Source organism: Curtobacterium sp. 9128 (assembly GCF_900086645.1).
Classification (GTDB): domain Bacteria; phylum Actinomycetota; class Actinomycetes; order Actinomycetales; family Microbacteriaceae; genus Curtobacterium.
Window position 1 is genome coordinate 1872724 of the sequence record NZ_LT576451.1, and the last position, 115343, is coordinate 1988066.

A 115343-nucleotide genomic window follows, 5' to 3' on the forward strand; every position below is an offset into this window, starting at 1 on the left:
CGACTTCCCGGAGTACGACGACGCCCTCGGCGAGCGTCTCGCGGGCCTCGACGAGTCGGAAGCGGAGCAGCGGGCGACCGCACTCCGCGCCGGCCTCGAGGACTACGACCTCGACGAGGAAGACGTCGCGCTCCTCGACTCCGCGCAGTTCGGCGAGGACGGCGTCGCGTACCTGCCGGCACTCCCGGTCCTCGCGATCGTCGGTCGTCCGAACGTCGGCAAGTCCGCGCTCGTGAACCGCATCATCGGTCGCCGCGAAGCCGTCGTGCAGGACGTCCCCGGCGTCACGCGTGACCGTGTGAGCTACAAGGCCGAGTGGAACGACAAGCGCTTCACCCTGGTGGACACCGGCGGGTGGGAGCCCGATGCGAAGGGCATCAACGCCTCGGTCGCGCTCCAGGCAGAGGTCGCGATCGACCTCGCCGACGCCGTGCTGTTCGTCGTCGACGTCACGGTCGGCATCACCGCGACCGACGAGCACGTCGTGAAGATGCTGCGCGGCACCGACAAGCCGGTGATCGTCGTGGCGAACAAGTCCGACGACGACCGCCGCGACCTCGACGCCTACGAGCTCTGGAACCTCGGGCTCGGCGAGCCACACCCGGTCTCCGCCCTCCACGGTCGTGGCGTCGCGGACCTCCTCGACCTCATCATCACGACCCTCCCCGACGTCTCGGCGGTCGCGAAGCAGGAGATCGGCGGCCCTCGTCGCGTGGCGATCCTCGGACGCCCGAACGTCGGCAAGAGCTCGCTGCTCAACAAGGCGGCCGGCGAAGAACGCGTCGTCGTGAACGAGCTCGCCGGCACCACCCGCGACCCCGTGGACGAGCAGGTCGAGCTCGGTGGCCGTGTCTGGCGCTTCGTCGACACCGCCGGCATCCGCAAGCGGGTGCACCTCCAGCAGGGCGCGGACTTCTACGCCTCGCTCCGTACGACGGCCGCGCTCGAGAAGGCCGAGGTCGCCGTGGTCGTCCTCGACGTCACCGAGCCCGTGTCCGTCCAGGACCTCCGCATCATCGACCTCGTGCTCGAGTCCGGTCGCGCACTGGTCCTCGCGTACAACAAGTGGGACCTGCTCGACGACGAGCGTCGTCGGTACCTCGAGCGTGAGATCGAACAGGACCTCGCGCACGTGGCGTGGGCGCCGCGCGTGAACATCTCGGCCCGCACCGGCCGGCACCTCGAGAAGCTCGTCCCGGCCCTCGAGACCGCGCTCGAGTCGTGGGACACCCGCATCCCGACGGGCAAGGTCAACGCCTTCATCGCCGAGCTCGTGCAGGAGCACCCGCACCCGGTCCGTGGCGGCCGCCAGCCGCGCATCCTGTTCGGCACCCAGGCCGCGAGCCAGCCGCCGACGTTCGTGCTCTTCACGACCCAGTTCCTCGACCCGCAGTACCGCCGGTTCATCACCAGGCGTCTGCGCGAGGTCTGGGGCTTCGCTGGAACGCCGATCACCGTGAACATGCGCGTCCGCGAGCGCCGGAAGCGCACCTGATCCCTCCCCGGAACGGCATGCACGGGCGTACGCTCCGTGCATGTCACCCGGGCACGGGCCCACGCCGAACGGCTGGGCAGCGATCGGTGCGGCCGGCGTGATCGTCGCTGCGGCGGTCTTCTTCTGGCTGCTCGCTCCGGCCCCGACTGCGCACACGGCCGTCGAGCGTGCGCCGACGAACGCCGTCGCGACCGTGCCACCGCACCCGGAGCCCTGGTACCGCACGGGGCTGCCGGTGGACGGAGACATCATCCCGATCGGCGTCAACACGACGGGCCACGTCACGGTGACGAGGTCGGGCGAGCGTGCGCTGCGGGTCACGATCACGGACTTCCGGACCGACCTCGCGACCGCGGACGTCCGGGTGCAGCTGACCGGCGGCGACGTGGTGGGCACCGGGCAGGAAGCACGGTGGGTCCCGGACGGCGACCCCGTCGAGGTCGGCACGATCCCGCACGGCGCGACGTCCGCGGTCATCGACCTGCGCGTCCCGCAGATCCTGCCGCCCCAGGTGCACTCGCTCGTGATCCTCGACTGGAACACGACCACCATCCTGGGTGGTGCCGAGCTGCTGCCAGCCGGCTGACGCCGTCGACCCGGCCACGCCGGTCGCGCGGGGTGCGCGCCGGTCGCGATCCGAGCCTCCCGGCTGGTCGGACGGGAGGCTCGTGGCACGTGATCCGCGCCGGATACGGCACCATGGACGGGTGACGCTGCAATCCATCGCGGACCGGGCCGACCGGCTGTGGTGCCGACTCCGGCTCGACCGCCTGGCCGGCGGCCGACAGGCCGACTACGTGATCCGTGAGGACATGCTCGCGCACCCCGCGACCGTGCGGTCGTTCCGGTGGATCCGCTGGTTGCTCGTCGCCGAGACGTTGGTGGGTCTCGCCGCGATCGTCGTGGCGATCCTGCTCACGCGGGCCGGCGAGACGATCCCGTGGGCCGTGTGGTTCCGGGCGACCGTGGTGCTCCTCATCACGCTGACGCTGTACGTGTTCGCCTGGCGTGCGCAGCTCGGGTACTACTGGGCGTACCAGCGGCTGCGGTTGTTCAGCAGGATCTTCCCGATCGTGACGCTCATCATCGCGGCGATCCCCGGGCTCTACCCGTTCTGGATGGTGATCGAGCAGATCGTCTTCTCGGTGTTCATGATCGGCATCGGTGACGTGCTCACATCCGACCACATGCGCTCGGCCTTCCCGAAGCCCGCGAAGCGTGCGGCTCCGTAGGATCGCGTCATGACGATGTTCGGCGGGGTGCGGTTCGACCCGGAGGACCTGCCCCGGTTCGCCGGTGACCTGTTCGACCACGTGGCTACGGGCGGGACGGCCCCCGATGCGGACGGCGCACCGTTCGCCGATGCAGTCGGGGTCCTCGCCGGGTCCGGTGGCGGCGCGGTCGACACCGACGTGTTCGACGCGGCGGAGTTGCTCGGGTACCTGCTCGCCGTGGTCCACGCGGAGACGTCGTTGCCCGACGCCGTGTTCGTCGAGCCTGTGGACGCCCGCGAGCGGCGTTCTCGTGTGGAGGAAGCGGTTCGCCGGATCGTCGGGTACCGCTCCTAGGACCCCGGGTCCCAGGGACCATCGGGGCCTGTCACCGATCCCGGAGCCGGAGGATCGTGGACGACATGACGAACACGACGCTCCCCGGCGGCACCTACCGTCTCGCCGACGACCTCGAACTCACCCGTGTCGGGTACGGCGCGATGCAGCTGGCCGGACCGGGGGCGTTCGGCCCGCCCGCCGACCACGACGAGGCGATCCGCGTGCTCCGCGAGGTCGTCGACCTCGGCATCACGCACATCGACACCTCGGACTACTACGGCCCGTTCGTGACGAACGCCCTCATCCGCGAGGCGCTCGCGCCCTACCCGGACGACCTGCGCATCGTGACGAAGGTCGGCGCTCGACGCGACGAGCAGGGTGGGTGGCCCGAGGCGCGGGAACCGCACGAGCTCATCGAGCAGGTGCACGACAACCTCCGGAACCTCGGCGTCGAGCGACTCGACGTGGTGAACCTGCGCATGGGTGGCATGGAAGGCCCACAGCCCGGATCGATCGCTCCCCAGTTCGAGGCGCTCGCCGAGCTCCAGCAGCAGGGGCTCATCAACCACCTGGGGCTCTCGACGGTGGACGCCGAACAGCTCGCGGAGGCGCAGGGCATCGCACCGGTCGTGTGCGTGCAGAACCTGTACAACGTCGCGCACCGTGAGGACGACCCCTTCGTCGACCTCACCGCTGCGCAGGGGATCGCCTTCGTGCCCTACTTCCCGCTCGGCGGCTTCTCGCCGATCCAGTCAGGGGCGCTCGATGCGGTCGCCGCCCGTCTCGAGGTGTCGCGCCTGACCGTCGCGCTGTCGTGGCTGCTGCAGCGGTCGCCGAACATGCTCCTGATCCCGGGGACGTCGTCGGTCGCGCATCTGCGCGACAACGTCGCGTCGGCGGGCTTCGCGCTGCCGGCCGACGCGGTGGCTGAGCTGGACGCGATCGGCACCGCCGCGTAGACAGGCCGTTGCGTCCGTCCTGTGGACACGTTGACGGGCTGTCGCGGCACGTCCATAAGATGGTCGCGGGGGTGACGTGTGAAACTCAAGATGACCATCGGCGGCACGGCAGGGGGCGATCGCGACGTCGTCGTGACGGCGGACGTGACCGCGACGATCGGGAGCCTCGCGAACCGGTTGGCGACCGGCAGTCCGGCCGGGGTGCACCCGCTCACGCTGCGCGTGCAGTTCCCGGACCGCCCGCAGGCCCGGCTGCTCAACCCGTCGGCGACGGTGCACGAGTCCTCGCTGCGGTCCGGCTGCCGGGTGGAGGTCGTGCCGGTCACCGAGCGGCGGCGTGGGGACGACGTGGAGGACGCACCCGCCGCCGTCGTGCAGGTCCTCGCCGGTCCGGAGGCGGGACACGAGTACACGCTCTCGCGCGGCGTGAACCTCATTGGACGCGATGCGATGGCGCAGGTGTACCTCGCTGGTGACGACGAGGTCTCGCGCCGCCACGCGTCGGTCACGGTCGGCGAGACGATCGAGGTCGTCGACCTCAACTCGGCGAACGGCGTCTCCGTCGACGGTCGGCTCGTCGCACGGGCCTTCGTCGAGCCGTCGTCCGAGGTGCAGGTGGGGGAGTCCCGGCTCCGCATCGTGCCACTCGCGTCCAGTGGACTCCCGACGCTCCCCGGTGCCGCCGAGACGCCGTCGGAGTTCTCGCGGTCCCCGCGGGTGGATCCCGCGTACCGGGGCCGGTCGTTCACGCTGCCGGAGATCCCCGTCCCCGGCGAGAAGCCACGGCTCCCGATCATCGCGATCATCGCGCCGATCGTGCTGGGCGCCGTGCTGTTCCTCGTCACGAAGCAGCCGTACACGCTCATCTTCATCGCGCTGTCCCCGGTGATCATGATCGGGACGTGGATCGACCAGCGCGTGCAGGTCAAGCGGCGGAAGCGCGACGAACGGCAGCGCTTCGAGGACTCGCTCGCGGACGTCCGCACGCGGCTCGCGGCGGAGCGGGCGCGCGAGATCGACGCCCGGGTGGCCGAATCGCCAGCTCCCGCCGTCGTGACGGCGGCGATGCGGACGGGGTCAGAGCTGCTCTGGACGCGCAAACCCGAGCACACCACGTTCCTCGAGGTCCGGTTCGGCGCAGGGACCCAGCCGTCGCACGCATCGATCACGCTGCCGTCGAAGAACACCGGCAGCGTCGACGACTGGAACCGCGCAGAAGCACTCGCCGACGAGTACGCCACCGTCGGTCCCGTCCCGGTCATCGAGACGTTCGAACGAGCCGGTGCGATCGGCGTCGCCGGGACCGGACTCGCTGCCGACGACGTCGCTCGGTCGCTCGTCGTGCAGCTCGTCGGACTGCACAGCCCGGCCGACCTCGTCGTCACGGCCTTCGCCGGCGGCACCACGACCGAACAGTGGGGGTGGTTGAAGTGGCTGCCGCACGTCGACTCCGCGTACAGCCCGCTCCGCTCCGGCGGGCTCGTCAGCGACTTCGCGGGCGCGTCGACGCTGCTCGCCGAACTCGAGGGGCTCGTCGCCACCCGCCGTGACGCCGGCGCGGGTCGCGGCGAGCAGGTGCGGTCGCGTCTGGACGAGGGGCACGCGCTCGACGAGGAGCACGGCGAATCCGTCGACCGGCTGCCGGCGACCCCCGCGGTGCTCGTCATCGTCACCGCGGAGGCCCCGGCCGACCGCGCTCGGCTGGTGGCGCTCGCCGAGGAGGGCGCGGACTTCGGCGTCTTCGTGCTGTGGCTCGCCCCGACGCAGCAGGCGCTGCCGGTGGTGTGCCGGACGTACATCTCCCTCGACCGCTCCACCGGGACCGCGACCGTCGGGTTCGTGCGGTCCGGCCAGGCGGTCGTGCTCGACGAGCTCGACCGCGTCGACGTGATCGAGGCCGCGACCGTCGCCAGGGCCATCGCACCCGTCCAGGACACCGGCGCCCGTGTGCTCGACGAGACCGACCTGCCGCACAGCGTCGCGTTCGTCGACCTGTACGAGGGCGACCTCGCCGGCGACCCGGTGGCCGTCGTCAGCCGCTGGGCGAAGAACGACAGCATCACCGCGGACTGGGTGCCCGGAGCCGGTCGCGAAGCCGGCGGGATCCGGGCGGTCATCGGGCAGGGACCGAGCGAGCCGCTCGCGCTCGACCTCAGGACCCAGGGTCCGCACGCACTCGTCGGCGGGACCACGGGTTCCGGCAAGAGCGAGTTCCTGCAGACGTGGATCATGGGGATCGCGGCCGAGTACGCCCCGGACCGCGTGACGTTCCTGCTCGTCGACTACAAGGGCGGTGCGGCGTTCGCCGAGTGCGTCGGGCTGCCGCACACGGTCGGACTCGTCACCGACCTCAACCCGCACCTGGTCCGCCGCGCCCTGACGTCGTTGCGGGCGGAACTGCGGTACCGCGAGCACCTCCTCAACGAGCGGGGTGCGAAGGACCTCGTCACGCTCGAGCAGCGCGGTGATCCGGCGGCGCCGCCGTCGCTCGTGATCGTCATCGACGAGTTCGCCGCCCTCGCCTCCGAGATCCCCGAGTTCATCGACGGGGTCATCGACGTCGCACAGCGTGGTCGTTCGCTGGGGCTCCACCTCGTGATGGCGACGCAGCGGCCGAGCGGGGTCATCAAGGACTCCCTGCGCGCGAACACGAACCTCCGCATCGCCCTGCGCGTCGCCGACGAGGTGGACAGCGCCGACGTCCTCGGTGTGCCCGACGCGGCGTGGTTCGATCCGGGCACCCCCGGACGCGCTGCGGCGAAGACGGGACCGGGGCGCGTCCTGGACTTCCAGACGGCGTACCTCGGTGGACGGTCGGACGACGTCGTGCACGAGCCCGACATCGACGTGCAGGACTTCCCGTTCGGGCCGGGCACGATGTGGCCGAGTGCCGCACGGGCTCCGCGGGACACCGCTCGCGCGAAGGACATCGAGCGGCTCGCCGGCACCATCGCGGCCGCGGCGGATCGACGCTCGCTCGCGATCCCGCGGAAGCCGTGGCTCGACCAGCTCGGCGAGAGCGTCGACCTCGGCGCGGTCGGGCGATCCGACGGAGCGTCGCTCGTCATCGGCACGCTCGACGTCCCGGAACACCAGCAGCAGACCGCCTACGCCGTCGACCTCGACGTCGTCGGCAACGTCGCCGTGCTCGGGACCGGTGGCTCCGGCAAGTCCACGGTGCTCCGCGCCGTCGCCATCGCGGCGTCCTCGGTGGCCGACGACCACCCCGTGCAGGTCTACGGACTCGACTTCGGCGGCGGCGGACTCTCGATGCTCGATGCACTGCCCACCGTCGGGTCCGTGATCAGCGGGCCGGATGACGAACGCATCACGCGCCTCCTGGTCGATCTGGAGGCGACCATCTCGGACCGTTCGCAGCGGTTCGCGGCGGCCCGATCCTCCTCGCTGACCGAGTACCGGACCGTCACCGGCGAGGCGGAGCCGCGCATCCTGGTGCTCGTCGACGGGATGGGCGCGTTCCGGAACGAGTACGAGTTCCGGCCCGGCACGCTGCAGCTGTTCGACCAGGTGCTCGCGATCGCCTCCACCGGGCGGGCGCTCGGCGTGCACCTCGTGATGTCGGCCGACCGTGTCGGGGCCTTCCCGACGAACCTGCAGGCGAACATCGGCGAACGGATCGTGCTGCGGCTCGCGAGCGACATCGAGTACAACGCGGCCGACGTGGCCGCGGACGTGCTCGAAGACGCCGTCCCCGGGCGTGGACTCGTGGGATCGCACGAGGTGCAGATCGCCGTCCCGGCCGGGAGTGCCGACCTCGTCGTGCAGGCCGGGGCGGTGGAGGCGCTGTCTCGTTCCCTGGTGGCGCATGGGGTACCGGCGACGCCAGCGGTCCGCCGGCTGCCGTCGTCCGTCCCGGTTTCGTCGTTGCCGGTCGCGGTCGACGGCCGGCCCGTGATCGGCCTGGCCGACGACACGTTGGCCGCCGTCGGCATCCCGACCGATGGTCTCTTCGTCGTCACCGGGCCGTTCGGGTCCGGACGGAGCACGACGATGCGGACGCTCATCGGGTCCGTCACGGCGACGTACCCGGACCGTCCCGCGTACCTCGTCGTCGGGCGTCGGAGCGCGCTCCGGGACGCCACTGACTGGGCCGCGGTCGCGAGTGACTCCGACTCGGCCGACGCGCTTGCCAGCCAGCTGGCGTCGTCGCTCGAAGCAGGAGGGACGATCGACCCGTCGCCGTTCATCGTGATCGAGAACGTCGGCGACTTCGAGGGGCTGCCAGCCGAGTCGCAGGTCGCGCGGCTGATCAAAGCCGCTCGACGCGCAGGGGTGTTCGTCCTCGCCGAGGCCGACACCGTCACCGCGCCGAGCGCCTGGCAGCTCTTCGGGGAGCTCAAGACCGCCCGCGCGGGCATCGCGCTGCAGCCGGAGGAGACCGACGGGCTGACGCTGTTCCGGACGGCGTTCCCGCGCTGTACGCGGTCGGACTTCCCGCTCGGGCGGGGGTTCATGGTCGACTCCGGACGGGTCACCCGGGTGCAGGTCGCGTTGCCGGGTTCTGGTTCCGGTTCTGATTCGGGTTCTGGTTCTGGTTCTGGTTCGGGTTCCGGTTCTGGTTCGGGTTCTGGTTCCCATCGCATGGGTGAGGAATTCTCCTCCTCTGGTAGCGTGCCAGATGTCGCCGGAGGGGCTGGCGACGAGAACCGAACGAGGGGATGACCATGCCGAACATCAACGTGTCCTACCAGGAGCTCAACGGCAACGCGGACCGGCTGCTTGCTGGTCGTGACGAGATCAACGCGACGCTGTCGAAGCTGCAGGCACAGATCGCATCGCTGACGCAGGCGGGGTTCCAGACGGACCGGTCGTCGGGGGCGTACAACGACGCGTACCAGCGCTTCACCTCCGGTGCGCAGAACACCATCGGTGGGCTGAACGACCTGGCGCAGTTCCTGCGCACCACGGCGACCACGCTGGGCGACGTGGACCAGCAGCTGGCGTCGAAGCTGGGTCGCTGAGCCGGTCCGATCACAACGACACGGTCGGTACCGCTGGGGCGGTGCCGGCCGTGGATTCGTCACGGGGGTGACAAGTGGGCGGAGAGCTCAAGGTCGTCTACGCCGCACTCGATGCGGCGTCGGCGAAGGTGACGGCTGCGGCCGATGACATCCAGATCGGCTCACGAATCCGGCAGGGGGCCGGAGATGCCGAACTGGGATCGGATGCCGTGGCGTCGGCGCTGTCGAACGCGACGGCGCAGCAGGTGCAGCGGTCGGATCTCGTCGCGGAGAACGTGCGAGTTGCGGCAAAGTTCCCGCTGCAGGCCAAGCGGTCGTACCAGGAACAGGACTCTGCGCTGGCCGGAGCGGCGGCGAAGCAGTGAGCTGGACACACGATGATCCGAGCCAGGGCAGTCCGGCCGCGATCCAGGGGCTGGCGCAGCTCCGGAGTGCGCGTGCAGGCAAGATCCGTGACGCCCAGCAGTCGTTGCAGGGTGCGGGATCGGGTTCTGGGGCAGAGTGGAAGGCGATGAGCCAGACCGCGTTCGCCTCGAAGCTGTCCGCGGATGCGGCGGACATCGAGTTGCTCGCGACGGGACTCGAGGCGCAGGCGTCCGCTCTGAAGACGTATGCCGGGCAACTGTCCCAGTTGCAGGACCGGCAGCGGGTGCTTGAGCAGCAGCGGTCCAGCGTGCAGATGGACCTTGGTCTCGCGAAGCTGAAGCTCAGCACGTCGAGCGCCGAGCTGCCGGCACTGCTCAAGGCGGAGACTCCCGATCCCGATGCGACGGCAGCTGCGAAACGGAAGTCCGCCGCTGCGCAGACTGCGGTCGATGATGCGCAGGCAAAGACCCGCGCGATCGACGCGCAGTGGGACCAGCTGGTTTCTGATCGGCGGTCGATGGACTCGACCTGTGTTGCTGCGTTGCAGGGCGAGGGCGTCCTCGGCAGCCTCGCCGGCGTCACGACCGCTGGCGTCGCTGGCAGTACCCCGGCAGCGCTTCTCGCCATGATCGGCAACCTGAGCGCAATCGACCTCAAGATCCTGCTGAAGCAGCATCCGGAGCTCGCGGCAGCGCTTGACAAAGCTGCGCCGTCCGAAGTGTCGACGTGGTGGAGTTCGCTTCCGGCCGGGCAGCAGGCCGCACTCGTGGCGGGGCTCCCAGCGGTGATCGGCGCGCTCAACGGTGTGCCGGCGCTCGCGCGGGTGGCGGCGAACAAGATCAATGCGGCGGAGCGACTCGGCGTTGTGCGAGACGAGATCGCCCGCCTGCGGAAGCTCGCGTCCGACGCGGGGACTCCCCAGCGTTTCGATGATCAGATCGCAGCGCTGGAGGACGAGCGTGACTACCTGAAGCGTGCGACGGGTGATCATCCCACGGTCCAGCTCTACTTGTACGATCACGCGAAGGACCGGATCATCGAGATGATCGGAACTCCGACGGATGCCACGAGAAACGTGATCACCTACGTTCCCGGAACGTTTGCAGACATGGGCGGGTTCTTCAGCGGTGAAACACAAAAAGTGGCGAGGTATATGCAGCAGCAAGGTGGAGTCGGCACCGTGGCGTTCGTGTACAAGGATGGAACCTTCCCGCAAAGCATCCCCGAAGCCAATTCCGAGGCTTTTGGGCTCGCGTCGGGCAAGCGTCTTGCGAACTTTGACTTCGGACTTCGAAGCCAACCCGATCTGCGATCCGCGCAACAGATCGCTATGGGTCATAGTTGGGGCACTGCGAATGTGACTTCGTCGGAGGTGGCAGGTGCTCATTACGACAAAGTGCTGTCACTTGCGGGTGCTGGCGTGCCCTCCGGTTGGGAAAAGCGTGACGGAACCCGTTACGCGGACTTCTCCTACGATGACATCCTCCAGGATGCTCAGCATATCTCTGGCGGGTTGGTTTGGGATGGCCGAAACCCGCGCGAGGTGGGCTTTGATCACGGCTCCTACTATTCCCCTCCGGATAAATACAAGGACTTCCCCTTGAATGGCGTGTATGACTCGCTACGAAACGGGATGGGGCTTCACAATTTGATCGCGGGGACGGATGTCGAGAATCAGGGAGCGCTTCGCGACATGAAACAATTCATCTACGGAGGACGCCCGTGAAGTGGCCTCAGGTCCTCGTCGTAGTTTTGGGAACTTCGCTTCTGACGGGATGTGTCATGAATACGAACGAAGATGCGGTAAGTCCGGAGAAGCGGATTTCGGAGGCGAAGTCGCGCACCCAGCAACTCGAACTGCGGATCGCGAAATTCATTCCTGACCGGGACGTGCGTGAGATCAATCAGCTCCCGAAGGGCTCGCTGCAGTCGTGTGATTCAGGCGATATGTGGGCAGGCGGGATCACGATCAGCCTGCGAGCCGATGTGAGGCCGATTGCTGCGCTCGGCGAGCTTCGTCAGAAAGCTGAGACGGCTGGGTTCGAGGTGGACCAGAGTAAATCCTTCAACGGTACTGAGCGTGTTACCGTCTCGGAAAAAAACGGAGCCTCAGTATTGCTCGACGTCACAACGCACGGCATCGAGGGTGGGTCGTTCTCGGAGTGCTTCTCGCTGCCCGACGACTTTTACCGTGGGGGAGAGTACTGAGGTAAATGATGCGTCAGTGCAGAGCCGAACGAGTAGGGTCGCTGTCAATGGGGAAAATGAGGCGGAAGCATTGAAGCTACCTCGCACCGCGATGGTGGCTGTCGCGAGCGTCGGTTTTCTTTCTGTGATCTCGACCGCCGGGTGCAGCGGGGCTAACACCGGAGAACAATCGAACGTGAGTACGTCCCGGATTGCTCATGCAGGTGAAGCCCTCGACGTCGCCCGAGCACAGCTCTCCAAGATGCCTGGCATCTCCGAGTCCTCCATCAAAGTCGACAGGACGGTAACCGGACTGCAGACAAATCGTCGCATCTGGATCGAGGCGACGAGCGACTCGACGTCACGAGACGAACAGGCAAGGCAGGTGGAGCAACTTTTCCGACTTGGTTGGTCCGTCAACGACGTCGATGCGAACAAGGGGGTCAGTGTGCGGATGCACACCTCACCGCAGGTGATCGTCGGTGACCTTCTTGACAGTTCGTGGACTGACCGCGAGTTCCGTTCCTCACCGGGGAGCTTCAGAGCGCTCGTCGTCGTCCCGCGATCGTCCTTGGAATCCAAGCTGGGGAAGTGGCCGGGTGATGTGCCCGACCTCGAGTCGTGAAAGTCGGGGATCGACGACGCCCACGACCGGTCATTCAGATCGGTCGTGCAAGACAAGACAAGGCGACTGCGACGGTCGACCACTGCGGCCACGATTGCCACAACAAGGGAGCGACTTGATAGGCCGACGTCGACGCCTCGCGTGCATCGGTGCGGCCATCGTCATCGTGGGGTCGGGCGGAGGGTGCAGCGCAATGGGTCCCCGAGATCAGGCACCGACAAGCTCGATTGAGACGGCGCACCCACACGCGGGGCAGTCTCTCGAAGCCGCGCGTGGACAGCTTCGAGCCATGTCTGGCCTGACTGACACATCCGTCGACATCGATGAGACGGTGTCGGGGCTGAACACGCACCACCAGGTGCTCGTGACTGCGACGGTCGACGATCCCGCACGGCTCCCGACGGTGATCAACACGTTGGCGCAACTCGGCTGGTCGGTGAACGACCACGAGCCGGACGCCGGCATCTTCGTCGGGATGCGACTCTCGCCACAGCCCGTGATCGGAGATATTGCAAAGGAGGAAGGGTGGACCGATGCTGCCTATGCCACGTCGACGGATCGGTTGAAGCAACTGGTGCTCCTGCCGGAAAGCGCGGTCGAGAAGCGCTTCGGAGAATGGCCGGGCTCCGCACCAGACGCTTCCGGCTGACAGTCTCGACCGTGCAACCGAGTCGGTGCGCACCGTGAGGCTGGCTGCGCTCGTCGTGGTGGCCGTTCTGCTGCTGACGGGATGTGGTCGGACGGAGGCGGATGACACCAGCACACCTTCTGCGACGTCCGGTGCCGGGACCGCCGACACCGAAAAGCTGATCCACGCACAGAAGATCCGCACGCAGGCGATCGAACTCCAGATCGCGGAGAGCATCCCTGGTCACGGCGAGGTTCGCCAGTCGAAGAACGGAGCGCTGTTCGCCTGCGCTGGGGGTGGTCGCCAGTGGGTGGGCGGTGCGGATGTCGTGATGGACGGTCGAACCGACATCGATTCGATCGTGGAGTCGCTCCTGCAGCGATGGGACGGTCATGACGGGTACATCGCGAACCGAACCTCCGATTCGGCGGGCCGCCCGACCGCCGAGATCGTCGGCGCTGACGGCGAGGGCTACCTCGTCGCGCAGGGAACGACCGACAACGATGTCACGCTCACCTCGTCCTCGCGTTGCTTCGCAGTGCCGGATGGGTTCAGCGGGGCTGGGTCCTGGTAGCCGTAGTCCTCACAACGAGCGTCGTGACCGGCGCGCTCGTCATCGTGGTCAACACTCCCTGAGCGCGGCGCCGCAAGCGACCGTCGATAGCATCGACTGATGACCTCGCAGCGACCGCCGTACCGTGCCGACATCGTCGGCAGCTTCCTCCGCCCCGCCAGCGTGAAGGACGCCCGTCAGCGTGCTGCCGCGGGCACGATCGACCCGATCGAGCTGCAGTCGGTGGAGGACGAGGCAATTCGCGGCCTGATCGACTCCGAGGTCGAGGCCGGGCTCCAGCTCGCGACCGATGGTGAGTTCCGCCGTGCCTGGTGGCACCTCGACTTCTGGGGCGGCCTGAACGGCGTCGAGGTCGTCGAGCTGGATCACGGCATCGCGTTCCAGGGGGTCGAGACCACCCCGAAGGGCATGCGGGTCACCGGCCCGGTGTCGTTCCCAGCCGATCACCCGTTCCTCGCGCACGCCGCGTTCGTGCTCGCCGAGGCAGCGCGGCGCAGTGTGACGGCGAAGATGACGATCCCGTCGCCGACCGTGTTCGACTTCCGGCTCGACGCCGACCAGATCCGCACGGACCACTACGCCGACCGCGATGCGATCACCGACGACCTCGTGCAGGCCTACCGCGACGCGATCGCCGCGTTCTACGACGCGGGCGTCCGTTACCTGCAGCTCGACGACACGGCGTGGGCGTACGCCTGCTCCGATGTGGAGATGGAGAAGGCACGAGCTCGGGGGATCGAGACCGACGGCATCGCGGAGCGGTTCGCCACGATCATCCGCCGGGTCCTCGACGGTCGGCCCGACGACCTGGTCGTGACGACGCACGTGTGTCGCGGGAACTTCCGGTCGACGTGGATCGCGTCGGGCGGGTACGAGCCGGTGGCGGAGCAGATGCTCGGGCACACGGGTTACGACGGATTCTTCCTGGAGTACGACAGCGACCGTGCGGGTGGATTCGAGCCGCTGCGATTCCTGCCGAAGGGCGACCAGGTGGTGGTCCTCGGGCTGATCACGTCGAAGTCGGGGGAGCTCGAGGACCCGGCGGTCATCGAGCGTCGGATCGCCGAGGCCGCCGAGTTCGCCCCGCTCGACCAGCTGGCGCTGAGCCCGCAGTGCGGTTTCGCATCGACCGAGGAGGGCAACGTCCTGACCGAGGACGAGCAGTGGGCGAAGGTCGGATCGGTGGTCGAGATCGCCGAGCGGGTGTGGCCGACCGCTGCCCGCCCCTAGCCAGCCCGCACGGCGGCAAGACACCATCTAGCCCGCACGGCGGCGAGACGCCCGCTAAGCGACGGTAGCGAGCGCGAACGGCAGCACGGCGGATGCCCCCGCACGTCGGAGCTCCCGACCGGCGACGGTCATCGTCCACCGGCTGTCGACGAGGTCGTCCACGAGCAGCACCGGTCCTTGGTGCGATTGCAGCGCCGAAGACAGAGCAGGCCCGACCGTGAAGCTGTCCCACACGCCGGCCAGCCGGTAGGCGCTGTTCGTCGCACCGTCCCCTCGCGGCGTCCCACCGGTGCGGTCGAGCGTCCCGAGGAACTCGAGCTTCCCGATCGACGACAGTGCCTGCGCGAGCGACGAGACGAGCTGCGGCCGGGACTGCGACGACATCGCCACGACACCGGTCGGCCGGGTCTCCCACGGCCAGTCCTTGAGCGCCCGGATGCAGCCGTCGAGGAGTTCGCGCGAGACCGGTGCGTCGGCGACCCCGGACGCGAAGAGCGCGCGCAGCGGACCACCCCAGCCGAGGTCGGTCAGACGGGCGACGGCGCGACCGGGCGCGACGACCTCGTCGGCGGCGAGCTTGCCGCGCACGGGCACGTTCAGCGCGGACATGCCCGAGGGCCACTGCGCGCGGGGAGCGATCTCGACGCCGACCTGGTCGAGCGCCGAGGCGGCACCCGCTGATGCGTCCGAAGGGACGTCGGCCGGGTACCAGGCGCCCGCACAGTTGTCGCAGCGGCCACAGGGTTCTGCCGAGGGGTCGTCGAGGTCCTGCTGCAGGAGCTGCATCCGGCAGGCGGAGGTCGACTCGTAGTCGAGCATCGATGCGGCCTCGGCAGCGCGGGCGGCAGCGACACGTTCGTAGCGCGCGGCGTCGTACTCCCACGGCTGCCCGGTCGAGACCCACCCTCCGGTCACCCGGCGGACGGCACCATCGACGTCGAGGACCTTGAGCAGGAGCTCGAGGGTGGACCGCTTGATGTCGACGAGCCCTTCGAGTGCGACCGTCGACATCGCCGAGTCGGTCGACAGCGCGCCGAGGACCGCGGACGCGCGGGCTTCCGTCGGCATCGAGGCGCTGGCGAAGTACTTCCAGATCTCCTGGTCTTCGTACCCGGGGAGCAGGAGCACGTCGGCGTTGTCCGTCGCACGGCCGGCACGTCCGATCTGCTGGTAGTAGGCGACGGGGGAGGACGGCGCCCCGACGTGCACGACGAACCCGAGGTCCGGCTTGTCGAACCCCATGCCGAGGGCGCTGGTGGCGACGAGGGCCTTCAGCTCGTTGCCCTTCAGCTGCTGCTCGAGCTGTTCGCGTTCGTCGGTGTCGGTGCGCCCGGTGTACGCACGGACGGCGTACCCGCTCTCGCGCAGGAGGCGCGCGATGTCCTCCGCCGCGGAGACGGTCAGCGTGTAGATGATGCCGCTGCCCGGCAGGTCACCGAGGTGCGCCAGGAGCCACCCGAGCCGGGCTCGGGCATCGGGGAGCGTGAGGACCCCGAGACGCAGGGAAGCGCGAGCCAACGACCCGCGGATGGTGAACACCGGGTCGGCTGGACCCGCGGTGAGCTGCTCGGCGACGTCCTCGACCACGCGCTCGTTCGCGGTGGCGGTGGTCGCCAGCACGGGCACGCCGTGCGGCAGGGACCGGATGAGTTCGGCGAGGCGCCGGTAGTCGGGACGGAAGTCGTGGCCCCAGTCCGAGATGCAGTGCGCTTCGTCGACGACGAGCATGCCCATCCGGGCGATCAGCGTCGGCAGCTGTTCGTCGCGGAACTTCGGGTTGTTCAGCCGCTCGGGGGAGACGAGCAGGACGTCCACCTCGTCACGGGCGAGCGCGGCCTGCGTGTCGGACCACTCATGGGCGTTCGCGGAGTTGATGGACACGGCCCGGACACCCGCGCGGGCAGCGGCAGCGACCTGGTCGCGCATCAGGGCCAGCAGCGGCGACACGAGCACCGTCGGGCCCCCGCCGCGACGCCGCAGGAGCGGGGTCGCGAGGAAGTACACCGCGGACTTGCCCCACCCGGTGCGCTGGACGACGAGTGCACGCTGCCGGTGTTCGACCAGGGCCGAGATCGCTTCGAGCTGACCGGGGTGGAAGACGGCGTCGGGACGCCCGGTGAGCGCAGCGAGCGCTGCCTGCGCCTCGGCAGCGATGTCTGCAGAAGGCGAGGCGTTCGGCGGGGCTGCAACGGGGGTGTCCATGGCCCCATGCTGTCAGGACCGACCGACGAAACGCAGGCCGAGCCTCCAGGCTGTGGAGAACGCGCGCTACTGGTACGTGACCAGCGACGGCGTCGGCGCCACGTCCTGCATGGTCTGCGCAGGCGTCAGCATCGGCTGGTCCTCGTCGTAGAAGTTTTTCCATCCCCAGTGCGTGCCTGCTGGCGCATCGGCGTGCAGCGCCTTCCACGTCGCCTGCTTGTCCGGCTGCGATCCCTGCCCGTCGGCGTGGATGAGCAGGTCGAGCTCGGGGTGCGACTCCAGCGACGAGCGGTCCTGGATCATCGACAGCCGGAACTGGTGCAGGACGAGTGCCTTCGGCGGCAACCCCTCCGATCGGACGAGCTGTGCGAGCCAGTCCGAGACCTGGTTCACCTCCGAGGCGTTCACGCTCCCGATCTGCTGCAGTGGCACCTGGTCCGCCGTCAGCCGCCACTCCGGGTCGAGCGCGAGCCACACACCGGGCTGCTTCAGGAGCGACTCGTACCGCTTCGCCTGGGACAGGAAGTCCGCGCGTCCGGGCTGGAGATCGATGATCACGGGCATGCCGGCATCGTGGGCGGCGTCGACGTAGGGCTCCAGCGTCGAGACGGGGAGCTCGGTCGAGTAGTCCCCGTCGGCGCCGGCGTCACCGGCCGCGACGGTGGCGATGACCTCGAACGCGGGGGTCACGGGCTCGTCGGACACGTCGTCGTACGACGCCGCGAGCTGCTTCGCGCGCGACACGGACGCCGCCGGGTCCTGCTCCCCGAGCACGCCGAGGGCCGGGGCTCCTGGTGCGCCGTACATCGCGACGTACCGGTGTCCGTCGAACGGGCGCTGCCCGCCGTGCGGCAGCTGGAAGCCGCTCTCCGCAGCGCGGACCGTCCACGTCGAGTCACCGAGCCCACCGAACGCGGACCCGACGAACAGCGTCGGCGCGTCGCGGTGGTCGTGGAGCGCGGTCACGACGTCGGGTGCCGCAGCCGGGTCCGTCACGCCGTCCGGCATGGTCACCACGCGTGCTCCAGCCGCCTTCGCGGTCGCCACCGGGGCAGCGTCGGCCGTCTCGTCCGCCACCACGACGGTCGTCGGCCTGGAGGACCGGGTCGACTTCGGCGCGTCGCCTTCCTCCGGCGCGGATCGCCGCTGGGCGTCGGTGTCGATCCGGACGTCGCCCTCGGCCTGGTACCAGGTGACGCCGAGGCGGTCGAGTTCGCGGGCGACGGTCTGTTCCTGCTTCGTGCTGGTCAGGAGTAGGGGGACGTGCGCTTTCGTCGCAGCATCGGCCGCGGTCTCGATGGCACTGTCGTTCCCGGCTGGCGCGACGACGGCGCCGGGTGCGGTGGCGAAGAGCGCCCGACTCGCCCGGATCGACCGTTCGACGGGATCCTGTTCGTCCGCGACGGACACGGTGTCGGGGGAGGCCTTCGTCAGCGTCGGCCGGTCGTCGTGGGCTTCGGCCTTCGTGCATCCGGCGGCGCCGAGCACGAGGCCGGCTGCCGCGAGTGCGACGAGGGCACGGGCGGTACGGGAACGCATCGGGCCACCCTACGAGCCGGGTGCTGGGCGCCGCATGTCCGGGGTGGGGTCGGGCGGTGTCGCTCTGGTGCTCTCTCGGGGTCGCGTGGGCGCTCGCTTTGGGTCGCGCGCGATCGAGTGCGCGGAAGCGGCGAGCACCGGCATCCGGAGGGAGCCGTTTCTGCGCGCTCGATGCCCGGACACGGGGCCGGCCGGAACGGGACGTGGCGCGGCAGGGGTCCGGCGTCCGCTATGCTGGTCGGGCTGCTCCGCGCTCGGTCGGGTGCGGGTGGCGGAGTCCTCCGGGACTCCGAGCCCTCTGGGGCTCGCGGGCTGTGGCGCAGCTTGGTAGCGCACTTGACTGGGGGTCAAGGGGTCGCAGGTTCAAATCCTGTCAGCCCGACCGAACCGAACTGCTGGTGAGAACACAGCAACGAGAAGGGGCCCACAGCCGACTGGCTGTGGGCCCCTTCTCGTTGCCCTCCACCGCGGAGCCCAGCGGGCGAGTTCAGAGCCCGAACGTCCGATCCCAGATCGTCGTCACGACCTCGGTAGCGTCGTCGAGGTCTGTTCCCGCGCGCGAGGCCTCGTAGAACGTCCGCTCGGTCATCCCGACGAGCGCGCCGACGAGCGCCGCGGTGCGGTCGTCCGGCCCGACAGAGTCCGTGGACCCGAGCAGCTCGGTGACGCTCCGCACGGTGTCGTCCCGTGTCGCCGACCACAGCTGCTCGATCACCGGCACCGACGGGGCGAGCTCGACCGCTGCGCGCATCACGGCGCCGTGCCTTGCCCAGAGATCCCGGGTGAGGTCGATCGCACTCCGCAGTGCATCACGCGGCGCACCCGGGAGCGCCCGCTGCCGGCTCGCCACGGCACCCTGCAGCTCCGCGGTGACGCGTTGGACGAGGGCAGCGAGGACGTCGTTCTTCGACCGGAAGTAGAAGTACAGCGCGCCGCGGGTGAGACCGGCCGCGCGGGCGATCGTCTCGACCGTCATGCCCTCCGAGCCGAGCTCGACGAGCTGCTGCTCGGCTTCGTCGAGGATCTTCCGCTCCCGAAGTGCACCCTTCGACGGGCTCGCGACACGGCGGCCGTGCTCGTCGTAGGCGTAGGGAGGCATAGCTGCAGGATACCGCGTCGACAAAAATCAACACAGCGTTGACTTTTATCGACTTCGCGTTGAACATGGACGGCATGACCAAGAACTTCGTGATCACCGGCGTCAGCTCCGGCTTCGGCCGTGCCTTCGCCGAGGCGGCCCTCGCCGCCGGGCACACCGTCGTCGGCACCGTCCGGCGATCTGCGGACGCCGCCGAGTTCGAGGCGCTCGACGCCACCGGACGGGCACGCGCTGTCCTCCTCGACGTGACCGACGACGACGCCGTCATCCGCGTCATGGCGGACATCGAGCAGGACCTCGGTCACATCGACGTCCTCATCGCGAACGCCGGCTACGGGCACGAGGGCGTCCTCGAGGAGTCGCCGATGGCCGACCTCCGCCGACAGTTCGACGTGAACGTGTTCGGTGCCGTCGCAGTCGTCAAGGCCGTCCTGCCCGGCATGCGCGCACGGCGCTCCGGACACATCCTCGGCGTGACGTCGATGGGCGGGCTCATGACCGTCCCCGGGCTCGCGTACTACTGCGGCAGCAAGTTCGCGCTCGAGGCGATCCTCGAGACCCTCGGGAAGGAGGTCGCGGCGTTCGGCGTCCACGTCACGGCGATCGCTCCCGGCTCCTTCCGGACGGACTGGGCCGGACGCTCCATGGTCCGCGCCGATCGCTCGATCCCGGACTACGACGCACTCATGGACCCGATCCGCGCGAACCGGCAGAAGGCGAACGGGAACCAGCTCGGCGATCCCGCGAAGGCGGCCGCGGCCGTGCTCGCCGTCATCGAGAGCGATGCGCCGCCCGCCCACCTCCTGCTCGGATCGGATGCGCTCCGCCTCGTCACCGCCGGGCGCGACGCGCTCGCCACGGAGATCGCGGCGTGGGCGGACGTGTCCCGTTCCACGGACCTCGCCGACGGAGCACAGCTCCGCTGATCCCGCGAGCGGCTCGGACGGGAGGCACGGTGCGGGCCCGCACCGTGCCTCCCGTCCGGCCGTCGGTCGCGTCCACGGCCGCGACCCGCGCCGCGGATCGTGACGTCCGGTGACGGCTGCGCCCGTTCCGGTGACGCTCCGTGACCCAGGGTGACCGGGGGTGACGACCCGCGTTGTGCAACACCTGTCGGCGGTTGACGATGACGTCATGACCCGGCCGCTCATCTACAACGCGTTCGTCCACCTGACACCGAACCACCACTCGCACGGCTACTGGCGCACGCCCCAGGGCAGCGTGCAGTACGGCTACAAGGACCTCGAACCGTGGGTGGCGGAGGCGAAGGTGCTCGAGCGCGGCCGGTTCGACACCCTGTTCATCGCCGACGTGGTGGGCACGTACGACCTCGAGGCCGGTGACGGGACCGCGACCATCCGGAACGGTTCGCAGTTCCCCGGCAACGACCCGGCGTCGATCGTCTCGGCGCTCGGCCTCGTCACCGACCACCTCGGGCTCGTGGTCACGAGCAACGTCATCCAGGACCACCCGTTCTCGTTCGCGCGCAAGCTCTCGACGCTCGACCATTACACGCACGGCCGGGTCGGCTGGAACATCGTCACGAGCTACCTGTCGAACGGCTTCCGCAACTTCGGGTACGAGGACATCGTCGGCCACGACGAGCGCTACCGCTGGGCCGACGAGTACACGGAGGTGGCCTACAAACTCTGGCAGGCCTCGTGGGAGGACGGCGCCGTCCGACATGACGTCGCGACGGGGGAGTACTTCGACCCCGACCGGATCCACACGATCGACCACGTCGGCCCGCGCTACCGCGTGCAGGGACCGCACATCGTCGAGCCGTCGCCGCAGCGCACGCCGCTGCTGTTCCAGGCCGGGAACTCGCCGGCGGGCATCGACTTCGCCGTCCGCAACGCCGAGGTGACGTTCCTGCCGTCGAACACGCCGGAAGCCGCTCGTCGGGACATCGCGAAGCTCGCGGCGGCCGCGACGGCGGTGGGTCGTCCGCCCGGGACCCTGAAGTCGCTCGTGCAGCTCTCGACGGTCATCGGGTCCACCGAGGAGGAGGCGAAGCGGAAGCAGCAGCACCTCCGCGACAACATCAGCATCGAGGGGCTGCAGGGCTTCTACGCGGGCAACACCGGGATCGACCTGCCGTCCATCGACCCGGGGACACCGCTCGCCGAACTGGCCCGCCGTGTCGACCTCGGGGACCACGTGCGGAGCGTCTTCCGTGCCGCGACCGAGGTCTACGACGACCCGGTGGCCGTGACGTGGCGCGAGTTCCTCACCGAGAAGGCGCTGCTGCCCGGACGGTTCGCGGGCACGCCCGAGCAGATCGCCGACGAGGTCGAACGGTGGGCGGCGGCCGGCGTCGACGGCTTCAACGTCGTGCCCGTCACCTCGCTCGGGTGGTACGAGGAGTTCGTCGACCACGTCGTCCCGGTGCTCCGCCGGCGCGGGCTCATCCAGGACGAGTACGCACCGGGGACCCTCCGCGAGAAGCTGTTCCGGGATGGACCGGGCCTGCCGCCGTGGCACCGGGCGCACGACTGGACCGAGGAGATCGCGTCCCACCCCGTCCGTCGGACCGCGGGGGTGGCACGGTGAGCGTCACGGAGACCGTCCGGTCGACGACGGACGACCTCCTCGCACCGTTCGCCGACGTCGTGGCAGAGCTCGCGGAGACCGCGGCCGCCCGTGACGACACCAGGACCCTGCCGTTCGCGCAGGTGGCCGAGCTCGCCCGGCGTGGACTCTGGGCGCTGCGCGTCCCGGTGTCGCACGGGGGACGCGGCGCGAGCATCGCCGAACTCACCCGAGTGCTCGTCGCCGTCGCCGAGGCGGACCCGAACGTGGTGCAGGCGCTGCGGTCCCACGTGCTGTTCACCGAGGCGATCATCGCCGCCCCCGACTCGCCCGACCGGGACCGGTGGCTCCGCCGGATTGCCGGCGGGGCCGTCCTCGGCGGAGCGCACACCGAACGCAACCGGCAGAACACCGACCACTTCGGCACGACCGTCACCACCGGTGGCGACGGGGTCCGTCGGGTGGACGGCGTCAAGTACTACAGCACCGGGTCGTTGTACGCGGACTGGATCGTGACGAACGCCGAGGCCGACGACGACCGGCTCGAGACGCTCGTCGTCGCCGCCGATGCGCTGGGTGTCACCCGCGTCGACGACTGGGACGGCTTCGGGCAGCAGCTCACCGCGAGCGGGACGACGCGCTTCGAGGGCGTCGTCGTCGACGAGGCGGAGCAGCTGCACGTCGAGCTCGGGAGCGAGGGCACCTCGCTCGCCCAGCACCTGCACCTCGTCGCGCTCGCCGGGATCGCCCGCGCCGTGCACCGCGACGTCGTCGCCTTCGTGCGCGACCGTCGGCGGTGGTTCGCACAGAGCCGCGGCGAGCTGCCCCGGCACGACGCCCAGGTGCAGGAGGTCGTCGGGGAGCTGAGCACCACCGCCTACCTCGCCGAGACCGTCGTGGCCGACGTCGCGCGTGCGCTCGACGCGCTGCGGGCCGGAGCCGCGGACGGGTCGGCGACCCCTGCCGACGAGGACACCGTGGAGCTCCGCGTCTACCGCGCACAGGTGCTCCTCGTCCGCGACGTCCCAGCGGCCGCCACACGACTGTTCGACGTCGGCGGTGCCTCGGCCCTCAGCCGGTCGAGACGCCTCGACCGGCACTGGCGGAACGCCCGCACCCTCGCCACCCACAACCCGATCCCGTACCGGCTCTCGTCGATCGGCGACCACGACCTCAACGGCACCTCGCCGTTCCGCGCCTGGTTCAGCGGCGTCGACCTCCGCGGTCGCGCTGCCCAGGGCTGAGACCGCCCCACACCCGAGGAACCCACCATGCAGAAGACCAGACTCATCGGTGCGATCGGCGCCGCCCTCGCCACCGCACTCGTGCTCGCGGGGTGCTCGACGGGCGGGGCGGCGTCGTCACCGGTGTCGCTCGGCCCGACCAAGGGCGACACCGACGTGAAGCTCGCCGTGATCGTCGCGAACTCGAACCCGTGGAACACCGAGTACGGGAAGTCGTTCAAGGCCGCGGCGGAGCAGCTCGGCGCGTCCGACGTCCGGGTGCTCAACGCCGACAGCGACGCGCAGCAGCAGAGCGAGCAGATCGACTCGCTGCTGAATGCCGGGTACAAGGGCATCGGCCTGAACCTCGCCGCCCCGAACACCGCCGAGCTGTCGAAGAAGTTCCAGGCGCACGACGCCTACTTCGCCAACATCTTCCAGAACGAGGAATGGAAGACGGTCTACGACGCGCCGGACGACCGGCAGGTGTCCTACGTCTCGCCGAACTACTACAAGTCGGCGTCCGACGCGACGGAGGCCCTGGCGAAGTCCGTCGACGGCAAGAAGACCGAACTCATCGCGCTCGCCGGGAACGACAGCCCGTACACGATCGCCAACCAGGCGTACCTCGGCCTCACCGACACCCTGAAGAAGCACGCGAACATCACGCTGGTCGGGAACGTGGACACCCCGTGGACGGCGGAGAACAGCCAGAAGAAGGTCGCTGACCTGCTGGCCGCCCACCCGGACGCCACCGCCTTCTTCGCCACGGACGCCGCGGACGTGGACGGTGCCGTGGCTGCGATCCGCGCGATCGGCAAGACGCCAGGGAAGGACATCCAGATCGTGTCGGCGCACTCCGCCGGCGACGTCGCACAGTTCGTCGAGCAGGAGACCGTCCTCGCTGCCGCCGCGATGCCCGGCAGCTGGACGGGGTACCAGGAGGCGGCGCAGCTCTTCGACGCGCTGAACGGCAAGCTCCCCGGTGACTCGTTCCGCCAGCTCGAACTCACGCTGCCGCTCATCACGAAGGACAACGCCGCGGACTTCATCACCCGCTACGTCGACACCCCGATCGACCGGCAGCTGTCCGCGCGGGCGATCTCGCAGGTGTACTCCGCCGACGACTGGGACCTGCAGGCCGAGTACACGCCGATCACCGACCTGCCGCACCTCTGGCCGACGTCGAAGGAGCCGAGCGGGTACGAGCAGAACGCGACGTTCACGAATCTCCAGGAGTCCGGAGCGCTGGACGACGCGGCGAAGACCCTGCAGCACAACGACGTCATCGATCCGTTCGACCCGAAGCCGGAGTTCCCGACACGATGACCGCGACGACTCGTGTCCGCCTGACCGGCATCGGGAAGGACTTCACCGGGGCCACCGTGCTCGACGGCGTCGACCTCGAGCTCCGGAGCGGAGAGGTCGTCGGCCTCATCGGCGAGAACGGTGCAGGCAAGAGCACGCTCCTCAACGTGCTGTCCGGCGTCTTCCCGCCGAGCCGCGGCACGGTCGAGGTCGACGGTGCCCCCGTCACGGTCCCCGACTACCGGGCGGCGAACGAGCTCGGGCTGTTCCGCGTCTACCAGGACCTGGCACTCGTCGAGTCCTTGACCGTCGAGGAGAACCTCCTGCTCGGCTGGGAGCGGCGGTTCGCCCGCGCACTCGGGACGGTCGACCGACGTCGTCGTCGAGTCGTCGCGACGCGCGCACTCGAACGGCTCGGCCTGCCGGCGACACTCGCCGGGCGGCGAGCAGCGGACCTGTCGTCGAGCGTGCAGCAGAGCCTGAGCTTCGCGAAGGTGCTGGCGACCATCGACCTCCTCGGCACGCCGAACCCCGTGGTGTTCCTCGACGAGCCGACCACGAGCCTCGACAAGCACGGCGAGGAGCGCTTCCTGCAGGTCGTCCGCGAGCTCGCGACCGACGGCGCCGCGATCGTGTTCGTCTCGCACCTGCTCGAGGAGATCCTGTCGGTCACCGACCGCGTCCTCGTGCTCAAGGACGGCCGGCTCGTGGCGGAGCGGCCGACCGAGGGACTCCTCGAGGAGGACCTGCACCGGCTCATGGTCGGTCGGGTCCGCTCCGAGCAGTACTACCGGGAGCACCTGCAACGGCAGCACGAACCGGGTCCGCTGGACACCGGCGTCGAGGTCACCGGTCTCCGCGTCGACGGCACCGGACCGGAGGTGACCCTCCGCATCGCCCCGGGGGAGGTCGTCGGGCTCGGCGGCCTCGAGGGATCCGGCAAGGACGAGATCGGCGCGCAGGTCGCCGGTGCGGCGGACTCCTCGCACGTGCTGACCTTCGACGGCGAGCCGGTCCGCTACGGCTCGGTGCGGGACGCCGTCGAGCGCGGCATCGTCTACCTGCCCCGGGACCGCGCCACGTCAGGGGTCTTCGCGGACAAGAGCATCCGGTTCAACCTGGTGATCGGTTCGCTGCACGACCGCTACGCGAACCGTCTCGGCGTGATCAGGAGACGCCGCACCCGATCGGCCGCGAGCGAGCTCGTCGCGGCGTACGGCGTCAGGACCCGCGGGATCGAACAGCCCATCGGGGAACTCTCCGGCGGGAACCAGCAGAAGGTGCTCATCGCACGCTGGTTGCACCGGCACCCGAGGCTCGTCGTCCTCGACGCCCCCACCCAGGGTGTCGACACCGGATCGCGCGAGTCCATCTACGAGGCGATCCGGGCCGCGGCGGCCCAGGGGTCGGCGGTCCTCGTCATCAGTGACGACCTGCTCGAGCTCATCGGGCTGTCCGACCGCGTCCTCGTCGTCCGCGACCGTGCGGTCGTCGCCGACATCCCGTCGCCGCCCGGCGCGAAGCCACGGGAGGACGACGTCGTCCCGTTCATGTTCCGTCCGTCCGACCTGGAGACCGTCTCGTCATGACCACAACCACCGAACCCCGGACGGCCGACGCCGTCGTCCCGGTCGCGACCACTGCGCGGCGCCCGCTCGTCCCGCGCGCACTGCTGGTGCGGGTCCTGCCGCCGCTCGTGCTCGTCGCGCTCGTCGTGTACTTCTCGATCGCCAGGGGCACCTTCCTCACGATCGGGAACTTCGTCTCGATGGGCACGTCGGCCGGGTACCTGCTCGCCGGCGCCGTCGGGCTCACCTTCGTGATCCTCGCCGGCAGTATCGACCTGTCCATCGGCGCGACGGTGCTGCTGTCGTCGGCCGTCGTCGCGCTGGTGGTCAGAGCGGCCGGCGACCACCTCGCCCTCGCGGTCGGCGTCGCGCTCGCCGTGGGGGTGCTCGTCGGGTCCGTCAACGGGGCGCTCACCGTCTACGGCCGGTTGCCGTCGTTCATCGTCACGCTCGGGACGCTGTCCGTGTTCACCGGTCTCGCGCTGACGATCCTGAACGGGCAGTCGGTGTCGTTCTTCGCGAACGGGCTGCTCGGGCTCGTCAACACGCAGCTCGTCCCGGGCGTGACCGGGACGTTCCTTGTCGGGCTCGTGCTCTTCGGGATCAGCTGGTTCCTCACCCACAAGACCCGGTTCGGCCTCTACGTCTACGCGATCGGCGCGAACGAGAAGGCAGCGGGGCTCGCCGGGGTCGACGCGAGGAAGCTCCGGTTCTGGCTCTTCGTCATCTCCGGGACGTTCGCGGCCGTCTCCGGGCTCCTCGTGGTCTCCGGGCTGCAGTCCGCCGGGCCGACGCTCGGGACGTCGTTCATGCTCGACGCGATCGCCGCGGTGGCGGTCGGCGGGACCTCGCTCGCCGGCGGCAACGGGGGCGTGGAACGGACCCTGGTCGGCGTGCTGATCCTCGTCGTGCTGTCCAGCGGGCTCAACCAGCTCGGCGTCCCGGACTTCACCCAGACCATGATCAAGGGCGTCGTCGTGGCGGTCGCCGCCGCGCTGACGATCGTCGGCCGGAAGGACGCGGTCGTCAAGTGACCGTCCACACCACTCTCCACAACCGTCCACCCGGACGGCCGGGCACCGTGCCCCGTCCCCTACGATTGTCAGCGTGTCCAAGGTCCTGAGCAGTCTCCCCGTCGGCGAACGAGTCGGCATCGCGTTCTCCGGAGGTCTCGACACCTCCTGTGCCGTTGCCTGGATGCGTGAGAAGGGCGCGGTGCCCTGCACGTACACGGCCGACATCGGCCAGTACGACGAGCCGGACATCGACGCCGTGCCCGGTCGCGCCCACGAGTACGGCGCGGAGATCGCCCGGCTCGTCGACGCGAAGAGCGCCCTCGTCGAAGAAGGCCTCGTCGCGCTGCAGACCGGCGCCTTCCACATCCGCTCCGGCGGCAAGACCTACTTCAACACGACGCCGCTCGGTCGTGCCGTGACGGGCACGATGCTCGTCCGCGCGATGAAGGAAGACGGCGTCGACATCTGGGGCGACGGCTCCACCTACAAGGGCAACGACATCGAGCGGTTCTACCGCTACGGCCTGATGGCGAACCCGCGTCTGCGCGTCTACAAGCCGTGGCTCGACTCCGAGTTCGTCGAGGAGCTCGGCGGCCGCAAGGAGATGAGCGAGTGGCTCGTCGCGCGGGGCTTCCCGTACCGTGACTCCACCGAGAAGGCGTACTCCACGGACGCCAACATCTGGGGTGCCACGCACGAGGCCAAGAGCCTCGAAGAGCTCTCCAGCGGCCTGGACATCGTCGAGCCGATCATGGGTGTCGCCGCCTGGCGTGACGACGTCGAGGTCGCGACCGAGGTCGTCTCCGTCCGCTTCGAGGCCGGTCGTCCCGTCGCGATCAACGGGGCCGAGTACGCCGACGCCGTCGCACTCGTCTACGAAGCGAACGCCATCGGTGGCCGCCACGGCCTCGGCGCGTCCGACCAGATCGAGAACCGCATCATCGAGGCGAAGAGCCGCGGCATCTACGAGGCCCCCGGCATGGCGCTGCTCCACATCGCCTACGAGCGCCTGCTCAACGCGATCCACAACGAGGACACCGTGGCGTCGTACCACAACGAGGGCCGCCGTCTCGGCCGCCTGATGTACGAGGGCCGTTGGCTCGACCCGCAGTCGCTCATGCTCCGCGAGTCGCTGCAGCGCTGGGTCGCCTCCGCCGTCACCGGTGAGGTCACCCTGCGTCTCCGTCGCGGCGACGACTACACGATCCTCGACACCATCGGCCCGGCGCTGTCGTACCACCCCGACAAGCTCTCGATGGAGCGTGTCGGCGACGCCGCGTTCGGCCCGGACGACCGCATCGGGCAGCTCACGATGCGGAACCTCGACATCGCGGACTCGCGTGCGCGCCTCGAGCAGTACGCGGCCGCCGGCCTCATCGGCGGGGCGACGGGCGACCTCGTCGGCGAGCTCGAAGCCGGCGAGTCCGAGGAGATCCTCGGTGGCGCCGTCGTGACCTCCGACGCGGACGACGCGCTCGGCCGCGCGACGGACGCGGCGTCCGAAGGCGCGGCCTTCGACGCCGGCACCGACTGATCGGAACCAAGCCACAGACGGACTGGAGGCTCGGTGCCAGCTGGCACCGAGCCTCCCGTCCGTCTGTGGTGGCGACCCGGGCCGCATCGCACCCCGTCACGCACGTCGCGCCCCGTCGTGAGCGGGCGCGATGTCCACACGGGGGTGCGACCCGGCGTCAGGACAGCACCGACTCCACCACGTCGGCGACGATGTCGGGTCGGGTGATGAACGGGTGGTGCCCGGTCGGGACGTCGACGGCGCGTGTCGCGCGTGCCGCGTGCGAGCGCTGGAGCGCGACGGTGGTGCTGCGGTCGTCGGTGCACACCAGGTACGTGGAATCGACGCCCTGCCAGCCAGCAGCGCTCGTCGGGGTGACGAACGCGGCAGCGGTCTGGGTGGTCACGCGCTCCCAGGCGGCGCGTTGCACGGACTCGTCGGCGTCCTGCAGGAACCGCGCGCCGAACGAGGCAGCGTCGTAGCCCGCGACAGCGAGGGTGCCGTCCCCGGCGTCGCCGATCGACACGGGGTCCGGTTCGTCGGCCATGATCGCGCCCTGCGCCTGCCCGACGTCGGGCAGGTACGACGACACGTACAGCAGCTGCCGGACGGCCGGGTGCGATCCGGCCTCCGCGATGACGGTGCCGCCGTAGGAGTGCCCGACGACGATCGCCTCGTCCACCTCGTCGAGTGCTGCGCGGAGTGCGGCGGCATCGGCGACGAGGCCACCGGCGGGGCGGCCGGACGTGGTCTCACCGCATGACGGGAGTTCGACGGCCCGACTGCGGATCCCGGTCCGTTCGGACAGCAGGTCGGCGGTCGGCTGCCACCACCAGGCACCGTCTCGGACCAGGGCGCCGTGTACGAAGAGGAGTTCCATGGTGCCGACGCTACGACCTCAGCGCTCCAGGTGGGCGTAGTCGGGCAGGTCGATGCGGTCGGCAGGCGGGGTGAACAGTCGCCCGGCGACCTTGCCGACGAGGGGGCTCGACCCCGCGCGGACGGCGAGCCCGAACAGCGCGACGCCGGCCCGCGACTTCGGGTTGGCGACGCGTGGTGCGCCCGGCGGGAGCTGCTGCGCCTGGTCGACGTACGGCCGCATGATCCGCTCGTACCCGCGGAAGGCGTCCCGGTGGTCGACGTGCGCGGCGAGCTCCCCGGCGAGGACGTACGCCCCGGTGATGGCGAGACTCGTGCCCATGCCGCTGATCGGCGAGGCGCAGTACGCGGCGTCGCCCACGAGTGCGACGCGGCCGGACGTCCACCGGGGTGCCCGGACCTGGCCGATCGACTCGGAGTACAGGTCGTCGGCGACGTCGAACCCGTCGAGGACCCGCTGTGCCTCCCACCCGGCGTCGGCGAAGCGCTCGCGGAGGCGGGCGCGCTGGGCGTCGACGTCTCGGAGCTCGGCACCGGCCTGCTCGCGCGTGCGGTCGGTGAGGAACGACATCGCCGCACGGATCGTGCCGTGCGCGTCGGGGCGCAGGGTGACGGACCGTCCGCCCGGAGCGCTGTACCACCGCCACCAGTCGTCGTCGGCGGCCGTGCGGGGGATCGTCGCGTACGTGGTCTCGAGGCCGAGGGACCGGATCGTCGGCTCCGTGCCGAAGACGAGTCGCCGCGTGGACGACCCGATCCCGTCGGCCGCCACCACCAGGTCGAAGTGCTCGGACGGTGCGTGCTCGAACTCCACGCGGACGGCGTCGGCGCCCTCGTCGTCGTGGATCGCGGTGATGCGGTCGCCGTAGCGGTACTCGGTGTCGGCGGTGGTCTGCGCGACGAGGAGCGCGGCGAGGTCGCCGCGCAGGACCTCGAGTTCGGCGGTCGCGCCGCCGGAGTCCGTCGTGCCGGCGGGGAACTCTGCGATGACGCGGCCGCTCGGTCCGATGAAGCGGGTGCCGACCTCGCCGGTCGTTGCGCGACGGATGTCGTCCTCGATGCCCATCCGGCGCGTGACCTCGCGGCCGGCACCCCGCACGTCGACGTTCTGCCCGCCGGTGCGGAGCGCTGGCGCGCGCTCGACGACGGTCGTCTCGTACCCGTACCGGTGCAGCCAGTACGCCAGGGCGGGACCGGCGATGCTCGCGCCGGAGATGAGGACGCGTCTGCGGGTCATGGTGCTCCTTCTCGCAGGGTGGGGTGGGCCGGTCGGGCTGGTGGGCCGGTCGGGCTCTCCGATTCAACCGGAGCGAGCCTGCACGCCGCCGGGACTGGGGTGTACCACCAGGGCGTTCCACGTCCGGGCTGCGGCTCGTACCGTGGTGGGCATGTCGAACAAGGACGACGTCAAGGAGTTCCTGACCTCCCGTCGTGCACGGGTGACCCCCGAGCAGGTCGAGCTCCCCGGCGGTCCCGGCCGTCGGGTGCCCGGTCTCCGGCGGACCGAGGTCGCGATGCTCGCGGGCATGAGCGTCGAGTACTACGCGCGTCTCGAGCGCGGCGACCTCTCCGGGGTGTCCGACGTCGTGCTCGCGTCCCTCGCCGACGCGCTGCTGCTCGACGACGCGGAGCGTGAGCACCTCTTCGACCTCGCACGAGCGGCCAACGCGTCCCCGGTGCGGCGCCGTCGACGCCAGCCTGCGCAGTCGGTGCGCACGAGCATGCAGTGGGCGCTCGACGGCTTCACCGCCGGTCCCGCGTTCGTCCGGAACGGTCGGATGGACGTCATCGCGGAGAACCAGCTGTTCCGCGGCCTGTACTGGGACATGTACGCGCAGCCCGAGCGTCCGGTGAACCTCGCCCGGTTCACGTTCCTGCACCGCGACCTCGCCGAGCGGTTCTACCCGAGCTGGACGACGGCCGCGGACATCAACGTCGGGATCCTCCGCACCGAGGCCGGCCGGAACCCCGATGACTGCGCACTGCAGGACCTCATCGGCGAGCTGTCAACGCGGAGCGTCGAGTTCCGGACCCGCTGGGGTGCCCACGACGTCCGGCACCACGCGAACGGCAGCAAGCACTTCCACCATCCGGTCGTCGGCGATCTCGACCTCGTCTACGAGGCCATGGAGCCGATGGGCGACCCCGGACTGAACTTCCTCGTGTACTCGGCCGAGCCCGGCTCGCCGACCGAGGACTCCCTCCGGTTGCTCGCGAGCTGGGTGGCGACGCAGGAAGACGAAGCACGACAGAAGGAGCGCCATGCAGATCGAACCCAAGCAGCCCACGACCAAGAACCCGCCTGAGCAGTTCGTCGGCGACGTCTACCTCGACCCGATCGCCGGGCCGAAGGAGTCGGGTCAGACGATGACCGTCGCCAAGGTCCGCTTCATGCCGGGTGCCCACACCGCGTGGCACTCGCACGCCAAGGGGCAGACGCTCCACGTCACCGAGGGTGTCGCCCTGATGGGCACGCGTGACGGCGGCGTCATCGAGGTCCTCCCCGGGCAGACGGTGTACACGCCCGCCGGCGAGGAACACTGGCACGGCGCGACGCCGGACGACTCCATGGAGCACCTCGCGATGCTCGACCTCGCGGACGACCCCGCGACCACCACGACCTGGCTCGAGCACGTCAGCGACGAGGAGTACCACCGCCCATGAGCACCATCGCCATCATCGGAGCAGGAAAGGGCCTCGGCATGGCCGTCGCCCGGCGATTCGGACGCGAGGGCTTCTCCGTCGCGCTGATCGCCCGCAACCAGCAGCGCGTCGACGCCCTCGTCGAGATCCTCGGCGACGAGGGGATCACCGCAGCCGGCTACACGGCGGACGTCCGCGACCAGGACGCCCTCCGCACCGCGCTCGTCCGTGCGAGCGAGGACCTCGGCCTGATCGAGGTCCTGCAGTACAGCCCGCTGCCGGCGAAGGAGTTCATGCGCCCGGTCCTCGAGACCGTCGCCGACGACCTGGTCGGCCCGGTGGAGTTCTCGATCTACGGCCCCGTCACCGCGGCCCACCAGGTCATCCCCGGGATGCGGGCGCTCGGCCGCGGCACGATGCTGTTCGTCAACGGCGGGAGCGCGGTCCGCCCCGGTGCCCGGGTGACCGGGACGTCCGTGGCGTTCGCGGGGGAGAGCGCCTACGCGCAACTCCTGCACGACGCCCTCGCCGACGAGGGCATCCACGTCGGCCAGGTGATCATCCCGTTCGGGATCGACGACGGGGATCCGTCGCACTCGGGGGAGTCCGTCGCCGAGCGCCTCTGGTCGATGCACGTCGAGCGCGGCGACTTCCGCGTCTACGCGGAGGCCATGCCCGACTGAGTCGACGGTGACGACGGCGGCGGCAGTGCCGCCGCTGTCGTCGTCACCGCCGCCGGACGAGCACCACGCTGTCGAGGAGGTCGTGCACGGTCCCGTCGTCGCGCTGCACCGACCGCGGTCGTGTCTCCGCAGCGACGACGTCCCACCCTTCGGGCGCGAGCGCAAGGGCGTCGAGGTCGTCCGACGGCGTCGGGAAGCGGTGTCCGTGGAACTCCTCGGGGACGCCGCCAGGGGGTGCGGCGTGCGCGGTCACGAGCAGGTGCCCACCGGGTGCGACGAAGCGGGTGGCCCGGTGCAGGATCGCGTCGCGGGGGATCTCGACCGGCCAGGACTGCAGGAAGGACGCCGTGACGAGGTCGAAGCGCTCTTCGGTGTCCCAGACGGCGAGGTCGGCGGCGACGAAGGTCACACGGTCCCCGAGCTCGGCAGCCTCCGCCGCAGCGCGTCCGCGGTCGGTTGCCGTAGCCGACAGATCGACGCCGGTCGCCGCCCACCCCTGCGCCGCGAGCCAGAGGACGTCGCCGCCCTCCCCGCACCCGAGGTCGAGCGCCCGCAGGTCCCGCGGATCCCGTCCGCGCCGCGGCGATACGTGCCGTTCCACCGTGTCGGCGAGCACCGCGTTCACCCGGCCGGACCACATGCGGTCCTGGTCGGCGTAGCGGGCTTCCCAGTACGTCGCGGGGTCGGGAGACGCGTCTGCGGGGATGTCGTGGTGCTCGTGCATCGTACGATCCAGCCACACGCCCCGCTCGGCGGGCAAGCCCCGTTGCCGGATCGGCAAGGACCGGTGCTACTCCGTGGGGACCGGGTCGGCGTGCTCGATGCGGGCGCTCGCCGTGGCCATGTGCTCGTCCATCGCACGCTGGGTCGCAGCGACGTCTCGCGAACGCATCGCGTCGAAGACCGCACGGTGCTCGCGGTACGCGGCCTCGGTCGCCTCTCGCGTGGTCACCCGGCGGCCGACCCACACGCTGAGCATCGAACGAAGGCTCTGCAACAGGTCGGCGAGCACGTCGTTGCCGCCGGCCCGGGCGAGCAGGATGTGGAAGCGGACGTCGGCCTCGATGAAGGCGGTCGGATCGTCGAGCGCCGCGTCCTGCTGGTCGAGGGTCGCGCCGAGTGCGTCGAGTTCCTCGTCCGTCGCGCGCTGCACGGCCAGGATCGCCGCCGTCCGTTCGAGCGACGAGCGGATCTCGAGGAGTTCCCGCGTCCGGTTGGACGCGAGCATCAGGCCCCAGGACAACGTCGTGGGGAGGAGGTCCGACGTGCCACCGCGCAGGTACGTGCCCGATCCCGGCCGGATCTGCACGATGCCGAGGATCTCGAGCGCCGCGAGGGCCTCACGGACGGCCGAACGACCGACCCCGAGCTGCTCGGCGAGGATGCGCTCGGATGGCAGGCGCGACCCGGGGGCGAGGTCGCCGGCGGTCAGCAACGAGACGAGCTGACGGGCGACCTCTGAGGCGGGTGAACCCGTCGGTACGGACTCGAGCTCGAGTCGCATGTTGAGCGGGTCGTTCTCGCTGAACGCGGGCATGGGGAGATCGTACCGTTCGGTCAACTGGTCAACCGGTTGACAAATACGAGGGGTGCAATGCACACTGTCCTGGGCGCGCCGAAGCGCCCCGAACTCGTTCCGGAACCCGCACGCGCAGCAGCGCCGGACGAGGTCGACCACCCCATCGAGCAGGAGTCATCGTGGACATCCCCGCCACGCGAGGTATCCCCACCTCGGTCGTCGAGAAGACGACCATCCGCAAGATCTCCATCCGCATCGTGCCGTTCGTGGCGCTGATGTTCTTCATCAACTTCCTCGACCGCACCGCGATCTCCTTCGCGGCGCCGAACGGCATGGAGGCGGACCTCGGTCTGACCGCCGCGCAGTTCGGTTTCGCCTCCGGTGTGTTCTTCATCGGCTATCTCGTGCTCGAGGTGCCGTCCAACCTGGCCCTGCACAAGTTCGGCGCGCGGATCTGGCTCGCCCGCATCATGATCACGTGGGGCATCGTCTCGCTGCTCTTCACGTGGGTGCAGAACTACCCGCAGCTCGTCGGCCTGCGCTTCCTGCTCGGCATCGCCGAGGCCGGGTTCTTCCCCGGCGCGATCCTGTTCCTGTCGACGTGGGTACCCGCACGCCACCGCGGCAAGATGCTCGCGCTGTTCTACCTCGCGCAGCCGCTGACGAGCGTCATCGGCTCCCCGCTCGCCGGCTGGCTGATGACCCACGAGGGACTGCTCGGCGGACTCGCCGGCTGGCGCTTCATGTTCCTCTGCGTGTCGATCCCCGCGATCATCGTCGGCATCCTGTGCCTCTTCGTCCTCAAGGACAAGCCGTCCCAGGCCAAGTGGCTCGACGAGGACGAGAAGGTCTGGCTGGAGACCGCGCTCGCCAAGGACGCACAGGGCAAGAACGACGGCCACGGCAAGGGTGGTCTGCGCGCCGCGTTCGGCAACGGCCGCGTCTGGATGCTGGCGTTCGTCTACTTCGGCTTCATCTACGGGCTCTACGCGCTGAGCTTCTTCCTGCCGACGATCATCGACGGCTTCCAGGAGCAGTTCGGCACGTCGTTCGACCTGTTCCAGAAGGGGCTCATCACCGCCATCCCGTACGTGCCCGCCGCGGTCGTCCTGTACTTCTGGTCGCGTGATGCCTTCCGCCGCGGCGTGAAGGTCTGGCACATCGCGCTGCCCGCGCTCGTCGGCGGCCTCAGCATCCCGGTGGCGCTCTACATGAACTCCCCGGCGGCCACCGTCGCGGTCATCGCGATCACCGCGTGCTCGATCTTCGCCGCGCTGCCGAACTTCTGGACGGTGCCGACGCAGTTCCTGTCCGGTGCCGCAGCGGCCGCCGGCGTCGCGCTCATCAACACCGTCGGCAACCTCGGTGGGTTCGCGGCGCCGTACATCACGGGCGCGGTCAGCGAGTGGACCGGCGGGTACCAGATCCCGATGTTCATCGTCGGCTTCTTCATGATCCTGTCGAGCGTGCTCATGGTGATCGTGTCCCGACAGCACCGCGGCACCGGCGACGCCGGCTCCGCACCGACGACGACCGACGCCGAGCGCGCGGTCACCACGGAGGCAGGCGCATGACCCGGCTGTTCAACGACCCGGCGGACTTCGCGGACGAGATGGTGGACGGGTTCGTGGCGGCGAACCAGCGGTGGGTGCGGAAGGTGCACGGTGGTGTCGCTCGGTCGACTGCGTCCACCGACGGCACGGTCGCCCTCGTGATCGGCGGCGGGTCGGGCCACTACCCGGCGTTCGGCGGGCTCGTCGGCCACGGGCTCGCCGCCGGTGCGGCGATGGGCAACCTGTTCGCCAGCCCGAGCGCGCAGCAGGTCGCCGCGGTCGCCCGCGCAAGCCAGCACGGTGGCGGCGTGCTGCTGTCCTACGGCAACTACGCCGGCGACGTGCTCAACTTCGACGCCGCCGCCCGGGCACTGACCGAGGCGGGGATCGAGGTCCGCACGGTCCGCGTCACGGACGACATCGCGAGCGCCGACGAAGCGGAGAAGGGGAAGCGGCGGGGGATCGCGGGGGACCTGTGCGTGTTCAAGGTCGCCGGCGCCGCCGCAGAGCGCGGCGACACACTCGACGAGGTCACCGCCGTCGCCACCCGTGCGAACGACCGCACCCGGTCCTTCGGCGTCGCCTTCTCCGGCTGCTCCCTGCCGGGCGCGGACGAACCGCTCTTCACCGTGCCCGAGGGTCGTATGGCGATCGGGATGGGCATCCACGGTGAGCGGGGCATCGACGAAGCCGACGTCCCCACCGCCGACGGACTCGCCGAGCTGCTGGTCGACCGGCTCCTGGCCGAACGGCCGACCGGAGCCGGCGACCGGGCCGTCCCGATCCTCAATGGGCTCGGCAGCGTGAAGTACGAGGAGCTCTTCGTGGTGTTCAACGCCGTGCAGCAGCGCCTCACCGATGCGGGCATCACGATCGTGGAGCCCGAGGTCGGCGAACTCGTCACGTCGTTCGACATGGCCGGAGTCTCGCTGACGCTCTTCTGGCCGGACGCGGAACTCGAGGAACTCTGGGCCGCACCCGCGGACACCCCCGCGTACCGGAAGGGCGCTGCGGTCGCGCAGGAGCGGCTCCCCGAGGACGTCCTCACCGCCGGTGCGCAGGTCCAGGTCACCCCCAGCACCCCCGAATCCCAGGAGTCCGCCCGCGTCGTCGCCGAAGCGATCACCGCGATCCGCGCGACCATCGACCGCCATGCCGACGAGCTCGGTCGGATCGACGCGGTCGCCGGGGACGGCGACCACGGCATCGGCATGCAACGCGGCTCCACCGCCGCCGACGCGGCAGCACGCGACGCCGCCGAGCGCAGCGCGGGCGCCGGCACGGTCCTCGCGATCGCGGGGGACGCGTGGTCCGACAAGGCCGGTGGCACCTCCGGTGCGATCTGGGGTGCCGCCCTGGAGGCTCTGGGTCGCGTCATCGGGGACCGTGAACGTCCCACAGCGGCGACCGTCCAACGCGCGGTGCACGCCGCCACCGACGCGGTCCTCGCCTTCGGCGCGGTCGTCGGCGACAAGACCATGGTCGACGCCCTCGTCCCCTTCGACGACGTCCTCACCACCCGCATCACCGCCGGCGACGACCTGACCACCGCCTGGTCCGAAGCATCAGCGGCTGCCACCAGCGCTGCCGACGCGACCGCGTCCCTCCTGCCCCGCATGGGCCGGGCACGCACTCACGGTGAGGACGCCGTCGGCACACCCGACGCCGGCGCGATCTCGTTCGCCCTCATCGCCGCAGCGGTCCTGTCGACGATCTCCGTCCCCGCCTGACCCGCACGCACCCCCTGAAAGGCATCACCATGAGCACGCAGTTCCGTCTGGTCGTCGGCTCCGACGACGCCGGGTTCGACTACAAGGAGATCATCAAGGCCGACCTGGCGAAGGACCCGCGCGTCGCGTCGGTCGTCGACGTGGGCGTCGACGCGGACGGGCACACCGCCTACCCGCACGTCGCCGTCGACGCGGCCCGCATGGTCGCGAACGGCGACGCCGACCGGGCGATCCTGATCTGCGGCACCGGGCTCGGTGTGGCGATCGCGGCGAACAAGGTCCCCGGGATCCGTGCCGTGACCGCGCACGACTCGTTCTCGGTCGAGCGGTCGATCCTGTCGAACGACGCGCAGGTGCTCTGCATGGGGCAGCGCGTCGTCGGGGTCGAGGTCGCCCGCCGGATGGCGAAGGAGTGGCTCGGCTACGAGTTCGACCAGACCTCCGCCAGCGCCGAGAAGGTCGCCGCGATCTGTTCGTACGATGGCTCGGCTCCGGTCGGAACGGACGCCTGATGACGGCCACGGCAGCGCCCCGACTCACGATCGGGGTGTCACTGAAGATGTACTTCGGCCACGCCCGGACGCTCGAGTGGGCGTCCACCGTGGCCGACATCGCCAGCGAGCACCCCGCCGTCACGAGCGGCGCCGTCGACCTGTTCGTGATCCCCACGTTCCCGTCGCTCGTCCCGGTCCGGTCGGTCCTCGAGGGCACACCGGTGCTCCTCGGCGCCCAGGACCTGGCGTGGGCGGACGAGGGTGCGTTCACCGGCGAGGTCTCCGGGCGTGAGCTCGCGGAGATCGGCGTCGACCTCGTGGAGATCGCGCACGCCGAGCGCCGCAGTCTGTTCCACGAGACGGACGACGACATCGCCGGGAAGGTCCACGCTGCCTTCCGCAACCGCCTGCGTCCCCTGATCTGCGTCGGGGAGACGACCCGAGCCTCCCGTCCGGAAGCGATCTCGGACGTGACGGCGCAGCTCGACCGATCCGTCTCGACGGCCGTCGCCGACGGCATCGCCGGCCCGGTGATCGCGGCGTACGAGCCGGTCTGGGCCATCGGCGCGCCGCAGCCGGCGCCGGACGACCACATCGTCGAGGTGCTCGCGGGCATCGAGGCGCACCTCGCGACCCGGCCGGAACTGGCCGGGAGCGTCGTGATCTACGGCGGAAGTGCCGGACCCGGCCTGCTCACCCGAGGACAGGGCGGCATCGGAGGACTGTTCCTCGGCCGCTTCGCGCACGACCCCGAAGCGATCAGGACGATCCTGGACGAAGCGCAGGCCCTGGCGGTGACCGCATGACGTCGCTGCTCGGGCTCTCCACGTACGCCTACTTCTGGCGGATGTCCGACCGTGTGCCGTCGCCGATGTCGCTCGACGACGCGATGCGGGACGCGGCGGCCCACGGGGTCGACCTCTTCCAGATCTGCGACCACCTGCCGCTCGACACCGCATCGGACGAGCGTCTGGCTGCCATCCGCTCGCTCGCCGGCGAGCTCGGGCTCGTGCTCGAGGTGGGGACCAGGGGGACCGCGCCGGAGCACCTCGCGCGGTACCTGCACATCGCGGTGGCGCTCGGCGCGACGCTCGTCCGCTCGATGTGGAGTTCCGGCGACGACCTGCCGTCCGGCGACGAGACCGAACGCCGGCTGCGTGCGGCGCTGCCCGCGTACGAAGCCGCCGGCGTGACACTCGCCCTCGAGACGTACGAGGTCGTACCGACCGCGGACCTCGTCGCCGTGGTCACAGCGGTCGCGTCCCCGGCCCTCGGGATCTGCCTGGACCCGGCGAACACCGTCGCGAACCTGGAACACCCGTCCGACGTCGTCGCCGCGTGCGCCCCGCACACCCGGAACTGGCACGTCAAGGACGCCGACTTCACCCGCTCGCCGGGATGGGTCGGGTTCCAGTACACCGGCGTGCCGATCGGCACCGGACGCATCGACCACGTGGCCGTCCGTGACGCGATCGACCCGCACGGCCGGGACATCAACCGGGTCATCGAGTTCTGGCTCCCGTGGCAGGACGCCACCGTGGGCGCAGACGGCGATCCAGCACAGACCACCACGCGCGTCGAGGCGGCGTGGACCGAACACACCATCGAGTACACCAGGAGCAAGGAATCATGACCGACACCGCCATCAGCCACACCATCGCAGCAGGCTCCGGCACCGCCGACGTCACCGTCGCCGTGATCGGTGCCGGCGGCAAGATGGGCACCCGCGTCTCGAACAACTTCGCGAAGAGCGAGTACACGACGCTCTACAGCGAGGCCTCGCCGGCGGGCCAGGAGCGCATCGAGGCCCTCGGCCGATCGATCACCGACAGCCTCGAGGCCGCGAAGGCCGCCGACGTGGTCGTCCTCGCCGTGCCGGACGTCCTGCTCGGCACGATCTCCGAGCAGCTCGTGCCGGTCATGCGGCCCGGTGCGACGATCCTGACGCTTGACCCGGCCGCCGCGTACGCCGGGCTGCTCGCGAAGCGCGAGGACATCCACTACGCCGTTGCGCACCCGTGCCACCCGTCGGTGTTCCTCGAGCGCACCACCAAGGAGGAGTGGGACGACACCTTCGGTGGCATCGCCGCCCCGCAGGAGGTCATCGCTGCGTTCGACGCGTCCGAGTCCCTCGGTGACGAGGGCGACGCCGCCAAGGCCGTCGCCGAAGCCGTCATCACGACCATGTACGCGCCCGTCATCCAGGTGCACTGGGTCACCGTCAAGCAGCTCGCCGTCCTGGAGCCGACCCTCGTCGAGACGATCGCCTGCATGATCGGCGACTTCCTCAACGACGCCCTCGAGGAGACCGTCACCGGTGTCGGGGTTCCCCGTGAGGCCGCCCGCGCGATGCTCTACGGCCACACCTGGATCGCACTGACGAACGGGCTCCGCGGCTCGAACCCGTTCTCGGACGCCTGCCACATCGCGATGGGCTACGGCCGCGACAAGCTCATCAAGGAGGACTGGAAGCAGGTCTTCGACGACAGCGAGCTCGACAGCGTCATCGCGAAGATGCTCAAGATCGACGCCGTCAAGCGCTGACGCCGTCCGCTCGCGCCGTCCGCTGACCGCGGCGGCGCGGGCGGCAGGCCCAGAGCTCCTCGAGCAACGCGTCGACGACGAGTTCGAGCGCCGGGAGCGCCACCGCGCCGTACCCGAGTACGACCCCGTTGCCGGCCGACCCCTGCGTCACCTCGTAGTCCGCGAGCTCCGCCACGAGGACCCCGCGCGACGCCAGCCGGGCGACGACGTCGGCGGCGGCGGGGCGACCCGGCCACGAGACCACCGCGTGCAGCCCGCCGTTCAGGGCCCGAGCCTCCAGCCCGGTCGTGCCGGACGCACCGGCCAGCCGCGCCGCGATCAGCCCACGTCGGTGCGCGTAGTCGCGCCGCACCCGCCCCAGATGTCGGCGGAACGCCCCGGTCCTGAGCAGGTGCGCGACCGCCGCCTGCACGGGCTCCGCGACGACCGCACCGCGCGCGACGCGTGCCGCGACGACGGCTTCGGCGACCACGGCGTCTGCTGCCCGATCGCGGTCGGGCAGCACGACGTACGCGCACCGCAGCCGCGGGTCGAAGGTCTTCGAGAACCCACCGACGTGCAGGACCGACGCGTCGAGCGCGGCGAGGGCCGGGACGGGCTGCCCGCGGTGCCGGAACTCGGAGTCGTAGTCGTCCTCGACGACGAGCGTGCCCGTGTCGGCGGCCCAGGCGAGCAGGCGCTGCCGGTTCGCGACCGGCATCACCGAGCCGAGCGGGTACTGGTGGGTGGGCGTGACCATGACGGCGTCCACGGTCGTGTCGGCGAGGTGTGACAGTGACATGCCGTCCGGCCCGACGGGAACCGGCACGACGATCCCGCCCGCACTCGCGGCCGCACGGTGGCCGGAGCGGTAGCCGGGGTCCTCGACGGCGATGCGCGGTGGGCGGCCGAGCGCGTTGCGGAGTGCCTCGGTCACGAGCGACACCGCGTCGGAGGTCCCGGCGGCGACGACCACCCGCGACGGGTCGGGGGCGAACCCGCGGCTCAGCCCGAGCTGCACGGCGATCTGCTCCCGGAGTGCCGGGAAGCCGAGCGGGTCGGGCAGGGTGTTCCGGAGCGGCTGGTCCGCCGCCGCCCGCCAGGCGGCGCGCCAGTCCCGGGCGGAGATCGCGGTGACGGCGGGGATCCCGGGGCGTGCGTCGACGACGCCGGCCTCCGGAGCCGGCACAGCCCCGGCGGCCCGCGCAGCCCCGGCGGCCCGCGCAGCCCCGGCGGCCGGCACAGCCCCGGCGGCCCGCGCAGCCCGGCGGCCCGCGCAGCCCCGATCGCCCGCGCGTCCCCGTCCGCGGACGGGTTCGTGCTCGAACCCGTGCCCGGGGCCGGGTCCACCGACGCGACGACCCGCGCCGCCGCCCCGTGCCTGGTCCGGATGTACCCCTCGCCGTCGAGCTGCTCGTACGCCGCGACCACCGTCCCGCGGGCGACCCCGAGCTCGGCAGCGAGCACCCGTGTCGACGGCAGCGCGTCCCCGGCGCGGAGCGTCCCGTCGTGCACCATGCCGCGCACCCGGGCGACGACGCCGGCGGTCTTGCCGAACTGGTCCATGGCACTCGATCCGATCTGGACTACTAACTGGTCCACTCCCGAACCTAGCGTGATCGCCATGACCAGCACCCCCGCCGTCCCCTCGATGTCCGTCCGCCGGAAGCGCGACCGCCAGGCCACCGATCCCGAAGCCCTCCGCGAGGTCCTCGCCGAGGCGTTCGTCGCCCACGTCGGCGTGGTCCGTGACGGCCACCCGATCGTGCTGCCGTTCCTCTGCGGCGTCGGCGACCTCGGCGCAGGGCCCGTCCTGCTGCTGCACGGGTCGACCGGGGGTGGCCTGTTCCTCGACGCCGGCGCCGATGGTGTGCCGGTCGCCGCGACGGTGACGCACCTCGACGGCATCGTCTTCGCCCGCTCGACCTTCGACAGCTCGGCGAACTACCGGAGTGCGATGATCGCCGGCCGCGCGACCGTGGTGCCCACCGAACTCCGCGCCGAGGCACTGTGGCAGGTCAGCGACCACCTGATGCCCGGCCGCCGTGACGAGGTGCGCGAGATGGCCGCCAAGGAGGTCAGGCAGACCCAGGTCCTGCAGGTCCCGCTCGAGCACGCGAGCGTCAAGATCCGGTTCGCCGGCGTCGGCGAGGACCCCACGGACGGCGAGGACCACGGCGTCTGGGCGGGCGTCCTGCCGGTCGCGCTGCGCGCGGGAGCCCCGATCGCGGGGGACATCTCGGGGGACGCGCCGGTCGACGCGTCGGTCCTCGGGCTTGCGGCGCGCCTCGACGACGTCGCGGCCGAACGGGAGGCCCGGCTCGCCGCCGTCATGCGGCCGACGGTCGACGAGACGGTCGCCTGAGGAATCTGGGAGACCTGGCGGTTCCTGTGACGGCCCGCAGGGACTCGCCGGTCTTCCCCAGCCGGGATCAGGTTCGTGACCAATACGTTATCTTCCCGAGTCGCCGTTCCCGACGGCGCGATCGCACTGCTGCGACCGTGCCCGTGCACCACTGCTCGACGGCTCGAGACCCGGAAGGAACCATGGGACGCCACGCCCTGCCCGCAGCAGCCGACGACCGTCAGCCCGCGCCGCCTGCTCTTCCCACCTCCCGTGCCCGCGGTCGACGATCGGCATCCGGTCCCGTCGCGGCCCGTTCCACCTACGTCGAACACGCGAAGCCCGCCAGGGTGATCGCACTCCGGCAGGCGTCCTCGGTACGGCCGGTCGCCGTGGCCCAGCCGGCAGGCGCCGCCTTCGTGTCCCGCTCCGGCGCGCTCCGCGCGGAACGTGCGCTCGATCCCCGGCACGTGCGTCGTGCGACGAACGCCAAGCGTGCCGCGATCCTGCTCGCGCCGGCGCTCGCGTTCACCTCGGCGCTCACCCTGTCGATGCCGGCGAACGCCGCGACGCCGGACGTCACCGCGGCGCAGACCGTGTCCGCCGCCGAGCCGCTCCAGAACTACACCGTGGCGCACGACGTCCAGGTGCCGATCACCACCACCGACGGCATGAGCGCGACGACCACGACCGTCGTCTCGTACCCGACGCTCGTGACGCGCTTCGGCGTGACCACGGCGCAGGCGCAGGCCGCACTGTCCACGGCGCTCTCCGCGGGCGGCGATCGGGCGACGATCCTGTCGACGGCGCTGCAGTACCTGGGCGACCCGTACGTCGAGGGCGGGGCGAGCCACTCGGGCATCGACTGCTCCGGGCTGACGATGGTGGCGTACCAGGCGGTCGGCATCCAGCTGGCGCACTACGTCCCGACCCAGGACGCGGCCGCGACGACGATCCCGGAGTCCGAGGCGAAGCCCGGCGACATGGTCGTGTACGACAACGAGGACCACGTCGGCCTCTACCTCGGCGAGGGTCTCGTGCTGCAGGCGCCGCACCCCGGCGAGGTCGTCGACATCGTCCCGATGTACGCCGCCGCGCACCACTTCGCCCGCCTGTTGCCCGCCGGTTCCTGACCGGACGCCGGCCCGTGCCACGCGTCCCGTAAGCTGGAGTGATGGCCGCCGACACCCGAACCCCGTTCGAAGAGCAGCGCTCTGCTCGCCCGCAGGTGCGCCCGCGCACCGAGGGCTGGACCCAGGCCACCGACGGCGAGGGCCGTCCGCTCCTGCAGTTCGCGTCGCCCAAGCGTGGCAAGCCGCCGGAGCACCTCGCCGACCTGTCGGTGGAGGAACGCGAGGCCAAGGTGGTCGAGCTCGGGCTGCCGAAGTTCCGCGCCAAGCAGCTGTCGACGCACTACTTCACGCACTACTCGTCCGACCCGTCGACGATGACCGACCTGCCCGCCGCCCAGCGGGAGCAGCTCGTCGCCGGGATGCTCCCGCCGCTCCTCACCGAGACGAGGCGTCTCGCGACGGACAAGGGCGACACGATCAAGTTCCTCTGGAAGCTGCACGACGGCGCCCTCGTCGAGTCGGTGCTCATGCGCTACCCGGGGCGCATCACGCTCTGCGTCTCGTCCCAGGCCGGCTGCGGGATGAACTGCCCCTTCTGTGCCACTGGACAACAGGGCCTGACGCGCAACATGTCCACCGCCGAGATCATCGAGCAGATCGTCCGGGCGAACGCGGCCATCGCCGCGGGAGAGCTCGGGGGAGACCCGCGCAAGGGCGGCAAGGACCGCGTCGACGCCGAGCGCGTGACGAACATCGTGTTCATGGGCATGGGGGAGCCCCTGGCGAACTACAAGCGGGTGATGGACGCCGTCCGGACGATGGTCGCGCCACAGCCGCACGGCCTCGGCATGAGCGCTCGCGGCATCACGGTGTCGACCGTCGGGCTCGTCCCCGCGATCAACAAGCTCGCCGACGAGAACATCCCGATCACCTTCGCGCTCTCGCTGCACGCGCCGGACGACGAGCTCCGTGACGAACTCATCCCGGTCAACTCGCGGTGGAAGGCGGACGAGGCCATCGATGCCGCCCACAACTACTACGTCAAGACCGGGCGACGGGTCTCGATCGAGTACGCGCTCATCAAGGACATGAACGACCACGCCTGGCGCGCCGACCTGCTCGCCGAGAAGCTCAACAAGCGCGGCAAGGGATGGGTGCACGTCAACCCGATCCCGCTCAACCCGACGCCCGGATCGGTGTGGACCTCGTCGGAGGTCCACGTGCAGGACGAGTTCGTCCGCCGACTCAACGCCGCCGGCATCCCGACGACCCTCCGCGACACCCGTGGCAAGGAGATCGACGGGGCCTGCGGGCAGCTCGCCGCTGCCGAGTAGTCGGCCGTTCCACCTCGAAGGGCACAGTGCGTTCGCGCACTGTGCCCCTCGTCGTCCCGGGGTTCAGCCGTCGCTCGCTGGATCGAGTGCGCAGACGATGCACTCCCGGCGCCGGAACCGCCGCCACTCCTGCGCACTCAGGCCGTTCGCGGCACCCGTCCATGGGCGGCCGGACGCGCGACACGCCCGGGGGGAGCGCCGGTTGGCGGGGCCCCCGGGGCGTGTGTAGAGTAATCACTCGTTGCCGCTGAGGCGGAGAACGGAACGGCCGAGACGGACACCAGGGTGCAAGCCCCGGAAGTCGCAGTCCGGACGGGTTCCCGCTCTGGCAACCACTCCCCGCAGAAGCCGAAGAGATTCGGCGTGCTCGGGAAACAAGAACGAATGCCTCTCTGGCGGAACCTCTTTCGGGGTCGAGCGGGGAGTGCGTCTGGTCCTTGAGAACTCAACAGCGTGCACATTGTCAATGCCAATTTATTGACCCCGTGCTCGGCCGGTTTTGCTGGTCGAGTCGGAGACAATTCCTTTTGGATTGAAGATTGTCAGTAGACAGTCAACAGTCAAGATCAACTCGCTGGCACTTCGGTGTTGGTTGTAATTTTTTTACGGAGAGTTTGATCCTGGCTCAGGACGAACGCTGGCGGCGTGCTTAACACATGCAAGTCGAACGATGATGCCCAGCTTGCTGGGTGGATTAGTGGCGAACGGGTGAGTAACACGTGAGTAACCTGCCCCTGACTCTGGGATAAGCGTTGGAAACGACGTCTAATACTGGATATGATCGCCGGCCGCATGGTCTGGTGGTGGAAAGATTTTTTGGTTGGGGATGGACTCGCGGCCTATCAGCTTGTTGGTGAGGTAATGGCTCACCAAGGCGACGACGGGTAGCCGGCCTGAGAGGGTGACCGGCCACACTGGGACTGAGACACGGCCCAGACTCCTACGGGAGGCAGCAGTGGGGAATATTGCACAATGGGCGAAAGCCTGATGCAGCAACGCCGCGTGAGGGATGACGGCCTTCGGGTTGTAAACCTCTTTTAGTAGGGAAGAAGCGAAAGTGACGGTACCTGCAGAAAAAGCACCGGCTAACTACGTGCCAGCAGCCGCGGTAATACGTAGGGTGCAAGCGTTGTCCGGAATTATTGGGCGTAAAGAGCTCGTAGGCGGTTTGTCGCGTCTGCTGTGAAATCCCGAGGCTCAACCTCGGGCTTGCAGTGGGTACGGGCAGACTAGAGTGCGGTAGGGGAGATTGGAATTCCTGGTGTAGCGGTGGAATGCGCAGATATCAGGAGGAACACCGATGGCGAAGGCAGATCTCTGGGCCGTAACTGACGCTGAGGAGCGAAAGCATGGGGAGCGAACAGGATTAGATACCCTGGTAGTCCATGCCGTAAACGTTGGGCGCTAGATGTAGGGACCTTTCCACGGTTTCTGTGTCGTAGCTAACGCATTAAGCGCCCCGCCTGGGGAGTACGGCCGCAAGGCTAAAACTCAAAGGAATTGACGGGGGCCCGCACAAGCGGCGGAGCATGCGGATTAATTCGATGCAACGCGAAGAACCTTACCAAGGCTTGACATACACCGGAAACGGCCAGAGATGGTCGCCCCCTTGTGGTCGGTGTACAGGTGGTGCATGGTTGTCGTCAGCTCGTGTCGTGAGATGTTGGGTTAAGTCCCGCAACGAGCGCAACCCTCGTTCTATGTTGCCAGCGGGTTATGCCGGGGACTCATAGGAGACTGCCGGGGTCAACTCGGAGGAAGGTGGGGATGACGTCAAATCATCATGCCCCTTATGTCTTGGGCTTCACGCATGCTACAATGGCCGGTACAAAGGGCTGCGATACCCTAAGGTGGAGCGAATCCCAAAAAGCCGGTCTCAGTTCGGATTGAGGTCTGCAACTCGACCTCATGAAGTCGGAGTCGCTAGTAATCGCAGATCAGCAACGCTGCGGTGAATACGTTCCCGGGCCTTGTACACACCGCCCGTCAAGTCATGAAAGTCGGTAACACCCGAAGCCGGTGGCCTAACCCTTGTGGAAGGAGCCGTCGAAGGTGGGATCGGTGATTAGGACTAAGTCGTAACAAGGTAGCCGTACCGGAAGGTGCGGCTGGATCACCTCCTTTCTAAGGAGCATCTGGCACCGCTTGCGGTGTCCAGGCGCCCGATTCGGACCGAACGTGTCCGACGGGTAGCTCATGGGTGGAACATTGACAGTGCAGTCGGGAGCGCAGCTTCCGGTCTTAGTACGCCAGGCCTTCGGGTCGGGTTGGAAGGGGTCGGGGGTGAGCGGGCTGGCTGGTGCACGTTGTTGGGTCCTGAGGGACCAGGCTTCCTGCCTCCCACGAGAGTGGTGGTGGGGGTTGGGCCGGCGGAGGAATCCGTTTCGGTTCTTCGATGGGCCACATGAAGCTAGCTGTTACGGCTGGGGGAGTGTGGTGCCGATCGTATGTTGAGAACTACACAGTGGACGCGAGCATCTTAGATCGCTCGCAACAAGGACTGCCCTCTGGGTGGTCGTGTTGTCGAGTCGATCGCAATTTTAATCTTTGTGGTCAAGTTTCTAAGAGCAAACGGTGGATGCCTTGGCATCTGGAGCCGAAGAAGGACGTAGAAATCTGCGATAAGCCTCGGGGAGCTGATAATCGAGCTGTGAGCCGAGGATTTCCGAATGGGGAAACCCCGCCAGGCGACTTGTCGACCTGGTGACTCCCGCCTGAATATATAGGGCGGGTAGAGGGAACGTGGGGAAGTGAAACATCTCAGTACCCACAGGAAGAGAAAACAACATGTGATTCCGTGAGTAGTGGCGAGCGAAAGCGGATGAGGCTAAACCGATCATGTGTGATAGCCGGCGGGCGTTGCATGGTCGGGGTTGTGGGACACGTCACTCAGTTCTGCCGGACTGGGGCGGTTACAGCGCATCATAGTCGAACCGGTTTGAAAGCCGGGCCGTAGTGGGTGCCAGCCCCGTAGACGAAATGGTGTTATGGCCGGATGTGTATCCCAAGTAGCACGGGGCCCGAGAAATCCCGTGTGAATCTGTCAGGACCACCTGATAAGCCTAAATACTCCCAGATGACCGATAGCGGACAAGTACCGTGAGGGAAAGGTGAAAAGTACCCCGGGAGGGGAGTGAAATAGTACCTGAAACCGTTTGCTTACAAACCGTCGGAGCCTCCTTGTAGGGGTGACGGCGTGCCTTTTGAAGAATGAGCCTGCGAGTTAGTGATATGTGGCGAGGTTAACCCGTGTGGGGCAGCCGTAGCGAAAGCGAGTCTGAATAGGGCGATTCAGTCGCATGTCCTAGACCCGAAGCGAAGTGATCTATCCATGGCCAGGTTGAAGCGACGGTAAGACGTCGTGGAGGACCGAACCCACTTCAGTTGAAAATGGAGGGGATGAGCTGTGGATAGGGGTGAAAGGCCAATCAAACTTCGTGATAGCTGGTTCTCTCCGAAATGCATTTAGGTGCAGCGTTGCGTGTTTCTCGCCGGAGGTAGAGCTACTGGATGGCCGATGGGCCTCAACAGGTTACTGACGTCAGCCAAACTCCGAATGCCGGTGAGTGAGAGCGCAGCAGTGAGACGGTGGGGGATAAGCTTCATCGTCGAGAGGGAAACAACCCAGACTACCAACTAAGGCCCCTAAGCGTGTGCTAAGTGGGAAAGGATGTGGAGTTGCATAGACAACCAGGAGGTTGGCTTAGAAGCAGCCACCCTTGAAAGAGTGCGTAATAGCTCACTGGTCAAGTGATTCCGCGCCGACAATGTAACGGGGCTCAAGCACACCGCCGAAGTTGTAGATTTCGCATGTTAGACAAGCCTTCGTGGTTCAGTCGTGCGGAGTGGTAGGAGAGCGTCGTGTGGCGAGTGAAGCGGCGGAGTAATCCAGCCGTGGACGCCACACGAGTGAGAATGCAGGCATGAGTAGCGAAAGACGGGTGAGAAACCCGTCCTCCGAAAGACCAAGGGTTCCAGGGCCAGGTTAATCCGCCCTGGGTAAGTCGGGACCTAAGGCGAGGCCGACAGGCGTAGTCGATGGACAACGGGTTGATATTCCCGTACCGGCGAACAACCGCCCAAGCTAATCCAGTGGTGCTAAGAGTCCTAACCCGTATCCAGCGGATCCCTTCGGGGTGAAGCGGTGCGGTCTAACGCTCGACCCCATGCTGGTGCGGTTAGCGTATGAACAGGTGTGACGCAGGAAGGTAGCTGAGCCAGGCGATGGTATCCGTAAGGTGAACCTGGTGTAAGGATGTAGGGCTGACGATAGGCAAATCCGTCGTCTGTGTGCCTGAGATCCGACGCGTACCCGTTAGGGGAAATCAGTGATCCTATGCTGCCGAGAAAAGCATCGACGCGAGGTTGCAGCCGCCCGTACCCGAAACCGACTCAGGTGGTCAGGTAGAGAATACCAAGGAGATCGAGAGAATCGTGGTTAAGGAACTCGGCAAAATGCCCCCGTAACTTCGGGAGAAGGGGGGCCGGACACGTGACCGGATTTACTCCGTGAGCGTTGAAGGCCGCAGAGACCAGTGGGAAGCGACTGTTTACTAAAAACACAGGTCCGTGCGAAGTCGCAAGACGATGTATACGGACTGACGCCTGCCCGGTGCTGGAAGGTTAAGAGGAGGGGTTAGGTTTCGACCGAAGCTCTGAATTTAAGCCCCAGTAAACGGCGGTGGTAACTATAACCATCCTAAGGTAGCGAAATTCCTTGTCGGGTAAGTTCCGACCTGCACGAATGGCGTAACGACTTCCCAGCTGTCTCAACCGCGAACTCGGCGAAATTGCACTACGAGTAAAGATGCTCGTTACGCGCAGCAGGACGGAAAGACCCCGTGACCTTTACTACAGTTTGGTATTGGTGTTCGGAGTGGCTTGTGTAGGATAGGTGGGAGACTGTGAAGCGGGCACGCTAGTGTTCGTGGAGTCATTGTTGAAATACCACTCTGGTCACTTTGGATGTCTAACGTAGGACCCTGATCGGGTTCATGGACAGTGCCTGATGGGTAGTTTAACTGGGGCGGTTGCCTCCCAAAGAGTAACGGAGGCGCCCAAAGGTTCCCTCAACCTGGTTGGCAATCAGGTGGCGAGTGTAAGTGCACAAGGGAGCTTGACTGTGAGACTGACAGGTCGAGCAGGGACGAAAGTCGGGACTAGTGATCCGGCAGTGGCTTGTGGAAGCGCTGTCGCTCAACGGATAAAAGGTACCTCGGGGATAACAGGCTGATCTTGCCCAAGAGTCCATATCGACGGCATGGTTTGGCACCTCGATGTCGGCTCGTCGCATCCTGGGGCTGGAGTAGGTCCCAAGGGTTGGGCTGTTCGCCCATTAAAGCGGTACGCGAGCTGGGTTTAGAACGTCGTGAGACAGTTCGGTCCCTATCCGCTGCGCGCGTTGGAAATTTGAGAAGATCTATCCCTAGTACGAGAGGACCGGGATGGACGAACCTCTGGTGTGTCAGTTGTTCTGCCAAGGGCACCGCTGATTAGCTACGTTCGGACCGGATAACCGCTGAAAGCATCTAAGCGGGAAGCCGTCTTCGAGATGAGATTTCCATGCACCTTGAGTGTGAGAGGCTCCCAGCAGACTACTGGGTTGATAGGCCGGATGTGGAAGCGGGGACTAACGACCCGTGGAGCTGACCGGTACTAATAAGCCGAAGACTTGACAACACAACTATTTCCCGACACTTCGGTGTTGGGGCTCGCGTCCACTTTGTGGTTCCCGACAGACGATCGGGAATCAATTGAATACTTCAGCAACGGCTTGAAGGAACATGTTGAGACCAGATCATGGTCGACAGTGTTCCGGTGGTCATAGCGAGAGGGAAACGCCCGGTCACATTCCGAACCCGGAAGCTAAGCCTCTCAGCGCCGATGGTACTGCAAGGGGGACCTTGTGGGAGAGTAGGACGCCGCCGGACTTCTTTTGCAACACCAGAAAACCCCTGACCAGTACTGGTCAGGGGTTTTCTGCGTTCCCCGACCGTTCCCGGACCGCTCCAGGACCGTTCTACGACTGATCCAGGGCCGCTCCAACGCCGTTCCGGGTCGTCGTCGCGAGAGCAGTGGCAATAGGATCAGCCCGGGTCGGCCGACGGAGGAACGATGACGCACACCTGGCCGGCACTGCCGGATGGCTCCCGCCTGGCGCTGCGGGAGATCCTCATCCACGGGGTGCTGTCCCGTGCCGAGATCGCGCGGTCGCTCGGGCTCTCTAGGGCGAGTCTGACCCGGGCCATGCGACTGCTGGTCGCACACGGCATGGTCGTCGAGGTCGGCACCGATGTCCGTGGTGCGACCGGTCGTCCCTCCGAGCTCCTCCAGGTGAGCTCGGGGGCGTGGGAGTTCCTCGGGGTGAAGCTCACGAAGGACCGCCTGTACGCGGCGGTGACCGACCTCGGTGGACGGATCCTCGCGCTCCACGAAGAAGTCATGACGTCCACGGTGCCGGAGGACGTCGCCGCGCAGATCACCGCCGTCACGGCGCAGCTCCGGCAGGCGCACCCGGCCCTCTGTGCGATGGGGGTGTCCCTCCCGGGCGACGTACTCGTCCGGAGCGGGGAGCCGATCGTCGCCGCGTCGGTGTTCCTCGGATGGGCCGACGTGCCGTTCGCACGGATGGTGTCCGAACGCACGGGCCTCGCGACGTTCACCGCCAACGACGTGCACGCGCTGACCGCGAAGGAGCACTGGTTCGGTGCCGGCGCGGGCAGGGAGTCGATGGCGCTCGTCACCGTGGGTGAGGGTGTCGGTCTCGGCCTCATCGCCAACGGCCAGGTGTCGACCGGGCAGAACGGGCGGCTCGGGAGGATCGGACACCTGCCGGTCCTCGGCGGTGGTCCCGATTGCGGCCTGGGGCACCGCGGCTGTGCGTCGAGCTTCCTGCCGAGTCCGGTCATCGTGCGCAACTCCGGACACGTGGGCGCCACGTACGACGAGGTCGTGGAGCTCGCCCGTGACGGGGACGCCCCGGCTCTCGCGGCCTTCGTGGATGCCGGTCGCGCGCTCGGGGTCGTCCTGGCGTCGGTCGTGCACGTCACCGACCCGTCGGCGATCGTGCTCACGGGCGACGGTCTGCCCGTGTACGACATCGCCCGGAGCGCGGTGGACGACGCACTGCGCGGTGCGCTCGAGCCGAACACCGACGCCCTGACGATCGAGGTCCAGCCGTTCGAGTTCTCCGAGTGGGCGCGCGCCGGAGCGGTGCTCGCCATCCGCGGACTGTTGCAGGAGTGACCACTTAGTTACACGCGTTGACAAACATCGAGCGAACCGGGAGGCTGGTGCGGTCCCACCATCGAAGGAGATGCCGTGACCGCTCGGACCACCCCTCCCTGGCCCACCGCCGGCCTGTCGTTCGGCGGTGACTACAGCCCCGAGCAGTGGCCGCGCGAGGTCTGGACCGAGGACGTCCGGCTCATGCGCGAGGCCGGGGTGAACCTGGTCACCGTCGGGGTCTTCTCCTGGGGGCTGCTCGAGCGGGCGCCGGGGGAGTACACGTGGGAGGGGCTCGACGAGATCCTGGACCTGCTGCACCGGAACGGCATCGCGGTGGACCTCGCGACGCCGACCGCCGCGGCGCCGAGCTGGCTGGTCGCGGCACACCCGGAGATCCTCCCGGTCGACCGTCAGGGCATCGTCCGGCAGTCCGGCGAACGGCTCGGCTGGTGCCCGGACTCGCCGGTGTTCCGCGAGCACGCCACACGGATCGTCGACGCCGTCGCCGAGCGCTACGGCAGCCACCCCGCCGTGCGGCTCTGGCACGTCAGCAACGAACTGGGCGGTGGCAACGCGCGCTGCACCTGCGCGAACTCCACTGCGGCGTTCCAGGACTGGCTCCGTGCGCACCACGAGTCGATCGACGCCCTCAACGACGCCTGGGGCACGGCGTTCTGGGGACACACGTACACGGACTTCGACGAGGTGTCCCTGCCGCGGGGGCCGCGCGACGGTGCGCCGAACCCGGGGCTGTTCCTCGACGCCGAGCGGTTCTCGTCCGACTCCCTGCTCGCCCACTACCTACACGAGAAGACGGTCATCGAGCGGCACTCCACTGTCCCCGTCACGACCAACTTCATGGTGGGCGCGGCATCGCAGACCGTCGACTACGCGGCATGGGCGGCACACGTCGCGATCCCCGCGAACGACCACTACACGCTCGTCGACGACCCGCGTCGCGAGCAGGACCTCGCGGCTGCTGCCGACCGGGTGCGGGGCATCACCCGGGGGCGTGGCCCGTGGCTCCTCATGGAGCACTCGACCGGCGGCCCGAGCTGGCAGGAGCGGAACCGCGCGAAGGAGCCGAGCGAGCTCGTGCGGAACGCGCTCGCCCACGTCGCCCGCGGTTCGGACGGCGCCCTGTTCTTCCAGTGGCGGGCGTCGACGGCCGGTGCGGAGCAGTTCCACTCCGCGATGCTGCCGCACGCCGGCACCCGGACCCGGATCTGGCGCGAGGTCACTGCCCTCGGTCGGGCGATGCAGGCACTCGCGCCCGTGCAGGGCAGCGTCGTCGAGCCGGCCAGGGTGGCGATCGTCGTCGACGACCCGTCGGGTTGGGCCGTGCAGTCCGGGCTCAAGCCACACCGGGCACTGTCCTACGCCCGGGAACTCCGCGCATGGCACCGCGCGTTCTTCGACCGCCAGGTGCTGACCGACGTGGTGCCGGTCGACGCGGACCTCGACGGCTACGACGTCGTGGTGCTGCCCACGCTGCTCGTCGTGGACGACGCCACGGCGGCTCGGCTCTCCGCCGTGGTGGGCCGGGGCGCGACGCTCGTCGTGACGTACCTGTCCGGTGTCGCCGACGAGCACGCACGCATCCGCACCGGCGGGTACCCGGGCGCGTTCCGCGACGTGCTCGGCGCGTGGAGCGAGGAGTTCACCCCGCTGCAGCGCGACGAACGCTGGTCTCTGGACGACGGCGAGGTGGTCACCGACTGGGCCGAGGCGGTCCTCGTGACCGATGCCGACGTCGTCCTCGCGTACACGGACGGGCCGCTCGCCGGCCGCCCGGCGGTCACCCGCCGACACGCGGACGCCGGCGACGCCTGGTACGTCTCGGCGATGCTGTCGGACGACAGCATCCAACGGCTCGTGGACCGGATCGTGGCGGACCGGGCGATCCCGCGGACCGTCACCGGGCCTCCAGGACTGGAGGCCGTGCGTCGCGTCGGACGCGACGGTTCCGCGTTCCTGTTCCTCCTCAACCACCGTGCGGACCCCGTCACGGTCGTCGCGTCCGGCACGGACCTGGTCGACGGCTCCGTCCACGGACCGGAGACCGTCGTGCCGGCTGGTCGCGTCCGCGTGCTCCGCGAGGAGCGTGCGGCATGACCGTCGTCGACCGCGGCGCGCGCCCGCTCGGTCCCGCCGAGCCGGTGCGGCCGGTCCACGTCCTCCGTGCGGCCGGGGTGTCGCTCGTGGTCGCCGCCGCGGTCGACGGGTTGCCGGAGGTGCTGCACTGGGGTCGTGACGTCGGCCAGATCGCCGACACCGACGCCGACGACGTGGTCCTGGCGCTCGGCCGCCCGGTCTCGCCGAGCGCGTTCGACGCACCGTGGCCGCTCACCGTGCTGCCGACGGAGCGGGACGGCTGGGAGGGGCGCCCCGGGATCGCCGGGCACGTCGACGGCGCGCCGCTCGTGCCACGCTGGCGCGACGCCCGGGTGGCCTCCGACGGGATGGAACTCGTCGTCACGGCGCACTCCGACGTCCTGGCGCTCCGGAGCGTGTTCGCGCTCGACGGCGCCGGCGTGCTGCGCGTGCGGCACGCGGTCACCGGCCGGAGCGACGTGCCCGTGCACCTCCAGGCGCTCGAGGCGACGCTGCCGGTGGGGGAGCGGGTGGCAGAGGTCCTCGACCTCGGCGGGCGGTGGACCCGCGAGCGCACGCCGCAGCGTCGTGCGCTGACCGCCGGGAGCCATGCACGCGAGAGTCGCCGCGGACGGACGGGCCACGATGCACCGACGCTGCTGGCGCTCGGCACGTCGGGGTTCGACGACGAGGCCGGTGAGGTGTGGGCGGTGCACCTCGCGTGGAGCGCCGACGCCGTCCACCGGATCGACCTGCTCGCCGAGGCCCGGCCGCTGCTCGGGGCGGGGGAACTCCTGCGCGCCGGCGAGGTGGTCCTCGGGCGCGGCGAGACGTTCACCACCCCTGACGCCGTGTTCGTCTGGAGCGACGAGGGGCTCGACGGTGTCTCCGCCCGGTTCCACGACTCGCTCCGCGCACGCCCCGGACACCCGCGACGGCCCAGGCCCGTCGTCCTGAACACCTGGGAAGCCGTGTACTACCGCCAGGAGCTCGCGCCGCTCGTCGCCCTCGCGGAGACCGCCGCGGACATCGGCGTCGAGCGGTTCGTCCTCGACGACGGGTGGTTCCTCGGGCGCCGGTCCGACAGGACCTCGCTCGGCGACTGGCGGGTGGACCCCGCGGTGTGGCCGGACGGGCTCCGGCCGCTCGTCGACCGTGTCCGGGAGCTCGGGATGGAGTTCGGGCTGTGGTTCGAGCCCGAGATGGTGAGCCCGGTGTCCGAGCTCGCCGTCGCCCACCCGGAGTGGCTCCTGCAGCGCCCGGACGACGACGTGCGGACCTGGCGCAACCAGTACGTGCTGGACATGGCCAACCCGGACGCCCGGGCGTTCGTGCTCGAGGCCATGTCGGCGGTCATCGGCGAGCACCACGTGGAGTTCGTCAAGTGGGACCAGAACCGGGACGTCGTGCACGCGGTCCACGACGGGCGCGCGGGACTCGACGCGCACACCCGCGGGGTCTACGCGCTGATGGACGAGCTGCGTGCCCGGCACCCGTGGCTCGAGATCGAGGCCTGTGCGAGCGGAGGAGCCCGCGTCGACCTCGGGGTGCTCGAACGGACCGACCGGGTGTGGCCGTCGGACACGAACGACGCCCTCGAACGGCTGCCCGTCCAGCGCTGGACCGAGGTGCTCCTGCCGCTGGAGCTCATCGGTTCGCACGTCGGGCCGGAGGTCTCGCACACCACCGGCCGGCACCTCGACCTGGACTTCCGGATGGCGGTGTCGTTGTTCGGCTCGGCCGGGATCGAGACCGACGTCACCACGCTGACGCCCGTCGAGCTCGACCGGATCCGTGCCTGGACGGCGCTGTACCGGCGGGAGCGCGGGCTGCTGCACACCGGACGGCTCCGGCACCTCGACCTCGGCGACCCCGGTCTCGCGACCACCTCGGTCGTCGCCACCGATCGGTCCCGCGCGCTGGTCCGCGTCGCCAGGACGGCCACCGGGCCGCAGTCGCTCGCGGTGCCGCTCCGGCTGCGCGGGCTCGACCGGACGCGGCGCTACCGGCTCGCCCCGGTCGCGGGCATCGGCGTCCCGCACGGTCTCGACATGGTGCCGCCGCAGTGGATCGAGCGCGGGTTCCTCGAGCTGCCAGGTGCCGTGCTCGAGGACGTGGGCGCGCGCCTGCCGATGCTCGCGCCCGGGACCGCGGTCGTGCTGGAGTGCCGCGCGCTCGACTGACCCGTCCGAGCCGCGCCGCTACCCGCGCAGGTCGCCGGCGTGCCGGAGCACGAGCGGCGACCCGAGTGCCACGGTGTCGACACCAGGTGCGCCCGACACGGTGAACGTCACGGACTCGCCCGGCAGCAACGACACGAGCCCGTCGTCCACGCGGGCGGCAGGGTCGACACGGTCCGGGAAGACCGACACGTCGCGGGCGTAGGACGTGGCGGTCACGGTCACCCTGGCGCCGTCCTCGGTGGCCGTCGCCGAGACGGTCAGGGGCGCAGGCGTGAGCCGCTGGTCGACCACCTCGGCGAAGTCGTGCACCGTGCGACCGAGCGGACCCGAGACGACGAGGACCTCGGTCGCGGGGTCCTCCGGAACGGCGAGCGACACGGGCAGTGCGACCCGCGCGGCATCGGCGGGCGCAGCGCCGACGTCGAACGACCCCGCCGCGAGCACCGAGCCGTCGAACCCGACCCGCTCGACCGTCACGGTGTCCTCGACCCGAGCGCCCGACGCGTTCACCAGCACCAGGTCGAGGCCGGAGCCGTCTCCTGGCTGCACCGTGAGCAGCACCGGCTGGTAGGCGTGCCGGACGGCGTACCAGACCGGCTTCCTGATCCCCGCGTGGTCGACGAGCGACCACGACACCACCGGCCAGTCGTCGTTCAACTGCCACACGATCGTCCCGGTGTTGTGCGGGGTGCGTGACCGGAACCACTCCATGCCGAACCGGATCGCGTGCGCCTGGTTCAGCTGCGCGGACCAGTGCCAGTCCTCGATCGACGCCGGCTCCGGCAGGTGCCCGCGCATGCCGTCGGCGAGCTTCCGGTTGCCCTGGTCCGCCTTCTGGTGCACGAGCATCTCTTGCCCGTCCGGGTCGAGCGGCTCGTCGTGCACCACCGCGGTCAGGGTCGACCACGCCGGCGGCCCCTGGAACCCGAACTCCGCGACGAAACGCGGATCCCAGTCCGCGTAGGCGCGGTAGTCCAGCCGGTTCCAGACGTCCCAGATGTGCACGCTGCCGTTCCGCTCGTCGTTCGGCGTCAGGTACTCGTCGAACGAGAACGGGCTCCCCGGCGTGTACGGCCGCGTGGGGTCGAGCTCCGCCACGATCGCGGGCAGCAGCGACCGGTAGTACCCGTTGCCCCAGGTCCGGCCGACGAGCGACGGCCGCCAGCCCCACTCCGCGTACGCCACGAGGTTCTCGTTGTTGCCGTTCCACACCACGAGCGACGGGTGCGGCGACAGTCGGGTGACGGCCTCGCGCGCCTCGGCCTCGACCTCGTCCGCGAGCCACGGCTCCTCCGCGTACGCGGCGCAGGCGAACAGGAAGTCCTGCCAGACGAGCACGCCGAGTTCGTCGCACCGGTCGTACAGGTCGGCCGACTCGTACACGCCGCCGCCCCAGACCCGCAGCAGGTTCACGTTCGCCTGGACGGCGTCGTCGATCCGATCGGCGGAGCGCTCCGGTGTCATCTCGGTCAGGAACGCGTGGTCCGGGATCCAGTTCGCCCCGCGGACCAGCACCGGGCGCCCGTTGACCCGGAGCAGGAAGGGCGCGCCGTCGGCGTCCGCCGCCGTGTCGAGCGTGACCGTGCGGAAGCCGACGCGGCCGGTCCACACCGCGTCGCCGACCTCGACGCGGACGACGTGCAGCGGCTGGTCGCCCTCGCCGCGAGGCCACCAGACCGCGACGTCCGGCACGACGACCCGGACGGTGGCCGTCCCGTCCACGACGGGGCGCGAGCCGACGATCCGGACGGGAGGCTCGGTGCCGGATCCGGGGGACGTGGCGGACGTGCGGTGCGGGGCCACGGTGATCCGTGCCTCCAGTCCGGTCGTTCCGTCACCGCCGGTGGACGTGACGGGTGCCGCGCCGATCGCCTGCGAGAAGGCGCCGGTGGAACCGGCGTGCTCGACCTCGACGTGTGCGGTGAGCACCCCGTCGGCACCGTCCAGGTCGACGAGGGGGCGGACGGACGCGATGCGGACGCCGCTCCAGGACTCGATGCCGATCGACTTCCAGATGCCGCTCGTCGCGACGTCGATGCCCCAGTCCCAGCCGAAGTTCGACGCGTTCTTCCGCAGTGCGTTGTACGGGTGGTGGTTGACGTGCGGGAGCTCGCCGCCGTGCAGCGCGGATTCCCGCTCGGCAGCGGGCACCGGGGCGTCGAACGTGACGACGAGCTCGTTCGTGCCGGGGCGGAGCAGGTGTCCGACGGGGAACCGGTACGAGCGGTGCTGGTTCCTCGTGGTGCCGACGACGATGCCGTTCAGCTCGATGGTGGCCAGGGTGTCGAGTCCGTCCGCGACCAGGTCGTGGCGCTCGGCGTCGGGTGCCGCCCACTCGAACGTGCGGCGGTACCGCCAGACGGTGTCGCCGATCCACTGCGTCGCTGCTTCGTTGTCGCCGTCGAACGGGTGCGGGATCAGGCCGGCGCGCAGCAGGTCCGTGTGTGCGCAGCCGGGGACCGTCGCCGCGATCCTCCCGGTCGGTGCCTCGGCCGGGCCGTGCACCGCCTCGAGGGTCCACGTGCCGTCCAGTGTCGTCCGCTCCATCGCGTCTCCAGTGCTCGTCGGGCCGCATCGTCGCTGCCTCTTGACCGACTTAGTTTATGCGTGTAACAATCACGCTCACAACGTGGACCTGCGACGACGCAGACCGAGAGGACAACGATGTTCAACCCAACCCGTTCACGGCTCGCCATCGGCGGAGCCGTTCTCCTCGCAGCCGGCCTCGCGCTGAGCGGCTGCAGCTCCAGCGGCTCCGCCAGCACCGGGGACGCTGCCTCCACCCTGATCGCGTACACCGGCCAGTCCGGCGACTACCAGATCAACTACAACCCGTGGTCGCCCTCCAACATCGGCGGCGTCGGCACGATCTACGAGTCGCTGTTCTTCATCACCAACGTCAACACCAAGGACCCGAAGCCGCTCCTCGGCAAGTCGTACGAGTGGAACGGCGACGGCACGCAGCTGACGATCACGCTCCGCGACGGCGCGCAGTGGAGCGACGGCAAGCCCTTCACGGCGAAGGACGTCGTCTTCACGCTCGACATGCTCAAGAAGCAGAAGGCGCTGAACTCCATCGGCTACGACGGCACCGCGAAGGCCGACGGCGACGACACGGTCGTGGTGTCGTTCGACAAGCCGTCGTTCGTGCTCGGCCCGAACCTGCTCGGCAAGACCTGGATCGTCCCAGAGCACCTGTGGAAGGACATCGACCCGACCACCGACGTCGTCCGCAAGCCCGTCGGCACCGGTCCGTACACGCTCGGCACCTTCAAGGCGCAGGCGTTCACCCTCGAGGCGAACAAGGACTACTGGGGCGGCGCACCGGCCGTGAAGACGATCCGCTACCTGTCGCTCTCCGGCAACACCGCCGGCGCCGACGCCCTGTCGCAGGGCTCCATCGACTGGCAGACCGGTCCGGTGCCGAACATGGACGACATCCCCGGCAAGTACCCGGGCTACGACGGCATCACCATCGGGCAGAACCAGATGGCGCTCCTCACCTGCTCGTCCACCGCGCTCGGCTGCTCCGGCCCGCAGACCGACCCCGCCGTGCGGCACGCCATCGCCGACGCGATCAACCGCAAGCAGCTGAACTCGCTCGCGTTCTCGAACACGGCCAGCGAGATCTCGCCGACCTTCGCGCTCACCACGACGCAGAAGGACACCATCTCGAAGGACGTCTCGCCCGCGGTCATGCCGTCCGGCGCCGACACGGCCGCCGCGGCGTCGACGCTCGAGGGCGCCGGGTACACGAAGGGCGCGGACGGCATCTACGCCAAGGACGGCAAGAAGCTGTCCCTGACCGTCGAGGTCGTCACCGGGTGGACCGACTACATCACCGCGATCGACACGATGACGCAGCAACTCAAGGCAGCGGGCATCGAGCTCAAGGCGCAGCAGTCGTCGTGGAACGAGTGGACCGACAAGAAGACGAAGGGGAACTTCGAGCTCGCGATCGACTCGCTCGGCCAGGGCCCGACCGCGAACCCGTACTACCTGTACAACAACTACTTCTCGACCGCGAACACCGCGAAGGTCGGCGAGGCAGCCCCGATGAACATCGCCAGGTACAGCAACCCCGAGGTCGACGCCGCGCTCACGAAGCTCGCCGCGATCAACCCCGAGGACACCGCGGCGACCCAGCCCGAACTCGACGTCATCCAGCAGCACGTCGTCGACGACATGCCCTACATCCCCGTGATGACCGGCGGCACGACGAGCGAGTTCCACGCGTCGAAGTTCACCGGGTGGCCCACCAAGTCCGACCTCTACGCCTTCCCGGCCGTCTGGGCGAGCCCGGACAACGCCGAGATCTTCAAGGCGCTCAAGCCGGCGAAGGGCTGACGCCGATGGGATCGCGACCGAGGAGCACTCGACGATGACCTACTTCCTGCGCAAGATCGGCTTCTACGTCGTCGCACTCTGGGCGGCACTGACGCTGAACTTCATCATCCCCAGGCTCCTGCCGGGGAACCCGGTGGACATCCTGCTCGCCAAGCTCCAGCAGCGCGGCGGACAGGTGACCCCGGCGACCCGGCAGGCGTACGAGCTGCTCCTCGGTGGCGATTCCTCGGAACCGATCATCGTCCAGTACGGCCGCTACCTCGGCAACGTGTTCCGCGGTGACCTCGGCGTGTCCGTCAGCTACTTCCCGGCACCCGTCACCGAGGTCATCGCGAGCTCGCTGCCGTGGACCATCGCCCTCGTCGGCATCGCCACGATCCTCGCCGCGGTCATCGGCGTCGGCCTCGGTGCCTTCGTCGGGTGGAAGCCCGGCACCTGGCTCGACTCGTTCGTGCCGGCGACCACCCTGCTCGCCGCCGTGCCCTACTTCTGGCTCGCCCTGATCCTGGTGTACTTCTTCGCCACCGGCATGCACCTGTTCCCGGCGCAGGGCGGCTACGACGTCGTCCTGACCCCTGGGTTCAACCTGGAGTTCATCGGGTCGGCGATCAAGTACGGCGTGCTGCCCGCCGCGACGATCGTGCTCGCGTCCCTCGGCGGCTGGCTGCTCGGGATGCGCAACATGATGGTGTCGACCCTCTCCGAGGACTACATCACCACCGCGCAGGCGAAGGGCCTGTCCGACGGCAAGATCCTGCGGAACTACGCCGCCAGGAACGCCGTGCTGCCCTCCGTCGCCGGGTTCGCGATCTCCCTCGGGTTCATCGTCTCCGGGTCGGTCGTCACCGAGCAGGTGTTCTCGTACCCGGGCATCGGATCGAAGCTCCTGTCCGCCGTGACGAACAACGACTACGCGCTCATGCAGGGGATCTTCCTGTTCATCACCCTGGCGGTCCTCGGCGCGAACCTCGTCGTCGACCTGCTGTACGGGATCATCGACCCCCGCACGCGGGCACGGAGCTAGGGAGGAGACGACATGACCAACATCCAGGAAGAGACCGAACCGACCATCGGGGCGCTCGCCGAGGAAGCGGACACCACCACGTCGATCGCCACCCGGCGGCAGGCCAAGGGCGGCATCCGTCGGTTCCTCCCCGCGCTCACGCCGTGGCTCGTCACCGGCATCGTCCTCGTCGCCGGCGTCACGCTGTTCGGCGTCATCGGGCCGCTGCTCGTCGGCGACCCGACCACCATCCGCGACTCGGGCCTGCAGCCGCCGAGCGCCGAGAACGTCCTCGGCACCACCCAGACCGGCCAGGACGTCCTCGCCCAGCTCGCCTACGCCACCCGCGGGAGCCTGCAGATCGGGCTGATCGTGGGGCTCCTCGCCACCGTGCTCTCCGCGTTCTTCGGGATCCTCGGCGCGTACCTCGGCGGGATCATGGACGAGGCGTTCTCGCTGTTCTCGAACGTGTTCCTCGTGATCCCCGGTCTGCCGCTCGTCATCGTGATCTCCGGGCTCGTCCCGCGTGAGGCACGCGGGCTCTGGACCATCGCCGTCGTCCTCGCGATCACGTCGTGGGCGGGGTCGGCGCGGGTCCTCCGCGCCCAGACGATGTCGATCCGCAACCGCGACTACGTCTCGGCGGCACGGGTCGCCGGCGAACGGCCGTGGCGGGTGATCGCGGTCGAGATCCTGCCGAACCTGCTGCCCGTGCTGGCGTCGCAGTTCGTGTTCGCGGTCATCGCGGCGATCCTCGGGGAAGCCGGGCTGTCGTTCCTGGGGCTCGGAGCGTCGAACTCCTCGACGCTCGGCACGATGCTCTTCTACGCGCAGAACGGCTTCGCGCTGGCCAACGGCGCCTGGTGGTGGTTCGTGCCGCCCGGGTTGTTGATCGCGCTGCTCGGCATGGGCCTGTCGCTCGTGAACTTCTCGATCGACGAGGTCATCAACCCCCGCCTGGCGAACGTGCGGGCACAGCGTCGCCGGGAACGCGCCCTGCGTCGTCTGAAGGGAGCGAAGCGATGACCGCCGTCCTGACCATCGACCATCTCAACGTGGTCTACGAGACCGAACACCCCGTGCACGCCGTGAAGGACGTCTCCCTGACGCTCGCACCCGGCGAGATCCTGGGACTCGCGGGGGAGTCCGGGTGCGGGAAGACCACGCTCGCCTACGCCATCACCCGGCTGCACCGACCGCCGGCGAAGGTCGCGTCGGGGAGCATCACGTTCCACGATCGGGACGGCACCGACATCGACCTGCTCGGGTTGCCGCACGAGCAGCTCCGGGCGGTGCGGTGGTCGAAGCTGTCGATGGTGTTCCAGGGTGCGATGAACGCGCTCAACCCCGTCACGACCATCCGTGCGCAGCTCGACGACGCGCTCGTCGAGCACCGGAAGGGGCTCTCCCGCAAGGAGCGCCGGGCCATCGCCGAGGACGCGCTCAGCCGTGTCGGCGTGGACCCGTCGCGCATCACCGCGTACCCGCACGAGCTCTCCGGGGGCATGCGGCAGCGTGTGATGATCGCGATGGCGATGCTGCTCGAGCCGCAGATCATGATCATGGACGAACCGACGACCGCGCTCGACGTGGTCGTCCAGCGGGAGATCCTCCGGGAGATCGTGCGGCTGCGGGACGAGCTCGGGTTCGCCGTGGTGTTCATCACGCACGACCTGCCGCTGCTGCTCGAGATCAGCGACCGGATCGCGATCATGCTCCGCGGTGAGGTCGTCGAGTGCGACCGGGCGACGGTGATCCAGCACGACCCGCAGCACCCCTACACGAAGCGGCTGCTGCAGTCGTTCCCGAGCCTGTCCGGGGAGCGCGGCGCGTTCATCCGCAGCGGCGTCGATGAGGAGACCCTCGCATGACCAGCGTCACCGTCAGCCACCTCGGCAAGGACTTCCACACCCGCAAGGGCCTGAAGCGCACCACGCTGCGGGCCGTCGACGACGTGTCGTTCGAGCTGCTCCCCGGGCGCACCGTCGCACTCGTCGGGGAGTCCGGGTCGGGGAAGTCCACCATCGCCAGGATGCTCGCCAAGCTCGAGTCCACCACGCGCGGGTCGATCGACGTCCGGCTCGAGGACGGCACGCCCGTCGTCGGCAGCATGTACCGCCGGCACGTGCAGATGGTGTTCCAGGACCCCTTCGCCTCGCTCAACCCGTTCCACTCGATCGAGCACCACATCGCCCGTCCGCTCCAGCTGCACCACCGCGCCCGTGGAGCCGCCGAGACCGCCGACCGGGTCCGTGAACTGCTCGGGCGCGTGAACCTGGACGAGGACTTCGCCACCAGACGCCCGCACGAGCTCTCCGGCGGGCAGCGGCAGCGCGTCGCGATCGCCCGGGCGCTGGCACCAGGGGCGCAGGTGCTCGTCGCCGACGAACCCGTGTCGATGCTCGACGTGTCGATCCGGCTCAGCGTCCTCAACCTGATGGGGCGGCTGCAGCGCGAGGACCACCTCGCCGTGCTGTACATCACGCACGACCTGGCGACCGCGCGGCACTTCTCCGACGAGATCCTGGTGCTCTACCGCGGCCGGGTCGTCGAGCGGGGGCCGTCCGACGCCGTGATCCTCGATCCGCACCACGACTACACGCGGCTCCTCGCCGAGGCCGCCCCCGACCCGGAGCGCGGCGAGCGACGGGTCACGGCGGGTGCGCCGCTCGACCGCTCCACGATCGACAACACCACCTGCTACGACCACACCGTCGGCGCGTGGGTGTCGAGCGAGCCGGCGCCGGTCGGGGCTCGATGAGCGCGGACACCGTCGACTGGGTCACTGCCGGGTTCCGCGCGAGGTTCCTGCTCGCGCCGGACCGTCCCGCCGCCCTCGTCTCGTTCCTGCCGACCGGCGGAGTCCTTGCCGATGGCGGACCCGGCCCCGCCGATCTCGACGACCCGCAACCCCTCGTCGAGCTGACCACCATCGGCCACGGGCGGTTCCCCGGTGGGTACCGGCACGTGGACACCACGATCGGGGCGCGACTCCGCCCCGTCTCGCACCACGTGCAGGCGGACGGGACCGACCTGTGGTTCCGGATCCTGCAGGAGGACGCGGCCACGGGCCTCCAGGTCGAGTCGGTGTTCCGGGCCCGCGACGGCGTCGCGGCCTTCCGGACCTGGACCGAGGTCTCCGCGCTCGGCGACCGCGAGCACGTCGTGGACGCGGTGTCCTCGTTCGCGACCGGAGCGTTCTTGACCGACTCGGGTCGCACCGTCGACGACCTGTCGCTGGTGCACGCCGACAACGACTGGGCCGCCGAGAGCCGGTGGCGGACCGACGCCCTGCGGGACATCGGGCTCGCCCGGATCGACCGGGAGGCGCAGCACCACCCGCCCAGGAGCCGCGCCGTCGTGCAGAACCGCGGATCGTGGTCCACGGGGGAGGCGCTCCCGATCGGTGTGCTGCAGACCGACCGGTACGCGCTCGTCTGGCAGATCGAGCACAACGGGCCGTGGCTGTACGAGCTCGGGGAGACCCGGCGTCACGCGTACGTGCTCCTCAGCGGACCCACCGATCAGGAACACCAGTGGACGGCAACCGTCGCATCGGGACGCCCGTTCGTGTCCGTGCCGGTGTCCGTCGGCATCGCGGCGTCCGTCGACGGCGCGTTCGAGGTGCTCACCGCGCACCGCCGAGCGATCCGGACCGTGCGTGCCGCCGACGAGGCGCTGCCGCTCGTGTTCAACGACTACATGAACACGCTCATGGGCGACCCCACCACCGCGAAGCTGCTACCGCTCATCGACGCAGCGGCCGAAGCCGGCGCTGACCTGTTCTGCATCGACGCCGGCTGGTACGCCGAAGGTCACTGGTGGGACAGCGTCGGGGAGTGGCTGCCGGCGGCGACCCGGTTCCCGGACGGACTCGGAGCCGTCGTCGACCACATCCGGTCGCGCGGCATGCAGGCGGGGCTCTGGCTCGAGCCCGAGGTCATCGGCATCCACTCGCTCCTCGCGACGACCCTGCCCGACAGCGCCTTCGTGCAGCACCACGGCGTCCGCGTCGCCGAACACGGGCGGCACCTGCTCGACCTGCGCTCACCGGACGCCCGGGCGCACCTCGACGAGGTCGTCGACCGGCTCGTCGGGGACCTCGGTGTGACGTTCTTCAAGATGGACGACAACACGATGACCGGGCCTTGGGAGGGCAGCGTCGACGGCGGGCGTGCACTGCTCGACTGGCTCGACGACGTGCAGGCCCGGTACCCGGCGCTGCTCATCGAGAACTGCGCATCGGGAGCGATGCGCGCCGACTTCGCGATGCTGTCCCGGCTGCACATGCAGTCCACCTCGGACCAGCAGGACCCGGTGCTGTCCGCGTCGATCGCTGCCGCTGCACCCGCGGCGATGCTCCCCGAGCAGGCCGGGAACTGGGCGTACCCGGCTCCGTCGATGTCACCAGACCGCTTCACGCTGTCGCTCGTCAACGGGGTGCTCGGACGGATGTACCTGTCCGGCCACCTCAACGAGATGTCGCCGTCGCAGCGCGCGGTGGTGTCCGAGGCGATCGCGGCGCAGCGGGCCGTGCTGTCCGTGATCACGACCGCGATGCCCGTCTGGCCGCTCGGGCTGCCCGCGTGGGAGGACACCTGGATCGCGCTCGGGCTCCGCGCGGCGTCCGGCGAGCTGTACCTCTCGGTGTGGTCGTTGCCTGGTGCGCCGGACGCGGTGACGCTGCCGCTCGACGGGTTCCTCGGGCGGGACGTCGTCGTCGAGTCGCTGTTCCCCGTCGAGGTGGCACCGTGGGTGCCCTCCTGGGATCGGGAGGAGGGGGTCCTCCGTCTCACCAACGGCGGTGCCACCCCGACGGCGCGGGTGTTCCGCATCCGGCCTGCGGCCGGCTGACGGGCGGACGGACGCCGATGGCAGCGGCGTGCGTCGGGGACGGACTGGAGGCTCGTGGCGGGCAGGCACCGAGCCTCCAGTCCGGTGTGGGGTCCCGTCCGGGTCAGGCGCCGAGCTCGGCGCGGAGCCAGCGTGCGGTGCGGCTCTCCGCGGACTGCGCGACCTCCGCCGGGGTGCCTGCGGCGACGACCTGGCCGCCCTCGTCGCCGCCGGACGGGCCCATGTCGATGACGTGGTCGGCCGCGGCGACGACGTTCATCGCGTGTTCGACCACCACGACCGTGTTGCCGGCGTCCACGAGCCGGAGCAGCTGCGTCGTGAGGAGCTCGACGTCCGCGGGGTGCAGCCCGGTGGTCGGTTCGTCGAGCAGGTACAGGGTGTGGCCGGAGCGTGCCCGCTGTAGTTCGGTCGCGAGCTTGATCCGCTGCGCCTCGCCGCCCGACAGCTCCGGCGCCGGCTGGCCGAGGCGCAGGTACCCGAGTCCGACCTGTCGGAGGGTTTCCAGCGCGCGGGAGGCAACCGGCAACGACGCGAGGAACGACGCCGCGTCCTCGACGGTCATCGCGAGCACGTCCGCGATCGTCGCGTCGTGCCACCGGACCTCGAGCGTCTCGGCCGTGTACCGCGTCCCGTGGCACTCCGGGCACGGGGCCCAGCTCCCCGGCAGGAACAGCAGCTCCACGGACACCGATCCCTCGCCCTGGCACACCTCGCACCGGCCGCCGACGACGTTGAACGAGAACCGGCCGGCGGTCCACCCGCGGGCCTTCGCCTCGTCGGTGCTGGCGAACGCGGCGCGCACCGCGTCGAACAGCCCGGTGTAGGTGGCGAGGTTCGACCGGGGCGTCCGGCCGATCGCCTTCTGGTCGACCTCGACGACCCGGTCGATGCCCGGGTGCGACAGGGCGACCGACGGCAGGACGCCGCCGACGAGCGACGACTTGCCCGACCCGGACACGCCCGTGATCGCGGTCAGGACACCGAGCGGCAGGTCGACGTCGAGCCCGCGGAGGTTGTGCCGCGTGACGTCCCGGAGCTCGAGCGTGCCGGTCGCGGTCCGCGGCTCGCGTTCGACGGGCGGTCGCGGCTGCAGGTAGCGGCGGGTGACGGATTCCTCCACGGAGGCGAGCCCAGGCACCGGCCCGCTGTACAGCACCGTCCCGCCCGACGCCCCGGCACCCGGGCCGACGTCCACGATCCAGTCGGCCTGCCGCACGATGCTCATGTCGTGCTCCACGACGAAGACGCTGTTGCCGCCGGCGCGGAGGCCGTCGAGGACCTCGACGAGCGGCTCGACGTCGGCCGGGTGCAGACCGGCACTCGGCTCGTCGAGCACGTAGACGACGCCGAAGAGCCCCGACCTGAGCTGCGTGGCGATGCGGAGCCGCTGCATCTCGCCGGGGGAGAGCGTCGGCGTCGCCCGGTCGAGCCCGAGGTACCCGAGGCCGAGCCCGGTGAGCACCTCGACCCGGGTCAGCAGGTCCTTCGCGATCGCGACGGCGACCTCGGTGCGCTCACCCGACGAGGCGCGAGACGTCGCCGGCGCCGCATCCGTGAGCTCGGCGACGGGTCGGAGCACCTCGGCGAGTGCGGTGAGGGGGAGTGCGTGCAGCTCGGCGATCGTCTTCCCGCCGAACGTCACCGCGAGCGCCGCCTGCGTCAGCCCGGTCCCGCCGCACAGCGTGCACGGTCCGGACTCGACGAACTGCAGCACCTTCTTCCGCTGCGTCTCGCTCTGCGAGTCGGCGAGCGTGTGCAGCACGAACTGCCGTGCGCTCCAGAACCGTCCCTTGTAGGGCTTCGCGATCCGGTCGCGCTGCGGGTGCACCTCGACGACGGGCTGCTCCTCGGTGAACAGCAGCCAGTCGCGGTCCTCGCGGGACAGCTCGCGCCACGGCCGGTCGATGTCGTACCCGAGGACCGCCGTCACGTCGCGGAGGTTCTTGCCCTGCCACGCACCGGGCCACGCGGTGATCGCCCCGTCGCGGATGCTCAGCGACGGATCGTGCACGGCCGAGGCCTCGGTGACCTCGTGCGCGGTGCCCAGCCCGTGGCACCGCGGGCACGCCCCGGCGACGGTGTTCGGGGAGAAGGAGTCGGACTCGAGCCGCTCCGCCCCCGGCGGGTACGTGCCGGCGCGGGAGTAGAGCATCCGGGTCGAGTTCGACAGGGTCGTCAGCGTGCCCACCGTCGACCGGGAGCTCGGGGCGCCGCGGCGCTGCTGCAGTGCCACCGCCGGCGGGAGACCCGTGATGGACTCCACGTGCGGCGTCGACCCCTGCGCGATGAGCCGCCGCGCGTACGGCGCGACGGACTCCAGGAAGCGACGCTGCGCCTCGGCGAAGATCGTCCCGAAGGCGAGCGACGACTTCCCCGAGCCGGAGATCCCGGTGAACGCGACGATCCGGTCGCGGGGCACGTCCACGTCGACGCTCTGGAGGTTGTTCTCGCGGGCACCGCGGACGCGGATCATGCCGTCGGTCGCGGTGGACGGGGTGGGTCGTGCGTGCGGGGCGGGCATTCGTTCGACTCTAGACGCGCGCGGCTGACCGCGGCGGTCAGAGGATGCGCAGCTCCATGGCGCGCGTCACCGCTCGGGTGCGGTCGCTCACACCGAGCTTCTCGAACACGTGGCCGAGGTGCGTCTTCACCGTCGTCTCGCTGAGGAACAGCGCGCGACCGATCGCCGGGTTGCTCTGCCCCTGCGCGACGAGCCGGAGCACGTCGAGCTCCCGGGGCGTGAGCGATGGCCCGGTCGGCACGGCGCCGGTCGCCCGGCGGACCAGTGCTGCTGCTGCCGAGGGAGCGAGCGCCGTCTCGCCCCGCGCGGTCGCCCGTACCCCGGCGAGGATCTCGGACTCGGGAGCGGCCTTCAGCAGGTACCCGGTGGCACCGGCCTCGATCGCGGCGAGGATCTGGTCGTCGGACTCGTACGTCGTGAGGATCAGCACGCGGATCCCGGGCTCCGCGGCGAGGATCTGTGCGGTCGCAGCGTCCCCGTCGATCCCGGGCATCCGGAGGTCCATCAGCACGACGTCGGGTCGCTCGGCGAGGACCGTCGACACCGCTGACTCGCCGTCGGCGGCCTGGCCGACCACCTCGACGTCTCCGGCGTCCTGCAGGAGCGCGACCAGCCCTGCGCGGACGATCGGATGGTCGTCCGCCACCACGACGCGGATCACCTGGTCACCTCCGCAGCGGGGTGTTGGACAGCCGGGAGGCTCGGTGCGGCCCCGGCGGGCAGGCTCGCCTCGACGACGGTGCCGCGTCCAGGGCCGCTGGTGATCCGGCAGGACCCGCCCGCCAGGGCGAGCCGCTCCCGGAGGCCGCGAAGCCCGTGGCCCGCGGTCGGGTCCGATGCGTCGAAGCCGACCCCGTCGTCTGCGATCCGCAGGACGGTCTGCTGGGGCGAGGGGAGCAGTGCGACGTGCACCGAGGCGGCGCGAGCGTGTGCGCGGACGTTGCCGAGAGCCTCCTGGGCGACCCGGAGCAGCACCACCTGCGAGTCGCGGCCCAGCGCGCAGTCGGGCGCGTCCACCGTGACGGGCGTGCCGGTCTCGCGGGTGTGCCGCTCGCCGAGGCGGTGCAGCGCGCCGCCGAGGCTGTCGCGGGTGACACCGGCGGCACCGGCGGCGATGAGGACGCGTGACTCCTCGAGTGCTGCGCGGGCGGATTCCTCGAGGACGGTGAGGCGTTCCTCGAGCGCGTCGGTGCGGTCGCTCGCGAGGTCGCTCTGCGCGCGCTCCGTGAGCATCACGATGCCGGCGAGGTTCTGCGCGACGGTGTCGTGGATCTCCCGGGCCAGGCGCTCCCGCTCACTGGCGATGCCCGCCGTGCGGTTCGCCTCGGCGAGGGACGTCTGTGTCGCGCGGAGCTCGTCGAGGAGTCTGCGGCGCTCCTCGGACAGGCCGGCGACGCTCGAGATCCAGACGCCCATGGCGCACGCGCCGACGACGCTGATGCCCTCGATGAGGAGGGTGCTGACGAGCGCCCCGGCGCCGCTGGAGACCTGCAGGCCGATGCCGCTCGCGACGCCGATCGCGATCGAGAGGAGGACGGCGCTCCTGATGCGTTCGGACTGGACCCACACGAGCGGGAACAGGATGCACTGGACGAACGCGGTGCTCGGGGCGACGGCGGGCAGGACCAGCGCGGCGGCGACGAGCAGGGGGAGGAACGCCGCGGCTGCCCGAGGGTCGTCGTAGCCGCGGTGCCCGAACGCGGCGTACGCGACGACCAGGACGGCGATCGCGGCGTAGGCGGGCCAGCGGGCGCTCCACGGGGACCAGCCGTAGGCGGTGATGAACGCCGTGAGGGCCATCGTCGCGGCGAAGAAGGCGTGCAGCCACCGGTTCCGCACCCAGGACTCACCGGTCATGCGCGTTGTGCCCATGGTCCGAGCATCCCACTTCGGGGTCGGCATCACGCGTCCTTGCGGTTCCAGCGGAACGTCAGCACGCAGGCCACCGTGCCGAGGACCAGCCATGCGACCAGGACGAGGGTTCCGAGGCCGAGCTGCCACGAGCCTCCCGGCTCGGCGGACGCGAACGCGTCCGGCAGGAAGACCGAGCGCATCCCGCTCGCCATCCAGCGGAGGGGGAAGACCGACGCGACGTCCTGCAGCCAGGCGGGGAGCTGCGTGAAGGGGAGGTAGACGCCGGAGATGAACTGCAGGACCAGGACCACGGGGACGATCGTCGCGGTGGCGCGGCGGCCCTCGCGGGGGAGTGCGGAGATCGCGATGCCGAGGACGCAGCTCGTCGCGATGCCGAGCAGCATGACGCCGGCGAAGCGTGCCCACTTCTCTGGGGCTGTCGGCAGGTCCACGCCGAAGACGATGCTCGCGATGCCGATCAGCAACGCCGTCTGGAGGATCGTCGTGACGAGGACCATGCCGATCTTGCCGATGAAGTAGCTCAGCACCGGGAGCGGTGTGCCGCCGAGGCGCTTCAGGGTGCCGTCGCTGCGTTCCGTCGCGATGTCGACGCCGAGGGACTGGGTGCCGGAGAGGAGGAAGCCCGTCGCCACCAGGCCGGGGAGGTAGTACGTGGCGTAGTCGACGCTGGCTGTCCCGTTGGCGTCTCCTGCTCGGATGTCGGCGGCGCTGCTGAAGGCGACCGAGAAGAGGGCCAGCATGATGATCGGGAAGAGGAACGTGAAGAACACCGCGTCGGGGGCGCGGAAGTAGGAGCGGATCTCGTAGGTGATGCGGTTCACTTCGACCCCACCATCTCGAGGTAGACGTCCTCCAGGGACGGGCGGATGACTTCGAGGTCGTGCATCGGGTCTGTGCTTGCCCTGATCAGGGCTGCGGGGTCGGTCGTGCGTTCCTCGTGCGTTTGGTTCTGGCTCGTCCACCTGACTCTCGGGGTGCGTGCCGCCGCGCCGCCCAGCTCGTCGATCGGGGCGAGGTCGAGGAGCCTGCCGTCGGCGATGACCGCCGCCCGGTCGGCCAGGTGCGCGGCCTCGTCGAGGTAGTGCGTGGTCAGGAGGATGGTCGTGCCCTCGCCTTGGACCTGCCGGAGGAGACTCCAGAACTGGCGGCGAGCCTCCGGGTCGAAGCCGGTCGTGGGTTCGTCGAGGAACAGGACCTCCGGGCGGCCGATGATGCCGAGGGCGACGTCGACGCGGCGGCGTTGGCCGCCGGAGAGCCTCGCTATGCGGGTGTTGCGCTGTTCCGTGAGCCCTGTGGCGTGCAGGGTCTCATCGACGTCCCGACGCCTCGGGTAGAGCGTTGCGAAGTGGCGCAGCTGCTCGGCCACGGTGACGTTCGGGGACTCCGCGCTGGACTGCAGGACGATGCCGATCCGGGCGTTGTGGCTGCGGCTCGTGCGGACGGGGTCGTGGCCGAGGACCGTGACCGTGCCGTCCGTGCGCGATCGGTAGCCCTCGAGGATCTCGACCGTGGTGGACTTGCCGGCGCCGTTGGGGCCGAGGAGGGCGAAGGTCTCGCCGGCTTCGATGGTGAAGGAGACGTCGTCGACGGCGAGCTTGCCGGTGGGGTAGCGCTTCGTGAGGTGGTGGACCTCGATGGCGGGGGATTCGGGCATGAGACCAGCGTCCTCGGTCCCCGTCGCGGGCGGATCGGCGGAGGGGGCGCGGGCCCATCCTCCGATCGGAGGATGGGCGCGACGCTCCGCTCGACTTCTGATATGTTGCCGGTGGGGAAGTTGCAGCAAGGAACACGAGGGGGAACACCGTGCCGGAACTCAAGGTCTCGTACGACGTGCTCGAGAAGGTCTCGACGCAGATGACCTCGGCGGCCGGAGACTTCGCGGATGATCCGCTCGGCAGCGGCTCGGGTGCGTTCGGCGCGGCAGACGTCGAGCAGGCGTTCGCCGTCGTCCGTGCGATGCAGCAGCAGATGTCCGTGTGGCTGAGTGACACGGCGAACACGCTGTCGCAGTACGCGCACGACACGAAGTCGCACTTCCAGGACGCCGACAGGGACCTCGCAGCGAAGGCCCACAAGTGACCGCCGACCCGCTCAGTGGCCATCCGGGCTCGATCAAGCGACTCGCTCAGCAGCTCACGAACCGCTCCCGATCGATCGAGGCCGGCGCGCGGAAAGCCACGCGCGCATCCAATACGGCGGACGGCTGGTCCGGAGAATCGAAGCAGCGCTTCACAGCCACAGCCGCAACGCTTCCCGACGCCGCCACGAGGATTCGCGGACGGGTCGATGCCGCTGCAACCGTCCTGAACACGTACGCCGACCAGGTCAGGCAGATCCAGGACGAAGCGCAGCGCATCCGGATCGCGCAGAAGAACAACGCCGAGGACATCGCGCAGAACGCTTCCTCGGTCAAGAAGGCGTCGAAGGCGGCGCGTGCGGACGACGCCTCGGATTCCGATCGGGCCGCGCTCCGTCGACTCGAGAGCAGCGGCGACGACCTGTCGTCGACCCGAACCCGACTCTCCGCGCAGTGGACGGAGCTCGTTGCACGTCGGCAGTCGGCCGACCGGACCGCAGCCTCCGGGTTGAGCGGCGAAACCGTCATCGGGAACACGGTTTCCTTCGCGGCATCGATGCCCGGGATGTCCGACAAGGACTTCTTGGCCGCGCTCACCACCATGGCTCCGGAACAGCTCGCCGCGCTGCACAAGCAGATTGAATCGCGCCTCGCCACCATGGCACCCGACGTCGTCCAGGAGTGGTGGAACAGCATGGGCGGACGCGGGACGGCAGGCAAGCACTCCGCAGCGCAGGACGCGCTCATCACGGCGTTGCCTGCCACGATCGGGAACCTCAACGGAGTGGCGTACTGGGCGCGGGATCAGGCGAACCGGATCAGTGCACAGCGTGCCGAGGCGGACGCGGCGGTGAAGCTCGAGCAAGCCCGACGCGCCCGTGACGTGTCGCTCGGCGGGCCTCGCGCGCTCCAAGCGCAGATCGACCTCGACGCGGCGCAGAAGCTCTACGACGCGCTCCACAACTTCAACGCCGGCGCTCGTACCGGCTTGAACCTCGTGGATCCGCTTCCGCGTCAGATGGTGAGCTTCCACCCGGGCAGTCCCCCGCTCGGGGCCTTTGCTGTTGGAGACCTCGACCATGCGGCGAGCGTGTCGTTCCTCGTCCCAGGGATGGGAAGCTCTCTCGCAGACACCACGCAGTACATGCGGACAGGCTCGAATGTGCAGGCTGCGCAACAACGGCTCCCACCTCCGGCGCAACCAACGGCCATGGTCACGTGGATCGGCTACGAAGCACCGCCGAACGCGCTGACGACCGGCGACATCAGCGTGTTCCACCAGGGCTACGCGGAGCGCGGTGCTCCGAGCTTCGCAGGAGACCTGGCTGGACTTCGTGCCTCGAGGCCTGACGTGCAGATGAACGTCGTGGCCCATTCCTACGGATCGACGATGGCATCGCTCGCTTTGGCTGACAATCCATCTGTCGGTGTCAAGTCCTTTGTGACGCTGGGCTCCGCTGGCATCCACTCGTCTGTTCCCGACGCGCACGCGACCCACGCGGCCCACATGTACGCTGCTCAGGCCGACGAGAGGAACGACGTGGCTTGGATCGGCCGAACCTTCAGCTCACCTCATCGTGCGGACCCGACCGAGAACTTCGGAGCAACTCGAATCGCAACTGGTGGAGGATCTCCGGTGAACATCCACGATCTCTCCGCGCCGGCCGGCTCGGGTGACTTCGGCTACCTAGACAGCGGTACGCAATCGCTTGCCGCCACGGCGAGAGTGACGCTGCCGTGATCGCTTTACGGAGGAGGCCCGGTCCTGTCACTGGGGCCTTACTCGTTGCGTTGGCGCTCTCGCTCAGCGGTTGCTCGCTTACCGGAGGTCCACATATGAACGTTGACGACGCGAAACACGAGTCGGTCGTCTTCCTGAAGCAGACCATGAGCCATCTCAAAGACGTGGACTGGCCGTCGGTACCGGACCCCGTAGCGACGCGCTGCGCCGACGGAAGCAGCGGCGTCCGCTTTCAGTACCTCGTTGCCGTCGACACCGACGCTGACTCCGAGGCCCTGGCTGAGTCGCTCCAGACGTTCTGGCGAGCCCAGGGTCTCGATGTCAAACCCTCGCAGGAAGACTTCGGCCAGTACGGCGTCATGTATTCCGCGACTGCGCGTGCTTCCGCAAAGCCCTGGGGGTCGTACGAAATATCGAGCTCTGGGATCAATCTCTACGTTGACTCCCAGTGTGCCGCAGGCGACATTCGCGACTTCGAGTGAACGGCCGGGCAGGGGGGAGTCGCCGTGGTGATCGCCGTCAGTGCCGTGACCGCGGTCGCTCTGGCGGGGTGTGCCGTGGGCAGCGAGACGACGCCAACTGTTGACGAATCAAAGCGCTCAGCGCTTCGCTGCGACCAGCATCGACGCGGGATCCGTTGACGGATGACCACGGTGAACGTGCATGACATGTTCGTCAATCCGTCGGCGGACCCGGACGGGGACCATGTGTACCTCGACGCGGACGCGAACAGCTTGCTCGAGACCGCGAAGGCGACACTACGGTGAGAGAGTTGAAGCTCAACGGGTCGTTGCTCGGAAAGAGCGCCTTGTGTGCGTTCGTCATCGCCGCGGTAGTCACTCGATGCTCAACAACGGGAGGCCACGAAGCGATGCCGGTGAAAGCGGCTCGGTCTCAAGCAGAATCTGAGTTCAAGACGGTCGTCGCACTTGCGCCGGGCACATGGCCGGACGGGGTGCCCGCTCCCGTGCCGAACGATTGCACCGTCGAGGGCAGGAAGGGTGTGCAGTTCACGTGCTTCGTCGAAGCCGACGCCCCCGATGATCCGAAGCGGCTCGCGAATGACGCGAAAAAACACTGGACTGACCAGGGCTACGAACTGACGGAAACCGAGAAACACATCGACGAAGCGACCGGGGCGATCTACGCGGTCGTCGCAAAAGCCGATGGCAAGCCGAGTGCTTCGATGAGCGCGAGCAAGATCCGCGCACATGTGTACGTGAACTCGATCTGTGTGCCGGGAGACCCAGACGAGTACCGGTGAACGGCCGAGCGGGGAGAGGCGCCGTGGTGATCGCCGTTGGAGCCAAGACTGCGGGCGTTTTGGCGGGGTGCGCCGAGGGCAGCGGGACGATGCCCACTGCTGACCAAGCTCAGCGCTCAGCGCTGCAGTTGTTGCGGGAGACTGAGCAGCAGATCGACCTCGACTGGCCGGACATGCCGTCGCCGAGCGCCGAGGCGTGCAAGGGCGGGGTGCTATTCGGGTACTACGTGCCGGTCAAGTCCCAGCCCAACGCCAAGGCGCTTGCCGAGAAGCTGCAACGCTTCTGGAAATCGAAGGGTCTCGAAGTCTCGCCGTCGGAGACGGACTTCGGGGGGAACGACGGGATCCTGTATTCGGCAACCGCGGACAAGAGCGGAGCAGCGGGTGCGGCGTACCAGCTCAGCGATGCTGCGGTCGTGATCCGAATCACATTGCCTTGTGCGGAGGGCTCAGCGGACGATTACGAGGAGTGAGCCTCGCCCAGTGCCGTGAGTGCGCAGTAGCCCTCGCGCCCCGGACGCGGCCGGTGCGGCCGGTGCGGCCGACCGGCCGCCCCGGACGCGGCCGGTGCGGCCGGTGCGGCCGACCGGCCTTGGTCCGGCGCGGCTCAGCGCATCCGCGTCGACGCGATCCCGCCGTCGACGTCGATCGTGCCGCCGTTCACGAACGCCGCCTCGTCGGAAACGACCCACCGCACGGCACGAGCGATGTCCACCGGCTGCACCGGACGGCCCGCCGGGGTGCCTTGCGTCATCGCCGCCAGCACGTCCGCCGAGTCCGCGTTGCCCGGTGTCGCCGTCGCACCCGGTGCGACCGTCACGACGCGGATGCCGCGCTGCCCGTACTCTGCGGCCCACGCACGGGTCAGCTGCTCGACCGCTGCCTTTGTCGCCGGGTACAGCGCCATGAACGGCACACCGACCCGTGCCATCCACGAGCCGATGTTCACGATGTTCCCGCCGCCGAGCGACACCATCGACGGCGCAAGCGCGGCGACGAGGACGTGCGGGGCGCGGATGTTCGTCGCGAGGAGCGCCTCGACCGTGTCGTCCGCGAGCGACTCCGTGGGACCACCCGGGTACACGCCGGCGTTGTTCACGAGGACGTCCACGTGCCCGCCGAGCTGCTCGATCGCGGCGGCAGCGAGTGCCCGCACCTCGTCGGGACCGTCCGACAGATCGGCGACGAGCGGCACCGCGCGGCCGCCCTGGCGCTCGATGTCGATTGCGACGGCACGCGTGCGGGCTTCGTCGCGGCCGTGGACAGCAACGGCCATGCCTGCAGCGGCGAGTTCGCGCGCGATGGCCTCGCCGATGCCGCTCGAGGCTCCGGTCACGAGGGCGGTTCGTGTGGTTTCGTTCGCTGTTGTCGTCATGATTCGATGTTCGGCCGGATGAGGCCCCCTGAAATTGCCCCGTCCCACGAAGACCTTGCCGGATCCCGCAGGGCGGTCCCGTCGCCGTCGGTCACCCTGGGTAGGTTGGCTGACGTGGACGAGCTCACCGCCCTGCACCTCGACCGTGCCGCTTCGATCGCGTCCACGCACGCCGCCGTCCTCGGGACCGACCACCACAACGCCGCCGCACGAGCAGGGTCCGCGCACCGTGCCGACGCGCTCGGCCTCACCGTCTCCCGCGTGTTCGAGCCGACCGGTCTGTTCGACCGCCGCTACGTGCCGTCCCTGTCGGTGGTCCTCCGTGGCCGCAAGCGTTCCATCGTCGGGGACGACGATCAGGTCTGGGGCCGCGAGCGCTTCATCATCACGCCCGTGGACCTGCCCGTCGTGGCCGGGGTCGTCGACACCGCCGGCAGCGACGGCTTCGTCTCCGCCGTCTGGCGCCTCGATCCGGCAGTCGTCGGTGAGGTCGTGGCGTCGATGTCGGCGCCATCTGTACCGCCTCGCGGCGAGTTGCCCCGACTCGGCACCTGGACCGCACCGCTCGCCGACGCGTTCGCGCGACTGCTCGCGCTGCTCGACGCACCCGAGGACGTCCCGGTGCTCTTCCCGCTCGTCTCAAGGGAGATCGTGCTGCGCCTGCTGCAGACCGAGCAGGCGCCACGCATCACCGCCGCACTCGACGGTTCTGGCACGTCGGTCGTCGCCGCCGCGACCGCCCTGCTCACCGGACGGATGGCCGAGCCGTGGTCGATGGGACGCCTCGCTCGTGAACTCCGGGTCAGCGAGTCCACCCTCTTCGCGCGCTTCAAGGAAGCCACCGGCATGACCCCTGCGCAGTACCTCAAGCGGACGCGGCTCGGGGAGGCACGCCGGTTGATGATCGTCCACGGGGAAACGGCCGCCCGAGCGGCCACGGCCGTGGGGTTCCGCAGTGCGTCGCACTTCTCGCGGGACTACCGGGAGGCGTACGGGCGTCCGCCGGCGGCGGACGCAGTCGCGGCGCGGGCGCAGTTGGCGTTGGCGACGGCGGTGTAGGGGAGTCGGTCTTGGCCGGCAGAAGAGTGAGGGAACGAACACCATGCACATCACGGACATCCTCCGGAGCGAGCTGAACGAGTCGGCGACCGCCGTACCCGATCCGGAATACGGGCCGAACTTCGTCGTGGTCGACGGGATGGTCGACGTCGGCGCGTTGGCTGCACACGTCCTCGAGTTCGCGGCACACGTGGTGGACACCCACCGTGTGCCGGGTTCCGGCATCGGCTCAGGGACCCGTGCCCCCTTCCCCCACGAACTCCGCGACCACCTTCGAGCACTCGCTCAGGACGCCCGGGAGCAGTAGCGGCCGAGCTCGTTGCTCAGGGGGCGGCGGAGAGCCAGGGCTCCCTCAAGCGTGCCGGCTCGGCACGCGCCCAAGCGCTCCCACCCACAACCCGTCCCGCGCACGAGTCATCCCGACGTACAGCTCGCGGCGGTCGAGCTCACGGCGCTCGCGGGCGGCGACGGACTCGGTGTCGGGAGCGTCCGCGAGGAGCTTCGCCGGCACGTGCGGCAGCAGGACCTGCTTGAACTCGAGGCCCTTCGCACGCTTGATGGTGCCCACGCGGACCCGGTCGGAGCTCTTGCCGGCGTAGTGCTTTAGCGAGACGGACGGCACACCCGCGGCGTCGAGGACCGCCATCACCTTGTCGGCCTGCGGATTCGTCGCGGTGAGGATCCCGACGTCGCCGCGGCCGGTGCCGACGAGTCGGAGGACCTCCTCCACGCGGGCGAGCAGCGCGGCATCGTGCTCCGCACGGTCGGCGAACCGACGGACGGCAGGCGTCGGGCCGGATCGGGTGACGTCGGACACCGCATCGCCGGCACCGTCGACCCCCTCGATGTCGACGAACTGGTCGTCCGCCACCATCTGCTTCGCGAACTCGAGGATCTCTGCGGTGTTGCGATGGTTCACGTCGAGGACGACACCGCGCCCGGCCAGGCTGATGCCGACCTCGCCGAGGGTGTACCCGCCCGGGTAGATCGTCTGCTGGCCGTCGCCGATGAGGGTGAGGCCGTCCGGACGATCGCCGACCAGCGCGTGCAGGAGCGAGACCATCGCACACGATAGGTCCTGCGCCTCGTCCACGATGACGGCGTCGTAGCGGTCGAGCGGCTGCTCGCGGACGGCATCGCGGGCGAGCAGGACCACGTCCTCGAAGTCGCAGACGCCCCTGCTGCGGAGGTTCGTCGAGTACGCCTCGTACAGGTCCCAGACCGCCTGCCGGATCTCGACCGGCAGCGCGTGCTTCCGCCCGACGCGCGCCAGGTCGGCGTACTCGTCGAAGTGCGTTAGCCCACGACCCTTGATGACGTGCCCGATCTCCTCTTCCCAGTACCGGCGTGTGAAGCGCGGGGCGCGCAGTGGACTGGAGGCTCCGATCACGTTCCATGCATCGGCGAACGCGCGCCCGGCCTCCAGTCCGTCGATGCGGAACGCGACCCCGCGCTCCTGCAGGAGCTGGCTGGCGAAGGCGTGGACGTTGACGAAGTCGACGCGGTCGACCATGTCGGGCGCGAGGCGTTCGAGCAGCGACCGCAGGACGGCCGGGAGGGTGCGGATGTAGGTGGTGAAGAGGACGCGGCCGCCGGTCGCGCGTGCCAGGTACGCGGCGCGGTGGAGGCCGACGACGGTCTTGCCGGTGCCGGCAGCGCCTCGGATGCGGGCGGGGCCGTTGAAGTTGCGGCGGACGAGCTTGGCCTGGGCGGGGTCGAGGAAGGCCATCCACTCCTCGATGGGGGCGTCGAGGACGCCATCGAGGAGGCGGTCGTGGAGTTCTTCGGTGTCGATGGGTTCGGGGTCTGCCGACGATGCTGGGTCGAGTGTCGGATCAGGGTCGCGGGGGAGGACCGTGGCCGGGACGACGACCTGCGCGGTGACGGCGTCTTCCTCGCCGATGACCGGGAAGTGGGCGAGGACCGCGGCGAGGAGCTGGTCGACGCGGGACGCGCTCAGGCGGCGACCGCGCTTCGTGATGTGCGCGATGAGGTCGTGGACACCGACGACGTCCACCGAGGCGACTTCGGCGTGCACCTTCTTCTGGCCTGCCAGGGCGACGACGGCGTGGACCTCGCCTGGCGGGAGGCCGATCTCCGCGAGGGCGGCCTCGGTCTTCCACGCCAGGTCGGCGAGGTTGGCGACGTCGTCGGTGACGTCCTCTTGGCCGCGGGTGATGCGGCCGTCGTGCACGGCAACGTCGCGCCAGGCCTTCGTGTCGACGATGAAGACGCCGGCGCTGCCGACGACGACCATGTCGACCTGGGCTGTCTTGCTGCCGGGCCAGCGGCGGTCGGCGAGGAGGTGGTAGCCGATGCCGGCCAGGGGAGCGAGGACCTTCGCGGTCTCGCTCTCGGTGCGGTGGGCGATGTCGAAGCGGCTGGCGCGGGCTTCGGCTTCGTCGGCTTGGCGGCGGAGTTCGTGGGCGCGGCCTCGTTGGCGGCGGGCTTCTGTGCGTGCTGAGTCGCCGGCGATGGTCATGGTGTGGTGCCCCCTCGACCTGCGCCTCCCGCGGGCGGATGGTCATGAGCCATTCTCGTGGCTCGCCGTGGCGGACAGTAGGACCAATTCTGGGGGCCGGTAGTTCGCGTGTGCCGTTGTTCGCGTTGGCGGCGTGGGTGACCGCCGAAAGGCGGCGGTTGGTCAGAAGACACCGGTACCGACTCCGGGTTCGGACGGAGGGCGTTATTCGCAGCCGACTCCATCGCCATCTCGGTCGAGCTTCCGGGAGTATCCCGGGTCTCCGGTCCGGACTGGGGCTGCGCCGGCAGCGCGAGCGGCGTCGCAGTTCGCGTAGTACACAGATCCTGCAGCCTGAGCTGGTTGCTGGGCCGCAGCCGCCTGAGCCTGCGCGGCTGCATCGGCGGCGGCTTGCGCCGCTGCTGCGTCCGCAGCTGCCTTCGCGTCCGCGGCAGCTTGCGCCGCCGCCGCATCTGCTGCTGCCTTCGCGTCTGCCGCTGCTTGCGCTGCAGACGCCTCCTCTGCAGCTTTCTGAGCTTCGACTTCCGCTGCAGCCGATGCCGATGCGGAAGCCGCAGCAGCGGAAGCCGACGAGCTCGCCGTAAGGAGGCCCGCCGCGCTTCCAGCTGCCCCGGTCACGTCCGCAGAACTGCAAGCACTGACTGCGACCACGAGGGCTATGGCGCCCCCGAATGTGAAAGCGACTCGACGAAGCTTCGATGGGGTGCTCATACCAGGTGCTCCAATATCTGAGGAAGGTTCCATTCTCGTGATCTGATCCCATCGAGTCGATGCCCCGTTCGTGGGGTTGCGTCTTCACGCAGCTCCTCGGTGGTTGCGTTGTCGCCGCTCAGAGCTGCGTCGGGTCCGAGTCCCGACGTCGAGAGAGTTGTTCGTCACGTGAGCGTTCTCGAGCGAGCTGCTAGCGTGCGGACATGGCAGATGAGGGACTTCGCGACGAACTACGCGAGTTCGTCACCGAACGTGACTGGGCACAGTTCCATTCACCGGAGAACCTCGCGAAGAGCATCTCGATCGAGGCAGCTGAGCTCCTTGAATGTTTCCAGTGGTCGGCGGACGCGGACGACAGCAGAGTGCATGCGGAGCTCGCCGACGTCCTGACCTACTGTCTTCTGCTCGCCGATCGGCTGGGCGTCGAACCGGTCGATCTCGTCCGAGCGAAGCTCGCTGTGACCAGGGAGAAATACCCGATCGACAAAGCCCGAGGACGAAGCACCAAGTATGACCAGCTTTGACATCGAGAAGTGGCCGTTCAGCGAGGCTCACCTCCGGTTGTGGCGTGAAAGAGACTCCCGGTTCTTGAACTGGCCGGTCGTCTACATCCTCGATGACGGGAAACGGGTGTACGTCGGCGAGACGCTCAACACCGCGGCAAGGATGCGCCAGCACCTGGATTCGGAAGAACGGCGCTCGTTGAAGGCCGTTCGCCTGGTGCTCGACAGCACGTTCAACAAGTCCGTGTGCCTCGATCTCGAGTCTCAGCTCATCGGCTTGTTCGCTGGCGACGACAAGTACACCGTGCTCAACAGCAACAAGGGCATCGTGAACGCGGACTACTACGATCGAGAGCGTTACCGAAAGACATTCGATGCGGTCTTCGACGCCCTGAGATCGCAGGAGCTCTTCACACGGAGCATCGCGGATATCGAGAACAGCGAGCTGTACAAGCTCTCTCCGTTCAAAGCTCTCAACCGGGATCAAGCGGTGGTCACGGAAGACATCCTCGAGGGATTGTTCGACGACCTCGAATCAGGCGCGAACAGCACGATCGTCGTTCAAGGAGACCCGGGTACCGGGAAGACGATCGTCGCTGTCTATCTCCTCAAGTTGCTCCGCGACATCGCTGATGGCGTAGGGATCGACGAGATCGACGGCGACTCGATGTTCTCGGACTACTTCACCGACGGGCACCGCGAGCTCCTCGACGGCTTCCGAGTGGGATTGGTGGTGCCACAGCAGGCGTTGCGTACCTCGCTGAAGCGTGTGTTCATGAAGACCCCAGGTCTCGACAAGTCGATGGTCCTCAGCCCGTTCGAGGTCGGCAAGAGCGAGGAGCGATGGGACTTGCTGGTCGTGGATGAGTCTCACCGGTTGAACCATCGAGCGAACCAGGCGTCAGGTCCCCAGAACAAGAGCTTTGGCGAGATCAACGAGAGACTCTTCGGGGTAGATGCTGACCACTACACGCAGGTGGATTGGATCAAGCACCAGAGCGCCCATCAAGTGTTCCTCCTCGACTCAGAGCAGAGCGTGCGGCCAGCTGACTTGCCCCAAACGCTTCAAGCGGACTTGGTGCGCAAGGCGCGCGGCCTCCATCGGCACTACCGACTCTTCACACAGATGCGGGTTCAGGGTGGCGCTGACTACGTCTCCTATGTCCGTTCGATAATGCGCGGCGAAACCCCTGGGGTGAAGTCATTCGGTGACTACGAATTGAGGATGTACGACGATCTCGGTGCGATGCACGACGCGATCCGTGCGAAGGACGATGAAGTTGGGCTCTCCCGTCTCGTCGCTGGATACGCATGGGAGTGGAAGAGCAAGCGTGATCGATCTGCGATCGACATAGAGATCGACGGGCGTCGGCTGCAGTGGAACCAGACGCAGACCGACTGGATCACGTCCACCGGAGCGGTCGACCAAGTGGGCTCGATCCACACGGTCCAGGGGTACGACCTCAACTACGTCGGAGTGATCATCGGTCCGGACCTCCGTTTCGACGTGATCGCTCGGCGGATCGTCTTCGACCGATCGAACTACTTCGACAAGAAGGGAATGGAGAACAACCCCCGCCTCGGTATCACCTACACCGACGAAGACGTCCGACGCTTCGTCACGAACGCGTACTCGGTGCTCCTCACGCGAGGTGTCAGGGGGACCTTCGTTCACGTCGTCGACCCCGAACTCCGCCGGCACCTCCGACAGTTCTTCTGACGATCGGTGTCGCCGGGAGAGAACTCACCCGACGCTGGATCCCCTGACTCGTTATCCTGTCGACCGTTAGCAAAGCGGTCGATAGGGGAAACGTGCGGATCTTCTGGGTCAACCAGGGACAGACGTTCGACGAAGAACGACGAGCTCGAGTCCTGTGGGCCCCGAAGCGCTCCCGGAGAGGTCCCGGCCAGACCGCGGGAACCAGTCGCGCGCACTGGGACCGCTTGCTCGAAGCGACCGCCGGTGACGTGGTCTTCCATTATTCACGCGGTGCTGTCCGTGCGTGGAGCACCGTCCTGGCACCCGCGTTCGAAGGGCCACCACCTTTCGAGGACCCAGCGAGGAGATGGTCCGCTGACGGCCGAGTGTTGCGAGTCGAGATACAAGAGCTCGACCGCCCGATCGCCCTCGACGAGATCCCCTTCGAACTCCGAACGGAAACTGACACTACCGCCTGGCCGTTCTCGCGACGGGGTGCGGTGAAGCAGGTCTACCTCACCGAGATCGGAGGGGCGCTGTCGACCTGGCTCCTCACGCAAGCCGGTCTTCGCGCCGACGCCGCACAGCTTCAGGCCTGGCCCGATGACGACGACGCCGTCGAGCACTTCACGTACCGCGGGGATCGACAAGTCGTGGTGAACGCGCGCGGGGAGCAGTCGGCACTTCGCAGGTACCTGTTTGGTGATGTGCTCTTCGCGACCTGCGCTCTCTGCGGTCGTGACCTTCCCGTCGCGATGCTCGTGACAGCGCACATCAAACGACGCGCGGACACATCGCGGTCCGAGAGAGCGCGAAGAGACACTGTCATGCCGGCCTGTCTGATCGGCTGCGACTCGCTTTTCGAACTCGGATACGTCGTCGTCGCCAAAGGCGGTCTGATCGAACGTGGTCCACGCCGCGCGCCGATGACCGAGGACCTCACGCTCGCCGTGAACGCTCTCGTCGGGCGAACCTGCGGCGCGTGGGATGAGTTCACTGAACGGTACTTCGCGCACCACCGGCGGTTCCAGCGTGCAATCAATCGCCGCTACGGGCTCGGCTGACCCGCTGAGACGATACGCACCGCCGGAAGGTCGGGCGGCGCCCACCGGAGAAGATGGAGCTCCGACGGTGTCACCCAACGCAGCTCGTCGTGGTCGGTGCTGCGTTTCGGGCCTTCGCTGTCGAATGCGACGCGGTAGCACGCGAGGTCGATCCGGGCGCTGCCGACGGCGGTCGTGTCTCGGGTGATCAGCGCTCCGATCTGTGACTCGATGTCGAGCTCCTCGCGCAACTCACGTGCGAGGGCACCCCGCGGCTCTTCGCCCCTCTCGACCTTTCCACCTGGGAACTCCCAATACCCAGCGGATGCTCGCCCCGGCGAGCGACGGCAGACGAACACCGATCCGTCGTCGCGCGTGAGGACAGCGGCAACCACCTCGATGTTCGGCATGCCCTCTGTCTACAGGATCAGAGCCGTCCGGTGATCATCGCCCAACGATCGAGGGCCTCCTCGACCAAGTCGGCTGCCAAACCGACGTCCTCGTGCTCCCACACTCGGATGACACGCCACCCCTCCGAGATAAGGATCGCCTCGTTGAACGCGTCACGCTGTCGGTTCGCCAAGAGCTTGGAGCGCCAGAGGGCGGCGTTGGCCTTCGGGAGGTGCGCATGCTCCACACACCAGTGCCAAAAGCACCCATCGACGAACACGGCGATCCGCGCCCGAGGGAACGCGATGTCGGGTCGAACGCGTGAGCACGGGCTCACCCGGCGATCCACGAAGAACCGTCGGCCGCGACCATGGAGCTCTCGACGAAGGGCGAGCTCTGGCGCGGTGTCCCGCCGACTGAACCGACCCATGTGCCGACGCCGTGCATCATCCGCCTCCCAGACCTGCATCCGACGACGCTAGACGTCTGCGCGCTTCGGACTGTGCACGGCGGCGGAGCCGTGCGCCGAGGGCAACGCAAAGAGCTTGTGGAGGAGTGAGCCCTGATCGCACTCGTGCCCACGCCAAGCACCCCGAGCACTGCCACTCGGTCATCAGCCGGCAAGTCGCGCAACGTGACCGCCACCTCCCCGCAGTACCTCCCCGCCTACGCCATCTGCACCGTGAGCGCGCCCGCCGGCCTCGGCTGCCCACCCGCCTCAAGCAGCGGCAATCCGGCAAAGCGCTCCCGCGAGTGCTCCAACCGGGTCATGGCCTCGGCAGCGTCGGGTCGGTTGCGATCGGGAACAGCCAGCGCCGCGATGGCAGACGGGTGTGCGCCTGGAGCAGCGACTCCGTCGAGCACGACGTCATCGCGGACGAACGACCCCAGCCGCGCCCACGAATGATCCGTCAGCGCGGGATCACCCACGTACACGTCGTCCACACCGGCGTCGACGAGCGCCACCGCCTGGAACAGCGGCGGCACGTTCCGATGTGCCTCGACAGTCGGCAGTCCTTCGCCGAGCCAGTTCGGTGAGCTCGTGAGCGTGTGGACCGAGAGCAGGCCATCCGCGAGCGCAGCATTGAGCATGGCGACGTACTGCTGCGAGTGGTCCCCACTGAGCTGCGGCACGTGGTCGGTCGCACGGTCGAGCAGCGCGGCCGGTGCACGCTCGGAGGCACGACGCCGCGCGGCCCAGCTGGTTCCAACGAAGCAGCAGCGTGGTGAAGTGGACTGCGGACGTGAGCGTTGGGCTGCCCCCCTCCCCACTTCTCGTTGTTGGTCGAGGCGTCGATGCCATCGCCCTGGTGGGCTGTTGGTTCATAGGTAACGTTCTAGTGGTGTGGCCGGTTGTGGCAGCTCACTACGATCGGGAGCGTGATGAACGATGTGACGCCCGGCCGCTACCGCCACTTCAAGGGCGGCGACTACGAGGTCCTGTTCATCGCCTTAGACACAGAGACCGAGGAGCCCGTCGTCGTGTACCAGGCCCTCTACGGGGAGCGCGGGCACTGGGTTCGGTCACTCGCCGACTTCACCGCGCACGTGACCCGCGGTGACTACGACGGCCCGCGATTCAGCCGTATCGAACCGCACCGGACCTGACCGCCCGGATCAACCCGGTCCTCCAATCCGCGCCCAGACCGCGTCTATCGCGCGGACGTCAGCGCCTCCACGAGCGGACCGACCGCCTCCTCCGACCGCCCGACCACCACGATGTCGCGATTGACCCGCGGCCGGAGCCGTGACCGCTCCGCGTCACCTGTGAGCGTGGACTCCGGCACGACTGCGAACCCGAACCCGGCTGAGGCGAGCGCAGCAGCGGCGGCGGGGGAGCCGACGGTCGTCGTGACGACGGGCACAAGCCCACGCTCGACGAACAGCGCGGCGAGCCAGCTCCCGTAACCCGTGTCGCCGGAGATCCCGATGAGCGGGCCGGTCGCCACGGTCTCGAGGGTCGCGTCCGTGTCCGGCGAGCCGACGACGACGATCTCCTCCGTTCCGACCTCCCGAACGACGAGGTCGGGAGCGTCCACCGGTCCGGGCACGATCGCAACGTCCTGCGTCCCATGACGGACCTCGTCCACCATCCCGAGTGCGCTCGAGCCCTCACTGAGCTCGGGAAGCGGGCCGCCCAGGGCACGGAGTGCCGGCACCACGAACGGCACCGTGAACGTCTGTGCCACGACGAGTCGGATCGGTGCTGAGCCCCGCGCTGCTTCCTCGGCCCGGAATGCGGCGTCGAGGGCATCACGTGCCAGAGGAGCGAACGCCCGACCGGCGGGTGTCAGGGTCGCACCACGACGTCCTCGGTCGAACACAGCGACGCCGAGGTCCCGCTCCAGGCTCGACACCTGGTGTGAGACGGCGGGCTGCGTGAGGTGCAGCTTTCGAGCGGCGCGGGAGATAGAGCCGGCCTCGACGACGGACAGGAAGACCTCGAACGCTCGGAGGTTGGGCATAGAAGCATTCTATGGAAAAGAGATAAAACATCGATCGATGTTCGGGACTGACGAGCGGTACGGGCAGGTTGCAACCACCAAGCAGCGACCGCTGCGCACCAGAACGGAAGGAATCGACATGACCAAGCGCATCCTCATCATCGGCGGCGGGTCCGGCATCGGGCGCGCCCTCGCGAGCGAGCTCTCGATCCGCGGCGACGACGTGCTCATCGGCGCGCGCGACACCGCGCGGACGGCAGCGGACTTTCCGGACCTCGACGTGGTGCACGCCGATCTCGGCGATGAGGCCTCGATCGCCGCTCTCGCCGAAGCGGGCTCGTTCGACGCGGTCGTCTCCCTCGCTGCGGCGCACGCCAACGGCCCCGTCGGCGCGCTCGACCGCCAGGCTGTGGAGGGTGCGTTCGGCGCCAAGGTCGTCGGGTCGATCCTGCTCGCGAAGCACCTCGCCCCGGTGATGCGACCCGGCGGCGTCTTCGTGCTCTTCTCGGGCGTCGCAGCGTGGAAGCCGGCACCGGGACTCGCAGTGATGGCGACGACGAACGGTGCGGTGTCGTTCCTGGTCGAGGCGCTCGCGGTCGAGCTCGCTCCGCTGCGCGCGGTGGCCGTCTCTCCGGGGATCATCGACTCCGGCGCGTGGGACGGCATGGGCGACGACGCCAAGCGGCAGATGTTCGAAAAGACGGCAGGAGCGAACCCGGTGGGCCGCGTCGGATCGCCGGCCGACGTCGTGTCGGCTGTTCTGCTGGCGATCGACAACACGTTCGTCACCGGGACCACGCTGCACGTCGACGGCGGCGGCCGCCTGGGGTGAGCCGCCGGGGTCGTGCGGTGCCTGCCGGGGGTGGGGCGAGCCTCCCGGTCGGCCAGCGCCGCCGCGCGGACTGGACCGAGTGGATCAGCCGCGGGCTGCTTGAGAGGGATGCCGAACTCGGGACGGACGCGGTTGCAGCGCCCGAACCGGAGCGGGTCGAGCCCGCGGTCGGCGCGGTCGATGACGGACCCCACGCCGGGCCGCAGCGACTGCCCGCCCTCGGCGACATCCGCCCTACCGCACGTACAACGTCGCCGGCTTCCCCGGCCCCTCCGCAGCCTTGGCGTCCGTCGCCGTCAACAGCGGCACCATCGCCCGCCGGAACGAGTCCGGCAGCAGCCGCTCACCGAGGACGGCCTCGTGCAGCCCCCGGAGCGCCGACATGGTGAACGGCGAGGGCAGGAGCCCGTGCCGGTCCGGCGCCCCACGATGATCGGCACGGAGCCGATCGACCGCGAACCCGAGGATGTCGTCGTGCCCGTGCACCATGCCCGTCGCCTCGCCGATCGGCACGAGTCGCGCGTCGTCCCCGAGGTCGAGTGACGCCGCAGGCACCACGTCGAGGTGCGCCACGGACAACACCCACCCGCGGTCGTCCCGCGAGGGATCGTCGAACACGTGCAACTGCCTCGGCGCGAGCCCGGTCACGCCCGCCTTGTCGCGCAGCGACCGCAGGACGGCGTCCGCGAGCCGCTCACTCTCGTGCACGAACGTCCCCGGCAGTCGCCAGTCTCCGTCTGTCTGGTCCCGGACCTGTACGACCGATAGCGCCCCGCCGACCGGAACGGTGAGCACAGCGGTGTCGACCGCGACGGAGGGTCGCGGGTAGTCGGACAGGCGCTTGCCGTTCGCGTCGCGGTACTCGGTCACGGCACGAGTTTACGCATGCTTGCGCAAACCTGTCGAACGGTGCATGCTGGGTTTACGCGAACCTGCGTAAACCTGGAGGGGCCATGACGCACACCACTGACCGAGCCATCGGCGCAGTCCTCGGATCCGCTGTGGGCGACGCGCTCGGCGCCGGCTACGAGTTCCAGCCACCCGTCCCGGAACCGACGCCCATCCGTATGAAGGGCGGCGGCACGTTCAACTGGGCACCGGGGGAGTGGACCGACGACACGAGCATGGCCGTCCCGATCCTGCGCACCGCCGCTCGCGGCGGCTCGTTCGCAGACGACGCGGCGCTCGACGGGCTCGTCGCGGCCTGGGCGGACTGGGCGCGGACCGCGCCGGACGTCGGCATCCAGACGCGGAGTGTCCTGGGCGGACTGGAGGCTCGGACCGCGTCCGCCTCGCGGGCGTCGGCCCGGCGGGTCCACGACCAGAGCGGTCGTTCCGCTGGCAATGGATCGCTGATGCGGACGACGCCACTGGTCCTGGCGTACCTGGACCCTGCGGAGGACACCGACCGCCGGCTCGCTGACGCTGCCCGGGCGGTCAGCGACCTGTCCCACTACGAGGCCGATGCCGGCGATGCGTGCGTGCTCTGGTGCGTCGCGATCCGGCACGCCGTCCTGACGGGCTCGCTCGACGTTCGGCGTGGACTCGACCAGCTGCCGATGGACCGTCGGCGGGTGTGGGCTGAGCGACTGTCCGCTGCAGAGGCCCTGCATCCCGTCGACTTCACCGCGACGAACGGCTGGGTCGTGTCCGCGCTGCAGGCTGCGTACGCCGCGGTGCTCCGGAGCGATTCGCTCGAGGGGGCGCTCGTCGCAGCGGTCCGGTCGGGCAACGACACCGACACGGTGGCGGCGATCGCCGGGGGACTCGCCGGGGCGCTGTACGGCGGGTCTGCGCTGCCGGGTGACTGGCGGGAGCTGCTGCACGGCTGGCCGGGGCTCCGAGCGGACGACCTCGTCGCGCTGAGCTCGCAGGCCCTGCGGGTCCGAGCGGCCTGATCTCGGCGGTGTTCTCGGCGGTGTCGGAGGCTTCGATGGGGGGAGCCTCCGGCGCCGCCGTACACGTGGATAGGCTGCGGGTGATGGTCGAACTGGTGGAGCACCGAGCGGAGTGGGGCGCGCTGTTCCGTTCGGAGGCCGATCGGCTCGCTTCCGCGCTGGGCCCGGCCGTCACCGCGATCGAGCACATCGGGAGCACCGCGGTCCCCGGGCTCGTGGCGAAGCCGATCATCGACCTCGCGGCTCGTGCTGCCGCGGGCGTCGACCCGTTCACGCTGTCGTCCTTCGTCGCGCCGCTCGGGTACGAGCAGCACCGTCGCGGCCCGAAGAACCACGGTGTCTACGTCCGCTCGACAGGGGAGCGGCGGAAGCACATCCTGCACCTGTTCGCCGCAGACGAGTGGGAGACCTGCAACCAGCGGCTCTTCCGCGACGCACTACTCCGGGATCCCGCGGCTCGAGCGCGGTACGGGGAGCTGAAGCGAGTGCTCGCCGGAGCCGACGACGGGCGGGACTACACAGCGGGGAAGCGGGACCTCGTGGAGGAGGTCCTCAACGTCGAGCGTGCACGACGAGGCCTACCGCCGACGTCGGCCTGGGACAAGTGAGCGTCGGAGTCACTCGATGTCGTTGTAGTAGTCGTCGATGTTGCCCGAGCCGCACATCGACTCCACGGTGATGATCATGCGGCTCGTGGTTGCCGAGAACTCGATCGTGCGGACGATGTGATCCTGGGAACGGACCCGATGCAGGATCTTGCCGTCCGCGCGTTCGACGTTCTGCGTCCACGTGGGCAGCCCTTTGTCTCGCCAGGACCGGCCGACTCGTTCCATGACGGCTTTCGGGTTGTCCACCGCGCCTTCGGAGATTTGATCCCACGAGAACGAGACCCCGGTGAACCCACGCGGCCTCGGGCACTCGTCGGGAGAGGGGCCGTTGCTCATGCTGGTCCACTCGCCCCCGGCGACGTCCATCGTGTCGCGGACCAAGGCCTGCATCTGGTCGGATGCGTCCTCGGCGGTCAGAAGGGGCGCTTCTGTCGTTCTCGTGCACCCCGTGACGGCAAGGAGGACCGTCACGATGAGTGCGGCGGCGCGGGCCCTCAACTGAAGTCGCTGGCGTTGCCTTCGGCGCAGTCCGACGAGAGCTGGATCACGGTGTTCATGGCACTGGCTCCCAAGCCGATCGTCGAACCTCCTTCGCCCTCGGCACCGACGTAGTAGAGGGGGCGGTCATCGTTCAGTGAGCTCTTGGTCTGGTGCGTGGAGTAGCCGTTCTCCTTGAGGACCGCTTCGGCCCGATTGATGTAGTCGCGGGGATCCGAAGGCGGTGCGCCTTCCACCGACCAGCTGAACTTCACGCCTTCGTCAGATCGTGGTCCACATTCAGTCGCCGTCGGCTGCCGGAGCTCCGGTATGGCTGCATCGTCCAGCGCACGGAGCTTCTCCACGATCGCCTGGCTCTCGCTACGTACTTCATCCGGGGTCATGCGCGATTCCGATGCGGTCTGGGAGTCCCTGTCTGAGTTGCGCAGCCACTGGCGAGGAGCACCGCGGTGACGACTCCGACCCGGGAGGTCAATGCTCCGATCACGAGTACCGACGACGGTCCGAGAGCGACAAGTCACCCGCCTGCCTCGGGGGCGTCTCATTCGTAGTCCGCAAGGTCGCCCCCCGCGCAAACCGAGTCGACGGTAAGGGAAGAGGTCTGCTGATTTGCGGTTGCCGACACCGCGGGGCGGTCGCTGTCCTTGGTCTGTACCTGGTAGAGAACGCCGTACTTGCCGAAGTCTGTGCTCCGAGTCGACACTGCAAAATCGTTCTTACGAAGAGTGGCTGCGACCGCATCGATCCACGCTTTGGGATCGGTCGGAGGTGTGCCGCGAGAGTCCCAGTGGAACTGGACACCTCCGTGCGGATCGCCGTCGTGGCTGCACTCGGTCGGGGCTGGTTCTGCTGTCCGACTGACCGATGACCATTCGGAACCGGCGACATCGAGCACGAGGTTGCGTGCTGCCTCTGCATCTTGGCGATTCCTTTGGACATCCATCGTGTCTTCTCCCGTTGCTGAGCAGCCACAGAGCGCCGTGACCACTGTGATGAGGATCGCTGTCAGCGGCATCCGCAAGTTCCACGTGCGCGTCACCATGGGTCCAGGGTCGCCTTTGCTGTGTTGATGAGGGCTGAAGTATCCGGGTCAAGATATCCGAATGGGTCGCTGTCCGACTTGTGTTTCACCGGGTCGTGAACGGTGACGCCGTATGTCGGGCCGTCGATGTTGCCGCCGTGAACAGAGTCAGCGTCCGTCGGAAGGTCCTCTGCCCCGAAGGCCGGAGCGCTCGGATCGGTGCGCCCGCTCACGAGGCGTCCACCAGGTGCGACCCATTCGTCTCCGGTGCCGGCGTAGACGTGTTCGGCACCAAGGTTCCCAGCATCGTGGATCCAGGAAGGGATTCCCGCGGAGCCGAGGTTGACCGAGCTCTGGATGCCGAGGTCAGGTTGCGTCGCCATGGCGATCGCCGTCGTGGTGGTGCCGTAGGAATGCCCGACCAGATTGAGGACAGCGCTGTCATTCCTGCTCGCGCGGAACCCGACGAGGTCGGACACCAGCTGCTTGGCACCGGCGTCCGCCTTGTCGTCGCTGAAGACTTCTCGCGATCCAGTGCCGAAGTTCTTCGGGGTGTCGTAGTTGATCCACTCGACAACTGCGGTCTCGCTCGGGTCGCCGGTGACGTGGTCTTGGACCTCCTTGAGGTTCCGCACGCCGCGCTGGAGAACTGTTGCGTCGCCGAGCGTCGTCCCCATGCCCGGCACCACGTAGCTCACGTTCGGTGCCGTGTCCAAGTTGCCGACCGAGATTGCTCCGAGCGGCGGTTCCCCCATGCGGAAGCTCACCACTTGGACAGGGGTGTCAGAGAAGGTCTCGTTTGGTAGCTGGCTGCCCCGAGCGGCACTCGCGAAGTTCTTCAGCTGATCGTTCAAGAGCTGCTCTTCGACGAGCTGCTGAGCGAGGTCGTAAGGGCGGAGCCCGGCCGAGACGGCATCTTCGATGGACTTCTTGAGCGCTCGAAGTCGACCATCCGACGCCTTCTTCTGGCGTTTGAGTTCTGCCCTGTTCGCGGCGTCCCGCGCCCAGTACGCGACGCCGTTGAGGTTCCCGATCACGGCAGGGAACGCCGCGATGAACGCATCCTGCGCGGCCGAGTGGGCGCCCTCCGAGCCCTTCCCGTCGTCACCGCCGAGATCAGACCACCACTTCGCGACCGCCTTCGGGTCGCTCACCTTGCCCAGGCGATCGGCGAGTGCCTTGTCGCCGGCGAACGCGGCGATCTCCTCCGGCTTCAGTCCGCCCAGGAACGCGAGCAGCTGCGCGTCGGTCATCCCCGCGATCGTTGCGGCGCTCGTCGCGAACGCGCCGATCACCTCGGACTCACCGAGCTTCGACGCGGTCTCCGCATCCGCAGCCTTGCGGCGAGCGACGAGGTCCTGCCACGACTGCTCGAGCGCGACCTTCGATACCTGCAGTCCCGCGGCTTCGGCGGAGAGCCCGAGCATCTTGGCAGGGGCGTCGTCGGCGTCGGACTTCTGCAGCTTGTCGACCGCTCGCGCGTTCGAGGTCAGGTCCTGGTGATTTCGGCTCTGCGCCGCTTTGATCGTCTGCGCTTCGGTCTGGATCTGCTCGATCCGTGTGGCGTAGGAGATGAGGACGGTCGCGGCCTGGTCGATGTGGCCAGCGATGCGCTCACCGCCGGCACCCACCTCGGCCGCCGCGGAGACGAACGATGCCTTGTTCTTCGCCTTCCACTCTCCGTCGGAGACGACCTCCGCCTGCCGGTGCACCTGGCTCGAAGCGGTGCGGATCTTCGACGATCGCTGCTGCAGGCGCTGCGCGACGGAACGGATCGACTGGGGGTCGCCTGCAGTCGGGTCCGCGCTCACGAGCCGGCCGCCCGTGCTCGGGAGGCGTCCCAGTCCTCGAAGGCAGCGACGACGCCGTGAGCCTGTTTCGCGACGGCGCCCGTGTTGTTCTCGAGCGCGGTGGTCATGTTGGTTTGCACACGGAGCGACATCTCGAATGCGGACTGCACCTCGGCTGCACCGAAGTCCGCACCGCCGAGAACGGTGACCGCGACGCTGCTGAGCTGCGTCTGACTCTGCTCGATCTTGCCCGCGATACCGCGGATTGCCCCCGCGTCGATGACGACGTCCGTCACGGTGTTCCTTCCCCCGAAGTGGTACGTCCGGCAGCATATCAGCCACGATCCCGGTGTCGGGCGCCGCTGTTACGGTGCAGCAATGCAGATCACGCCCGAGGGCCACGCGCTCCTCAGCCCGAGCGACCTCACCACGTGGGCGTCGTGCGAGTGGGCGTTCCTGCGCAGACTCGACGCCAAGCTCGGCCGCGGGGAAGCCTTGCCCGAGTCGCACGACGACATGCTCGACCGGACGGCGAAGCTCGGGGACAAGCACGAGCTCGACTACCTCGAGATCCTCAAGGCAACCCACGACGTCGTGGAGTTCGACCGCCCGGCGCCGCCCGAGTACAGCGCAGCAGCCGAAGCGGCACTGCAGACCATGCGCGCGGGCGCGGACGTCCTCTACCAGCCGACCTTCCACCGACCGCCGACCGCGGACGAGGCGGGCTTCATCGGCTTCGCGGACTTCATCATCCGCAACGACCGCGGCGAGTACGAGGTCTACGACACCAAGCTCGCCCGCCACGCCAAGATCAGCGCCCTGCTGCAGCTCGCCGCCTACGCCGAGCAGATGCGCGCACACGACATCCCGACGGGCGAGCAGGTCCACCTGGTCCTCGGTGACCGCACCACGACCACGCACGACCTGGCCGACATCACGCCGGTCTACCGCACGCAGCGCGCCGAGCTCACACGGGTGATCGCGGAGCGGATCGCAGCGGACGAGCCCCTGCAGTGGGGCGATCCGCGCTACAGCAGTTGCGGTCGCTGCGCCGTCTGCCAGACCCAGGTGGAGGAGCACCGTGACCTGGTCCTCGTCGCCGGGATGCGCCTCGACCAGCGGACGAAGCTGATCCGGCGGGGGGTGCTGACGATCGATGACCTGGCGGTCCGCACCGCACCGGTGCCCGGCATGTCGAGCACGACGCAAGGTCGCCTGGTCCGTCAGGCGAGCCTCCAGGTCGAGTCGGAGCGGACGGCGACGAAGAAGCCGGCATGGGAGCTGGCAGACGCAAGAGCCCTCGACGCGATCCCCGTACCGGACGCGGGCGACGTGTTCTTCGACTTCGAGGGCGACCCGCTCCACACCGAGGACGGCGTGCACTGGGGACTCGACTACCTGTTCGGCGTGGTCGACGACCGCGCGGGGTTCACGGCGTTCTGGGCGCACACGATCCGCGACGAACGACAGGCCCTGGTGGACTTCCTCGCGTTCGTCGAGGAGCGTCGACGCGAGCACCCCGGCATGCACGTCTACCACTACGCCGCCTACGAGCGGACGCACCTGCTGTCCCTCGCCGCGCGGCACGGCGTCGGCGAGGAAGCCGTCGACGACCTGCTCCGTGCCGGCGTACTGGTCGACCTGTACCCGATCGTCCGCAAGGCGCTCGTCGTCGGCAGCCACAGCTACTCGATCAAGAAGCTCGAGCCGCTGTACATGGGCGAGGACCTGCGCCTGAGCGACGTGACGAACGCCGCGGACAGCATCACGGCCTACGTCGATGCGATCGAGGAGCTCCGCACCGGTGACGCCGCCGAGGGCCAGCGGATGCTCGACCAGGTCGCGGACTACAACGCGTACGACTGCCGCTCGACCCTGCGTCTGCGCGACTGGCTGCTGGCGCTCCGGCCGCCGTCCACGGACGCGCCGGCCGAACTCGACCTGCCGCCGATCCCCGTCGAGCGCGAGCCGAACCCCGTGTACGTCGCCCTGGCGTCCGAGCTGGAGCACGTCGAGGCGCTCGACCGCACTCCTGACCAGACCGCGTTGGCGCTCGCCGCGGCCGCGATCGACTACCACCGCCGCGAGGCCAAGACCTTCTGGCAGGACCACTTCGACCGGCTCCGCAACCCGGTCGACGAGTGGGCGGACACCCGCGACGTCCTCGTCGTCGAGCGTGCGTCCGTTGAACGCGACTGGGACACGCTGCCGCGTGCCCGATCGCAGTCCCGAGAACTCCGGTTGTCGGGGACGCTCGCGCCCGGCAGTCGGCTCCGGCCTGGAGGCTCGCCCCACCTCGTCTACGACGACCCGCCTCCGCCATCGGTCGGCTCACCGGGTCCCGGGTCGAAGGGTGCGACGGACCGCGCCGTGATCCTGGACGTCCACGACGACGGCGAGGCGACAGAGGTACTCGTGCTCGAACGGCTGCCCGTCGGTGGGGAGCCGCACCGCGAGTTCCCGGTCGCGCTCGCGCCGTCGTCGCCGCCACGCGCGAAGCCCCAGCCCGAGGCGATCGCCGAGTGGGGTGCCGAGGTCCTCGACGCGCTGCCGGAGATGCTGCCCGACCCGGCGTTCGACCTGCTCCGACGGGTGCCACCGCGCGGGGCGATCACGCCCGTGGTCGGTGACGACACCGTCGCCGCGGTGATCGCGACGCTGCTCGGGCTCGATCGGTCGTACCTGGCGATCCAGGGCCCTCCCGGCACGGGCAAGACCTACGTCGGGTCGAACGTCGTCGCGCGACTCGTGCGTGAGCACGGCTGGCGCGTCGGCGTCGTGGGACAGTCGCACGCGACGAGCGAGAACTTCCTGTCCTCCGTGGTCCGAGCAGGAGTCCCGGCCGACCGCGTCGTGAAGCAGCCGAAGGCCGGTGCCGACGCCGACGAGATCGAGGCGGCAGCGTGGACCCCGGTGAAGAACGGCGCCGCGATCGCCGCGTTCCTGGAGTCCTGCGAGCAGAGCGGCACCGGGGGAGTCGTCGGCGGCACCGCGTGGACGTTCGCGAACGAGTCGACGATCGCGCGGCGCTCCCTCGACCTGCTCGTCGTCGACGAAGCCGGACAGTTCTCCCTCGCCCCGACGATCGCGTCCTCGATCGCCGCGACCCGGCTGCTCCTGCTCGGTGATCCGCAGCAGCTGCCCCAGGTCTCGCAGGGGTCGCACCCCGAGCCCGTCGACGAGTCGGCACTCGGGTGGCTGGCCGACGGCGAGCACGTCCTGCCGGCGGAGTTCGGGTACTTCCTCGCACGGACCCGGCGGATGGAGCCGGCGCTGACGTCAGCGGTGTCGGGGCTGTCCTACAACGGACAGCTCACGTCGATGGCGACCGGGCGGCACCTCGAGGGCATCGACGCCGGTGTGCACCCGGTGCCGGTCGTCCACGCGGGGAACACCACCTCGTCGCTCGAGGAAGCGGCACGCGTCGTGTCCCTGGCGAAGGACGTCGTCGGTCGGTCCTGGACCGACGGCGACACCGTGCGGACGCTGACGGACGAGGAAGTCATCGTCGTCGCGCCCTACAACGCGCAGGGCGCGGTGATCCGCCACGAGCTCGACCGCGCGGGCTTGACCGGTACCCAGGTCGGGACGGTCGACATGTTCCAGGGACGGGAGGCCGTCGTGTCGATCGTGTCGCTCGCTGCGTCGAGCGCGGCCGACATCCCACGGGGGCTCGACTTCCTGCTCATGCCGAACCGCCTGAACGTGGCGCTCTCGCGTGCGAAGTGGGCGGCGTACCTCGTGCACTCGCCCGCGCTCACCACGGCCCTACCACCCTCGATCCCCGGCCTGTCCCTGCTGTCCCGCTTCATCGAGCTGGTCGAGCCGCCTCGACCGCTCTGACCTCTTCGACCGCTCGGAGTCGCATCGCAGCCCTGCACGCCAGGCTGTCGCCCGAACGTGGGCTTTCCTCGAACAGTGAGTGACTGCCATGCTCGGATCGTGACGGACCTGACGACGCCCATCGCGAACGGTGCCGACCCGGAGCGCCCATCGGGATCTCGAGCGACGCCGGTCGGGTCCCTGCCGCTGACCCTCCGGGCTCGGCGGCCTGGGTATGCCGTGATGCAAGAGTGCCTGCGCATCCAGTCCTCCGTGCCGAGCCGAACGAGTGCGCAGCGTTTCTGGGGTTCTGACCCGGTCGTCCCAGCGGCACGTTCGTGGTTCAAGGGAGCGGTCGGAGAGCGGCGCGTCGCCGCGGAGCTCGAACGGCTCGGACCCGCGTTCACGGTCCTCCACGCCGTTCCTGTGGGCACGGGATCGACGGACATCGACCATCTGGTCATCGGGCCGAGCGGCGTCTTCTCGATCAACACGAAGAACCACAGCGGCCAGCGTGTCTTCGTCGGTGGCGGGTCGTTCATGGTCGGCGGGAAGAAGACGTCGCACATCGGAGCAGCGCAGAGTGAGGGCCGGAAGGCCACGCGGTTGCTCTCGGCGGCAGCAGGGGGGCCGATCGAAGTGGAATCACTCCTCGTCGTAGCTGCTGACCAGATCCGGTTCGGGAAGAAGCGTCCGCCCGTCGTCGTGTTGACGCCCGAGCAGGTGCGGCCCTGGATATCCGGTCGTGCTCGAGCCCACTCCGACGAGGCGGTCCGGTACCTCTCGATGCTGGCAGAGGATCGCGGGACCTGGCACGCTGCGGCAGTCGTGCTGGACGACACGCTCCGCCTTGAACAGCGCTTCGATCGGCTCGTGCGAGAGGTCGAGGGGGCTCGGCTGCGTCGGCGTCGAGTGGCGCTCGCTGTGTTCCTCGGTGTGGTCGGGGTCCCGGTGGCGGGATTGATCGCGCTGTCCAGCGTCGCGGCGTCGCTGCTCGGCGGTTGACCGCTGGTCGCCTCAACCCGACCCGACCGGGGCCGCTTCCGCCGATGATGCTGGCCGATCTGGTTCTCTGAGCCCGGACTTCGCGAACCGGATCGGTCACCGGTGAGTTCGGATGCGCTCCGGGCCGCTCATGCGCTCAGCCTTCGCCGGCCTCGTCGTCGTCGAGGTCGGCCGCGCCGCGGAGCTCGGCGCGGATGGCCGCGAGGGCGTCTGCGTGCAGGAAGTTCGCCGCCTCGCCGCTGGTCGGGTCGACGACGATGCCGAACTCCTCGGGCACGGCCGTCACGAGCTCGGCCATCCGGACCGGGCGTGCCTCGGTGTCGGGGAGCCCGGCGGCGAGCTCGGCTGGGTCGGTGAACACCGGCACGAAGGGCAGGTCGCGGATCATCACGTGGGCGATGCTCCCGCCGTCCGGGGCGTCCGCCGACTTCCACGGCACCCAGGCGGCACTCCCGAGGAACCCGGCCGCCGACGACGCCATGCGCCGCCGGAGCTCGCTGGCTGCGGTCGACGCGGTGTTCTCGACGCCGCGGCCGAATGCCGAGCCGGTCGACTGGTCGTTGCTCATCGGACTCCTCCAAGTGGTGGACGGCCATCGTCCCACGGGCGAGGGCAACGGGCCTGGATGCGCACTCCGGACACCGGTATCGGAGCCGGGGCATACATTCCGATCCAGTGCCCCGATCCAGTGCCGACGTCGTCCGAGGAGTTCCGTGCCACCATCGCAGTTGACCCGCCGATCGCTGTTGACGGGTGCGTTCGGAGTCGCCGCCGCGACGGCGCTGAGCGGGTGCGTCGCGAACAACGGCCCGGCGCCGAGCAGTGCCGCCGCGGGGTCGAAGGCCGACATCGGCGAGGTCGAAGGCACGCTCCGCTTCGCGTTCTGGGGCGGCAGCGACGGCGAGAACACCGGGTTCGCCCGGGTCAAGCAGGCCTTCGAGACGCGGCACCCGAAGGCCACGGTCGAGCTGCAGACCCTGCCGTACGACGGGTTCTTCTCCGGCATCGATCGAGGCATCCTCTCGCGGACGGCGCCGGACGTGTTCCGCGTCGACTACACCAGTATCGGCAAGTACACCTCGCACGGCGTGCTGCTCGACATGACGCCGTACTTGAGCGCGACGGAGTCGGAGGGCTTCTTGCCGGCGCTGTACGACGCGGTCCGCTTCGAGGGACGCACCTACGGCGTACCGCACCAGACGGACACCTCGGCGATCGCCTTCAGCCGCACAGCACTCGACGAGGCGGGCATCGGCGCGGTGCCCGACCGGCTCGAGGACGCGTGGACCTGGGACGAGTTCGCGGCCGTGAGCACGAAGCTCCGGAAGACGCTGCCCGACGACAAGTACCCGTTCGCGTACGACTGGACGGCAGCGGGGGCCTACCGGTGGGCGAGCTTCCTGTACCAGGCAGGCGGATCGCTCTTGACGCCGTCACTGCGACGCTCGGCGGTCGACGGGGATCCCGGCCGGAAGGCGATGGCGTTCACGCAGCGGTTCTTCGACGAGCGCTGGGTGCCGGCGAACAACACCATCAAGACGACGGTCTACTCGGACAACTTCTTCCTGAACCAGACAGTCGCGATGACGTTCATCGGTGACTTCCTGGTGCCGGAACTCGCGGACACCGCGAACGGGTACCAGGGCGGCGAGTGGGCGACGACCTACATGCCGCGCGACCGGGCAGCGGCGTCCGACCTCGGTGGCAACGCGATCGTCGCCACGCGCGACACCGCCAACCCGGAGCTGGCGGCGGCGTTCCTCAAGTTCCTGGTGGAGGAGGAGCAGATGCGTGACTTCTGCCAGCGGGCGAACGAGCTGCCGACGCTCCGGAGCCTGGCGTCGACCGACCTGGACTACGCCGTGCGACCGGACGTGATGGACGTCTTCACGCAACAGGCGACGACGATCACGGAGACCGCCGTCCGCGAGACCGTGGTGCCGGGCTTCGCGTCGGTCAACACGGCCCTGCAGGACCAGCTCGAGCTCGCCTTCCACGGACGGAACACCGATGCCGCTGTGCGGGCGATCGACGCCGCGGTCGATGCGGCGGTGTCCGCATGACGGGCGCGGCGGAGCGCATCGGAGGCGCCACGGCTGGTGGAGCCGTGCGGCGCGGACCGCGGCGGACCGCCGGACCGTTCCGGGCCTCCAGTGGGGCTGCGGCGACCGCGTTCCTGGTGCCGAACGTCGTGCTCATCGTCGTCTTCACGCTGCTGCCGCTCGTCTACGCGCTCGTCATCAGCTTCCAGGACCTCGACTCGCTCGGCGGCACGAAGTGGGCCGGGCTCGGCAACTACGCCGAGCTCCTCGCCGACCCGGTGTTCTGGCAGTCGGCAGCGAACACCGGCGTCTTCACGCTGTTCACCGTGCCGGTGGGCATGGCGATCGGCCTCGGCATCGCGGTCCTGCTGAACGGCGTGCTGCCGGGGCGGGCGGTCTTCCGGACCATCATCTTCCTGCCGCTCGTCGTCTCCGGCGTCGCCACGGGCGTGCTCGGTGCGTGGATGTTCGACCAGAACAACGGCTTCATCGACAAGTTCCTGCACGTCCTGGGGTTGCCGCAGGTGCAGTGGCAGTCGAGCGGCGGCTGGGCGATGACCGCCGTGATCCTGATGACCCTGTGGCAGCGCATCGGCTTCGACATGCTCATCTACCTCGCGGGACTGCAGGGCGTCGATCCGGCGGTGCAGGAGGCGGCGACGACCGACGGGGCGAGCGGGTGGCAGCGTTTCCGGCTGATCACGTTCCCGCTGCTCGGACCGTCGACGTTCTTCCTGCTCGTGATGAACCTGATCTACTCGTTCCAGGTGTTCGACACCGTGTGGGCGATGACCCGTGGTGGCCCCGGGTACGGCACGACGACGATCGTGTCCTATGCGTACCGGGTCGCGTTCGACGAACACGGGCCGCAGCTACTCGGCTACGGCGCGGCCGTCGGCATCGTGATCTACCTCGTGACCCTGCTGATCACGGGGCTGCAGTGGCGCTTCAACGCCGGACGGGACCAGGCCGACTGATGACCTCCTCCACCTGGGACACCGGCGCAGCCGCCCCGCCGCGGAAGCGCCACGGTCGTCTGCTCTGGCTGCGGATCGCCGTTGCGGTGATCGTCACCATCGTGATGGCGTTCCCGCTGTACTGGATGCTGCTCACGGCGTTCTCGACGCGCGCCGACCTCTACGCGCCCGGGCTGCAGCTCTGGCCGGCCCACTTCACGTTCCAGAACTTCGTGCGACCGTTCCAGGAGTTCCCGGTCTGGCGGTGGTTCGGGAACTCGCTCGTCGTCGCGGTCGTCGTCACGGTCATCACCGTCGTGTGCAACCTGCTCGCCGGGTACGCGTTCGCCAAGCTCCGGTTCCGTGGACGCAACGCGCTGTTCCTCGTGCTGCTGTCGACGCTGATGATCCCACCGCAGGCGATCATCGTGCCGCAGTTCTTCATCTCGATCGGCCTGCACCTGTACGGCGGGCTGTGGGCGGTCATCCTCCCGGAAGCCGCAGCGATCTTCGGGGTGTTCCTCGCGCGGCAGTTCTTCCTCGCGGTCCCCGACGAACTCATCGAGGCCGCGCAGCTCGACGGTGCCGGGCGCTTCCGTGCGTTCGTGTCGGTGGTGCTCCCGCTGTGCCGCCCGCTCTTGGCCGTCCTCGTGCTGCTGACGTTCATGGGGGAGTGGAACGCCTTCGGGTGGCCGCTCGTGGCGCTGTCCGGGAACCAGGACCTGTTCACCGTGCCGATCGGCATCGTCGGGACGCTGCAGGGTCAGTACACATCGGACTACGGCGCGATCATGGCGGTCAACCTGCTGATGATCCTGCCGATCGTCGCCCTGTTCCTCGCGTTCCAGCGCTACTTCGTCGAGGGACTGTCGCGGAGCGGCCTGCGGTGACGTCGGTTCGACCGCGTCCGAGCGTCGACGATGCCCGGCGGTGGGTGGCAGTGGACTTCGACGTGCACGCCGTCGACGTCGAGGAGGTCACCGGCGGCACCGACACCTCGGCGGTCGTCTGGCGGCTGGTCGACGACGAGGGCGTCGCCTGGGCGGCGAAGTGGACGACGCGTCCGACGCGGACCGGCACCCGCCTGGTCACCTCGATGGCCGCGGCCGGCCTCGCGAGCACGACGCGGTCGCGGCCCACGGAGGGCGGCCGCCGCCGCAGTCGACGCGCCGGCGGCCGGCTCGCCCTCTCGCGGTGGTCGGACGGGCAGGACGCGGCGACGGTCGGGCTCGACCTGGAGGCATGGCGAGCGTACGGCGCGCTGCTCGCCGACGTCCACGCACACGCGTTCCCGCTGCCGGCCCGCAGGCAGGGCGCTCGCCGTGGCATCCGGCGGCGTCGCCGCCGCTACGTGGCCGAGATCCGCGCGCTCGACGCAGCCGCCGCGTCGGGCACGGATCCGGTGCTCGACCTGTGGCGGCAGGCGCGTTCCCGGATCGACCTGCTGCTCGAGGGGACGCGCCTCGTGCCGGGAGGGCCGGGAGATCCGGTCCGGTGCCACGGTGACCCGCACCTGGGCAACGTGCTGGTCGAGGAGGCCGGCGAGCTGCTGCTGGTCGACTGGGACGAGGCCGTGGTCGGCCCGCGCGAGATCGACCTGCACCTGGTCGAGTTCAGCGTGCTGTTCGAACCCGCGACCCCCGAGCAGCTCGATGCGTTCCGCGCCGGGTACGGGCCGACGGCCGTGGACGAGCACCGCATGGTGCGGTTCGCGTGCATCCGAGCGCTCGAGGACCTGACCTCGACCATGTCCGAGGCGGTCGCGGCCGGCGTCGGACCGGATCGCGACGAGGCGCTCCGCGTGTTCACCGGCATCCTCGCGCCGACCGGCTCGGCGTCGCTGGTCGGCGCGCGGCTCCGGGCGGCGCTCAGCTCGACGACGTCGGGACGACCGACGGGCGACGTCGCCCCAGGTCCATAACTGCCATCCCCAGAAGAGGGCGTCGTCTGGCCGGCGCGGACGCTCTACGCTCGTTCCTGTGATCGACTTCAGCAACGGCACTCTGTTCAAGCTCGCCCAGTGCGACCCCGCCGAGATCGCTCCGCAGATCTCCGGATTGCTGCTCGAAGGGGAGCAGATCCTGGTCGCTGCCAAGACGATCCGCGACTTCGTGGTCTTCACGGACAAGCGGATCCTCGCGGTGAATGTCCAGGGCATGACCGGCAAGAAGCGGGACTTCACGTCGATGCCCTACAGCAAGATCCAGGCTTTCTCGGTTGAGACCGCGGGAACGTTCGACCTCGATGCAGAGCTCGAACTGTGGTTCAGCGGGCTCGGCAAGGTCAAGTTCGAGTTCAAGGGGCGGTTCGACATCACGTACCTCGGGCGCCTCATCGCTCACCACGTGCTCTGAAGCGAGCACGGAACCGAGCGATCCGCGACCGACCCGGAGACGAGCGCATGAACCAGCAGCCCCCTTTCGACGAGCCGTACCGACCCGGACCCCCGCAGTACGGACCGCCTCCGAGCAACGGTCTCGCGGTCGCCGCGTTCGTCCTCGGCCTGTTCGGGTTCCTCGTAACGTGGATCCCGTTCTTCATCGGCCTGTTCCTCGGATTCGTTCCGGATGTGCTCGGGATCGTCTTCGGCATCGCCGGGATCATCCGGGCGAACCGCGTCCGTCGAGGGATGGGGCTCGCCGTCACGGGGCTCGTCCTCGGAGGGCTCGCGTTCCTCAGCATCTTCGTCGGAGCCGGCACGATCTGGTGAACGGGTCCTCCAGGCGGCGCTCAGCTCGACGAGGCGGTCGCGGCTGACGCGGCCGTGACGCCGGCCAGCATGATCGCGGTCTGCACGTCCTGCAGCACTCGCTTCACGGCGACCGACGCCCAGGTGCCGGACGTGATGTCCTGGACACGTGCCTTGTCCACCTTGCCGAACTGTCCGCGCAGCGTGCGGGTGGCATCGAGCAGGCCGATGACCGCAGCGGCGAACGGGGTCGGGGCTGCTCGACCATCGAGCACCGCGAGGACCTCGCCCCGGAGTTGCTGCTCAGGGCGGCCGTCGGCTTCCGGATAGGACATCGTCGTGAAGATCCCGAGCGTGGTGCGCTGCGCCGAGGTCAGCAGTCCCCGGGCGACGAGTTCGGCGAAGACGTCGTCGCGGAGCGGTCGCTTGCCGAGCTTCGTCACCCACCACTTCGCGCTCCGTGCGGCACCGGAGGCCGCGATCGTCCCGACGACACCATCGAGCACGGGGTTGCCCGTGGGACTGCCGTCCACCACGCGGACGTGCCTGCCATCGAGCGAGATGGCACGGCGGACGGCGAGGTCCGCCAGGACCGCCCCGGCGAGTCCGGTGTCGAACCGCTGCGAGTCGATCGCCCGGCGGCCGTCGGGTTCGGTCAGCAGCAGTGCGAACGCCTGGGGCACGGTGAGTTGCTCAGCCATCCACGCATGCTGCCACGCGTGGCCAGGCCGAGCCGGGCCTCCCGGCCGATGCCCAGGGTGACCCGCGCACCCAGCCGCGCACCGCGAGGTGGCGAAGCTCGACGGAAGCCTCCGTGGATCAGTACTTGGCGGACTGTCCGCCGTCGATCGGGACGACCGCGGCGTTGACGTAGCTGGCGTCGTCCGAGAGCAGGAACGCGACCACCGCGGCGATCTCCGGCGCCTCGCCGTAGCGCTTGGTGGGGTTGACCTGGATGAACTCCTCGGCGGCCCTGCGCGGGTTCTCCGGGTCGATCTGCTTCATCGAGTTCTCGACCATCGGCGTCCAGATGGCACCAGGTGCGATCGCGTTGATGCTGATCCCGTACTGCCCGTACTCGACCGCGGAGTTGCGAGTGAGTCCGACGACGCCGTGCTTTGCGGCTGCGTAGCCGGACTGGTTGCCCACGCCGCGGATGCCGCCGACGCTGGCGGTGTTGACGACCTTGCCGGAACCCTGCTCGCGCATGACGGCGAGGACCTTCTCGAGCCCGAGGAACACCCCGCGGAGGTTGATCGACACGACCTTGTCGAACTCTGCGGCGGTGAAGGACTCGGTGGGGTTCTGCTTGCCCTCGATGCCGGCGTTGTTGAAGAAGCCGTCGATGCGGCCGAAGCGCTCGGTGGTCGCGGCGACGTACGCCTCGACCTGCGCTTCGTCGGAGACATCGGCGACGGTGGTGAGGACCTCGGCGTCGGGCGTCGCGTCGAGCACGGCGGACTTCGTCGCCTCGAGGCCCTGCTCGGAGACGTCGACGAGGGAGAGCTTCGCGCCCTCTGATGCCAGGCGGACGGCGGTCGCACGGCCGAGGCCGGAGCCGCCTCCGGTGATGAGGACGACGCGGTCGGTGAAACGTTCGGACATGGGGGAGGCCTCCTGCGGTCTTCGACGATGAAGTGGATGCGTGTGCATCGGCTCGGACTTAGGCTACACCTGTCGTCTTGCGATCAACACCGCTCGAGCACGCGGGACATGGCGTCGCGCTCTGCGGGGACGACCCACAGCCGGTACTCCGTCTTCACCGTGATCTGGTGCTCCACGTAGGTGCAGCGGAACGCGGTGTCCGCCGGCAACCAGGTGGCGGCGTCGCCGGAGCGCTTCTGCGCGTTCGAGTGCTGGTCCACGGCGAAGAGGTTCTCCGGATCGTTCGCCAGGGCCGCTCGCTCGGACTGGTCGAGCTGCTGCGCGCCGGTGATCCACGCGTTCTCGAGGGCGACGACGTGGTCGATCTGGACCTCGGTCGAGGTGGTGTTGCCCCGCACGAAGTCGATCGCCCCGCCGGTGTACGGCGAGACGAGTTCGCCACTCGTGACCGTGCACGGGCCGCGCTTGGTGATCTCGGTCAGGTCGCGTGCGAGGACGTCGTTCCGGGTGTCGCACCCGTTGCGGTCGACGTCGAGCCAAGCGGTGCCGAAGTCCGCCGTCCGGTCGTACCCGGTCGCCGCGGCCTTCCCCTTGACGGGCAGGGCCGCCAGCAGGGTGCGCGCTCGCGCCGCGTCGGCCGGACTGGAGGCTCGGCTCGGCTCCGGCGCGCTCGCTGCGGTCGGCGTGTTCGTCGGTTCGCCGACCGGGCTCGCGCCGACGGACGCGGTCGCCGTGGGCGCCGCGTCTGCCTCGGTCGGCTGGAGATCCGTGGTGTGGAGGGCGTACCCGATGACGGCGATGCCGAGGGCGATCAGCGCGGAGGTCAGGGTCAGGCGGGTCCTACGGCGTCGGCGTGACGGCATGGTGGGTGGTGCTCCAGGTGGTGCTCGGTGGTGTGTCCCTCGATCCTGGTGGCAGCGTCCGACATCGCCGCGTAGACACGATGGCATGACCGATTTCGCAGAACCGTCCGTACCGGTGACCGGCGGAGCGATGCCGCTCCTCGGCTTCGGAACCTGGCAGATCGCCGACGCCGACGCCCCCGCGGCGGTGCAGGCAGCACTCGAGGCCGGCTACCGACACATCGACACGGCAACCGGTTACAGCAACCAGCGTGGCGTGGGGAAGGGCGTCGCGGCCTCCGGGCTCGCCCGCGACGACGTCTTCGTCACGACGAAGCTGCCGCCGGACAACGCCGACCGCGTCCGCGCCACGATCGAGGAGAGCCTCGACCAGCTCGGACTCGACCACCTCGACCTCTGGCTCGTGCACTGGCCGCCGAATGGCGAGGCGCGCCCGGACGTCTGGGAGCAGGTCGTGCAGGCGCAGCAGGACGGCTTGACGAAGGCCGTCGGGGTGAGCAACTACTCGCTCGCCCAGATCGACGAGCTCACCGAGGCGACCGGTGTCACCCCGGCGGTGAACCAGATCAAGTGGAGCCCGGCCGAGTTCGACCGGACCGTGGCCGACGGGCTGCGCGACCGCGGCGTCGTGCTCGAGGGGTACAGCCCCTTCAAGGCGAGCAACCTCCAGGACCCGACGCTGGTCTCGATCGCCGAGGCGCACGACGTCGACACGGCGCAGGTCATCGTGGCCTGGCACGTGGCACACGGCTTCGTCGTCATCCCGAAGTCGTCCCAGCCGGAGCGCATCGCCTCGAACGCAGCCGGCGCCCGCGTCCAGCTCACCGAGGACGAGGTCGACCGCATCGACGGACTCGGGAGGTAGCGTCGGCGGAGTGAACACCGCACTCCTCGTCATGGACTACCAGAACGGCATCGTCGAGCGTCTCGGCACCGACGAGGGACTCGCCGCGGCGACGGCCGCGGTGTCGGCGGCGCGGGAGCGGCGGATCCCGGTGCTGTTCGTCCGCGTCGCGTTCCGACCCGGCGCGCCAGAGGCTGCGGCGACGAACAAGATGTTCGGGGGGATGCCGTCACGGATGGCGCAGCAGGCACCGGACGCGACCGAGATCCACCCGGCGTTCGGTGCCGGCGACGACGACATCGTCGTCACGAAGTTGCGGGTGAGTGCGTTCGCGGGTTCGGACCTCGAGGTGCTCCTGCGTGGGCTCGACGTCCGGGACCTCGTGCTCTGCGGCATCGCCACGAGCGGCGTCGTGCTGTCGACGGTGCGGCAGGCCGCCGACCTGGACTTCGGACTGACGGTGTTGTCGGACGCGTGCGTCGACTCCGACCCGGAGGTGCACCGGGTGCTGCTCGAGAAGGTCTTCCCGCGCCAGGCAGACGTGGTCACCACGGCCGAGTGGACCGCGTCGCTCGGCTGAGCGTGCCGCGCCGGATCAGGCGAGCAGGGAACGGATGTCCTCGGCGGTCAGGTCGTCGGCGAACAGGGCGTCGTCGTCGATCATCGTGGCGAAGAGCTGGGCCTTGCGGGCGGCGAGTGCGAGGACCTTTTCCTCGATGGTGTCCTCGGCGATGAGGCGGTTGACGTTCACCGACCGGGTCTGCCCGATGCGGTGGGTCCGGTCGACGGCCTGTGATTCGGCAGCGGGGTTCCACCACGGGTCGAGCACGAACACGGTGTCCGCTTCGGTGAGGGTCAGCCCGAAGCCGCCGGCCTTGAGCGAGATGAGGAACGCCGGGGCGGTGCCGTTCCGGAAACGGTCGATCACCTTCGTGCGGGCCCGTGTCGAGCCGTCGAGGTACTCGTACCCGATACCGCGGTCGTCGAGGGCCGTGGCCACCATGCGGAGGAACGACGTGAACTGGCTGAACACGAGTGCGCGACGGCCCTCTGCCGCGAGCTGCTCCAGTTCGTCGAGCAGCAGCTCGAGCTTGGCGGAGGGGATGTCCTCTGACTCACCCGACACCAGCGCGGGGGAGAGCGCGAGCATCCGGAGCAGTGTCAGCGACCGGAACACGATCATCCGGTTGCGGTCGAGGTCGTCGATGAGGTCGAGCACCTTGAGGCGCTCACGGTTGAGCGTCCGCTCGTAGACGTCCCGGTGCGCCGGGTCGAGCGTGACCCGGACGACCTGCTCCTGCTTCGGTGGCAGGTCGGCGGCGACGCTCTCCTTCGTCCGTCGCAGCATGAGCGGGCGGATCCGACGGCGCAGACGTGCGGTGAGCTCCTGGCGCGCGGAGCCGCGGAGGTCGGGGGAAGCGAGGGGCTTCACGTAGTCGTCGCCGAACCGCGTCCACGACGACAGCAGCCCGGGTGCGACGATCGAGAACAGCGCCCAGAGGTCGGTCAGCCCGTTCTCGAGCGGGGTGCCGGTGATCGCGATCTTCACGGGGGCCTGCAGCTCGGCGGCCGCCCGGTGCGTCTGCGACTGCGGGTTCTTCACGAACTGCGCTTCGTCGAGGAGCAGCGCCGACCACGGCAGGTCGGTGTAGGCGCGGGCGTCGAGGCGGAGCAGCGCGTAGGAGGTCACGACGACGTCCGACGCGGCAGCGGTCCTGGCGACGAGCGCGGGGTCCTTCAACGAGGTCGTCTCGATCGTGGCGACCTGCAGCGACGGGACGAACCGTGCTGCCTCGGCCGCCCAGTTCCCGACGACCGAGGTCGGTGCGACGACGAGGAACGGCGGGTCGTCGGGCGCGGTACTCCGGCGCGCGGCGATCATGGCGAGCGCCTGCAGGGTCTTGCCGAGTCCCATGTCGTCGGCGAGCACCCCACCGATGCCGTTCGACACGAGGAACGACAGCCAGGCGTACCCGGACAGCTGGTACGGCCGGAGGTCCGCGCGGACGGTTTCCGGGACGGCGACGTCGCCAGGGGGCGCCGCGTCGAGGAGCCGCGACGCCATGGCCGTCCACCGTTCGTCGTGGTCGGTCTCGTCGGCGAGCTGGTCGAACTCGGACCACAGCCCGGCCTGCAGGGGCGTGACCGTCATCGGCTGCGACGGCTCCCACTCGTTCTGGTCACGGGCTTCGTCGATGAGCTCCTTCAACCGGTCGAACGCCGGGTCCGCGAGCGACAGGTACGAGTTGTCGACGAGCTTGAGCCGCCGCTGCCTGCTCGCGAGCGCGGTCAGGAGCGGCGTGAACGGGATCTCCTTGCCCTTGACGCTGACGATGATGCCGAGGTCGAACCAGTCGTGCTTGTCGGAGGGCATCGTCGTGACGCGGATGTTCGGCTTGCCGGTGAGTCGTTCGTAGTCGAGGCGCTCACCCTGCACGACGACCCGCACGCCGTGGTCGGGGAGCGCGGGGAGGAGCTCGTTCGCGAGGACCGCGACGTCTGCTCCCTCGACCGTGCCGTCGACGAACCACGCCAGCGACTCCGCCACGTCGTCGGCGGCGCGGACACCGGTCAGGTCCGGCAGCGGCCCGTGCATCGACACCGGGTCCTTCCGGCCGTCGACGTGCCAGCGCCACTGCAGGTGTGCGACGTCGTCGGTCCGCGGTGCGCGGGCCGGTTCGAAGGTCACGGTGAGCACGAGTTCCGGGGGAGTCCGCTCGGGGAGCTCGATCGAGCCGTCCGAGCTGACGAGCCCGAGCGCACCCCGGAGTCGTGGCGACCAGTCCGCCAGGAACTCGGACACCTCGGCAGCGGGGACCTGGATCCTGGTGCCCTCGACGAGCATGCGCCGCTGGTCCGCTGGCACGGGCTCCGGCGTCGGGGCGAGTTCGACGCGGAACTCCGGCGACTCGCGGAACACGTAGAGCCCGTGGTCACCGATGAGCCGAGCGGCGCCGTCCACCACGGGCCTGCCGTCGAGCACGGCGCTGGTGCCGATCACGAGCCCGGAGTCCGAGCGAGCGACGTCGAGCAGCACGCGGGCGTCGGTGCCGAGCGTGGCACCGCCCTCGCGCTTCCCGGTCACGAAGGCGACCCCGAGCGACGGGGCCTGTCGCAGCAGCGGCCAGAGGAGCGGGCTCTGGAAGTCGTCGAGGTGGATCCAGTCGCTCTCACCGGGGAGCCCGGCGAGCGCGCCCGCACGGTGCAGGGCGGCGAACTGCAGGAACCACGCGTGCTGTTCGGCGCCGAGACCGAGCCGGTTCATCGAGTACGGGAGCGTGCCCCAGGTGAGCTGCCCGCGCACCCAGTTGCCGGCGTCGCTGCGGGTCACGGGGCGGACGCCGAGTCGGACCGACCGCGACGCCGTCGGCAGTGCCCGACCGGCCGATCGCGCGCGCGCAGCCATGCGGGCGGGCACCGCGTCGCGGAGTTCGAACTGCAGACCGAGCGGGGTCGACGTGGTGGACGTGACCGGTGGCGGGGCGTCGCCGGCGAGGCGGGCGACCTCGTGCCTCCAGTCCGGGGCCGGCGGAGCCGGTTCCTCGGCTCGTGGGCCGGCGTGCGCGGCCACGGCACGGGCGTTGATGGTGAGGAGCGCGGCGGCGACGTGCTTGCACTCGCCGCCGATCGGGCACGTGCAGCGGGACCGGACGGGGCGGACGAACTCGCCGCGTGCGGCGGTGGTGTCGACGTGCACCTCGTACGGTTCGTCGGCGGAGCCGGCCACGACCCCGGTGATCGTGCCGTCGTCGTGCCAGGTGGCGTCGTCGACGAGCCCGCGGCGGACGATGTCCCGCGCACGACCGAACGTCTGCGGCCCGACGAAGCGGATGACGTCGACGGCGTCGATCATCGGGGCGGCTGGCACGGGTCCATCGTGCCAGCAACCACCGACCCCCGCGGCCGGAGCCGAAGGCGCACGGCCACCCGGACAGGGGCTGTCCGCGGCGGCGTCGGCAGGGCATGCTCGAACCCACGATGCTGCATTCACTGGTCTACATGAGCTCTGCTCGCGAGCGCTTCGACGACGACGAGCTGGAAGCGGTCCTGTCCCACGCACGGGAGCGGAACACCGGCGACGGTCTCTCCGGCCTCCTGGTGTACCGCGCCGGTCGGTTCATGCAGCTCCTCGAGGGGCCGTACGACGCCGTGATGGCGACGTACACGCGGATCCTCGAGGACGATCGGCACCACGACGTCTCCCTGCTCGTCGAGGAGTCGATCCACACGCGGCGCTTCCCGGAGTGGACCATGGCGTTCGACCGCGACGAGTCGTCGGAGCTGCCGGAGGGGTTCAGCTCGTTCCTCGGCACGGGGGACTCCAGCGCGGACCAGAGCCGAGCGCGCGAGCTGCTCCGCTGGTTCCGGAACCACCCGCTGGCTGATCCGACCGCCGCGGCGGGCAAGCACCGACGCGAACAGGCCTGAACGCTCCGCCGCAGGGAGCGCCGGGCCGGACTCGACGACAGCACGACGCCCCGCACCGTTCCGGTGCGGGGCGTCTGGACTCGGTCAGCTTCCGGTTGCGACCTGTCCCTGCAGCGCGATCGCCTTCCACACGTCGAACGTGCGGTCGTTGCCCTTGGTGGGGGTGCCGTACAGCAGGATGGCTGCCTGGAACTGCTCGCTGTTGAGGCTACGGAAGTAGCCGGGGCCGATGATTGCGCTGCCGCGGGTCTCGCCCTGGATGATCTTCATGATGGTTCCTTTCGAGAATTCGTGATCAGAAACGGACCGTCTGGCCCTGGAGTGCGTTGGCTTTCCAGACGTCGAACTGGCGGTCGTTGCCCTCCTTGGCCGGGCCGAACAACGCGGTCGCCGCGCCGACGAACTCTTCCGTCGGGAGTCCGCGGAAGTAGCCGGCTCCGACAGCCGCATACCCCCTGCCGTCGGAGTGGATCACGACGAAGTCGTCGTCGGTCGGCTTGTCCGGCTTGCTCGGCACGACCTTCCCGGTCGCCAGCGGGGCCGCGTTGAGGATGCTCGTCGGGTCGTACGAGCTCCCGTTACGGAGCATCCGTAGGTGCAGATGCGGTCCCGTTGACCACCCGGTGCTCCCCGAGTACCCGACGAGCGTCCCGGCCTGGACGGACTGACCGGTCTGCGCGACGATCCTCAGGAGGTGGGCGTACCCGGTCTCGAAACCGTCGTCGTGCGCCACGCCGACGTAGTTGCCGTACCCACCGTTCACCCCGTCGAACGTCACCTTCCCGGCACGCATCGCGTAGACCGGAGTCCCCTCGCCGATCGGGTAGTCCACGCCGTCGTGGAGCGCGTACTGGTGCGTGACGGGGTCGAGCCGGTTCCCGTACCCGCCGCCCGACAGGACTGCGGGTCGTGTCGTCAGCGGGAAGTACCAGGTCGTCGCCGCGCTGGCGGAGGACGGTCTGCCGAGCCCGGTGCCGATGGCACTGGCCGCCGCGATCGCCCCCAAGCCGCCGATCATGCCGCGGCGGGTGATGCCCCCCGAGGTCCTCTGACTCTCTTGCTCGTTCACATCGTCCCCTCCTGGGGAGCGCGGCCGGCACCGCCTCTCGGGCGGGCGCCCTCCCCGGAGCTGAACGTACTGAAAGGTGGACTTGACGGACAGTCGGGTAATGGGTGGACAGCTCTGTCCCCCCCCCCCGACGCCGGAGCGGGCTACCGGGTGCGAGGAGCCTCGGGGTCGGCCAGCTTGCTGTGCTTCCGCGAGTACCCGAAGTACACCCCGAGCCCGATCGCGAACCACACCGCGAACCGCACCCAGGTCTCCCACTGCAGGAACGTGACGAGCCACAGCGACGCGATGACGCCGATGATCGGGACGATCGGCATCAGTGGCAGCTTGAACTGCCGCGGGAGGTCCGGCTGGGTGTAGCGGAGCACGACGACGGCGGTGCAGACCACCACGAAGGCGAGCAGGATGCCGATGTTCGTCAGCTCGGCGACGACGCCGATGGGCAGCGCCCCGGCGAGGACCGCCGACGCGATGCCGAGGATCCAGGTGACGCGGGTGGGGACGTGGCGCTTCGGGTCGGTCTTCGAGAACCACTTCGGCATCAGACCGTCGCGGCTCATCGAGAACCACACGCGAGAGGCGCCGAGCATGAACGTCACGAGCACCGTGACGATGCCGACGATCGCACCGATCGCGATGATGTTCGCCACGCCGCCGAGCCCGACGGACGCGAACGCCGACGAGAACCCGGACGCGGGGTCGATGTCCGTGTACTTCTGCATGCCGGTGAGCACCAGGGTCGCGAGCACGTAGAGCACCATCGAGATCGCCAAGGACAGCAGGATCGCCTTCGGCATGTGCTTGCGGGCGTCCTTCGACTCCTCGGCGGCGGTGGACATCGCGTCGTAGCCGAACACCGCGAAGAACACCGTCGCGGCACCGGTCATCACGCCGCCGAAGCCGAACGGGAAGTACGGCGAGTAGTTGGCGCTGTTGATGTGGAACACGCCGAGCACGACGATGAGCACCACGAGCAGGACCTTGATGCCGACGGCGACGAACTCGAACCGGGCGGCGCTCCGGATGCCGCGGGTCAGCACGAACGCGGTGAGCAGACAGAGGATGATCGCGAAGACGTCGATCACGTGGCCGTCCCCGGTGCCCGGCGCG

The 115343-nt window shown here is 69.2% G+C and carries 103 protein-coding genes, 1 tRNA gene and 3 rRNA genes (2 of these 107 only partly in view); 72 read left to right on the top strand and 35 right to left on the bottom strand.

Annotated elements, in window-relative coordinates; genetic code table 11:
• From der to QK288_RS09135, 14 genes are all read left to right on the top strand, one after another.
• Positions 1 to 1495: the 3' portion of a ribosome biogenesis GTPase Der gene (gene der / locus QK288_RS09070; RefSeq protein ID WP_281267471.1), read on the top strand. It extends 32 nt beyond the left edge of the window; 1495 of the gene's 1527 nt are visible here — the last part of the coding sequence; the start codon falls outside the window, past its left edge; its stop codon occupies positions 1493 to 1495.
• A 40-nt stretch (positions 1496 to 1535) separates the two neighbouring features.
• Positions 1536 to 2081, top strand: coding sequence for a hypothetical protein (locus QK288_RS09075; RefSeq protein WP_281267472.1), 546 nt, complete (start codon positions 1536 to 1538; stop codon positions 2079 to 2081).
• Between the two features lie 121 nt (positions 2082 to 2202).
• On the top strand, positions 2203 to 2727 hold the full coding sequence (locus tag QK288_RS09080; protein ID WP_281267473.1) for a hypothetical protein: 525 nt from the start codon (positions 2203 to 2205) through the stop codon (positions 2725 to 2727).
• 9 nt (positions 2728 to 2736) lie between these two features.
• The gene (locus QK288_RS09085; RefSeq protein WP_281267474.1) at positions 2737 to 3063 is read left to right on the top strand and encodes a hypothetical protein; all 327 of its coding nucleotides are present in this window, start codon (positions 2737 to 2739) and stop codon (positions 3061 to 3063) included.
• 65 nt (positions 3064 to 3128) lie between these two features.
• Entirely contained in the window at positions 3129 to 4004 is an 876-nt protein-coding gene (locus tag QK288_RS09090) for an oxidoreductase (RefSeq protein ID WP_281267475.1), read from the top strand.
• 78 nt (positions 4005 to 4082) lie between these two features.
• Positions 4083 to 8687 carry an FtsK/SpoIIIE domain-containing protein gene (locus tag QK288_RS09095; RefSeq protein ID WP_281267476.1) on the top strand — a complete coding sequence of 1535 codons (4605 nt, stop codon included), beginning with the start codon at positions 4083 to 4085 and terminating at the stop codon, positions 8685 to 8687.
• Positions 8688 to 8689: 2 nt separating this feature from the next.
• Entirely contained in the window at positions 8690 to 8986 is a 297-nt protein-coding gene (locus tag QK288_RS09100) for a WXG100 family type VII secretion target (RefSeq protein ID WP_071270879.1), read from the top strand.
• Between the two features lie 74 nt (positions 8987 to 9060).
• Positions 9061 to 9351, top strand: a complete 291-nt coding sequence (locus QK288_RS09105) for a hypothetical protein (RefSeq protein WP_281267477.1) — start codon at positions 9061 to 9063, stop codon at positions 9349 to 9351.
• 146 nt (positions 9352 to 9497) lie between these two features.
• Positions 9498 to 11078, top strand: a complete 1581-nt coding sequence (locus QK288_RS09110; RefSeq protein ID WP_281267478.1) for a hypothetical protein — start codon at positions 9498 to 9500, stop codon at positions 11076 to 11078.
• Between the two features lie 56 nt (positions 11079 to 11134).
• The gene (locus tag QK288_RS09115) at positions 11135 to 11560 is read left to right on the top strand and encodes a hypothetical protein (RefSeq protein ID WP_281267479.1); all 426 of its coding nucleotides are present in this window, start codon (positions 11135 to 11137) and stop codon (positions 11558 to 11560) included.
• Between the two features lie 16 nt (positions 11561 to 11576).
• On the top strand, positions 11577 to 12164 hold the full coding sequence (locus QK288_RS09120) for a hypothetical protein (protein WP_281267480.1): 588 nt from the start codon (positions 11577 to 11579) through the stop codon (positions 12162 to 12164).
• Positions 12165 to 12495: 331 nt separating this feature from the next.
• A complete protein-coding gene (locus QK288_RS09125) occupies positions 12496 to 12813 on the top strand; it encodes a hypothetical protein (RefSeq protein ID WP_281267481.1) in 318 nt (105 codons plus the stop codon).
• 34 nt (positions 12814 to 12847) lie between these two features.
• Complete coding sequence (locus QK288_RS09130) at positions 12848 to 13366, top strand: hypothetical protein (RefSeq protein ID WP_281267482.1); 519 nt, start codon at positions 12848 to 12850, stop codon at positions 13364 to 13366.
• Between the two features lie 99 nt (positions 13367 to 13465).
• Complete coding sequence (locus tag QK288_RS09135) at positions 13466 to 14596, top strand: 5-methyltetrahydropteroyltriglutamate--homocysteine S-methyltransferase (protein ID WP_281267483.1); 1131 nt, start codon at positions 13466 to 13468, stop codon at positions 14594 to 14596.
• Positions 14597 to 14650: 54 nt separating this feature from the next.
• Here QK288_RS09135 and QK288_RS09140 read toward each other — a convergent pair whose 3' ends face one another.
• Positions 14651 to 16798: a RecQ family ATP-dependent DNA helicase gene (locus QK288_RS09140; RefSeq protein ID WP_281267484.1), complete on the bottom strand. Its 2148-nt coding sequence runs from the start codon at positions 16796 to 16798 to the stop codon at positions 14651 to 14653.
• A 66-nt stretch (positions 16799 to 16864) separates the two neighbouring features.
• Positions 16865 to 18337: a hypothetical protein gene (locus QK288_RS09145; RefSeq protein WP_281267485.1), complete on the bottom strand. Its 1473-nt coding sequence runs from the start codon at positions 18335 to 18337 to the stop codon at positions 16865 to 16867.
• A gap of 308 nt (positions 18338 to 18645) precedes the next feature.
• On the opposite strand from QK288_RS09145, the gene QK288_RS09150 reads away from it, so the two are divergent.
• Positions 18646 to 18719, top strand: a tRNA-Pro gene (locus QK288_RS09150).
• Between the two features lie 105 nt (positions 18720 to 18824).
• Here the strand turns inward: QK288_RS09150 and QK288_RS09155 are convergent.
• Positions 18825 to 19436 (bottom strand): TetR/AcrR family transcriptional regulator, encoded by a 612-nt coding sequence (locus QK288_RS09155; protein WP_281267486.1) that lies wholly within the window; start codon positions 19434 to 19436, stop codon positions 18825 to 18827.
• Positions 19437 to 19510: 74 nt separating this feature from the next.
• Here QK288_RS09155 and QK288_RS09160 point away from each other — a divergent pair, with 74 nt between their 5' ends.
• The 7 genes from QK288_RS09160 (at position 19511) to argG (ending at position 28617) form a co-directional block, all read left to right on the top strand.
• Complete coding sequence (locus QK288_RS09160; protein ID WP_281267487.1) at positions 19511 to 20362, top strand: oxidoreductase; 852 nt, start codon at positions 19511 to 19513, stop codon at positions 20360 to 20362.
• A gap of 208 nt (positions 20363 to 20570) precedes the next feature.
• Positions 20571 to 21989, top strand: coding sequence for an NtaA/DmoA family FMN-dependent monooxygenase (locus tag QK288_RS09165; RefSeq protein ID WP_281267488.1), 1419 nt, complete (start codon positions 20571 to 20573; stop codon positions 21987 to 21989).
• The gene (locus tag QK288_RS09170) at positions 21986 to 23212 is read left to right on the top strand and encodes an acyl-CoA dehydrogenase family protein (protein WP_281267489.1); all 1227 of its coding nucleotides are present in this window, start codon (positions 21986 to 21988) and stop codon (positions 23210 to 23212) included. The genes QK288_RS09165 and QK288_RS09170 overlap by 4 nt, the downstream gene beginning before the upstream one ends.
• Positions 23213 to 23239: 27 nt before the next feature.
• Positions 23240 to 24520, top strand: a complete 1281-nt coding sequence (locus tag QK288_RS09175) for a substrate-binding domain-containing protein (protein WP_281267490.1) — start codon at positions 23240 to 23242, stop codon at positions 24518 to 24520.
• Positions 24517 to 26088 carry a sugar ABC transporter ATP-binding protein gene (locus QK288_RS09180; protein WP_281267491.1) on the top strand — a complete coding sequence of 524 codons (1572 nt, stop codon included), beginning with the start codon at positions 24517 to 24519 and terminating at the stop codon, positions 26086 to 26088. Before QK288_RS09175 ends, QK288_RS09180 begins: the two co-directional genes overlap by 4 nt.
• Entirely contained in the window at positions 26085 to 27101 is a 1017-nt protein-coding gene (locus QK288_RS09185) for an ABC transporter permease (RefSeq protein ID WP_281267492.1), read from the top strand. Before QK288_RS09180 ends, QK288_RS09185 begins: the two co-directional genes overlap by 4 nt.
• 73 nt (positions 27102 to 27174) lie before the next feature.
• Complete coding sequence (gene argG, locus QK288_RS09190; RefSeq protein ID WP_281267493.1) at positions 27175 to 28617, top strand: argininosuccinate synthase; 1443 nt, start codon at positions 27175 to 27177, stop codon at positions 28615 to 28617.
• Positions 28618 to 28774: 157 nt separating this feature from the next.
• Here the strand turns inward: argG and QK288_RS09195 are convergent, their stop codons facing one another.
• Together QK288_RS09195 and QK288_RS09200 are read right to left on the bottom strand one after the other, a co-directional pair.
• On the bottom strand, positions 28775 to 29476 hold the full coding sequence (locus QK288_RS09195) for an alpha/beta hydrolase (protein ID WP_281267494.1): 702 nt from the start codon (positions 29474 to 29476) through the stop codon (positions 28775 to 28777).
• An 18-nt stretch (positions 29477 to 29494) separates the two neighbouring features.
• A complete protein-coding gene (locus QK288_RS09200) occupies positions 29495 to 30712 on the bottom strand; it encodes an FAD-dependent monooxygenase (protein WP_281267495.1) in 1218 nt (405 codons plus the stop codon).
• A 151-nt stretch (positions 30713 to 30863) separates the two neighbouring features.
• On the opposite strand from QK288_RS09200, the gene QK288_RS09205 reads away from it, so the two are divergent.
• From QK288_RS09205 to QK288_RS09215, 3 genes are read left to right on the top strand one after another with little or no spacing between them, the layout of a single operon-like run.
• Positions 30864 to 31781, top strand: a complete 918-nt coding sequence (locus QK288_RS09205) for a helix-turn-helix domain-containing protein (RefSeq protein ID WP_281267496.1) — start codon at positions 30864 to 30866, stop codon at positions 31779 to 31781.
• Entirely contained in the window at positions 31738 to 32139 is a 402-nt protein-coding gene (locus QK288_RS09210; RefSeq protein ID WP_281267497.1) for a cupin domain-containing protein, read from the top strand. The genes QK288_RS09205 and QK288_RS09210 overlap by 44 nt, the downstream gene beginning before the upstream one ends.
• Positions 32136 to 32801, top strand: a complete 666-nt coding sequence (locus QK288_RS09215; protein WP_281267498.1) for an SDR family NAD(P)-dependent oxidoreductase — start codon at positions 32136 to 32138, stop codon at positions 32799 to 32801. The genes QK288_RS09210 and QK288_RS09215 overlap by 4 nt, the downstream gene beginning before the upstream one ends.
• A gap of 43 nt (positions 32802 to 32844) precedes the next feature.
• Here QK288_RS09215 and QK288_RS09220 read toward each other — a convergent pair whose 3' ends face one another.
• Both QK288_RS09220 and QK288_RS09225 read right to left on the bottom strand, forming a co-directional pair.
• On the bottom strand, positions 32845 to 33525 hold the full coding sequence (locus tag QK288_RS09220) for a class I SAM-dependent methyltransferase (RefSeq protein ID WP_281267499.1): 681 nt from the start codon (positions 33523 to 33525) through the stop codon (positions 32845 to 32847).
• 66 nt (positions 33526 to 33591) lie between these two features.
• Positions 33592 to 34338 (bottom strand): FadR/GntR family transcriptional regulator, encoded by a 747-nt coding sequence (locus tag QK288_RS09225; protein ID WP_281267500.1) that lies wholly within the window; start codon positions 34336 to 34338, stop codon positions 33592 to 33594.
• A 161-nt stretch (positions 34339 to 34499) separates the two neighbouring features.
• Between QK288_RS09225 and QK288_RS09230 the strand changes: the two genes are divergently transcribed.
• From QK288_RS09230 to QK288_RS09255, 6 genes are read left to right on the top strand one after another with little or no spacing between them, the layout of a single operon-like run.
• Complete coding sequence (locus tag QK288_RS09230) at positions 34500 to 35894, top strand: MFS transporter (RefSeq protein WP_281267501.1); 1395 nt, start codon at positions 34500 to 34502, stop codon at positions 35892 to 35894.
• A complete protein-coding gene (locus QK288_RS09235) occupies positions 35891 to 37603 on the top strand; it encodes a dihydroxyacetone kinase family protein (RefSeq protein ID WP_281267502.1) in 1713 nt (570 codons plus the stop codon). The genes QK288_RS09230 and QK288_RS09235 overlap by 4 nt, the downstream gene beginning before the upstream one ends.
• 29 nt (positions 37604 to 37632) lie before the next feature.
• Entirely contained in the window at positions 37633 to 38115 is a 483-nt protein-coding gene (locus tag QK288_RS09240) for a ribose-5-phosphate isomerase (RefSeq protein ID WP_281267503.1), read from the top strand.
• Positions 38115 to 38903 (top strand): triose-phosphate isomerase family protein, encoded by a 789-nt coding sequence (locus tag QK288_RS09245; RefSeq protein ID WP_281267504.1) that lies wholly within the window; start codon positions 38115 to 38117, stop codon positions 38901 to 38903. Before QK288_RS09240 ends, QK288_RS09245 begins: the two co-directional genes overlap by 1 nt.
• A complete protein-coding gene (locus QK288_RS09250) occupies positions 38900 to 39730 on the top strand; it encodes a sugar phosphate isomerase/epimerase family protein (RefSeq protein ID WP_281267505.1) in 831 nt (276 codons plus the stop codon). Before QK288_RS09245 ends, QK288_RS09250 begins: the two co-directional genes overlap by 4 nt.
• The gene (locus QK288_RS09255; protein WP_281267506.1) at positions 39727 to 40641 is read left to right on the top strand and encodes a phosphogluconate dehydrogenase C-terminal domain-containing protein; all 915 of its coding nucleotides are present in this window, start codon (positions 39727 to 39729) and stop codon (positions 40639 to 40641) included. The genes QK288_RS09250 and QK288_RS09255 overlap by 4 nt, the downstream gene beginning before the upstream one ends.
• On the opposite strand, the gene QK288_RS09260 is transcribed toward QK288_RS09255, so the two are convergent.
• Positions 40631 to 41809: a PLP-dependent aminotransferase family protein gene (locus QK288_RS09260; protein ID WP_281267507.1), complete on the bottom strand. Its 1179-nt coding sequence runs from the start codon at positions 41807 to 41809 to the stop codon at positions 40631 to 40633. The genes QK288_RS09255 and QK288_RS09260 overlap by 11 nt on opposite strands.
• Positions 41810 to 41938: 129 nt before the next feature.
• On the opposite strand from QK288_RS09260, the gene QK288_RS09270 reads away from it, so the two are divergent.
• From QK288_RS09270 to QK288_RS09310, 9 genes are all read left to right on the top strand, one after another.
• Positions 41939 to 42985 (top strand): pyridoxamine 5'-phosphate oxidase family protein, encoded by a 1047-nt coding sequence (locus QK288_RS09270; RefSeq protein WP_348639042.1) that lies wholly within the window; start codon positions 41939 to 41941, stop codon positions 42983 to 42985.
• Between the two features lie 182 nt (positions 42986 to 43167).
• Positions 43168 to 44097, top strand: coding sequence for an NlpC/P60 family protein (locus QK288_RS09275; protein ID WP_281267508.1), 930 nt, complete (start codon positions 43168 to 43170; stop codon positions 44095 to 44097).
• Between the two features lie 41 nt (positions 44098 to 44138).
• A complete protein-coding gene (gene rlmN / locus QK288_RS09280) occupies positions 44139 to 45371 on the top strand; it encodes a 23S rRNA (adenine(2503)-C(2))-methyltransferase RlmN (protein ID WP_281267509.1) in 1233 nt (410 codons plus the stop codon).
• A 602-nt stretch (positions 45372 to 45973) separates the two neighbouring features.
• Positions 45974 to 47495: ribosomal RNA gene (locus QK288_RS09285) — 16S ribosomal RNA — on the top strand.
• Between the two features lie 427 nt (positions 47496 to 47922).
• Positions 47923 to 51050: ribosomal RNA gene (locus QK288_RS09290) — 23S ribosomal RNA — on the top strand.
• A 134-nt stretch (positions 51051 to 51184) separates the two neighbouring features.
• A 5S ribosomal RNA gene (rrf, locus tag QK288_RS09295) occupies positions 51185 to 51301 on the top strand.
• Together the 16S, 23S and 5S rRNA genes form the textbook arrangement of a ribosomal RNA operon.
• 184 nt (positions 51302 to 51485) lie before the next feature.
• Entirely contained in the window at positions 51486 to 52616 is a 1131-nt protein-coding gene (locus tag QK288_RS09300; RefSeq protein ID WP_281267510.1) for an ROK family transcriptional regulator, read from the top strand.
• A gap of 75 nt (positions 52617 to 52691) precedes the next feature.
• Positions 52692 to 54713, top strand: a complete 2022-nt coding sequence (locus QK288_RS09305; protein ID WP_281267511.1) for a beta-galactosidase — start codon at positions 52692 to 52694, stop codon at positions 54711 to 54713.
• Positions 54710 to 56875 (top strand): alpha-galactosidase, encoded by a 2166-nt coding sequence (locus QK288_RS09310; protein ID WP_281267512.1) that lies wholly within the window; start codon positions 54710 to 54712, stop codon positions 56873 to 56875. Before QK288_RS09305 ends, QK288_RS09310 begins: the two co-directional genes overlap by 4 nt.
• Before the next feature lie 18 nt (positions 56876 to 56893).
• On the opposite strand, the gene QK288_RS09315 is transcribed toward QK288_RS09310, so the two are convergent.
• Positions 56894 to 59422 (bottom strand): glycoside hydrolase family 2 protein, encoded by a 2529-nt coding sequence (locus QK288_RS09315; RefSeq protein ID WP_281267513.1) that lies wholly within the window; start codon positions 59420 to 59422, stop codon positions 56894 to 56896.
• Positions 59423 to 59539: 117 nt separating this feature from the next.
• Here QK288_RS09315 and QK288_RS09320 point away from each other — a divergent pair, with 117 nt between their 5' ends.
• From QK288_RS09320 to QK288_RS09345, 6 genes are read left to right on the top strand one after another with little or no spacing between them, the layout of a single operon-like run.
• The gene (locus tag QK288_RS09320) at positions 59540 to 61222 is read left to right on the top strand and encodes an ABC transporter substrate-binding protein (protein ID WP_281267514.1); all 1683 of its coding nucleotides are present in this window, start codon (positions 59540 to 59542) and stop codon (positions 61220 to 61222) included.
• Positions 61223 to 61256: 34 nt separating this feature from the next.
• Complete coding sequence (locus QK288_RS09325) at positions 61257 to 62246, top strand: ABC transporter permease (protein WP_281267515.1); 990 nt, start codon at positions 61257 to 61259, stop codon at positions 62244 to 62246.
• Positions 62247 to 62258: 12 nt separating this feature from the next.
• Positions 62259 to 63251, top strand: a complete 993-nt coding sequence (locus tag QK288_RS09330; RefSeq protein ID WP_281267516.1) for an ABC transporter permease — start codon at positions 62259 to 62261, stop codon at positions 63249 to 63251.
• A complete protein-coding gene (locus QK288_RS09335) occupies positions 63248 to 64096 on the top strand; it encodes an ABC transporter ATP-binding protein (RefSeq protein WP_281267517.1) in 849 nt (282 codons plus the stop codon). The genes QK288_RS09330 and QK288_RS09335 overlap by 4 nt, the downstream gene beginning before the upstream one ends.
• On the top strand, positions 64093 to 64986 hold the full coding sequence (locus tag QK288_RS09340; protein WP_281267518.1) for an ATP-binding cassette domain-containing protein: 894 nt from the start codon (positions 64093 to 64095) through the stop codon (positions 64984 to 64986). Before QK288_RS09335 ends, QK288_RS09340 begins: the two co-directional genes overlap by 4 nt.
• Positions 64947 to 67079: a glycoside hydrolase family 36 protein gene (locus QK288_RS09345; RefSeq protein WP_281267519.1), complete on the top strand. Its 2133-nt coding sequence runs from the start codon at positions 64947 to 64949 to the stop codon at positions 67077 to 67079. Before QK288_RS09340 ends, QK288_RS09345 begins: the two co-directional genes overlap by 40 nt.
• A gap of 103 nt (positions 67080 to 67182) precedes the next feature.
• On the opposite strand, the gene QK288_RS09350 is transcribed toward QK288_RS09345, so the two are convergent.
• Genes QK288_RS09350 through QK288_RS09370 form a run of 5 tightly spaced genes read right to left on the bottom strand, consistent with a single transcriptional unit; the run spans position 67183 to position 73129 of the window.
• Complete coding sequence (locus QK288_RS09350) at positions 67183 to 69600, bottom strand: excinuclease ABC subunit UvrA (RefSeq protein WP_281267520.1); 2418 nt, start codon at positions 69598 to 69600, stop codon at positions 67183 to 67185.
• A gap of 37 nt (positions 69601 to 69637) precedes the next feature.
• The gene (locus QK288_RS09355) at positions 69638 to 70261 is read right to left on the bottom strand and encodes a response regulator transcription factor (protein ID WP_281267521.1); all 624 of its coding nucleotides are present in this window, start codon (positions 70259 to 70261) and stop codon (positions 69638 to 69640) included.
• Positions 70258 to 71472: a sensor histidine kinase gene (locus QK288_RS09360; protein ID WP_281267522.1), complete on the bottom strand. Its 1215-nt coding sequence runs from the start codon at positions 71470 to 71472 to the stop codon at positions 70258 to 70260. The genes QK288_RS09355 and QK288_RS09360 overlap by 4 nt, the downstream gene beginning before the upstream one ends.
• 29 nt (positions 71473 to 71501) lie before the next feature.
• A complete protein-coding gene (locus QK288_RS09365) occupies positions 71502 to 72296 on the bottom strand; it encodes an ABC transporter permease (protein ID WP_281267523.1) in 795 nt (264 codons plus the stop codon).
• On the bottom strand, positions 72293 to 73129 hold the full coding sequence (locus QK288_RS09370; RefSeq protein ID WP_281267524.1) for an ABC transporter ATP-binding protein: 837 nt from the start codon (positions 73127 to 73129) through the stop codon (positions 72293 to 72295). The genes QK288_RS09365 and QK288_RS09370 overlap by 4 nt, the downstream gene beginning before the upstream one ends.
• Positions 73130 to 73278: 149 nt before the next feature.
• Between QK288_RS09370 and QK288_RS09375 the strand changes: the two genes are divergently transcribed.
• The 6 genes from QK288_RS09375 (at position 73279) to QK288_RS09400 (ending at position 77030) form a co-directional block, all read left to right on the top strand.
• Positions 73279 to 73554, top strand: a complete 276-nt coding sequence (locus QK288_RS09375) for a hypothetical protein (RefSeq protein ID WP_281267525.1) — start codon at positions 73279 to 73281, stop codon at positions 73552 to 73554.
• Complete coding sequence (locus tag QK288_RS09380) at positions 73551 to 75293, top strand: alpha/beta hydrolase (RefSeq protein WP_281267526.1); 1743 nt, start codon at positions 73551 to 73553, stop codon at positions 75291 to 75293. The genes QK288_RS09375 and QK288_RS09380 overlap by 4 nt, the downstream gene beginning before the upstream one ends.
• A gap of 95 nt (positions 75294 to 75388) precedes the next feature.
• Positions 75389 to 75775, top strand: a complete 387-nt coding sequence (locus QK288_RS09385; RefSeq protein WP_281267527.1) for a hypothetical protein — start codon at positions 75389 to 75391, stop codon at positions 75773 to 75775.
• A gap of 162 nt (positions 75776 to 75937) precedes the next feature.
• Positions 75938 to 76060, top strand: coding sequence for a hypothetical protein (locus QK288_RS09390; protein ID WP_281267528.1), 123 nt, complete (start codon positions 75938 to 75940; stop codon positions 76058 to 76060).
• Between the two features lie 5 nt (positions 76061 to 76065).
• Positions 76066 to 76557 carry a hypothetical protein gene (locus QK288_RS09395; RefSeq protein ID WP_281267529.1) on the top strand — a complete coding sequence of 164 codons (492 nt, stop codon included), beginning with the start codon at positions 76066 to 76068 and terminating at the stop codon, positions 76555 to 76557.
• A 23-nt stretch (positions 76558 to 76580) separates the two neighbouring features.
• The gene (locus QK288_RS09400) at positions 76581 to 77030 is read left to right on the top strand and encodes a hypothetical protein (protein ID WP_281267530.1); all 450 of its coding nucleotides are present in this window, start codon (positions 76581 to 76583) and stop codon (positions 77028 to 77030) included.
• Between the two features lie 134 nt (positions 77031 to 77164).
• Here QK288_RS09400 and QK288_RS09405 read toward each other — a convergent pair whose 3' ends face one another.
• On the bottom strand, positions 77165 to 77932 hold the full coding sequence (locus QK288_RS09405; protein WP_281267531.1) for an SDR family oxidoreductase: 768 nt from the start codon (positions 77930 to 77932) through the stop codon (positions 77165 to 77167).
• A gap of 114 nt (positions 77933 to 78046) precedes the next feature.
• Here QK288_RS09405 and QK288_RS09410 point away from each other — a divergent pair, with 114 nt between their 5' ends.
• Both QK288_RS09410 and QK288_RS09415 read left to right on the top strand, forming a co-directional pair.
• Positions 78047 to 78991 carry an AraC family transcriptional regulator gene (locus QK288_RS09410; RefSeq protein WP_281267532.1) on the top strand — a complete coding sequence of 315 codons (945 nt, stop codon included), beginning with the start codon at positions 78047 to 78049 and terminating at the stop codon, positions 78989 to 78991.
• A gap of 43 nt (positions 78992 to 79034) precedes the next feature.
• Entirely contained in the window at positions 79035 to 79298 is a 264-nt protein-coding gene (locus tag QK288_RS09415) for a hypothetical protein (RefSeq protein ID WP_281267533.1), read from the top strand.
• Between the two features lie 45 nt (positions 79299 to 79343).
• Here QK288_RS09415 and QK288_RS09420 read toward each other — a convergent pair whose 3' ends face one another.
• Both QK288_RS09420 and QK288_RS09425 read right to left on the bottom strand, forming a co-directional pair.
• Positions 79344 to 81473 (bottom strand): UvrD-helicase domain-containing protein, encoded by a 2130-nt coding sequence (locus QK288_RS09420; protein ID WP_281267534.1) that lies wholly within the window; start codon positions 81471 to 81473, stop codon positions 79344 to 79346.
• A gap of 204 nt (positions 81474 to 81677) precedes the next feature.
• Entirely contained in the window at positions 81678 to 82217 is a 540-nt protein-coding gene (locus QK288_RS09425) for an excalibur calcium-binding domain-containing protein (protein ID WP_348639043.1), read from the bottom strand.
• Positions 82218 to 82387: 170 nt separating this feature from the next.
• Here QK288_RS09425 and QK288_RS09430 point away from each other — a divergent pair, with 170 nt between their 5' ends.
• From QK288_RS09430 to QK288_RS09440, 3 genes are all read left to right on the top strand, one after another.
• Positions 82388 to 82708 (top strand): nucleotide pyrophosphohydrolase, encoded by a 321-nt coding sequence (locus QK288_RS09430; protein ID WP_281267536.1) that lies wholly within the window; start codon positions 82388 to 82390, stop codon positions 82706 to 82708.
• Positions 82695 to 84407, top strand: coding sequence for a DUF2075 domain-containing protein (locus QK288_RS09435; protein WP_281267537.1), 1713 nt, complete (start codon positions 82695 to 82697; stop codon positions 84405 to 84407). The genes QK288_RS09430 and QK288_RS09435 overlap by 14 nt, the downstream gene beginning before the upstream one ends.
• A 224-nt stretch (positions 84408 to 84631) precedes the next feature.
• Positions 84632 to 85450, top strand: coding sequence for a hypothetical protein (locus QK288_RS09440; RefSeq protein ID WP_281267538.1), 819 nt, complete (start codon positions 84632 to 84634; stop codon positions 85448 to 85450).
• On the opposite strand, the gene QK288_RS09445 is transcribed toward QK288_RS09440, so the two are convergent.
• The 3 genes from QK288_RS09445 to QK288_RS09455 all read right to left on the bottom strand — a co-directional run bounded on the left by QK288_RS09445 (position 85435) and on the right by QK288_RS09455 (position 86953).
• Positions 85435 to 85839, bottom strand: a complete 405-nt coding sequence (locus QK288_RS09445) for a (deoxy)nucleoside triphosphate pyrophosphohydrolase (protein ID WP_281267539.1) — start codon at positions 85837 to 85839, stop codon at positions 85435 to 85437. The two genes, QK288_RS09440 and QK288_RS09445, sit on opposite strands and share 16 nt — an antisense overlap.
• A 17-nt stretch (positions 85840 to 85856) precedes the next feature.
• Positions 85857 to 86288, bottom strand: coding sequence for a very short patch repair endonuclease (locus QK288_RS09450; protein ID WP_281267540.1), 432 nt, complete (start codon positions 86286 to 86288; stop codon positions 85857 to 85859).
• A 197-nt stretch (positions 86289 to 86485) separates the two neighbouring features.
• Positions 86486 to 86953 carry a MupG family TIM beta-alpha barrel fold protein gene (locus QK288_RS09455; protein WP_281267541.1) on the bottom strand — a complete coding sequence of 156 codons (468 nt, stop codon included), beginning with the start codon at positions 86951 to 86953 and terminating at the stop codon, positions 86486 to 86488.
• A 249-nt stretch (positions 86954 to 87202) separates the two neighbouring features.
• On the opposite strand from QK288_RS09455, the gene QK288_RS09460 reads away from it, so the two are divergent.
• Positions 87203 to 87427 (top strand): DUF1653 domain-containing protein, encoded by a 225-nt coding sequence (locus QK288_RS09460; protein WP_281267565.1) that lies wholly within the window; start codon positions 87203 to 87205, stop codon positions 87425 to 87427.
• Positions 87428 to 87471: 44 nt separating this feature from the next.
• On the opposite strand, the gene QK288_RS09465 is transcribed toward QK288_RS09460, so the two are convergent.
• Entirely contained in the window at positions 87472 to 88284 is an 813-nt protein-coding gene (locus QK288_RS09465; protein WP_281267542.1) for a LysR family transcriptional regulator, read from the bottom strand.
• A 118-nt stretch (positions 88285 to 88402) separates the two neighbouring features.
• On the opposite strand from QK288_RS09465, the gene QK288_RS09470 reads away from it, so the two are divergent.
• On the top strand, positions 88403 to 89095 hold the full coding sequence (locus tag QK288_RS09470) for an SDR family oxidoreductase (RefSeq protein ID WP_281267543.1): 693 nt from the start codon (positions 88403 to 88405) through the stop codon (positions 89093 to 89095).
• 234 nt (positions 89096 to 89329) lie between these two features.
• On the opposite strand, the gene QK288_RS09475 is transcribed toward QK288_RS09470, so the two are convergent.
• On the bottom strand, positions 89330 to 89965 hold the full coding sequence (locus QK288_RS09475) for an NUDIX domain-containing protein (RefSeq protein ID WP_281267544.1): 636 nt from the start codon (positions 89963 to 89965) through the stop codon (positions 89330 to 89332).
• Between the two features lie 83 nt (positions 89966 to 90048).
• On the opposite strand from QK288_RS09475, the gene QK288_RS09480 reads away from it, so the two are divergent.
• Both QK288_RS09480 and QK288_RS09485 read left to right on the top strand, forming a co-directional pair.
• Entirely contained in the window at positions 90049 to 90993 is a 945-nt protein-coding gene (locus QK288_RS09480) for an ADP-ribosylglycohydrolase family protein (protein WP_281267545.1), read from the top strand.
• Positions 90994 to 91076: 83 nt separating this feature from the next.
• On the top strand, positions 91077 to 91601 hold the full coding sequence (locus QK288_RS09485) for a GrpB family protein (RefSeq protein WP_281267546.1): 525 nt from the start codon (positions 91077 to 91079) through the stop codon (positions 91599 to 91601).
• 9 nt (positions 91602 to 91610) lie between these two features.
• On the opposite strand, the gene QK288_RS09490 is transcribed toward QK288_RS09485, so the two are convergent.
• From QK288_RS09490 to QK288_RS09510, 5 genes are all read right to left on the bottom strand, one after another.
• A complete protein-coding gene (locus QK288_RS09490; protein WP_281267547.1) occupies positions 91611 to 91982 on the bottom strand; it encodes a hypothetical protein in 372 nt (123 codons plus the stop codon).
• A 113-nt stretch (positions 91983 to 92095) separates the two neighbouring features.
• Positions 92096 to 92482 carry a hypothetical protein gene (locus QK288_RS09495; RefSeq protein ID WP_281267548.1) on the bottom strand — a complete coding sequence of 129 codons (387 nt, stop codon included), beginning with the start codon at positions 92480 to 92482 and terminating at the stop codon, positions 92096 to 92098.
• A gap of 158 nt (positions 92483 to 92640) precedes the next feature.
• Entirely contained in the window at positions 92641 to 93141 is a 501-nt protein-coding gene (locus QK288_RS09500) for a hypothetical protein (protein WP_281267549.1), read from the bottom strand.
• Complete coding sequence (locus QK288_RS09505) at positions 93135 to 94931, bottom strand: alpha/beta hydrolase (RefSeq protein ID WP_281267550.1); 1797 nt, start codon at positions 94929 to 94931, stop codon at positions 93135 to 93137. The genes QK288_RS09500 and QK288_RS09505 overlap by 7 nt, the downstream gene beginning before the upstream one ends.
• Positions 94928 to 95206 (bottom strand): hypothetical protein, encoded by a 279-nt coding sequence (locus QK288_RS09510; RefSeq protein WP_281267551.1) that lies wholly within the window; start codon positions 95204 to 95206, stop codon positions 94928 to 94930. Before QK288_RS09510 ends, QK288_RS09505 begins: the two co-directional genes overlap by 4 nt.
• An 82-nt stretch (positions 95207 to 95288) precedes the next feature.
• Between QK288_RS09510 and QK288_RS09515 the strand changes: the two genes are divergently transcribed.
• Entirely contained in the window at positions 95289 to 98753 is a 3465-nt protein-coding gene (locus tag QK288_RS09515) for a TM0106 family RecB-like putative nuclease (protein WP_281267552.1), read from the top strand.
• A gap of 252 nt (positions 98754 to 99005) precedes the next feature.
• Entirely contained in the window at positions 99006 to 99737 is a 732-nt protein-coding gene (locus QK288_RS09520) for a nuclease-related domain-containing protein (protein ID WP_281267553.1), read from the top strand.
• A gap of 136 nt (positions 99738 to 99873) precedes the next feature.
• Here QK288_RS09520 and QK288_RS09525 read toward each other — a convergent pair whose 3' ends face one another.
• On the bottom strand, positions 99874 to 100305 hold the full coding sequence (locus QK288_RS09525) for an SseB family protein (protein WP_281264085.1): 432 nt from the start codon (positions 100303 to 100305) through the stop codon (positions 99874 to 99876).
• Positions 100306 to 100465: 160 nt separating this feature from the next.
• On the opposite strand from QK288_RS09525, the gene QK288_RS09530 reads away from it, so the two are divergent.
• Genes QK288_RS09530 through QK288_RS09555 form a run of 6 tightly spaced genes read left to right on the top strand, consistent with a single transcriptional unit; the run spans position 100466 to position 105445 of the window.
• Entirely contained in the window at positions 100466 to 101800 is a 1335-nt protein-coding gene (locus QK288_RS09530; RefSeq protein WP_281264086.1) for a sugar ABC transporter substrate-binding protein, read from the top strand.
• Positions 101797 to 102756: a sugar ABC transporter permease gene (locus QK288_RS09535; protein ID WP_281264087.1), complete on the top strand. Its 960-nt coding sequence runs from the start codon at positions 101797 to 101799 to the stop codon at positions 102754 to 102756. The genes QK288_RS09530 and QK288_RS09535 overlap by 4 nt, the downstream gene beginning before the upstream one ends.
• Entirely contained in the window at positions 102756 to 103625 is an 870-nt protein-coding gene (locus QK288_RS09540) for a carbohydrate ABC transporter permease (protein WP_281264088.1), read from the top strand. The genes QK288_RS09535 and QK288_RS09540 overlap by 1 nt, the downstream gene beginning before the upstream one ends.
• 44 nt (positions 103626 to 103669) lie before the next feature.
• Positions 103670 to 104656, top strand: coding sequence for an aminoglycoside phosphotransferase family protein (locus tag QK288_RS09545; protein WP_281264089.1), 987 nt, complete (start codon positions 103670 to 103672; stop codon positions 104654 to 104656).
• 58 nt (positions 104657 to 104714) lie between these two features.
• Complete coding sequence (locus QK288_RS09550; protein WP_281264090.1) at positions 104715 to 105089, top strand: PH domain-containing protein; 375 nt, start codon at positions 104715 to 104717, stop codon at positions 105087 to 105089.
• Between the two features lie 47 nt (positions 105090 to 105136).
• Positions 105137 to 105445, top strand: coding sequence for a hypothetical protein (locus tag QK288_RS09555; RefSeq protein ID WP_281264091.1), 309 nt, complete (start codon positions 105137 to 105139; stop codon positions 105443 to 105445).
• A 20-nt stretch (positions 105446 to 105465) separates the two neighbouring features.
• Here QK288_RS09555 and QK288_RS09560 read toward each other — a convergent pair whose 3' ends face one another.
• The 3 genes from QK288_RS09560 to QK288_RS09570 form a co-directional block, all read right to left on the bottom strand.
• Positions 105466 to 106125 (bottom strand): GPP34 family phosphoprotein, encoded by a 660-nt coding sequence (locus QK288_RS09560; RefSeq protein WP_281264092.1) that lies wholly within the window; start codon positions 106123 to 106125, stop codon positions 105466 to 105468.
• Positions 106126 to 106243: 118 nt separating this feature from the next.
• Entirely contained in the window at positions 106244 to 107029 is a 786-nt protein-coding gene (locus tag QK288_RS09565; protein WP_281264093.1) for an SDR family oxidoreductase, read from the bottom strand.
• A gap of 83 nt (positions 107030 to 107112) precedes the next feature.
• The gene (locus QK288_RS09570; protein WP_281264094.1) at positions 107113 to 107892 is read right to left on the bottom strand and encodes an HNH endonuclease family protein; all 780 of its coding nucleotides are present in this window, start codon (positions 107890 to 107892) and stop codon (positions 107113 to 107115) included.
• Between the two features lie 85 nt (positions 107893 to 107977).
• Between QK288_RS09570 and QK288_RS09575 the strand changes: the two genes are divergently transcribed.
• Together QK288_RS09575 and QK288_RS09580 are read left to right on the top strand one after the other, a co-directional pair.
• Positions 107978 to 108757: an aldo/keto reductase gene (locus QK288_RS09575; protein WP_281264095.1), complete on the top strand. Its 780-nt coding sequence runs from the start codon at positions 107978 to 107980 to the stop codon at positions 108755 to 108757.
• Between the two features lie 10 nt (positions 108758 to 108767).
• Positions 108768 to 109316 (top strand): isochorismatase family cysteine hydrolase, encoded by a 549-nt coding sequence (locus QK288_RS09580; RefSeq protein WP_281264096.1) that lies wholly within the window; start codon positions 108768 to 108770, stop codon positions 109314 to 109316.
• A gap of 15 nt (positions 109317 to 109331) precedes the next feature.
• Here the strand turns inward: QK288_RS09580 and QK288_RS09585 are convergent, their stop codons facing one another.
• Positions 109332 to 112604 carry a DEAD/DEAH box helicase gene (locus QK288_RS09585; protein WP_281264097.1) on the bottom strand — a complete coding sequence of 1091 codons (3273 nt, stop codon included), beginning with the start codon at positions 112602 to 112604 and terminating at the stop codon, positions 109332 to 109334.
• Positions 112605 to 112714: 110 nt separating this feature from the next.
• Between QK288_RS09585 and QK288_RS09590 the strand changes: the two genes are divergently transcribed.
• Positions 112715 to 113164 carry a BLUF domain-containing protein gene (locus tag QK288_RS09590; RefSeq protein ID WP_281267566.1) on the top strand — a complete coding sequence of 150 codons (450 nt, stop codon included), beginning with the start codon at positions 112715 to 112717 and terminating at the stop codon, positions 113162 to 113164.
• A gap of 84 nt (positions 113165 to 113248) precedes the next feature.
• Here the strand turns inward: QK288_RS09590 and QK288_RS09595 are convergent, their stop codons facing one another.
• The 3 genes from QK288_RS09595 to QK288_RS09605 form a co-directional block, all read right to left on the bottom strand.
• Positions 113249 to 113434, bottom strand: coding sequence for a hypothetical protein (locus QK288_RS09595; RefSeq protein ID WP_281264098.1), 186 nt, complete (start codon positions 113432 to 113434; stop codon positions 113249 to 113251).
• 25 nt (positions 113435 to 113459) lie between these two features.
• A complete protein-coding gene (locus tag QK288_RS09600) occupies positions 113460 to 114182 on the bottom strand; it encodes a M23 family metallopeptidase (protein ID WP_281264099.1) in 723 nt (240 codons plus the stop codon).
• Between the two features lie 194 nt (positions 114183 to 114376).
• Positions 114377 to 115343: the 3' portion of an amino acid permease gene (locus QK288_RS09605; protein WP_281264100.1), read on the bottom strand. Its footprint extends 458 nt past the window's final position; the window shows 967 of its 1425 coding nt (coding positions 459–1425); its start codon lies beyond the right edge, outside the window; its stop codon occupies positions 114377 to 114379.

What these genes read in the sequence shown, in the direction of transcription:
- QK288_RS09075 (WP_281267472.1), top strand. Translation starts at nt 1,536, where the DNA reads ATGTCACCCGGGCACGGGCCCACGCCGAACGGCTGGGCAGCGATCGGT.
- QK288_RS09085 (WP_281267474.1), top strand. Translation starts at nt 2,737, where the DNA reads ATGACGATGTTCGGCGGGGTGCGGTTCGACCCGGAGGACCTGCCCCGG.
- QK288_RS09090 (WP_281267475.1), top strand. Translation starts at nt 3,129, where the DNA reads ATGACGAACACGACGCTCCCCGGCGGCACCTACCGTCTCGCCGACGAC.
- QK288_RS09100 (WP_071270879.1), top strand. Translation starts at nt 8,690, where the DNA reads ATGCCGAACATCAACGTGTCCTACCAGGAGCTCAACGGCAACGCGGAC.
- QK288_RS09110 (WP_281267478.1), top strand. Translation starts at nt 9,498, where the DNA reads ATGAGCCAGACCGCGTTCGCCTCGAAGCTGTCCGCGGATGCGGCGGAC.
- QK288_RS09115 (WP_281267479.1), top strand. Translation starts at nt 11,135, where the DNA reads ATGAATACGAACGAAGATGCGGTAAGTCCGGAGAAGCGGATTTCGGAG.
- QK288_RS09135 (WP_281267483.1), top strand. Translation starts at nt 13,466, where the DNA reads ATGACCTCGCAGCGACCGCCGTACCGTGCCGACATCGTCGGCAGCTTC.
- QK288_RS09140 (WP_281267484.1), bottom strand. Translation starts at nt 16,798, where the DNA reads ATGGACACCCCCGTTGCAGCCCCGCCGAACGCCTCGCCTTCTGCAGAC.
- QK288_RS09145 (WP_281267485.1), bottom strand. Translation starts at nt 18,337, where the DNA reads ATGCGTTCCCGTACCGCCCGTGCCCTCGTCGCACTCGCGGCAGCCGGC.
- QK288_RS09155 (WP_281267486.1), bottom strand. Translation starts at nt 19,436, where the DNA reads ATGCCTCCCTACGCCTACGACGAGCACGGCCGCCGTGTCGCGAGCCCG.
- QK288_RS09160 (WP_281267487.1), top strand. Translation starts at nt 19,511, where the DNA reads ATGACCAAGAACTTCGTGATCACCGGCGTCAGCTCCGGCTTCGGCCGT.
- QK288_RS09165 (WP_281267488.1), top strand. Translation starts at nt 20,571, where the DNA reads ATGACCCGGCCGCTCATCTACAACGCGTTCGTCCACCTGACACCGAAC.
- QK288_RS09175 (WP_281267490.1), top strand. Translation starts at nt 23,240, where the DNA reads ATGCAGAAGACCAGACTCATCGGTGCGATCGGCGCCGCCCTCGCCACC.
- QK288_RS09180 (WP_281267491.1), top strand. Translation starts at nt 24,517, where the DNA reads ATGACCGCGACGACTCGTGTCCGCCTGACCGGCATCGGGAAGGACTTC.
- QK288_RS09185 (WP_281267492.1), top strand. Translation starts at nt 26,085, where the DNA reads ATGACCACAACCACCGAACCCCGGACGGCCGACGCCGTCGTCCCGGTC.
- QK288_RS09195 (WP_281267494.1), bottom strand. Translation starts at nt 29,476, where the DNA reads ATGGAACTCCTCTTCGTACACGGCGCCCTGGTCCGAGACGGTGCCTGG.
- QK288_RS09200 (WP_281267495.1), bottom strand. Translation starts at nt 30,712, where the DNA reads ATGACCCGCAGACGCGTCCTCATCTCCGGCGCGAGCATCGCCGGTCCC.
- QK288_RS09205 (WP_281267496.1), top strand. Translation starts at nt 30,864, where the DNA reads ATGTCGAACAAGGACGACGTCAAGGAGTTCCTGACCTCCCGTCGTGCA.
- QK288_RS09210 (WP_281267497.1), top strand. Translation starts at nt 31,738, where the DNA reads ATGCAGATCGAACCCAAGCAGCCCACGACCAAGAACCCGCCTGAGCAG.
- QK288_RS09215 (WP_281267498.1), top strand. Translation starts at nt 32,136, where the DNA reads ATGAGCACCATCGCCATCATCGGAGCAGGAAAGGGCCTCGGCATGGCC.
- QK288_RS09220 (WP_281267499.1), bottom strand. Translation starts at nt 33,525, where the DNA reads ATGCACGAGCACCACGACATCCCCGCAGACGCGTCTCCCGACCCCGCG.
- QK288_RS09225 (WP_281267500.1), bottom strand. Translation starts at nt 34,338, where the DNA reads ATGCCCGCGTTCAGCGAGAACGACCCGCTCAACATGCGACTCGAGCTC.
- QK288_RS09235 (WP_281267502.1), top strand. Translation starts at nt 35,891, where the DNA reads ATGACCCGGCTGTTCAACGACCCGGCGGACTTCGCGGACGAGATGGTG.
- QK288_RS09240 (WP_281267503.1), top strand. Translation starts at nt 37,633, where the DNA reads ATGAGCACGCAGTTCCGTCTGGTCGTCGGCTCCGACGACGCCGGGTTC.
- QK288_RS09245 (WP_281267504.1), top strand. Translation starts at nt 38,115, where the DNA reads ATGACGGCCACGGCAGCGCCCCGACTCACGATCGGGGTGTCACTGAAG.
- QK288_RS09250 (WP_281267505.1), top strand. Translation starts at nt 38,900, where the DNA reads ATGACGTCGCTGCTCGGGCTCTCCACGTACGCCTACTTCTGGCGGATG.
- QK288_RS09255 (WP_281267506.1), top strand. Translation starts at nt 39,727, where the DNA reads ATGACCGACACCGCCATCAGCCACACCATCGCAGCAGGCTCCGGCACC.
- QK288_RS09275 (WP_281267508.1), top strand. Translation starts at nt 43,168, where the DNA reads ATGGGACGCCACGCCCTGCCCGCAGCAGCCGACGACCGTCAGCCCGCG.
- rlmN (WP_281267509.1), top strand. Translation starts at nt 44,139, where the DNA reads ATGGCCGCCGACACCCGAACCCCGTTCGAAGAGCAGCGCTCTGCTCGC.
- QK288_RS09300 (WP_281267510.1), top strand. Translation starts at nt 51,486, where the DNA reads ATGACGCACACCTGGCCGGCACTGCCGGATGGCTCCCGCCTGGCGCTG.
- QK288_RS09310 (WP_281267512.1), top strand. Translation starts at nt 54,710, where the DNA reads ATGACCGTCGTCGACCGCGGCGCGCGCCCGCTCGGTCCCGCCGAGCCG.
- QK288_RS09315 (WP_281267513.1), bottom strand. Translation starts at nt 59,422, where the DNA reads ATGGAGCGGACGACACTGGACGGCACGTGGACCCTCGAGGCGGTGCAC.
- QK288_RS09320 (WP_281267514.1), top strand. Translation starts at nt 59,540, where the DNA reads ATGTTCAACCCAACCCGTTCACGGCTCGCCATCGGCGGAGCCGTTCTC.
- QK288_RS09325 (WP_281267515.1), top strand. Translation starts at nt 61,257, where the DNA reads ATGACCTACTTCCTGCGCAAGATCGGCTTCTACGTCGTCGCACTCTGG.
- QK288_RS09330 (WP_281267516.1), top strand. Translation starts at nt 62,259, where the DNA reads ATGACCAACATCCAGGAAGAGACCGAACCGACCATCGGGGCGCTCGCC.
- QK288_RS09335 (WP_281267517.1), top strand. Translation starts at nt 63,248, where the DNA reads ATGACCGCCGTCCTGACCATCGACCATCTCAACGTGGTCTACGAGACC.
- QK288_RS09340 (WP_281267518.1), top strand. Translation starts at nt 64,093, where the DNA reads ATGACCAGCGTCACCGTCAGCCACCTCGGCAAGGACTTCCACACCCGC.
- QK288_RS09350 (WP_281267520.1), bottom strand. Translation starts at nt 69,600, where the DNA reads ATGCCCGCCCCGCACGCACGACCCACCCCGTCCACCGCGACCGACGGC.
- QK288_RS09360 (WP_281267522.1), bottom strand. Translation starts at nt 71,472, where the DNA reads ATGGGCACAACGCGCATGACCGGTGAGTCCTGGGTGCGGAACCGGTGG.
- QK288_RS09370 (WP_281267524.1), bottom strand. Translation starts at nt 73,129, where the DNA reads ATGCCCGAATCCCCCGCCATCGAGGTCCACCACCTCACGAAGCGCTAC.
- QK288_RS09385 (WP_281267527.1), top strand. Translation starts at nt 75,389, where the DNA reads ATGAACGTTGACGACGCGAAACACGAGTCGGTCGTCTTCCTGAAGCAG.
- QK288_RS09390 (WP_281267528.1), top strand. Translation starts at nt 75,938, where the DNA reads ATGACCACGGTGAACGTGCATGACATGTTCGTCAATCCGTCGGCGGAC.
- QK288_RS09405 (WP_281267531.1), bottom strand. Translation starts at nt 77,932, where the DNA reads ATGACGACAACAGCGAACGAAACCACACGAACCGCCCTCGTGACCGGA.
- QK288_RS09415 (WP_281267533.1), top strand. Translation starts at nt 79,035, where the DNA reads ATGCACATCACGGACATCCTCCGGAGCGAGCTGAACGAGTCGGCGACC.
- QK288_RS09420 (WP_281267534.1), bottom strand. Translation starts at nt 81,473, where the DNA reads ATGACCATCGCCGGCGACTCAGCACGCACAGAAGCCCGCCGCCAACGA.
- QK288_RS09425 (WP_348639043.1), bottom strand. Translation starts at nt 82,217, where the DNA reads ATGGAACCTTCCTCAGATATTGGAGCACCTGGTATGAGCACCCCATCG.
- QK288_RS09430 (WP_281267536.1), top strand. Translation starts at nt 82,388, where the DNA reads ATGGCAGATGAGGGACTTCGCGACGAACTACGCGAGTTCGTCACCGAA.
- QK288_RS09435 (WP_281267537.1), top strand. Translation starts at nt 82,695, where the DNA reads ATGACCAGCTTTGACATCGAGAAGTGGCCGTTCAGCGAGGCTCACCTC.
- QK288_RS09445 (WP_281267539.1), bottom strand. Translation starts at nt 85,839, where the DNA reads ATGCCGAACATCGAGGTGGTTGCCGCTGTCCTCACGCGCGACGACGGA.
- QK288_RS09450 (WP_281267540.1), bottom strand. Translation starts at nt 86,288, where the DNA reads ATGCAGGTCTGGGAGGCGGATGATGCACGGCGTCGGCACATGGGTCGG.
- QK288_RS09460 (WP_281267565.1), top strand. Translation starts at nt 87,203, where the DNA reads ATGAACGATGTGACGCCCGGCCGCTACCGCCACTTCAAGGGCGGCGAC.
- QK288_RS09465 (WP_281267542.1), bottom strand. Translation starts at nt 88,284, where the DNA reads ATGCCCAACCTCCGAGCGTTCGAGGTCTTCCTGTCCGTCGTCGAGGCC.
- QK288_RS09470 (WP_281267543.1), top strand. Translation starts at nt 88,403, where the DNA reads ATGACCAAGCGCATCCTCATCATCGGCGGCGGGTCCGGCATCGGGCGC.
- QK288_RS09480 (WP_281267545.1), top strand. Translation starts at nt 90,049, where the DNA reads ATGACGCACACCACTGACCGAGCCATCGGCGCAGTCCTCGGATCCGCT.
- QK288_RS09485 (WP_281267546.1), top strand. Translation starts at nt 91,077, where the DNA reads ATGGTCGAACTGGTGGAGCACCGAGCGGAGTGGGGCGCGCTGTTCCGT.
- QK288_RS09495 (WP_281267548.1), bottom strand. Translation starts at nt 92,482, where the DNA reads ATGACCCCGGATGAAGTACGTAGCGAGAGCCAGGCGATCGTGGAGAAG.
- QK288_RS09500 (WP_281267549.1), bottom strand. Translation starts at nt 93,141, where the DNA reads ATGGTGACGCGCACGTGGAACTTGCGGATGCCGCTGACAGCGATCCTC.
- QK288_RS09515 (WP_281267552.1), top strand. Translation starts at nt 95,289, where the DNA reads ATGCAGATCACGCCCGAGGGCCACGCGCTCCTCAGCCCGAGCGACCTC.
- QK288_RS09525 (WP_281264085.1), bottom strand. Translation starts at nt 100,305, where the DNA reads ATGAGCAACGACCAGTCGACCGGCTCGGCATTCGGCCGCGGCGTCGAG.
- QK288_RS09535 (WP_281264087.1), top strand. Translation starts at nt 101,797, where the DNA reads ATGACGGGCGCGGCGGAGCGCATCGGAGGCGCCACGGCTGGTGGAGCC.
- QK288_RS09540 (WP_281264088.1), top strand. Translation starts at nt 102,756, where the DNA reads ATGACCTCCTCCACCTGGGACACCGGCGCAGCCGCCCCGCCGCGGAAG.
- QK288_RS09555 (WP_281264091.1), top strand. Translation starts at nt 105,137, where the DNA reads ATGAACCAGCAGCCCCCTTTCGACGAGCCGTACCGACCCGGACCCCCG.
- QK288_RS09560 (WP_281264092.1), bottom strand. Translation starts at nt 106,125, where the DNA reads ATGGCTGAGCAACTCACCGTGCCCCAGGCGTTCGCACTGCTGCTGACC.
- QK288_RS09565 (WP_281264093.1), bottom strand. Translation starts at nt 107,029, where the DNA reads ATGTCCGAACGTTTCACCGACCGCGTCGTCCTCATCACCGGAGGCGGC.
- QK288_RS09570 (WP_281264094.1), bottom strand. Translation starts at nt 107,892, where the DNA reads ATGCCGTCACGCCGACGCCGTAGGACCCGCCTGACCCTGACCTCCGCG.
- QK288_RS09575 (WP_281264095.1), top strand. Translation starts at nt 107,978, where the DNA reads ATGACCGATTTCGCAGAACCGTCCGTACCGGTGACCGGCGGAGCGATG.
- QK288_RS09590 (WP_281267566.1), top strand. Translation starts at nt 112,715, where the DNA reads ATGCTGCATTCACTGGTCTACATGAGCTCTGCTCGCGAGCGCTTCGAC.
- QK288_RS09595 (WP_281264098.1), bottom strand. Translation starts at nt 113,434, where the DNA reads ATGAAGATCATCCAGGGCGAGACCCGCGGCAGCGCAATCATCGGCCCC.
- QK288_RS09600 (WP_281264099.1), bottom strand. Translation starts at nt 114,182, where the DNA reads ATGATCGGCGGCTTGGGGGCGATCGCGGCGGCCAGTGCCATCGGCACC.